The organism is Streptomyces lacaronensis (assembly GCF_047337785.1).
GTDB classification, from domain to species: Bacteria; Actinomycetota; Actinomycetes; order Streptomycetales; family Streptomycetaceae; genus Streptomyces; species Streptomyces lycopersici.
The window spans coordinates 848,543-963,885 of record NZ_JBLHDK010000003.1; the positions used below are offsets into that span (position 1 = coordinate 848,543).

Here is a 115,343-nt window from a genome sequence, read left to right on the forward strand (position 1 = left end):
CGGGGCACGCGAAGTCGCTTCAGCCGTCGTCGGTGGAACTCAGGTTTTTTTCGATCTTCGAGAGGATTCTGGCGAACGCCTCGCGTTCCTCGTCGTCCAGCCCGTCCAGGGTGTGCTCCTCCAGGCGCGCCCAAGCCTGCGCCACCTTGGGCCGCAGGGCGTGGCTCTCCGCCGAGGCCCGGACGAGCATGACGCGCCGGTCCTGTGGATCGCGCATCCGGACGACATGTCCGCCCTGCTCCAACCGTCGCAGCATCAGAGTCACGGTCGACGGGTCCAGGTCGAGCGCCTTCGCCAACTCCGACTGGCGGACCGATCCCTCCTTCCACAAGGTCATCATCAGGAACTCCTGGCCGGAACAGAGGCCGGTGGGGCGCAGCAGCCTGCCGCCGGAGAGGCGGTGCAAGCGGGAAACGCGGGCCAGGGTCTGGCTGACGGGGCCATTGTCTTCGGCCTCCGTCGCTTCGGTCCGCGTGGGCTCTGAGGTCATACGGACAACATTATCGTGGGCGCCCAACCATTGGCCGACCAATGAATGGACTATGGTTGCTCCAGGTGAGTTCGTTGGCCGACCAATGAACTCACTCGTCAGTCAGTGTGCTCGTCAAGCCCTGGGAGCCGTTGTGGCCACAGCATTCGATCCGATCGACCTTTCCGGGCTGCGCCTGCGCAACCGCGTGGTCATGCCCGGGATGGGGCGCGCCCGCGCCTTCGGACCCGGCAATACGCCCACCGACTCGATGGTGACGTACTACGCACAGCGGGCCACGGCCGGTCTGATCATCACGGAGGGGTCCCAGCCGTCGGTCGTCGGCCAGGGCTTCCCCAGCACCCCGGGGCTGCACAGCGCCGAGCAGATCGCCGCCTGGCGCCGCGTCACCGACGCGGTACACGCCGAGGGCGGCACGATCTTCGCCCAGATCTCGCATGTCGGCAGGGTCGGCGACCCCGGCCTGTTGCCCGACGGACTGGTACAGGTCGCTCCCTCGGCGATCGCCGCGCCCGGCCAGCTGTTCACCGTCGACGGGATGAAGGACTTCACCACCCCACGCGAGCTGACCTCCCAGGAAGTGCGGGAGACGATCGCGGACTTCGCCCAGGCGGCGCGCAACGCCATCGACGCGGGGTTCGACGGGGTCGAACTGCACGCCGCCTACGGCTACTTGCTCCACCAGTTCCTGGCCCCCAACTCCAATCTGCGCACCGATGAGTGGGGCGGCTCCGTGGAAGGCCGGGTCCGCTTCGCGGCGGAGGTGGCCGCGGCCGTGTCCGAGGCCATCGGAGCACGGCGCACAGGGATACGGGTGTCACCCGGAACGGGCTACAACGGAGTAGAGGAGCCCGACCCCGAGCCCACGTACGTCCATCTCGTCCGCCGGCTGAGCGAGATCGGCCTGGCCTATCTGCACGTCGTCGAGAACTCGCGCGATCTGACCGGCATCCTCCGCAAGGAGTTCTCGGGAACCTTCATCCTCAACCCCGCGACGGACGGTTTCACCAGCGCGGAGGAGCTGGCGCTCATCGAGGACGGCACGGCCGACATGATTTCCTTCGGCGCGCTGTTCCTCGCCAACCCGGACCTGCCGGCGCGCCTGCGGGCGGGCGGGCCGTACAACACACCCGACCAGGCCACCTATTACGGTGGCACCGACAAGGGATACATCGACTACCCCTACCTGACCAGCTGAGCGCCCACCCGTTGAGCGGAGCGCAAATACCACGTCAGTCAAGTTCCCTATGAACTTGGCGATGTTTCGGGCTCAAACTCTACAATGACGCAGTCGGATTAGTTGCGATACGACGTATATCGACGTGCCCGCGTGCGGCACCGGGGCACTTCTGACAGGGCGACCGCTCGAAAATGGGGCATCTGGGCCACTTGGCAGCAGGTACAGGTGAAGTCCCTGGTTCTGGTCATCAGGCGTTTCATTCACACCAAGGTCTCGTTCGTTTATCATCCAAGCATGGCCCAGAAAGTAGTCACCACGTACGTAGATGATCTCACTGGTGAGGAATCGGAAGAGATCAGCACCCACACCGTCCTGATCGACGGGGCCGGGGTTGAACTCGACCTGTCGTCCCAGAGCTACGACCAGCTCTTGGAGGCCTTGAGCCCCTACCTCAACGCCAAGGGCGCTCGTCGCGTACGTGGGAGCGTCACAAACGGCGCTGCCGCCAGGGGGAAACGCCGGTCCACAACGCTGGCGGGAAGCCAGGACACTGCCGAAATCCGGGCCTGGGCCAAGGAGAACGGCTACGAGGTCAGCGACCGCGGCCGTGTTCCGGCGACCGTCCGCGAGGCATACGCGAAAGCCAACTGAGAGGCCAACTCCTTCCGGGGGACTCAGATCCCAGACACCTGACGAGGACCCTTTCCCGCTATCCCGCGGAAGGGTCCTCGTTCTCTGTGAACGAGCCACGCGGAGGACCGCGTGCTCCGGCACGGCAACGACACCATCGTCTTCTCATGACCACCCTCATCGACGGAAAGAAGGCCGCCCGGGAAGGCGTCGCGCTACTGCGGCGCCCACGCGGTCGTGGTCGGCCACTCGGAGCTGGTGGGCCGTCCCCGGGCCCGACGATCCGAAGTCACGGGCAGTCTTCAGCTGTCCACACCGGTGACGTGCGCCGGCAGCGTGTCGCCGGTGCGCAGCACGGCCCGGATGGTGCGGCTGCGCCCGTTGCCGGGCTGGTCGCCACGCACACCGGCCGGACCATAAGCTCATGGTGCCGAGATGTTCGCCGAGCAAGCGCCGGCCCGGCACGACGTCTACACGTCGTGACCGCCGGTGGCGTCTCGGCCTGGCTGATGGAGACGCCACCGCATGACCGACCACCAGACGCTCTCGCTCATCCTGGGATTGATCAGAAGCGGAGCGGCCGTCACCCGGCCCGACCTCGCCCGCCGCACCGGGCTGGGCCGCACGATCATCACCCAGCGGGTGGATCACGCGATCAGGGCCGGTCTCGTGACCGAGGGCGAACCGGCGCCGTCCACCGGAGGCCGGCCCTCGCGCACCCTGCGCCTCGCATCGCACCGCGGTGTGATTCTCGGTGTGCTCTTCGGAGCCAGCCAACTGCACGCGGCCGTGACCGACCTCGACGGGACCGTCCTGGCCGACCGGCGTATGCCCTGGGACATCGAGGCAGGCCCCGAGGCGTCCTTGGACATCTTGCACCAGGTCTCCGCCCAGCTGCTGACGCCACAACTCACCCCTCGCCTGTGGAGTGTGTGCGTCGGTGTCCCCGGGCCGGTCGACTTCGCCCGTGGCACCGCGATCCAACCGCCGATCATGGCCGGCTGGCACGCCTTCCCCCTCCGGAACCGGCTGGAGGCTCACTACGACGTGCCGGTGTGGATCGACAACGACGCCAACCTCATGGCGCTGGGCGTCTGGGACAGGACCCGGCAGTCCGCAGGGGACAACGTCCTGCTCGTGAAAGCGAGCACCGGCATCGGCCTGGGCCTGATCTCCCGGGGCAAACTGCACCGCGGAGCGCGAGGCTCCGCAGGCGACCTCGGCCACACCATCGTCGCCGAGGAATCCCGCGTCCGCTGCCGGTGCGGCAAGTACGGCTGCCTGGAGGCCCTGGCAGGGGGATGGGCTCTGGGCCGAGACGCACGTGCCGCGGCCCTCGGCGGGCGCAGCTCCTTCCTGGCCGAGCGGCTGGACACCTCGGGCGGGCCGCTGGCCGTAACCGACGTGCTCGAGGGATGCCGGTCGGGAGACCGGGTGTGTACCGAGCTGATCACCAGAGCGGGTGAGCTGGTCGGCGCCCAACTGGCGACGCTGGTCAGCGTCTTCAACCCCTCGACGGTCTACCTCACCGGCCTGCTGGCCCAGGTCGGCGAGGTGTTCAGGGCTCCCGTCGCCGACACCGTGGCCCGGCGCTCCCTGCCCCTGGCCGTCGACGAACTCGTCATCACCGGTTCTGGTCTGGACGGGTGCGAAGGTGTCATCGGCGCGGCCGCACTGGCGGTCGATGAACTGACGCAGCCGGACATGCTGGGGCAGTGGCTGCCTGGAGGAAACCCGCGTGGGGGCCGTGCCTGCTGGACCGAAGCCGCCGAGCCCGCATCCGCCGACCGCCCACAGCGCTGAAGCGTACCGGGCACCAGAGGTTCGCGAACCTTGCCGGAGTCCCTGTCGGCACGCTGCGGCGCGTCCGCGGGCGGCTCGGCACAGGGCACTCCTCCGCCCCTCGCCGCCCCCGGAGGGGCGGCCGTGAGGCCGGCGGCCGAGGAAGGCGGCCGGCCAGGGGGCACGCTATACGGCCTGTGCCGCCGGGGCGACCTCGACCCAGCCCCCGCTTCGCGCCGAATCGACGACGGCCTGGGTAATCGTCGCCGCGCGCACCCCGTCGGCGAAGGTCGGAAGGCTTGGCACCTTCTCCTGGCGGACCGCCGCGTAGGCGTCGGCGGCGAAGTCGGCGAAGCACTCGTAGTAGCCCTGGGGGTGTCCGGCCGGCAGGACGGCCGACCGGCCGACGGGTGCCCCCGGACGGCCGGGATCCCGCATCAGGACCTGGCTGTGGTCCCGGCCGCCGATCCACAGCGACTCGGGAGTCTCCTGGCGGAACGCGTAGCTGGCGTCCGGACCGTCGAAGGAGAACGACAGCGCGTTCTTGTAACCGGCGGAAGCCTGGCTGACCACCACGGAGCCGACGGCGCCGGCGTCGGTCTCCAGCAGCACCACGGCGCCGTCCTCGGTCGCGACGGGACGCAGTTCGCCGCCGGCCGCCGGCCGGGCGGGGACCGCGCGCGCGAAGGCGGCGTTCACCCGCGTGATGCGCTGGCCGGTGACGAACTCGGCCAGGTCGCACCAGTGGACGCCGATGTCGCCGAAAGCGCGCGTGGCGCCGCCGTCCGTCGGGTCGACACGCCAGTTAGTGGCCGTCGCGTCGGCGAGCCAGTCCTGGAGGTAGCTGCCGTGGATGAGCCACGGCGGCCGGTGCTCCGGCCGTGCGAGACGGGCCCGGGCCTCCCGCACGGAGGCGTAGTAGCGGTAGACGAACGGCACGGCGGTCACCAGCCCCCGCTCGGCCGCCAGTTCGGCCAGTTCCCGTGCGGTCGGGACATCGGTCGCCAGAGGCTTCTCGCACACCACCGCGACCCCTGCGGTGAGCGCGGCACGGGCGAACCGCGCGTGCGTGGCGTTGGGCGTGCACACGTGCACCACGTCCACTCCGTGGCGCAGAACGTCTTCGACCGAGTCGAAGCCGCGCCCGGCGCCGAACGCCTCGGCGGCAGCGCGGCCCTTGGCCGGAGTCGACCCGACGATTCCGACAACGTCTGCTCCCGCCGCGACAGCGGAACGCGTATGGACCGCCCCCATGAAGCCGGTTCCTATGACGGCGACACGAAGCTGGCTCATGGCACACCTCATCCCTCTGCCCCCTCTTGGAGCTAACGTCTCAGATGAGCGAAAGAATGCCTTAGACCTGTTGATCAGACGGTATCTTTTGCTCAGAATAAGCGAAAGCATAGCGCGAGAATCAAGGAGGCCGGGCATGACTCAGAGCCCGCAACCGGCACGGCAGCCGATCACTCTCTTCACCGGCCAGTGGGCGGACCTGCCTTTTGAGGAGGTGGCCAGGCGGGCGAGCGAGTGGGGGTACGACGGCCTGGAGATCGCCGCATCCGGCGACCACCTCGACCTCGCGCGCGCCGAGGAGGACCCCGCCTACCTTCCGGCCAAACTGGACCTCCTGGACCGGTACGGATTGAAGGTCTGGGCGATCTCCCACCACCTGGGCGGCCAGGCCGTCTGCGACGACCCGATCGACTTCCGCCACCAGGGGATCCTGCGGCCGTCCGTCTGGGGCGACGGCGAGGAGGAGGGTGTCCGCCGACGCGCCGCCGAGGACATGAAGCGCGCCGCGCGAGTCGCCCGCCGCCTCGGCGCGGACACCGTGGTCGGCTTCACCGGCTCCAAGATCTGGAAGTATGTGGCGATGTTCCCGCCCGTGCCCCAGTCGGTGATCGACGACGGATACGAGGACTTCGCGCGGCGCTGGAACCCCATCCTGGACGTGTTCGACGCCGAGGGCGTGCGCTTCGCGCACGAGGTACACCCCTCCGAGATCGCCTACGACTACTGGACCAGCGTGCGCGCCCTGGAGGCGATCGGCCGCCGCCCCGAGTTCGGCTTCAACTGGGACCCCTCCCACATGATGTGGCAGAACATCGACCCCGTCGGCTTCATCACCGACTTCGCCGACCGCATCTACCACGTCGACTGCAAGGACACCCGGCTGCGCAGCCCCAACGGGCGCGCCGGTGTCCTCGGCTCCCATCTGGCCTGGGGCGACCCGCGGCGCGGCTGGGACTTCGTCTCCACCGGACACGGCGACGTCCCCTGGGAGGACGCCTTCCGCGCGCTGGCCGCCATCGGCTACGACGGCCCCATCTCCGTGGAGTGGGAGGACGCCGGGATGGACCGGCTGCATGGCGCCGCCGAGGCCGTGGCAAGGATCCGTTCCGCGCTGTGGCCCCTGCCGCAGGCGGCCTTCGACTCCGCCTTCAGCAATCAGTGACCGCCGCCGACCGGGGCCGCGGGGCATACCCGCGCCCGGCCGTACCGGCGCGCGATCGAGGCCTGCTCGCGGCCATCAGTGCTCGCTCCGGCCCGGTGATCCCGGTGGGGAATGCGCCCAGTCGGAGAGCAGGGTACGGATCGCGGCGACAAGCGCGAGGGGCTGGTCGAGCATGATGTGATGTCTCGCGCCGGGGACCTCGATGACTGAGGCGGCCCGGCCGAGCTGGTCATACATGGCGTCGCGGCGTTCCGCCGAGACGATGCCGTGCTCGGCGTGCACCAGCGCCACCCGGCAGTCCAATCGGATCAACGGGTTTTCGACCCGCTCCCGCGCGAAGATGGCGGGATCCCATTTCCATGTCCAACCACCGGGCACCTCGCGGATGGACGTGGCGGCGACATGATCGGCCACGTAGTCGAGCACCGGCTGGTTGGGCATGGGAGTGAACTGACTGACGATCGCCTCACGCGAGGGATAGAGGCGTGTCGCCGCCCCGAAGGTGCGCCGTTCCCGCGTCGCGCGTTTCTCCGCCACTGGGCCCATCATGGGAGAATCGATCAGGACAGCCCCCTCGATGCGGTGCCCGGACAGCGCGGCCAGCCGGAGCGTCACCGCGCCTCCCAGGCTGTGCCCGATCACCACCGGCGGCACGTCGAGCCCCGCGTCCGCGATGACGGCGAGCACTTCACGCATCCAGATCTCGAGGCCGTACGCGTCGCGCCTTCCGCTGTCGCCGTGCCCGGACAGGTCCAGCGCGACGACCCGTCGGCCGCTCGCCAGCAGCGGGCCGACATGATCCCACCAGCGAGAATGTGCGGCGGCCCCGTGCACGAGTACGATGCCCCGCCCGGTCGGCTCGCCCCAGGCCCGATAGACGATCGGGGTACCCGCCACCGTGATCTCATGTTCGGTGACCGGCGTGGCCAGCGCGGCGGTGTACCACGCGGGCGGCGCGGCGGAATCCAGATCAGCCGATGAGGTCATACGGGAAAGTCAACCAGAGGTTGGCGACCACTTGAGCAAGATCCTCGCCTCAACTTCGTATCGTCGCCTATGATTTCGACGATCCCTGCCCCATCCTCCACCCTCGAGCCACTGAGCCGGCGGGCACCACCACCAAGGCCAGGGATGCCAGGAGAGAGGCGGAGCACCACATGACCGATGAGTTCGGGATCGCCGGGAAGACGCTGCTCGTCACCGGCTCCGGCCGTAATCTCGGCAAGGCGATCGTCCTCGAGTTCGCCGCTCGCGGCGCGAACGTCGTCATCAACTCGAGGTCGAACGCGGACGAGGCCAACCAGGTCAAGGACGAGGCGGAAGCCCTCGGCGCGAAGGCCGTCGTCGTGCTCGGCGACGCGGCCGAGAAGTCGACGGTGCTGGAGTTGAAGTCCCGGGCGGAAAAGGCGTTCGGGCGCGTCGACATCTATGTGAGCAACGCCGCCCGGCGGCTGCACAAGGACTTCTGGGAGACGACGGACGAGGACTGGCACCACCACCTCAACCAGCAACTGACCGCGTCGTGGTACCTCGCCAAAGCGTTCGCGCCGGGGATGCGCGAGCGCGGCTGGGGCCGGATCGTGCACATGAACGGGCCGGACGGCTGGATCGGCGGCCCGACCCGGATCCCCCACTCCACCGCCAAGGGCGGATTGCGGACACTTACCCGCTCCCTGTCCCGCAGCCTCGGGCCGTTCGGGATCACGGTGAACGACATCAACCCGGGATTCGCCGAGACCGTCCGCGACCTGGAGACCCATCCGGGGATGACTCCCGGGCGGTCGGAGCGGTTCGCCCGGGAGACCGTCGCGATCAAGCGGCAGCCGCAGCCCGCGGAGATCGCCTGGGCGTGCGCGTTCCTCGCGGCCGAGCGGTCCGCGGCCATCACTGGCGCCGCCATTCACGTCGACGGCGGCCAGTTCATGATCGGCTGAGTGCCCGCGAAGGGCTCATCGGAAGCGTTTGCGGAAACCGGACAGCGCTACGTCCGGGTCCTGTGCCGCTGCCGAAACCATTGACGCGTATGTGTCCGCCAAAGCGGCCACGAGTTCCGGCTCGTAGACGCCCTCGGCCCAGCGCAGCACGCCGCTCAGCCCGTCCGGCCGGGGGGTGATGAACAGTTCCAGGTCGAAGTGGCTGCTCACACCGGCGGGGAAGGGCAGCGCCACCGCCTCCAGGCCGTTGAAGTCCGCCACGGCGGCGCCGTCCGCGTTCGGCGGCGTGGCCAGCATGTTGAACGCCACCTCGCCGGCCCGGGACACGGTCCGCGGCGTCGTGCCGGGGTGGGTCACCACATTGAAGACCGGGTACTCCTGGTGGGCCATCGCCTCCAGGGACGCGGTCCGGGTCAGCCGCAGCACGTCCCGGAACGTGGGCTCGGAGGGCAGGTCCACCCGCAGATAGGTCAGATTGGCGAACTGCCCGACGGTGTTCCAGGCCTCGGGGCGGATCCGGTTGGCGTGGATCGAGCAGACCACCAGCCCGAGTTCCTCGGTCGCCGCGTGCAGCACGCCGAACCACAGGGCCAGCAGCGCTGCGAACGACGTGGTGCGCTCGGCGGTGGCGAGCTCCCGCAGCGCGGCCACATCGTCGGCTGCGAACGCGATATCGACCACTCTGGACGGCGGCCGCCGCTCGCCGAACTTCTCCGCCCGCTGACGCAGCCCGGCCCACTTCAGCCGCGGCGCCTGCCGATCCCAGTACTCGGCGTGGCGACGGCCCGGCTCACCGGCCAGCCGTGCGTCCCGCCAGGCGTAGTAGTCGCCGGGCAACCACTCGACGGCGGGGAGCGGCTCGGTCGCCACACCGGTTTCGGCGTTGTAGAACCGGGCCAGGTCGCGGCGTATCAGGGCGTTCGACCACGCGTCGGTGACCCGGTGGTTCACGTTGATCAGCAGCAGATGCTCGGTGTCGGCCAGCCGGTACAGGTCGGCCGTGAGCGGCAGGCCGTCCGGGTCGAACATCTCTGCCATGCGCGCGGCGATCAGCCGCTCGGCCTCGGCCGGCTCGGACACGACGGTCTCGCTCAGCGGCAGGTGAACGCCGGGTGGCAGGACGTGTTCGCGCAGCCTCCGCAGACCGGCCCGCTCGTACGTGATCCGCAGCGACACGTGCCGGTCGACCACCCGGTCGAGCGCACGGCTGAGCGCGGCCCGGTCCAGTGGTCCACGGAACCGGTAGAGAATGGGCACGCTCATCAGGCCACCGGCGAGGACTTTGTCGTCCGGCACCATCAGCCGGTGCTTGTCCGACTCGGTCATCGGTCGGCTCCCCTCGTGGTGCCGGATGTCCGCTCGCCGATCGCCGCGGCCATCGCCTCGATGGTCGTGATGTCGGTGAAGAGCTCAGCCGGGGTGATGGCCACGCCGAGGCTGTCCTCGACCAGGCTCAGCAGCGCCATCCCCGCCATCGAGTCCCCTCCCAGGGCCATGAAGTCGTCGTCCACGCCGATGTCCTCCCGCTTGAGCACGAGCGACCACAGCCCCTTGACCATGGCCTCGACCGGCGTCCGGGGTGCGGTCCGCCCGTCCGATTCCGCCATCGGCTCGGCCGCGGTCAGCTCCTCGGCCAGCACATCGGCCAGCGAGCCACGCTGGATCTTGCCGGATTCGGCGACCGGGATGTCCGCGCGGCGCAGGAAGCACCGGGGAACTTTGACCGGGGCGAGCCGCTGCCCGAGGTACGCCCGGAACTCTTCGTCACCCAGCGTCGCTCCCGGCCTGAGGACGAGCACGGCACCGAGCTGTTCGTCGCGGACCGGGTCGGGGATGCCGAACGCGACCGCCTCGGCCACCGCGGGATGGTTCAACATCGCGGCCTCCACCTCGAACGGCGACACCTTCTCGCCGCCCACGTTGATCATCTCCTTGACCCGCCCGGTGATCAGGAACGAGCCGTCCGGCAGCAACCGGCCCAGGTCACCGGTGCGCAGCCAGCCGGCCCCTTCCGTGTCGCCGGCGGAGCCGCCGCGAACGAACGGGGACTCCAGGCCGGGCGGCCACACGTACCCGTGCATGACGTTGGCGCCGCGGATGACGATCTCGCCGGACGCGTCCGGCGCGGTGCTGACCTGGCCGTGCTGGTCGAGGACCGCGACCTCGGAGCCGGTGGGGACGAGCCCGGCGGCGCCCGGATCGCCCGGCAGCGGGGTCGAGGCGATCTGGTGCGCCTCGGACATCCCGTACGACTCGACCACCGGCAGGCCGTAGCCGGCCTCGAGCTCGGCCCGCAGACCCGCGGTCAGGGCTCCGGAGCCGCAGCGGACGAAGCGCAGCGGGCCGGGCCACTCGCGGTCCCGGGGGACGTGCCGCACCATCAGCCGGTGCATGGTCGGGGTGGCCGAGAGCCAGGTCGCCTCGCTGTCCAGCGCGTGCCGCAGTGCGGTGGCCGGGTCCGGGGCCGGCGCGCAGACGATGCTGCCGCCCGGGAGCAGCGAGGCGATCAGCGAACCGACCAGGCCCTGAACGTGGAAGAACGGCATGATGTTGAACCGGCGGTCGGAGTCGGTCAGGTGGTAGGCGTCCACCGTGGCCTGGGCGGCCGCGACCACACCGGCGGCGCTGAGGGACACGACCTTGCCGATGGAGGTCGTCCCCGAGGTCCGCAGCAGCACCGCCTCGTCCGGATACGGCCCGGTCGCCGCCGTTTCGGCCGGGCGGCCGCCGCCCTGCGGCTCCACCACCACGTCCTCGCCGGTGAACCGGAGCGTCACCGCCGGCGCTTTGGCCGCCGCCACCTGCTGCGGGGCGGCGGTTCCGGCTCCGTCGGCCAGTACGATCAGCGCGACGTCGAGCGTGTCCAGGTAGTCCTGGGTCTCGGCGGCCGACCAGAGCGGGTTGACCGGGCAGCACGCCGCGGCGGCGACCACGCCGAGCAGCAGCGCGGCGCTGTCGGCGTCCTCTCCGGGGACCACCGCGACCCGGTGCCCGGGGCGCACCCCCAGCCCGGTCAGCGCCGCGCGGACGGCGTGCATGCGGCCGGACAGGCCCCGGTAGCTCAGCCCGGCCGGTTCGCCCGGCACAATGATCGCGGGCGCGTCACCCCGGGTCTGCGCATGACGCTCAATGACCGCGAGCACCGGGCTGACGGCATCGAGGTTCGACATGGAACAACCTTTCCTTGGGCTTGGATCGTGGGTGAGTGCCTCGGTCATGCCGTCGCCGTCCGGTGGAACCGCAGGCCGGTGATCCGCGCGACCGGGGCGCCGTCGGCCGACACCAGGTCCAGGTCGCTCAGGTCCCCGCGAGCGCGCACCCGGCACCAGACCTCCGCCGGCACGTCGTCGAAGAGCTCGAGCCGCTCGGCCGCGGCCACGCTCCCCCCGGCGGCGGCCAGCCGGAGGCAGCCGTCGAGCACCTCGGCGGCGGAGTCGCCCATGACCTGGATCAGACCGCCGTCGGCGCGGTCCGGGAGGTCGTCGGCCGGTTGCGGTTCGGCGATCTCCGCATCCAGGTACGCCGTCCAGCCGGCACCGGACGCGCCGGACGCACGGACGTACCCGGCGATCCGCATCGGCACCGCACCGGTACGCACCGCGGTCTGCACCGCGGCCGGCCCCACCGACTCGGTGGCCGGCTCCGGGAAGACCAGGTCACGCAGCGCGGGCGGCGCACCGACGGCGCGAGCGGCGGCCACCGCCCAGTCGGCGCGCGCACCGGCGGACAGCACCGGTGTGACGTCCGTCCGGCCGAACCATTGCTGGGCGGGGTCGGCCAGTTCGACCGCCGTCCCGAGCAGCGGATGCGCCCCGGCCGCAGCCGGCGCGGACGGCCAGAAGCGACGGCGCTGGAACGGGTAGGTGGGCAGTCCGGCCCGGTGCCGACCGGAGCCGGCCGCCACCGCTGTCCAGTCCACCGACGCGCCGCCCACATAGGCCTCGGCCAGGAAGCTCAGCACGCGCGAGGCGTCGCCCTGGTCGCGCAGCAGCACGCTGGTCACCCAGCCCCGGTCGTCGACATCGGCCAGGACGCCGCTGACCGCCGGGCTGAGCACGCCGTCCGGGCCGGTCTCGAGGAAGCCGGTGACGCCCCGGTCGCGCAACAGCCGTACGCCGTCCTCCAGTCCGTCCGGTGCCTCGGCCGGGCGGCTCCAGTAGCCGGGGCTCGCGATCTCCGAGGGGTCGAGAAGCTTGCCGGTCACCGCGGAAACCACCGGAATGGACGGTGCGGAGAAGGTGATCTGCTCCACCGTCTCCCGCAGCCCGGTCTCGCCGGCCCGCGCGACCACCAGCCGGCCGGCGTCGGCCAGGGAGAACACACCGGCCAGGTACGCCGCTGCCACCTCGCCCACCGAGTCGCCCAGCAGGAAGTCGGGACGCAGTCCGTAGGACCGCAGCAGCGCCGCGAGTGCCACCTCGACCGCGAAGACCCCGGCGTGCTCCTCCCGTCGCCGCGTGTCCGCCCCGGAGCCGATCAGCGGCTCCAGGGAGGCCTGTGCCTCCTTCAGCGCGTCCGCGAAGACCGCTGACTGCTCGGCGAGCCGGAGAGCCATACCGGGCCAGGAGGAGTCGGCGCCGGGGAAGAGGAACGCGACGCGCCCGGGCCGGGTCACCGCCGTACGCGCGTACGCGACCGGCTGCCGCTCGGCAACGCCGCGCAACCCGGCGACGAGGTCTTCCCGGTCGGCCGCCCACACCACCGCGCGACAGCGGAAGCCGACCCGGTTCGCGGCCAGCGATGCGGCCACGTCCTCCGCGGGCACGTCCTGGTTCCGCGCGGCCCAGTCGGCGACGTCGGCCGCCAAGGCCCGCAGCGCGCCGTCGGTACGCGCGGACACCGCCCATGGCACCAGGTCGCCCAGGGCCGGGTGGGCCGGGGTGTCGCTGCGGGGCGGCACCGGTGCGTCGGGGGCCTGTTCCAGGATCACGTGGGCGTTGGTGCCGCTGATCCCGAACGTCGACACACCGGCGCGCCGCGGACGCCCGTCGGACTCCCACGGCCGGGCCTCGGTCAGCAGCCGTACGTCGCCGGCCGACCAGTCGACCTGCCGTGACGGCTCGTCCACGTGCAGCGTCGCCGGCAGCACCCCGTGCCGCATCGCCTCGACCATCTTGATCACCCCGGCCACGCCCGACGCCGCCTGGGTGTGGCCGATGTTCGACTTCACCGACCCCAGCCACAGCGGCCGGTCCTCGGGGCGGTCCTGGCCATAGGTGGCGAGCATCGCCTGGGCCTCGATCGTGTCGCCCAGGTGGGTCCCCGTACCGTGCCCCTCCGCCGCGTCGACATCGGAGCCCGACAGGCGGGCGTCGGCCAGGGCCCGGCGGATCACCCGCTCCTGCGCGGGGCCGTTCGGCGCCGACAGCCCGTTGCTCGCCCCGTCCTGGTTGACCGCGCTGCCGCGCAGCACCGCCAGCACCGGATGCCCGAGCCGCTGCGCCTCCGACAGCCGCTCCAGCAGCACCACGCCCACACCCTCGGACATTCCCATGCCGTCAGCGGCCTCGGAGAACGACTTGGACCGTCCCACCGCCGAGATCGCGCCTTGCATCGCGAGTTCCGCGAGCGGCCCCGGCGTGGACATCACCGTCACTCCCCCGGCCACGGCCAGCGAGCACTCCCCGCTGCGCAGCGCCTGGGCCGCCAGATGCATCGCCACCAACGACGACGAACAGGCGGTATCGATCGTCACCGCGGGACCTTCGAAGCCGAACGTGTACGCCACCCGGCCGGACGCGACGCTCGACGCGTTCCCCGTCATCAGATAGCCCTCGGCCCCCTGCTGCGCGGCGAGCGCGGCCGCGTAGTCCTGGCCGGCGAGGCCGGCGTAGACGGCGGTGTCCGTGCCCTTCATCGCGGTCGGGTCCAGGCCGGCCCGTTCCAGCGCCTCCCAGACGACCTCGAGCAGCAGCCGCTGCTGCGGATCCATTGCCAGCGCCTCGCGCGGGGACACCCCGAACAGCACCGGGTCGAAGTCCGCCACCCCGTCCAGGAAACCGCCCTCCCGCGTGTATACGCGGCCCGGCGTGCCCCGCGTCGGATCGTAGATGGCCGACAGGTCCCAGCCGCGGTCTTCGGGGAAGGCTCCGACCGCGTCCTCGCCGTCCATGACGAGTTGCCACAGATCCTCAGGCGAGGCCACCCCGCCCGGATAGCGGCAGGCCATCGACACGATCGCGATCGGTTCGCCCACCGCCGCCGGGGCTGGGGCGGACTGCTCGGCGGCGGTGGCCGCGCCGGTCACCTGGGCCACCAGATAATCGGCCAGGTCCTGCGGCGTCGGGTAGTCGAAGACCAGCGTGGCCGGCAGCGTCAGCCCGGACACGGCGGCCAGCCGGTTGCGCAGCTCCACCGCCGTCAGCGAGTCGAAGCCGAGGTTGCGGAACGCCTGGTCGGCTTCGATGCCGCTGTCGTCGCTGTGGCCGAGGACCACCGCGGCGTGCTCGCGCACCAGGTCCAGCACCACCCGCGGATGCTCGCCGGGCGGCAACTGAGCCAGACGGCGGGCCAGCGCACCGCCGCCGGCACCGGCCACAGCCGCCCGCCGGGGCGCACGCCCCAGACCCTGCAATGCCGTCGGCACCGGCGTCCCCGCCGCGATCGCCTGACGGATCGCACCGACGTCGAGGCCCGCCGCCAGCACCGGCCGGCCCAGGTCCAGCGCCCGGTCCAGCAGGGCCAGCGCCTGCTCCGTGCTCAGCACCACACCACCGCTGCGGGCCTGGCGAGCCCGATCCACCTCGGTCAGCGCGGCGGTCATGCCGCTCGTCTGCTCCCACATGCCCCAGGCGATCGAGACGGCGGGCAGCCCTTCGGCCATCCGGTGCGCGGCGAGGGCGTCCAGGTAGGTGTTGGCCGCCGCATAGTTGCCCTGCCCGGGGTTGCCCAGCAGCCCCGACAGCGACGAGAACAGCACGAACATCCGCAGATCCCGATCCCGCGTCGCCTCGTGCAGGTACCGAGCGGCGTCTGCCTTGGCGGCCAGCACCCGGCCCAGCGACTCACCGGTCAACGAGGTCACCGGGGTGTCCTCCAGCACGCCGGTCGCGTGCACCACTCCGATCAGCTCCGGGACGCCCGCCACCAGCGCGTCCACCGCGACACGGTCGGACAGGTCCGCCGCGACGATCCGCACCCGCGCCCCGAGCGCCTCCAATCCGGTCGTCAACTCGGCGGCGCCGGGCGCGTCCGGTCCGGAACGGCTGGCCAGGACCAGATCCCGGACGCCGTGCCGGACCACCAGGTGACGGGCGACCAGGCCGCCCAGCGTTCCGGTCCCACCCGTGATCAGCACCGTGCCGTCGCCCACCCCGGGCATCCGCAACACGATCTTGCCCACGTGCCGGGCCTGGCTCATGTACCGCAGCGCCGCACCGGCCTGAGCGGCCGGGAACACCGTGACCGGCAGCGGAACGGCCTGCTCCAGGACCCGCCGCCAGATCACCGCGAGCCGGTCCGGGTCGAGATCCGCCAGATCGAACGGCACCTGACGCGGATCACGGATATCGATCTTGCCCAGCTCCACGAACCGGCCGCCCTCGGCGAGCATCCCCAGCGACGCGTCCAGCAACTCGCCGGTCAGCGAGTTCAGCACCACGTCGACCTGGCCGAACTCGGCCGCGAAGTCCGCCGTACGCGAAGAAGCGATGCGTGTCACGCCCAGCTCGGCCACCGCCGCCTGCTTGGCCGGACTCGCCGTCGCGAACACCTCCGCCCCGGCCGCCAACGCCAGCCGGACCGCCGCCGTGCCCACGCCGCCGGAGGCCGCATGGATCAGCACCCGATCGCCCGAACGTACCCGGCCCAGATCGAACAACGCGTGATAGGCGGTCAGGTACGCGGTCGCCACCCCCGCCGCCTCGACATCGCTCCACCCGTCCGGGACCGGGGCGACCAACCGCGCGTCGATCACCGCCAGCGGGCCGAACGCCGCGAACATCCCCATCACTCGCGTGCCGACCGGCAGGCCCCGCACCTGGGTCCCCGTCTCGACCACCACACCGGTGCCCTCGCCGCCCGGAGGACGGGGGTCGCCGGGAAGCATGCCGAGCGATGAAACCACGTCGCGGAAGTTCACTCCGGCCACGCGGACCGCGATGCGGATCTCATGCGGTTCCAGCGGCCGTTCGGCGTCCGGAGCCGGCACCGCACGCACCTCGTCCAGGTCGCCGTCCGGACCCCATTGGAGCCGCCACGCGCCCTCGCCCATCGGCAGCTCCGGCCCGTTCGGGACCGGACGCAGCCGGGGTACCAGCACTGCCCCGTCGCGCAGGGCGATTTCGCGTTCGCCGGTGGCCAGGGACGCGGCGACGGCCGTGTCGGACCCGGGGCGGCCATCGTCGTCGAGCAGCACCAGGCCCGCGTCGGGGTGCTCGGACTGCGCCGACCGGACCAGGCCCCAGATGCCGGCCCCGGCCAGACCCGCCACGGTGTCGCCCGGCGCCGCCGCCACCGCGTCGCGGGTGCGAACCGCCAACCGCGACCCCGTCGGATACTCCGCCCCCAGCCACGCCTGTACCAAAGCCAGCGCGGCGGGCACGTCGGCCGGGTCGGCCCACGCGAGCAACGGCTCGTCCACCGTGTCGGGCAGCTCCGGTCCCACCCGGACCCAGGCCTGCTCCGGTGCCGACCCGAGACTGATCGGCGCCCATTCCAGCGACAGAAGCCCGGCGCCCGCGGCGGGGGCGGCGCCCAGACGGCTGGTGTCGGCGGGGCGGGAGATGATCGCGCCGGCCGATATCACCGGCTGCCCCTCACCGTCGGCGGCCAGCAGGGAGAACGCGTCCGGCCCCGCCGGGCTCAGCCGCACCCGCAACGCCGACGCACCGGTCGCGTGCAACCGCACGTCCCGCCACCCGAACGGCAGCAGAACCTGGTCGCTGTCCCCGCCCGCGTCGCGGATCGCGGCGACGAGGAGGGCATGCAGCGCGGCGTCCAGCAGCGCCGGGTGTATTCCGAACCCGTCGAGCCCCTCCGCCACGGCGGCCGGGAGCTCCACCTCGGCATACACGTCCTCGCCGAGCCGCCAGGCCGCTTGCAGCCCACGGAACGCGGGGCCGTATTCATACCCGCGAGCCGCTATGTCCGCGTAAGCGTCGTTGACGGGCAACGGCTCCGCGCCGGCCGGCGGCCACTGCCCGTCCAGGCCGGTGACCGTCCCGGCCGGGTCGGCCAGGGTCGCGGTCGCGTGCCGGATCCACTGCTCCCCCGTACGGGAGAACACGCCCGCCTGGCCGCCCTCCACCGACACCTGCACATCGACCGGACCGCCGCCCAGGACCAGCGGCTGCTCGAACGTGATCTCGGCGATCGCGGGCAGCCCGGCCCGGTCCCCGGCGTGCAGGACCAGCTCCGCCAGCGCCGCACCGGGTACCAGCACCGTCCCCGACACCGCGTGATCGGCCAGCCACGGGCTCGTCGCGGTCGACACCCGCCCCGACAGCACCCAGCCGGCGTCCTCGGCCAGCCGCACCGCGCTGTTGAGCAACTGGTGCCCGGTGTCACCGCGGGCAATTCCGCCCCCGGAGGCCCAGTAGCGGCGGTGCTGGAACGGATACGTCGGCAACGTGACCGGCCTGCCCCCGGCTATCAGACGCGCCCAGTCCACCGTCGCGCCGTGGGTCCACGCATCGGCCAGAGAGGCAAGCAGGCGTCGCTGCCCGCCGTCGTCACGACGCAGCGAACCGGCCGCCCACCGCCCTTCGATTCCCTGTATCAGGACCGGATGCGGGCTCACCTCGACGAACCCCGCGACGGGCATACCCGCGACCGTCTGGGCGAACTTCACCTGCTCCCGCAGATTCCGCCACCAATAGCCGGGGTCCAGGGTCGCCGTATCGATCGCCGTGCCCGTCACCGCCGAATAGAACGGCACCCGGCCTGTCCGCGGTGTCACCTCCACCGCCAGCAGGTCTTCGCGGACCGATTCCACCAGCGGGTGGTGGCTCGCGTAGTCGACATCGACCCGCCGGGCCCGGATGCCCGCCGCCTCACACCGCGAGACCAGCGACTCCAGCGGCGCCGGGGCACCGGAAACCACCACCTGCGAGGCAGCGTTGACCGCCGCGATCCGCAGACCGTCCCGCAGCAGACCTTCGACCACGTCCGGGGCCGCGGAGACCGACACCATCCCGCCCGTACCGGCCAGCGCCCGCAACGCCCGGCCGCGCGCGGTGACCAGGCCGAGGGCGTCTTCCAGCGACAGCGCGCCCGCGAAACAGGCCGCGGCGAGCTCTCCCTGCGAATGCCCCACCACCGCCGACGGAACCACGCCCGCCGCTTCCCACACCCGGGCCAGACCGACCATCATCACGAACAAGGCGGGCTGGACCACTTCGACCCGGTCCATTCCCACCCCGGAGACCAGGGCGTCCCGCAACGGCCAATCCACCAACTGCTCGCACTCGGCCACGAACTCCGCGAACACCGGCGAGCAGGCCAGCAACTCCCGGCCCATCCCCAGCCACTGCGAACCCTGACCCGGGAACACGAACGCCACACCACCGCTGTCCGCCGCCCGACCCGGCTCCACCCGCGTCAAAGCCTCAACCAGCTCCGCACGGTCAGCACCCAGGACAACCGCCCGGTGCTCCAGGCCCGCCCTCGACCCGGCCAGCGACACCGCCACGTCCGCGACCGGCGTGTCGGCCGGGACATCGGATGCCAGCCGCGCGGCCAGCGCCCGCAGAGCGGCCTCCGAACGCGCCGACAACACCCACGGCACCAGACCACCCGTCACCACCGGGTCGCCCCCGCGGGACGGCGCCGGCGCAACGGGCGCCTCCTCCACGATCACGTGCGCGTTCGTACCGCTGATCCCGAACGACGACACACCCGCCCGCCGGGGTCGCCCCGTGGATTCCCACGGGCGTGCCCCGGTCAGCAGCCGCACATCGCCGGCCGTCCAGTCCACGTGCGGCGACGGCTCATCGGCGTGCAGCGTCGCCGGGAGCGTCCGATGCCGGAGCGCCTCGACCATCTTGATCACACCGCCCACACCGGCACCCGCCACGGTATGGCCGATGTTCGACTTCAGCGAACCCAGCCACAACGGCCGGTCCTCGGGCCGGTCCTGCCCGTACGTCGCCAGCAACGCCTGGGCCTCGATCGGATCGCCCAGCGCCGTCCCGGTCCCGTGCGCCTCGACCGCGTCCACGTCGCCCGGGGTCAACCGGGCGTCGGCGAGGGCCCGGCGAATCACCCGTTCCTGCGACGGGCCGTTCGGCGCGGTCAGTCCGTTGCTCGCCCCGTCCTGGTTCACCGCGCTGCCGCGCAGCACCGCCAGCACGGGGTGCCCCAGCCGTCGGGCCTCCGACAGCCGCTCCAGCACCAGCACCCCGATGCCCTCGGACATCCCCATGCCGTCGGCCGCCGCCGAGAAGGCCTTGCTCCGGCCGTCCGACGCGAGCGCGCCCTGCTGTTCGAACTCGGCGAACGCCGCCGGCGTGGCCAGCACCGTCGCACCCCCGGCGAGGGCCAGTGAGCACTCCCCGTTGCGGAGCGCCTGCACGGCCAGGTGCGTCGCCACCAGCGAGGACGAACACGCCGTATCGACCGTGACCGCCGGGCCTTCCAGACCGAAGGTGTACGCCAACCGGCCGGACGCGACACTGGACGCGTTGCCCGTCATCCCGAAGCCTGCGCCGCCATCGGACAGCCGCAAGCTGTAGTCCTGCATGGCCATCCCGGCGAAGACCCCGGTGTCCGTGCCCTTCATCGCGGACGGGTCCAGACCGGCCCGTTCCAGCGCCTCCCAGCAGACCTCGAGCAGCAGCCGCTGCTGCGGGTCCATGGCGAGGGCCTCACGCGGCGAGATCCCGAAGAACTCCGCGTCGAAGTCGCCCGCGCCGCTCATGAAGCCGCCGACTCGCGCGTACCCCGCGGAATCCGTCTCCCAGCCGCGGTCCGCGGGGAAGGCACCCATCGCGTCCACACCGTCCGCGACCACCCGCCACAGATCCTCCGGCGACGCCACCCCGCCCGGATAGCGGCACGCCATCCCCACGATCGCCACCGGCTCACCCGCCGACCGCGTCAGCACCACCTCCGCCGCGCTCTCCTCGACACCCGACACCCGCCTCATCACGTATTCGGCCAGGGCCTGCGCGGTCGGGTAATCGAAGACCAGCGTGGCCGGGAGTGTCAGCCCGGTCGCCGTGGCCAGCCGGTTGCGCAGTTCCACCGCGGTGACCGAGTCGAAACCGATGTCCCGGAACGCCCGGTCGGCGCGTACGTCCGCGGCCTGGTCGTGGCCGAGCACCGCGGCGGCGTTGTCGCGGACCAGGTCCAGCAGGACGCGTGCCCGCTCGGCCTCGCCCAGGGCCGCCATCTGACGGGCGAATTGACTCGCGCCCGGCCCGCTCGCGGCGGCCCGACGAGGCACCCGGACCAGACCGCCCAGCACCGCGGGCAGCGGGGACCCGGCAGCTATCGCGCCGCGGACCGCACTCAGGTCAAGACCGGCCGCCACCACCGGCCCGTCCGCGTTCAGCGCCCGATCGAACAGGCTCAGCGCATGCTCGGACGGCATTGGCGTGCCGTTGGCACCAGTCGTGTCGCTCTGTTCCTCCAGGCGGCCCCAGGCGATGGAGACGGCGGGCAGCCCTTCAGCCATCCGGTGGGCGGCGAGGGCGTCCAGATACGTGGTGGCCGCCGCGTAGTTGCCCTGCCCGGCGTTGCCGAGCAACCCCGACAGCGAGGAGAACAACACGAACATCCGCAGATCCAGATGGACGGTGGCCTCGTGCAGATGCTGGGCCGCGTCTGCCTTGGCCGCCAGCACCCGGCCCAGCGACGCCTCGTCCAGCGAGGTGATCGGGGCGTCCGCGAGCACCCCGGCGGCGTGCACCACCCCGGACAGCTGCGGGATGTCCGCCACCAGCGCGTCCACCGCGGCACGGTCGGACAGATCCGCCGCGACGATCCGCACCCGCACCCCGAGCGTCTCCAGCACGGTGGTCAACTCGGCGGCGCCGGGTGCGTCCGGACCCGACCGGCTGACCAGCACCAGGCTCCGGACGCCGTGCCGGGTGGCCAGATGCCGGGCGACCAGCCCGCCCACCGTCGACGTCCCGCCGGTGATCAACACCGTGCCCTCGGGGTCGAGCACCGGCACCACGTCGTCACCGGAGTCGACCCGGCGCAACCGCGGCACCAGCACGACCCCGTCGCGAAGCGCCAGCTCCTTTTCGCCCGTCGCCAAAGCCGCGACGACGAACGCATCGGATTCCGGGCGGCCATCGTCGTCGAGCAGCACCAGACCCGCGTCGGGATGCTCGGCCATCGCCGACCGCACCAGACCCCAGACACCGGCCTGTGCCCGGCCGGCCACGGTGTCGCCCGTCGCCGCCGCCACCGCGTCACGGGTACGGACCGCCAGCCGCGACCCCGCCGGGTACCCGGCCCCCAGCCACGCTTGCACCAGGGCCAACGCGCCCGTCACATGAGCGGGCTCGGCCCAGGCATACACCGGCTCGTCCCCGGCCTCGGGCAATTCCAGCTCCGGGCCGACCGGCATCCAGGCCTCCTCCGGGCCCGGCTCCGGCGGGCTGACCGGCGCCCATTCCAGCGCCAACAGGCCTTCGCCCGCGCCCGGGGCGGCCAGCCGGCCGATGTCCGCCGGCCGGGAGAGCATCTCACCGGCCGACACCACCGGCTGACCCTCGCCGTCGGCGGCCAGCAGGGAGAACGCGTCCGGTCCGGCCGGGCTCAGCCGCACCCGCAACGCCGACGCCCCGGTCGCGTGGAGCCGCACATCCCGCCATGCGAACGGCATCCGCACCACACCGTCGCCGTCGTCGCCACTGCCGTCGGCCCCGGCGATCAGGACGTGCAGCGCGGCGTCCAGCAGCGCCGGATGGATCCCGAACTTCTCCTGTGCGTCCCCGACCGGCAATTCCACTTCGGCGTACAGGTCCTCGCCGAGCCGCCAGGCGGCTTGCAGACCACGGAACGCCGGCCCGTACTCGTACCCACGAGCCGCCATGACGTCGTAGACATCGCCGACGGACAACGGCTGCGCGCCGGCCGGCGGCCACTGACCGTCCAGCCCCGTGACGGTTCCGGCCGGATCGGCCAGGGCCGCCGACGCGTGCCGGATCCACTGCTCCCCGGCACGGGAGTACACGCCCGCCTGCTGCCCATCGACCCGGACCTGCACATCGATCGGGCGGCCGCCCAGCACCAGCGGCTGCTCGAACGTGATCTCCCCGATAGCGGGCAGCCCGGCCTGGTCCCCGGCGTGCAAGACCAGTTCCGTCAGCGCCGCCCCGGGTACCAACGCCGTCCCCGACACCGCGTGATCGGCCAGCCACGGGCTGGTCGCGGTCGACACCCGCCCCGACAGCACCCAGCCGGCGTCCTCGGCCAGCCGCACCGCGTTGTCCAGCAGCGGATGATCCGCGTTGCCGCGGCTGGTTCCGCCGCCCGAGGCCCAGTAGCGGCGGTGCTGGAACGGATACGTCGGCAACGTCACTCGGCTGCCTTCGGGAACCACCCGGGTCCAGTCCACACTCGCGCCATGAATCCACGCGTCGGACAGGGAGGCCAGCAGGCGTCGCTGCCCGCCGTCGTCCCGACGCAGCGAACCGACCGCCCAGCGCCCCTCGATCAGGTGCGCCAGCACCGGATGTGGGCTCACCTCGACGAACCCCGCGACGGACACCGCCGCGACGGTCTGGGCGAACTTCACCTGCTCCCGCAGATTCCGCCACCAATAGCCGGCGTCCAGGCTCGCCCCATCGATCGCCGTGCCCGTCACCGCGGAATAGATCGGCACCCGGGCCGTCCGCGGTGTCACCTCCACCGCCAGCATGGCTTCGCGGATCGGCTCCACCACCGGGTGGTGACTCGCGTAATTCGTCTCGACGCGCCGGGCCCGGATCCCCGCGGCCTCACACCGCGCCGTGAACGCCTCCAACGGCCCCGGCGCTCCCACCACCACCACCGAACCGGCAGAGTTGATCGCCGCGATTTCCAAACCGTCCCGCAGCAGAGGCTCGACCACGTCCACGCCCGCGGCGACGGACACCAGCCCGGCCGTACCCACCAACGACTGCAGCGCCGCACCCCGCGCGGTAACCAGACGGAGAGCGTCTTCCAGGGACAGGGCTCCCGCGAAACAGGCCGCGGCCAGCTCTCCCTGCGAATGCCCCACCACCGCCGACGGGACCACGCCCGCCGCTTCCCACACCCGGGCCAGGCCGACCATCATCACGAACAAGGCGGGCTGGATCACCTCACCGCGATCCAACCCCGCCCCGGAGACCAGGGCGTCCCGCAACGGCCAATCCACCAACTGCTCGCACTCGGCCACGAACTCCGCGAACACCGGCGAGCAGGCCAGCAACTCCCGGCCCATCCCCAGCCACTGCGAACCCTGACCCGGGAACACGAACGCCACACCACCGCTGTCCGCCGCCCGACCCGGCTCCACCCGCGTCAAAGCCTCAACCAGCTCCGCACGGTCAGCACCCAGGACAACCGCCCGATAGTCCAGGCCCGCCCTCGACCCGGCCAGCGACACCGCCACATCGGCCGCCCCGACGTCCGCGTTCCGCCCAGCCCAGCCGGCGACCTCCGACGCCAGGGCGTGCAGCCCGGCCTCCGACCGCGCCGACAACACCCACGGCACCACCACATCCGCGACCAGCGGCCGGGCGGGCACGGGAGCCTTTACCGGCGCGGGGACCGGGTCCGGGGCCTGCTCCAGGATCACGTGGGCGTTCGTGCCGCTGACGCCGAACGACGACACCCCGGCCCGCCTCGGACGCCCGTCGGACTCCCACGGACGCGCCTCGGTCAGCAGCCGCACATCGCCGGTCGACCAGTCAATGTGCGGCGACGGCTCATCGGCGTACAGGGTCGCCGGGAGCACCCCGCGTTGGAGTGCCTCGACCATCTTGATCACCCCGGCCGCCCCGGCCGCGGCCTGGGTGTGGCCGATGTTCGACTTCACCGAACCCAGCCACAACGGCCGGTCCTCCGGCCGGTCCTGACCGTAGGCGGCCAGCAGCGCCCGCGCCTCGATCGGATCGCCGAGCGTGGTCCCGGTCCCGTGCCCCTCGACCACGTCCACGTCGGAGGCCGACAGCTTCGCGCCGGCCAGCGCCGCCCGGATCACCCGTTCCTGCGAGGGACCGTTCGGCGCGGTCAGGCCGTTGCTCGCCCCGTCCTGGTTCACCGCGCTGCCCCGCAGCACGGCCAGCACCGGATGCCCGAGCCGCTGAGCCTCCGACAGACGCTCAAGCAGCACCACCCCGACGCCCTCGGCCCAGTTGGTGCCGTCGGCAGCGGCCGAGTACGCCTTGACCCGGCCGTCGGCCGCCAGGCCGCCCTGCACCGCGAACTCCGTGAACGTTCCCGTGGTGGGCATCACCGTCACACCACCGGCCAGGGCCAGCGAGCACTCGCCGTTGCGCAGCGCCGTCGCCGCCAGGTGCATCGCCACCAGCGACGACGAACACGCCGTATCCACCGTCACCGCCGGACCCTCGAGGCCCAGCACGTACGACACCCGGCCCGATGCCACGCTCGACGTGTTTCCGGTCATCCGGAAACCACTGCCGTCACCGTCGGCCAGCAGCGAGTCGTAGCCCTGGGAGGCCAGCCCGGCGAAGACTCCGGTGTCCGTACCCTTCATCGCGGCCGGGTCCAGGCCCGCGCGTTCCAGCGCTTCCCAGGACACTTCGAGCAGCAGCCGCTGCTGCGGGTCCATCGCCACCGCCTCACGCGGCGAGATCCCGAAGAAGTCGGCATCGAAGTCGGCAGCACCGGACAGGAAACCACCCACCCGCGCATACCCGGCAGACTCCGTCTCCCAGCCGCGGTCCGCCGGGAAATCACCCATCGCGTCCACGTTGTCCGCGACCAGCCGCCACAGATCCTCCGGCGAGGCCACCCCGCCCGGGAACCGGCACGCCATCGACACGATCGCGACCGGCTCGCCCACCGCCACCGGGGCCGGAGCCGCCGCCTCGGCCGGGGCCGCGCCGGTCACCTGGGCCAGCAGATACTCGGCCAGCACCCGCGGCGTCGGGTAGTCGAAGACCAGCGTGGCCGGCAACGTCAGCCCGGACGCCGCCGCCAGCCGGTTCCGCAACTCCACCGCCGTCAGCGAGTCGAAGCCCAGATCCCGGAACGCCCGATCAGCGGGAACCCCCGCGCCCTCGCCATCACCGTGGCCGAGAACCACAGCGGCGTGCTCACGCACGAGCTCCAACAGCACAAGGGACCGCTCGGCCTCACCCAGACCACCCAGCCGGCGAGCCAACGCGCTGGTCGACCCGGTACGGGCCGCGACGGCACGCCGCGGCGCACGGCCCAGGCCGAGCAACGCCGCCGGCACCACTGCCCCGGACGCGATCGCACCGCGGATCGCGCCCACGTCCAGGCCCGCCGCCACCACCGGCTCACGACCGGCCACCGCGGCGTCCAGCAGCCGCAGCGCCTGCTCGGTCGGCAACGCCGCACCGCCGCCCCGCGCCAGCCGCGCCCGGTCCACTTCGCTCAGTGTGCCGGTCATGCCACTCGCCTGCTCCCACAAGCCCCAGGCGATCGACACCGCGGGCAGCCCGAGGGCCGTCCGGTGCGCGGCGAGGGCGTCCAGATAGGCGTTGGCCGCCGCGTAGTTGCCCTGCCCGGGGTTCCCGAGCAGTCCGGACAGGGACGAGAACAGCACGAACATCCGCAGGTCCATGTCCCGCGTCGCCTCGTGCAGATGCCAGGCGGCGACCGCCTTGGCCGACACCACCCGGTCCACCGACTCGCCGGTCAGCGACGTCACCGGAGCGTCCTGAAGTACCCCAGCCGCGTGCACCACCCCGGCCAGATCCGGGATACCCGCCACCAGCGCGTCCACCACGGAACGATCAGACAGATCCGCCGCCACGACCCGCACCCGCGCCCCAGCCGCCTCCAACTCAGCAGTGAGTTCGACGGCGCCGGGGGCGTCCGGCCCGGAACGGCTCGCCAGCACCAGATCCCGTACCCCATGCCGGTCCACCAGATGCCGGGCCACCAGACCACCCAGCGTTCCGGTCCCGCCCGTGATCAGCACCGCACCATCGTCCACACCGGGCAGGCGCAGCACGATCTTGCCCACGTGGCGGGCCTGGCTCATGAACCGCAGCGCCGCACCCGCCTGAGCGGCCGGGAATACCGTGACCGGCAACGGGACAGCCGTCTCCAGAACCCGCTGCCACATCGCGGCAATCCGGTCCGGATCCAAGTCCCCCAGGTCGAACGGCACTTGTCGCGGATCACGGATATCGATCTTGCCCAGCTCCACGAACCGGCCGCCCTCGGCCAGCATCCCCAGCGACGCGTCCAGGAACTCCCCGGTCAGCGAGTTGAGCACGACGTCGACCTGGCCGAACTCACTCGCGAAGTCAGTCGTACGCGAAGAAGCGATACGGGCCACACCCAGCTCAGCCACCGCCGCCTGCTTGGCCGGACTCGCCGTCGCGAACACCTCCGCCCCCGCCGCCAACGCCAGATGCACCGCCGCCATACCCACACCACCGGCCGCAGCATGAACCAACACCCGATCCCCCCGCTGTACCCGACCCAGATCGAACAGCGCGTGATAAGCGGTCAGATACGCGACCGGCACCCCGGCCGCCTCGGTATCGCTCCACTCGTCCGGGATCGGCACAACCATCCGCGCATCGACCACCGCCAGCGGGCCGAATCCCTGGAACATCCCCATCACCCGCGTGCCGGGCGCCAGGCCCTCCACCCCCGGGCCCGTCTCGGTCACGAACCCGGCGCCCTCGCCACCCGACAGACGGTGGTCGTTGGGCAGCATGCCGAGGGCCTGTAGGACGTCGCGGAAGTTCACTCCGGCCGTGCGGAGGGCGATACGGACCTCGCCGGGCGCCAAGGGCCGCTCGGCGTCGGGCGCCGACACCGCCCGAACATCGTCCAGGTCTCCGTCCGGACCCCATTCCAGCCGCCATGCCTCCGGCCCGGTCGGCAACTCGGGAACGGCCGAGACCGGGCGCAGGCGGGGCACCAACACGGCACCCGCCCGCAAGGCCAGTTCCTTTTCGCCCGTGGCCAGGGCGGCGCTGACGATCTCGGCGGATTCGGGACGGCCGTCGTCGTCGAGCAACGCCAGGCCCGCGTCGGGGTGCTCGGCCATAGCCGACCGGACCAGACCCCAGATCCCAGATTCCGTCAAACCGGCCACGGTGTCGCCCGCCGCAGCCGCGACCGCGTCGCGGGTGCGGACCGCCAGCCGCGACCCCGCCGGATACGCGGCCTCCAGCCATGCCTGCACCAGCGCCAGCGCCTCGGGCAGACCCGCCGGCTCAGCCCAGGCAAACACCGGCTCGTCCGCCACGTCGGGCAGATCCAGCTCCGGGCCCACCCGCACCCAGGCCTGCTCCGAAGCCGACCCCAGGCTCAACGGCGCCCATTCCAGCGACAGCAGCCCCGCGCCCGCGCCGGGGCCGGAGAGTTGGCTGATGTCGGCCGGGCGGGAAACCATCGCCGCCGCCGACACCACCGGCTGACCCTCACCATCGACGGCCAGCAGAGAAAACGCATCCGACCCGGCCGGGCTCAACCGCACCCGCAACGCCGACGCACCGGTCGCATGCAACCGCACATCCCGCCACGCGAACGGCAACCGCACCTCCTGGCCGTCCTCCGCAGCCACGATCATCGCGTGCAGGGCGGCGTCCAGCAACGCCGGATGGATCCCGAACCCGTCCCCCTCTTCCCCAGCAGCGGCAGGCAACTCGACCTCGGCGTACAGGTCCTCGCCGAGCCGCCAAGCCGCCTGAAGCCCCCGGAACGCCGGCCCATACGCATAACCATGGGCGGACAAGTTCTCGTAGGCATCACCGACCGGCAACGACTGCGCGCCCACCGGAGGCCACGCCCCCTCGAATCCGGTGACGATCCCGGCCGGCGGGTCGGTCAGGGTCGCGGTCGCGTGTCGGGTCCACTGCTCCCCGGTACGGGAGAACACGGCCGCCTGACCGCCCTCGACCGACACCTGCAGATCAACCGGGCCGCCGTTCAGTACCAGAGGCTGCTCAAAGGTGATCTCCCCGATGACGGGCAATCCGGCCCGATCCCCGGCATGCAACACCAACTCCGCCAACGCCGCACCCGGCACCAACACCGCCCCCGACACCGCATGGTCCGCCAACCACGGACTCGTCGCGGCCGACACCCGCCCCGACAACACCCAGCCAGCATCCTCAGCCAACCGCACCGCACTGTCCAACAACGGATGCCCAGCACCACCCCGACCCGCCGCGCCGCCCGACGCCCAAAAACGGCGGTGCTGGAACGGATACGTCGGCAACACCACCCGACGGCCGACCGGAACCAAACGCCTCCAGTCCACCACCGCGCCATGAGTCCACGCCTCAGCCAGACCCACCAACAGACGACGAACCCCCGCATCATCACGCTCAGCCAGACTCACCGCCCACACCTGCGCCCCACCGTCATGGACCACAGACGACAACACCCGGTCCGGGCCAACCTCCAAGAACCCGGCCACACCACGCCCGTGCAGGAACCGGACGACATCGTGGAACCGGACCGTGCCAATCGCCTGCTCCACCCAATGCCCCGGATCACCCAGCACATCCACGCCAACGACCCCACCGGTCACCGCCGAGACCAACGGGATCCGCGGCTCTGAGAACCGAACCCCCGCCACCACCCGCGCAAGCTCATCGGCGACCGGGCGCATCAACGGAGAATGGAACGCATGGCTGACCTCCAGCCACTGCACCTTCCGACCCTCCAGACGGCCCACCGCCTCCTCGACCGCATCGCGCTCGCCGGAGAGCACCACCGCCGACGAACTGTTCACCGCCGCCACCGCGACCCGGCCCTCCAGACCGGACAAATCCACTTCCTGTAGACCAGCCTGGATCGCGGCCATCACCCCACCCGACGGCAACGCCTGCATCAACGCACCCCGCGCCACCAACAACCGCACCGCGTCTTCCAGCGACACCGCACCCGCCACATACGCCGCCGTCACCTCACCCACCGAATGACCCGCCACAAAATCGGGCTGCAGACCCGCCGCCCGCACCACCGCCGCCAAACCAGCCTCAAACGCAAACACCGCCACCTGCGTAAACGCAGTCTGATGCACCTCAACACCCGAGAACATCACCTCACGCAGCGAACGGCCCAGCAACGGATCCGCCACCGCACACACCTCATCCAGCACCCCCGCAAACACCGGCGAACACTCCGCCAACTCACGACCCATACCCACCCACTGCGCCCCCTGCCCCGGAAACACCCACGCCACCCGGCCCCGCATCCGCGCCTCGGACGGCTCCACCGCCGCCAGACCCCGATCCAGCTCCTCACGGTCAGCGCCCAGGACCACCGCACGGAACTCCAGCCCCGCCCTCGACGCCGCCAGCGACCCCGCAACATCCGCGATGTCGGCCCCAGCCGGGACCACCGACGCCAGCCGGTCAGCCAACGCCCGCAGCCCCGCCTCCGACCGCGCCGACAACGCCCACGGCACCACACCACCGGCCACCACCACCGGCTCCGCCGACGGAGCCGCAACCGGCTCAGCAGGGGCTTCTTCGAGGATCACATGCGCGTTCGTGCCGCTGATCCCGAACGACGACACCCCCGCCCGCCGGGGCCGATCCGTGACCTCCCACGGCCGTGCTTCGGTCAGCAGGCGCACCTCTCCGGCCGTCCAGTCCACATGCGGCGACGGCTCGTCGGCGTGCAGCGTCGCCGGGAGCGTCTCGTGCCGGAGCGCCTCGACCATCTTGATCACACCGGCCACGCCAGCCGCCGCCGAAGTGTGCCCAATGTTGGACTTCACCGAGCCCAGCCACAACGGGCGATCGTCGGGCCGGTTCTGCCCGTAGGCGGCCAGCAGCGCCTGCGCCTCGATCGGGTCCCCGAGCGTCGTCCCGGTCCCGTGCCCCTCGACCACATCCACATCAGCCGGGGTCAACCGGGCATCGGCCAGCGCCCGGCGAATCGCCCGTTCCTGCGACGGACCGTTCGGAGCCGACAGACCGTTCGACGCGCCGTCCTGGTTCACCGCGCTGCCCCGCAGCACCGCCAAGACCGGATGCCCGAGCCGCCGCGCCTCCGACAGCCGCTCCAGCACCACCACACCAACGCCCTCGGACAAGGCCGTGCCGTCCGCCGTACCCGAGAACGCCTTGACCCGCCCGTCGGCCGCAAGGCCGCCCTGCAGCGCGAACTCCGCGAACGCCGCCGGGGTGGCCATCACCGTCACGCCCCCGGCCAACGCCAGCGAGCACTCACCGTTGCGCAACGCCTGCGCGGCCAGGTGCATCGCCACCAGCGACGACGAACACGCCGTATCCACCGTCACCGCCGGGCCCTCCAGGCCGAACGTGTAGGCCACGCGGCCGGAGACGACACTCGACGCGTTGCCGGTCATCCGGAATCCGCCCGCATCACCCGCCGGCAGACGCCAGGAGTAGTCCTGCATGGCCAGGCCGGCGAAGACGCCGGTGTCGGAGCCGCGCAGACCGGAGGGGTCCAGGCCCGCGCGTTCCAGCGCCTCCCAGGACACTTCGAGCAGCAGCCGCTGCTGCGGGTCCATCGCCACCGCCTCACGCGGCGAGATCCCGAAGAACTCCGCATCGAAGTCCGCCGCACCCGACAGGAAACCACCCACCCGCGCATACCCGGCGGACTCGGGCTCCCAGCCACGGTCGGCCGGGAAGTCGGTCATCGCGTCGGCCCGGTCCTCGATGAGTTGCCAGAGGTCTTCGGGCGAGGCGACCCCACCGGGGAAGCGGCAGGCCATCGAGACGATCGCGATGGGCTCGCCGACCAACCGCGGGGCCGCCGGGGTGATCTCGACGGCCGCCGGAGACGCGCCGGTCACCTGGGCCACCAGGTGGTCCACCAGGGCCTGCGGTGTGGGGTAGTCGAAGACCAGCGTGGCGGGCAGCGTCAGCCCGGCCGCCGCGGCCAGCCGGTTACGCAGCTCCACCGCGGTGACCGAGTCGAAGCCGAGGTCGCGGAAGGCACGGTCGGCCGGCATGTTCGCGGCCTGGTCGTAGCCGAGTACCGCGGCGGCTTGCTCGCGCACGAGGTCCAGCAGGACGAGCTCGCGCTCGGTCTCGCTCAGAGCGGCCAGGCGACGGGCCATCGCCCCGCCGGCGGCCCTCGACGCGGCTACCCGTCGCGGCGTGCGGACGAGATCATTCAGCACCGCCGGAATCGACGTCCCGGCCGCGATGACGCCGCGGACCGCGCTCGTGTCCAGGCCGGCCGCGACCACCGGCGGACCAACGGTCAGCGCGCGGTCCAGCAGGCTCAGCGCCTGCTCGGTCGGCAGAGCGACGCCGCCGACGCGGGAAAGCCGGGCCTGATCGGCGGCGGTCAGCGCACCGGTCAGGGCGCTGCGCTGCTCCCAGAGACCCCAGGCGATGGACACGGCCGCCAGGCCGAGGGCCCGCCGCCGGGTGGCGAGGGCGTCCAGGTAGGTGTTGGCCGCCGCGTAGTTGCCCTGCCCGGCGTTGCCGAGCAGCCCCGACAGCGACGAGAAGAGCACGAACATCCGCAGGTCAAGGTGGACAGTGGCCTCGTGCAGGTGCCGGGCGGCGTCCGCCTTGGCGGCCAGCACCCGTTCCAGCGACTCGCTGGTCAACGAGGTGATTGGGGTGTCCTCGAGCACCCCCGCGGTGTGCACGACCCCGGCCAGATCAGGGATGTCCGCCACCAGCGCGTCCACCGCGGTACGGCCGGACAGGTCCGCGGCGACGATCCGCACGCGGGCCCCGGCCGCTTCCAGCTCGGCAGCGAGTTCACCGGCGCCGGGCGCGTCCGGACCTGACCGGCTCGCCAACACCAGATCCCGGATCCCGTACGCGTCCACCAGATGCCGGGCGACCAGACCGCCCAACGTCCCGGTCCCGCCGGTGATCAGCACCACGCCTTCGGGGCCGAACACCGGGACCGCGTCGTCGCCGGAAACGGCACGGCGCAGCCGGGGCACCAGCACCGCCCCATCACGCAGCGCCAGCTCCTTCTCACCAGTGGCCAGCGCCGTGGCGACAACCGCGTCGGATTCAGGGCGGCCGTCGTCGTCGAGCAGGATCAGACCGGCGTCGGGATGCTCGGCCATCGCCGAGCGGACCAGGCCCCAGATCCCCGCACTCGCCAGCCCGGCGACCGTGTCGCCATCGGCCGCGGCAACTGCCTCGCGGGTACGGACGGCCAGCCGGGAACCCGCCGGGTACCCGGCCTCCAGCCACGCCTGCACCAGAGCCAGCGCGACGGTCGGGTCAGCCGGCTCGGCCGAGGCGTATACCGGCCGGTCCGCAGCCTCGGGCAATTCCGGCTCCGGGCCGACCGGCACCCAGGCCTGGTCGGGACCTGGCTCCGGGCTGGGGCTGAGCGGTGCCCATTCCAGGGCGAGCAGGCCGACGCCGGCAGCGGGGGCGGGGGTGAGGCGGCTGATGTCCGCGAGGCGGGAGACGATTGCCCCCGCCGATACCACCGGCCGGCCCTCGCCGTCGGCGGCCAGTAGGGAGAACGCGTCCGACCCGGCCGGGCTCAGCCGCACCCGCAGCGCCGACGCACCGGTCGCGTGCAACCGCACGTCCCGCCACGCGAACGGCAGCAGGACGCTCTGCCCGGTGTCGCCGGTTGCGGCGGCGAGAAGGGCGTGCAGGGCGGCGTCCAGCAGCGCCGGGTGGATCCCGAACCCGTCCTCGGCGTCCCCGGCAGGCAGTTCCACCTCGGCGTACAGGTCTTCGCCGAGCCGCCAGGCCGCCTGGAGGCCACGGAACATCGGCCCGTACTCATACCCCCGTGCCGCTATGTCCTCGTAAACATCACCGACGGGAAGAGCCCGCGCCCCGGCCGGGGGCCACTGCCCGTCCAGGCCGGCGACCGTCCCGGCCGGGTCGGCCAGGGTCGCGGTCGCGTGCCGGGTCCACTGCTCCCCGGTACGGGAGAACACGGCCGCCTGACCGCCCTCGACCGACACCTGCACATCAACCGGGCCACCGTTCAGCACCAGAGGCTGCTCGAAGGTGATCTCCCCGATGGCGGGCAATCCGGCCCGATCCCCGGCGTGCAGCACCAACTCCGCCAGCGCCGCACCCGGCACGAGCACCGTGCCCGACACCGCGTGGTCCGCCAACCACGGACTCGTCGCGGCCGACACCCGCCCCGACAACACCCAGCCGGCGTCCTCAGCCAGCCGCACCGCGCTCTCCAGCAGCGGATGCCCGGCGTTGCCCCGCCCGGTCGCGCCGCCCGACGCCCAGTAGCGGCGGTGCTGGAACGGATACGTCGGCAGCGTCACCGGCGTCCCGCCGGTGATCAGGCGGGTCCAGTCAACGGCCGTGCCGTGGGTCCACGCCTCAGCGAGAGAGGTCAGCAGGCGCCGCTGACCGCCGTCGTCGCGGCGCAGCGATCCGACCGACCAACGACCCTCAATCCCCGGCACCAGCACCGGGTGCGGGGACACCTCCACAAAACCGGCCACCGGCATCGCCGCCACGGTCTGCGCGAACTTCACCCGCTCCCGCAGGTTCCGCCACCAGTATCCGGCGTCCAACTCCGTGGTATCCACCGTCGTGCCGGTCACCGCCGAGTAGAACGGCACCCGGCTTGCCCGCGGTGCCACCCGCACCGCCAGCAATTGCTCCCGTACCTGCTCCACCAGCGGGTGATGGCTCGCGTAATCCACATCGACGCGACGGGTGCGGATCCCGGCCGCCTCACACCGTGCCGCCAACGCGTCCAGCGCTTCCGGCGCCCCGGAAACCACTACCTGCTCGGGCGCGTTGACCGCCGCGATCCCCAACCCGTCGGCCAGCATGCCCTCGACGACCTCCGGGGCCGTCGAGACCGACAGCATGCCGCCCGTGCCCGCCAGCGCCACCAGCGCCCGGCCCCGCTCGACGACCAGACCGAGGGCGTCCTGCAACGATAAGGCCCCCGCGAAGCAGGCCGCGGCGAGCTCACCTTGCGAATGGCCCACCACGGCCGAAGGGGTGACTCCCGCGGCCTCCCACACCCGGGCCAGGCCGACCATCATCACGAACAACGCGGGCTGAACAACCTCCACCCGCTCCAACCCGACCCCGGACACCAGCGCGTCGCGCAGCGGGAAGTCCACCAGCTGCTCGCACTCGGCCACGAACTCGGCGAACACCGGAGAACAGGCGAGCAGCTCGCGCCCCATCCCCAGCCACTGCGATCCCTGACCCGGGAAGACAAAAGCCACCCCGTCGCCGTCCGCCGCCCGGCCGGACAGCAGCGGCCCGCCCGGCTCCAGCAGTACGCCGCGGTAGTCCAGGCCCGCCCGGCCCCGTACCAGTGAGACGGCCACATCCGCCGCCGCCACGTCCGACTGCCGTCCGGCCCATTCGGACACGTCCGACGCCAGCGCCGCCAGCCCCGCCTCCGACCGGGCCGAGAACACCCACGGCACCACATCACCCGTCACCGCCGGCTGGGCGGGCGCGGGTAGCGCGGGAACCGTGTCCGGCGCCTGTTCCAGGATCACGTGGGCGTTGGTGCCACTGATCCCGAACGACGACACACCTGCCCGCCGCGGACGCCCGTCGGACTCCCACGAGCGCGCCTCGGTCAGCAGCCGCACGTCGCCGGCCGACCACTCCACATGCGGCGACGCCTCACCCGCGTGCAATGTCGGCGGCAGCATGCCGTGCCGCAGTGCCTCGACCATCTTGATCACACCGGCGACACCGGCCGCCGCCTGAGTGTGGCCGATGTTGGACTTCACCGACCCGAGCCACAACGGCTGGTCCTCTGGCCGGTCCTGCCCGTAGGCGGCCAGCAGTGCCTGCGCCTCGATCGGGTCCCCGAGCGTCGTCCCGGTCCCGTGCCCCTCGACCGCATCCACATCAGCTGGAGTCAACCGGGCATCGGCCAGGGCCCGGCGAATGACGCGCTCCTGGGACGGACCGTTCGGAGCCGACAGACCGTTGCTGGCCCCGTCCTGGTTGACCGCACTGCCGCGCAGCACGGCCAGCACCGGGTGCCCGAGTCGCTGTGCCTCCGACAGGCGTTCCAGCACCACCACGCCGACACCCTCGCCCCAACCGGTGCCGTCCGCCTCGGCCGAGAACGCCTTGCACCGGCCGTCGGCCGCCATGCCGCCCTGCCGCGTGAACTCGGCGAACACTCCTTGCGTCGCCAGTACGGTCACGCCCCCGGCGAGGGCAAGTGAGCATTCGCCGTTGCGCAGCGCCTGCGCGGCCAGGTGCATCGCCACCAGCGACGACGAACACGCCGTGTCGATCGTGACCGCCGGGCCTTCCAGGCCCAGCGCGTAGGACACCCGGCCCGACGCCACGCTCAGCGCGTTCCCGGTCAGCTCGAACCCGTTCCCGTCACCCACGGACAGTCGCGAGCTGTAGTCCTGGCCGACCAGGCCGGCGAAGACCCCGGTGTCGGAGCCGCGCAGTCCGGAGGGATCCAGGCCCACACGTTCCAGTGCCTCCCAGGACACTTCGAGCAGCAGCCGCTGCTGCGGGTCCATCGCCACCGCCTCACGCGGCGAGATCCCGAAGAACTCCGCATCGAAGTCGGCAGCACCGGACAGGAATCCGCCCACCCGCGCGTATCCGGCCGGCTCGGGTTCCCAGCCCCGGTCGGCCGGGAAGTCACCCATCGCGTCCACACCATCGGCGACCAGCCGCCACAAGTCCTCCGGAGAGGCCACCCCACCCGGGAAACGGCACGCCATCGACACGATCGCGACCGGCTCACCAACCGCCGCCGAGGCCGGAACAACCTCCGCAGCCGCCGGAACCGCACCAGTCACCCGCGCCACCAGATACTCCGCCAGAACCCGAGGCGTCGGATAATCGAAGACCAGCGTGGCCGACAACGTCAACCCGGACGCCGCAGCCAACCGGTTCCGCAACTCCACCGCAGTCAGCGAATCAAAACCCAGATCCCGGAACGCCCGGTCAGCCGGAACACCCTCACCGCGACCGAGCACCACCGCCGCATGCTCACGCACCACATCCAGCACCACCCGCAGATGCTCCACCGACGGCAACGCAGCCAGACGACGAGCCAACGCCCCACCACCAGCCCCGGCAACAGCCGCCCGCCGCGGCGCACGACCCAGCCCAAGAAGCACCGCCGGCACCGGCGACCCCGCCGCGATCGCACTCCGGACCGCACCCACATCCAGGCCCGCCGCCACCACGGGCTCACGGCCGGCCACCGCCGCGTCCAGCAGCCGCAGTGCCTGCTCTGTGGGCAGCGCCACACCACCACCGCGGGCCAGCCGGGCCCGGTCGGTGGCGGTCAGCGCGCCGGTCAAGGCGCTGGCCTGCTCCCACAGACCCCAGGCGATCGACACCGCGGGCAGCCCAAGGGCCGTCCGGTACGCGGCAAGAGCGTCCAGGTAGGTGTTGGCCGCCGCGTAGTTGCCCTGCCCCGGGTTACCGAGCAGCCCGGACAGCGACGAGAACAGCACGAACATCCGCAGATCCCGGCCGGCGGTCGCTTCGTGCAGGTGCCAGGCCGTGTCCGCCTTCGCGGCCAGCACCCGGTCCAGCGACTCGCCGGTCAGCGACGTCACCGGAGTGTCCTGAAGTACCCCAGCCGCGTGCACCACCCCGGCCAGATCCGGGATACCCGCCACCAGCGCGTCCACCACGGAACGATCAGACAGATCCGCCGCCACGACCCGCACCCGCGCCCCAGCCGCCTCCAACTCGGCGGCGAGCTCGGCCGCGCCCGGCGCCTCCGGCCCCGACCGGCTGGCCAGCACCAGATCCCGTACCCCATACCGGTCCACCAGATGCCGGGCGACCAGACCGCCCAGCGTCCCCGTCCCACCGGTGATCAGCACCGCGCCGTCACCCACACCGGGCAGGCGCAGCACGATCTTGCCCACATGCCGGGACTGGCTCATGAATCGGTGTGCCGCACCCGCCTGCGCCGCCGGCCACGCCGTCGTCGGCAGCGCTACGGCCGTCTCCAGGACCCGTGGCCACATCGCGGCGACCCGGTCGGGATCCGCGTACGCGACTTCCGCCAGGTCGAAGGCGTCCTGGCGGGAATCGCGGATGTCGGTCTTGCCCAGTTCCACGAACCGGCCACCCTCGGCCAGCATCCCCAATGACGCGTCCAGCAGTTCACCAGTCAACGAGTTCAGCACCACGTCGACCTGGCCGAACTCAGCGGCGAAGTCCGCCGTACGCGATGAGGCGATGCGCGTCACGCCCAGCTCCGCCACCGCGGCCTGCTTGGCCGGGCTCGCCGTCGCGAACACCTCCGCCCCCGCCGCCAGCGCCAGATGCACGGCCGCCATACCCACACCGCCGGAGGCCGCATGGATCAGCACGCGCTCGCCCGAGCGCAGCTGGGCCCGTTCGAACAGGGCGTGGTAAGCGGTCAGATACGCGATCGTCGTCCCGGCCGCCTCGGTGTCGCTCCACCCGTCCGGGATCGGCGTCACCAGCCGCGCGTCGGTCACGGCCAGCGGGCCGAAGCCGGTCATCAGCCCCATCACCCGCGTGCCGACCGGCAGACCGGTCACCTCCGGGCCGGCCTCGATCACCACACCGGCGCCCTCGCCACCCGGCGGCCGGTGGTCGCCGGGCAGCATACCCAGCACCGACAGGACGTCGTGGAAGTTCACTCCGGCCGCGCGGACCGCGATGCGGACCTCACCGGGTTCCAACGGCCGTTCGGCGTCCGGCGCGGGGACGGCCCGCACCTTGTCCAGGTCACCGCCCTCAGCCCACTCCAGCCGCCACGCCTCCGGACCGCTCGGCAGTTCCAGGCCGGCGGGCACAGGGCGCAGTCGTGGCCCCAGTACGGCGCCGGCCCGCAGGGCCAGTTCCTTTTCGCCCGTGGCCAGGGCGGCGCTGACGATCTCGGCGGATTCGGGACGGCCGTCGTCGTCGAGCAACGCCAGGCCCGCGTCGGGGTGCTCGGCCATCGCCGAGCGGACCAGGCCCCAGACCCCGGACCCCGTCAAACCGGCAACGGTGTCGCCCGCCGCAGCCGCGACCGCGTCACGGGTACGGACCACCAGCCGCGACCCGGCCGGGTAACCGGCCCCCAACCACGCCTGCACCAGCGCCAAAGCCGCGGACACATCAGCCGGCTCGGCCGACGCGAGCACCGGCTCGTCCGCCGCGTCGGGCAGATCCAGCTCCGGGCCCACCCGCACCCAGGCCTGCTCCGAAGCCGACCCCGGGCTCAACGGCGCCCATTCCAGCGACAGCAGCCCCGCGCCCGTGCCGGACCCGCTGAGCCGGCCGGGATCGGCCGGACGGGAAACCATCGCCGCCGCCGACACCACCGGCTGACCCTCACCGTCGGCGGCCAGCAGGGAGAACGCGTCCGAGCCGGCCGGGCTCAGCCGCACCCGCAACGCCGACGCACCGGTCGCGTGCAACCGCACATCGCGCCACGCGAACGGCAACCGCACCTCGTGACTGTCCTCCGCGGCCACGATCATCGCGTGCAGGGCGGAGTCCAGCAGTGCCGGATGGATCCCGAAGCCGTCCTGAACATCGCCCGCGGCGGCGGGCAGTTCCACTTCGGCGTACAGGTCCTCGCCGAGCCGCCAGGCCGCCTGAAGGCCCCGGAACGCGGGCCCGTACTCATACCCGCGACCCGCCATGGCCTCGTAGACATCGCCGACCGGGAGAGCCTGTGCCCCGGCCGGGGGCCACTGGCCGTCCAGGCCTTCCACCGTTCCGGCGGGATCGGCCAGGGTCGCGGTCGCGTGCCGGGTCCACTGCTCCCCGGTACGGGAGAACACGGCAACCTGACCGCCCTCGACCGACACCTGCACATCGACCGGGCCGCTGCCTTCGAGCACCAACGGCTGCTCGAAGGTGATTTCCCCGATGGCGGGCAATCCGGCCCGATCCCCGGCGTACAGCACCAGCTCCGCCAGCGCCGCGCCGGGTACCAGCACCGTCCCCGAGACCGCGTGGTCGGCCAGCCACGGACTGGTACCGGCCGATACCCGTCCCGCCAGCACCCAGCCGGCGTCCTCGGCCAGCTCAACCGCCAACTGCAACAGCGGGTGACCCGCGCCGCCCCGGCCCGTCCCGCCACCGGACGCCCAGTAACGACGGTGCTGGAACGGATACGTCGGCAGCGCCACCTGACGGCCGGCCGGGATCAGCCGGGTCCAGTCCACGGCGGCCCCGTGGGTCCACGCCTCGGCCAGAGACGTCAGCAGGCGCCGCTGGCCGCCGTCGTCGCGGCGCAGCGACCCGACCACCCAGCCATCTTCGATCCCCGGCACCAGCACCGGATGCGGGGACACCTCCACAAAACCGGCCACCGGCATCGACGCCACGGTCTGCGCGAACCGCACCTGCTCCCGCAGGTTCCGCCACCAATACGCGGCATCCAAGCCCGCGGTATCCACCACCGTGCCGGTCACCGCCGAATAGAACGGCACCCGCCCCGGCCGCGGCGACACCCGCACGGCCAGCAACCGCTCCCGCACCTGCTCCACCAGCGGGTGATGGCTCGCGTAATCCACATCAACCCGACGGGTCCGGATCCCCGCCGCCTCACACCGCGCCGCCAACGCGTCCAGCGCTTCCGGCACCCCGGAAACCACCACCTGCTCGGCCGCGTTGACCGCCGCGATCCCCAACCCGTCGGCCAGCATGCCCTCGACGACCTCCGGGGCCGCCGAGACCGACAGCATGCCGCCCGTGCCCGCCAGCGCCACCAGCGCCCGGCCGCGGGCGATCACCAGGCCGAGGGCGTCCTCCAGCGAGAGGGCCCCGGCGAAGCACGCGGCGGCGAGCTCACCCTGGGAATGGCCCACCACTGCTGACGGGACGACCCCCGCCGCTTCCCATACGCGGGCGAGGCCGACCATCATCACGAACAACGCGGGCTGAACCACCTCCACCCGCTCCAGGCCGACCCCGGACACCAGCGCGTCGCGCAGCGGGAAGTCCACCAGCTGCTCGCACTCGGCCACGAACTCGGCGAACACCGGAGAACAGGCCAGCAGCTCGCGGCCCATCCCCAGCCACTGCGAACCCTGACCCGGGAACACGAAAGCCACGTCACCGCTGTCGGGCTCGACTCCGGCCAGGTCCTTGCCCGGCTCGACCCGGGTCAGAGCCTCGTCCAGCTCCGCACGGTCAGCGCCCAGGACCACCGTCCGGTACTCCAGACCCGCTCGCGACCGGACCAGCGACACCGCCACATCCGCGATGTCGGCCCCGGCCGGGACGTCCGACGCCAGCCGGCCCGCCAGCGCCCGGAGCGCCGGGGCCGACTTGGCCGACAGCACCCACGGCACCGCCTCGCCCGCCACCACCGGCCGGGCCGGCCCGGGAACCGGTTCCTGGGCCGGCTCGGCGGGGGCTTCTTCCAGGATCACATGGGCATTGGTGCCGCTGATACCGAACGACGACACGCCTGCCCGCCGCGGACGCCCGTCGGACTCCCACGGACGTGTTTCGGTGAGCAGCCGCACCAGACCCGCCGACCAGTCCACATGCGGCGACGGCTCATCGGCGTGCAGCGTCGCCGGGAGCGTCCCGTGCCGCATCGCCTCGACCATCTTGATCACACCGGCCATGCCCGATGCCGCCGCGGTGTGCCCGATGTTGGACTTCACCGCTCCCAGCCACAGGGGCCGGTCCTCCGGCCGGTTCTGCCCGTAGGTGGCCAGCAGCGCCTGGGCCTCGATCGGGTCGCCGAGCGCGGTCCCGGTCCCGTGTCCCTCGACCGCGTCCACGTCCGCCGTCGACAACCCCGCGCTGGCCAGCGCCGCCCGGATCACGCCCTCCTGCGACGGTCCGTTCGGTGCCGACAGGCCGTTGGACGCGCCGTCCTGGTTCACCGCGCTGCCGCGCAGCACCGCCAGCACCGGATGCCCGAGCCGCTGCGCCTCCGACAGCCGCTCCAGCAGCACCACGCCGACGCCTTCGCCCCAGCCCGTACCGTCGGCGGCGGCCGAGAACGGCTTGCACCGGCCGTCGAAGGCCAGCCCGCCCTGCGCCGCGAATTCCCCGAACACTCCCGGCGTCGCCAGTACCGTTACCCCGCCGACCAGCGCGAGGGAGCATTCGCCGTTGCGCAGTGCCTGCGCGGCCAGGTGCATCGCCACCAGCGACGACGAACACGCCGTATCGACCGACACCGCCGGGCCCTCCAGGCCCAGCACGTACGACACCCGGCCCGACGCCACACTCGGTGCGTTGCCCGTCAGTCCGAATCCGCCGGCGCCTTCGTCGGGCAGCCGGGAGGCGTAGTTCTGGAAGGACAGGCCGGCGAACATCCCAGTGTCGGAGCCGCGCAACTCCGAGGGGTCCAGGCCCGCGCGTTCCAGCGCCTCCCAGGACACTTCGAGCAGCAGCCGCTGCTGCGGGTCCATCGCCACCGCCTCACGCGGCGAGATCCCGAAGAACTCCGCATCGAAGTCCGCCGCACCGGACAGGAAACCGCCCACCCGCGCATACCCGGCAGGCTCGGTCTCCCAGCCGCGGTCCGTCGGGAAGTCGGTCATCGCGTCCACGCCGTCCGCGGCCACCCGCCACAGGTCTTCCGGCGAGGCGACTCCGCCGGGATAGCGGCACGCCATCGACACGACCGCGACCGGCTCCCCGGCCGCGCTGCTCAGCTGCTCGTTCTCCCACTTGAGGCGCTGGTTCTGCTTGAGGGCAGCCCGGAGTGCTTCGAGGAGTTTCTCATTGCCGGCGCTGTCAGTCATTCGTTCTCCTCCAGTGCCATGCGAATCAGGTCGTCGGAGCTCAGCTCGTCGATCTGGGACGCCGATGGCGCACCACCGTGGCCGTTTCCGCTGCCATTGCCATTGGTTTTGCCGTTGCCGTTGGTATTGCCGTCGCCGTTGGTCGGCGTGTCGGCCAGTTCGAGAAGGACGTCCAGCAGTCCGACGTCGCGTAGACGGGACATGGGGATCGCGCGGATGACTTCTTCGATGCGCGCTTCCTCGGGGTCCTTCGGCGCGCCGATCGCCATATGCAGCAGGTGCTCGGCGAGCACCCGGGACGTCGGGTAGTCGAAGACCAGCGTGGCCGGGAGTGTCAGCCCGGTCACGCCGGCCAGCCGGTTGCGCAACTCGACCGCGGTCACCGAGTCGAAGCCGAAGTCCCGGAACGCCTGATCGGCGCGGACACTCGCAGCCTGGTCATAGCCGAGAACCACCGCGGCGTGTTCGCGCACCAGATTGAGCAGGAAACGCGACCGCTCGGTCTCGCCCAGGCCTGCGAGGCGACGGGCGAAGGTGTCGGCTCCCCGCGTCCCCGCAGCGGCCCGTCGGGGCGCCCGTACGAGGTCACCGAGCACCGAGGGCAGCGCAAATCCCGCGGTGGCGGTAGCCCGGGCCGCATCCACGTCCAGGCCGGCCGCCACCACCGGCGAGGCGCCGGCCAGCGCGGAGTCGAACAGCCGCAGCGCCTGCTCGGTACTCAGCGCCACACCGCCGCCGCGGGCCAGCCGGGCCTGGTCGGCCTGAGTCAGCGTTCCGGTCAGCGCGCTGCGCTGTTCCCACAGCCCCCAGGCGATGGAGACGCCGGGCAGTCCCTGGGACTGCCGAAGGGCGGCCAGGGCGTCCAGGTAGGTGTTGGCCGCGGCGTAGCCGGCCTGTCCCGGACCGCCGAGTAGCCCGGCGAGCGACGAGAAGAGCACGAACATCCGCAGGTCAAGGTGGACAGTGGCCTCGTGCAGGTGCCGGGCGGCGTCCGCCTTGGCCGCCAGCACCCGTTCCAGCGGCGGCCCGGTCAGTGAGGTCACGGACATGTCCTCGGTGATGCCGGCGGCGTGCACCACCCCGGTCAGGCCGGGGATGTCCGCCACCAGCGCGTCCACCGCGGTACGACCGGACAGGTCCGCGGCGACGATCCGCACGCGGGCCCCGGCCGCTTCCAGCTCGGCAGCGAGTTCACCGGCGCCGGGCGCGTCCGGACCTGACCGGCTCGCCAACACCAGATCCCGGATCCCGTACGCGTCCACCAGATGCCGGGCGACCAGACCGCCCAACGTCCCGGTCCCGCCGGTGATCAGCACCACGCCTTCGGGGCCGACCACCGGGACCGCGTCGTCGCCGGAAACGGCCCGGCGCAGCCGGGGCACCAGCACCGACCCATCACGCAGCGCCAGCTCCCTCTCACCGGTCGCCAGGGCGGCGGAAACCATCGCCTCGGACTCGGGACGGCCGTCGTCGTCCAGCAGCACCAGGCCCGCGTCGGGGTGCTCGGCCATCGCCGAACGGACCAAGCCCCAAACGCCCGCCACGGCCAGCCCCGCGACCGCGTCACCCGCAACCGCGGCAACCGCGTCACGCGTACGGATCGCCAGCCGCGACCCCGCCGGATGCTCATCGGCCAGCCACGCCTGCACCAAGGCCAACGCCGTCGGCACATCGGCGAGTTCGGCCGAGGCGAAGAGTGGCCCGTCCGTTCCCGTGGGCGGGTCCAGGTCCGGGCCGACCGGGACCCAGACTTGTTCTTGTTCCGGCGCCGATCCGAGGCTGAACGGGGCCCATTCCAACGTCAGCAGGCCTGGACCCGTACCGGTCGTGAGCCGAGTGGTGTCAGTCGGGCGGGCCATCATCGACGCGGCCGACACAACCGGTTGGCCCTCGCCGTCGGCGGCGAGCAGGGAGACCGCGCCCGGGCCGGCCGGGCTCAACCGCACCCGCAGCGCCGACGCCCCGGTCGCGTGCAGCCGTACGTCCCGCCAGGCGAACGGCAACCCGATTCCGTCACCGTCCTCCGTGGCGGCGATCAGGATGTGCAGGGCGGCGTCCAGCAGGGCCGGATGGATCGCGAACCCGTCCTGAGTGTCACCGGCGGGCAGTTCCACTTCGGCGTACAGATCCTCGCCGAGCCGCCAGGCGGCCCGCAGGCCACGGAACGTCGGGCCGTACTCGTAGCCGCGCGCCGCCATGACCTCGTAAGCGTCGCTGACGGGCAGCGGCTGCGCGCCGGCCGGGGGCCACTGCCCTTCGAGGCCTTCCACCGTCCCGGCTGGATCGGCCAGGGTCGCGGTGGCGTGCCGGATCCACTGGTCACCCGTCCGGGAGAACACGCTCGCCTGTTCCCCGTCGACCCGTACCTGGACATCGGCCGCATCGTCCAGCACCAACGGCTGCTCGAACGTGATCTCCCCGATCGCCGGCAATCCCGCCCGGTCACCGGCATGCAGGACCAGCTCCGCCAGCGCCGCACCGGGTACCAGCACCGTCCCCGACACCGCGTGATCGGCCAACCACGGGCTCGTCCCCGTCGACACCCGCCCCGACAACACCCAACCCGCGTCCTCGGCCAGCCGCACCGCACTGCCCAGCAACGGATGCCCCGCACCACCCCCACCCGTCGCGCCACCGGACGCCCAATAACGGCGGTGCTGGAAGGGATACGTCGGCAAGGTGACCGGCTTGCCCCCGGTGATGAGGCGGGTCCAGTCCACCGCCGCGCCGTGAGTCCACGCCTCGGCCAGAGACATCAGCAGACGCCGCTGCCCACCATCGTCACGACGCAGCGAACCAACCGCCCAACGACCCTCAATACCCGGCACCAGCACCGGATGCGGGGACACCTCCACAAACCCCGCCACCGGCATCGACGCCACGGTCTGCGCGAACCGCACCTGCTCCCGCAGATTCCGCCACCAATACACGGCATCCAGACCCGCGGTATCCACCACCGTGCCGGTCACCGCCGAATAGAACGGCACCCGACCCGGACGCGGCGACACCCGCACCCCCAACAACCGCTCCCGCACCGACTCCACCAACGGGTTATGACTCGCATAATCCACATCAACCCGACGAGCCCGGATCCCCGCCACCTCACACCGCACCGCCAACGCGTCCAACGGCTCCGGCGCACCCGAGACCACCACCTGCCCAGGCGCATTGACCGCCGCGATCCCCAACCCATCGGCCAACATGCCCTCGACCACCTCGGGAGCCGCCGCAACCGACAACATCCCCCCCGTGCCCGCCAACGCCACCAGCGCCCGACCCCGAGCGATCACCAGGCCGAGAGCGTCCTCCAACGACAGAGCCCCCGCAAAACACGCCGCAGCCACCTCACCCTGCGAATGGCCCACCACCGCCGACGGGACCACCCCCGCCGCCTCCCACACCTTGGCCAAGCCGACCATCATCACGAACAACGCCGGCTGAACAACCTCCACCCGCTCCAACCCCGCCCCCGAGACCAGCGCCTCCCGCAGCGGAAAGTCCACCAGCCGCTCGCACTCAGCCACGAACTCCGCGAACACCGACGAGCCCGCCAGCAACTCGCGGCCCATCCCCAGCCACTGCGAACCCTGACCCGGGAACACAAAAGCCACATCGCCACCCGACACCGACGGCACACCCGGCTCGACCCGCACCAAAGCCGCGTCCAACTCCGCACGGTCAACACCCACAACCACCGCCCGGTACTCCAGCCCAGCCCGGCCACCAGCCAAAGACACCGCCACATCCGCGATGTCAGCCCCGGCCGGGACATCCGAGGACAGCCGCCCCGCCAACGCCGCCAACCCCGCACCCGACCGGGCCGACAAGACCCACGGCACCACTCCGCCCGTCACCACCGGCCGGCCGGACGTGGGTCGCGCGGGAACCGGCTCCGGGGCCGCTTCGAGGATCACGTGAGCGTTGGTGCCGCTGATACCGAACGACGAGACGCCTGCCCGCCTCGGACGCCCGTCGGACTCCCAGGCTCGTGGTTCGGTCAGCAGGCGCACATCCCCGGCCGTCCAGTCCACGTGCGGCGACGGCTCGTCGGCGTACAGCGTCGGTGGCAGCATTCCATGCCGGAGTGCCTCGACCATCTTGATCACACCGGCCACTCCAGCCGCGGCCTGAGCGTGCCCGATGTTCGACTTGACCGACCCGAGCCACAACGGCTGGTCCTCGGGCCGATTCTGCCCGTAGGTCGCCAGCAGGGCCTGCGCCTCGATCGGATCCCCGAGCGTCGTCCCGGTCCCGTGCCCCTCGACCGCGTCCACATCACCCGGGGCCAGCCGGGCATCGGCCAGCGCCCGGCGGATGACACGTTCCTGGGACGGACCGTTCGGCGCCGACAGGCCGTTGGACGCGCCGTCCTGGTTCACCGCGCTGCCTCGCAGCACCGCCAGCACCGGATGCCCGAGCCGTCGCGCTTCGGACAGCCGCTCCAGTACCACCATGCCAACGCCCTCGGACAACGCCGTGCCGTCCGCCGTACCCGAGAAAGCCTTGACCCGCCCGTCGGCCGCCAGACCGCCCTGCAACGCGAACTCCGAGATCGTCGTCGGGGTGGCCATGACGGTGACCCCGCCGGCCAGCGCCAACGAACATTCGCCGTTGCGCAGCGCCTGCGCGGCCAGGTGCATCGCCACCAGCGACGACGAACACGCCGTGTCCACCGTCACCGCCGGACCTTCCAGGCCGAAGGCGAACGCCACCCGGCCGGACACGACGCTCGACGCGTTACCGGTGAGCCGGAAACTGCCCCCGTCGGCCTCGGAGAGCCGCCACGCGTAGTCCTGCAAGGACAGCCCGGCGAAGACGCCGGTGTCGGAGCCGCGCATGCGCGAAGGGTCGAAGCCCGCACGTTCCAGGGCTTCCCAGGACACCTCGAGCAGCAGCCGCTGCTGTGGGTCCATCGCCACCGCCTCACGCGGCGAGATCCCGAAGAACTCCGCATCGAAGTCCGCCGCACCGGACAGGAAACCGCCCACCCGCGCATACCCGGCGGGCTCCGTTTCCCAGCCGCGGTCGGCCGGGAAGTCGCCCATCGCGTCCGTGCCGCCGACCACGAGCTGCCACAGTTCCTCCGGCGAGGCGACCCCGCCCGGGAACCGGCAGGCCATCGACACCACCGCGACCGGCTCCCCCGCCGAACGCGCCGGCACCACTTCTCCGGCGGTCCCTTCCACGCCGAGTGCCTGCCGCAGCAGGTACTCGGCCAGAGCCTGCGGCGTCGGATAGTCGAAGACCAGCGTGGCCGGCAGCGTCAGCCCGGCCGCCGCGGCCAGCCGGTTCCGCAGTTCCACCGCGGTCAGCGAGTCGAAACCGAGATTACGGAACGCCTGACCGGGCTCGATGCCGCCCGCGTCGCCGTGGCCGAGGACCACCGCGGCGTGCTCGCGCACCAGGTCCAGCAGGACGCGGGACCGCTCGCCCTCGCCCAGCCCGGCCAGGCGACGGGCCAGCTCGCCGCCGCCGGTGCCGGCCGCGGCCGTCCGCCGCGGCGCGCGGCCGAAGCCCAGGAGCACCGCCGGCATCGTCTGTCCGGCGGCGATCGCGCCGCGGACCGCGGCCACGTCCAAGCCGGTGGCGACCACGGGCGGGCCGCCCCCCAGCGCCTGGTCGAACAAGCTCAGCGCCTGCTCGATCGGCAGCAGCGTGCCTCCGACGCGGGCCAGCCTGGCCAGGTCGGCGTCGGTGACGCCGGCGCCGATCGTGCTGCGTTGCTCCCAGAAGCCCCAGGCGATCGAGACGGTGGGCAGGCCCTGAGCCTGCCGGTGCGCGGCCAGGGCGTCCAGGTAGGTGTTGGCCGCCGTGTAGTTGCCCTGCCCGGCACCGCCGAGCAGGCCCGACAGCGACGAGAAGAGCACGAACATCCGCAGGTTCCGGTCGGCCGTCGCCTCGTGCAGGTGCCGGGCCGAGACCGCCTTGGACGCCAGTACCCGGTCCAGCGACGGCTCGGTCAGCGCGGTCACCGGGGCGTCCTCGACCACTCCTGCCGCATGGACCACGGCGGTCAGGTCGGGGAGGTCCGCGACGAGCGCGTCAACCACGGCGCGGTCGGCCAGGTCGGCCGCGACGATCCGTACGCGGGCCCCGGCCCCCTCGAGGTCGGCGACCAGTTCGTCGGCGCCGGGCGCCTCCCGCCCCGACCGGCTGACGAGCACCAAGTCCCGGACCTCGTGCCGGACGGCCAGGTGCCGGGCGACCAGACCGCCCAGCGTCCCGGTCCCGCCGGTCACCAGCACGGTGCCGTCCGGGCCGAGTACGGGGGCCGGCTCATCGCTGGAGGCCGCCCGGCGCAGCCGGGGCACCAGCAGCTTCCCGTCGCGCAGCGCCAGCTCCCTCTCCCCGGTCGCCAGGGCGGCGGAAACCATCGCCTCGGACTCGGGACGGCCGTCGTCGTCCAGCAGCACCAGGCCCGCGTCGGGGTGCTCGGCCATCGCCGAACGGACCAGACCCCAAACGCCCGCCACGGCCAGGCCCGCGACCGCGTCACCCTCAACCGCGGCAACCGCGTCACGCGTACGGATCGCCAGCCGCGACCCCGCCGGATGCTCATCGGCCAGCCACGCCTGCACCAAGGCCAACGCCGCCGGCACATCGACGGGCTCCGCCAAGGCACACAGCGGCCCGTCCGTTCCCGCGGGCAGGTCCGGGCCCACGCGTACCCACTCCCGCACCGCCGATCCGGTCGGCATGCGCATCGGCGCCCATGCGAGGGCGAGCAGGCCCGCGCCCGCGCTCAGAGCTGGTGCCAGGCGGCTCGCCTCGGCCGGCCGTGAGATCATCGCGCCGACCGATACCACCGGCTGGCCTTCGCCGTCGGCGGCGAGCAGGCTGACCGCGCCCGGCCCGGCCGGGCTCAACCGCACCCGCAGCGCCGACGCCCCGGTCGCGTGCAGCCGCACATCGCGCCACGCGAACGGCAAGCCGATCTCGTCGCCTTCCCCGGCCGCCGTGAGCAGAACGTGCAGGGCGGCGTCCAGCAGCGCGGGGTGGATCCCGAACCCGTCCTGGCCTTCGCCGGCGGCGGGCAGTTCCACCTCGGCGTACAAGTCCTCGCCGAGCCGCCACGCCGCTCGCAGACCGCGGAACGCCGGGCCGTACTCGTAGCCGCGCGCCGCCATGACCTCGTAAGCGTCAATGACGGGAAGGGCCTGCGCGCCGATCGGGGGCCACGGCCCTTCGAGGCCTTCCACCATTCCGGCGGGGTCGGCCAGGGTCGCGGTGGCGTGCCGGATCCACTGCTCCCCGGTGCGGGAGAACACGCTCGCCCGGCTGTCTTCGACTCGCACCTGGACATCCACCACGCCGTCCAGCACCAACGGCTGCTCGAACGTGATCTCTCCGATCGCCGGCAGGTCGGCCCGATCCCCGGCGTGCAACACCAGCTCGGCCAACGCCGCGCCGGGTGCCAGCACCGTGCCCGCCACCACGTGATCGGCCAACCACGGGCTTGTCCCGGCCGACAGCCGTCCCGACCACACCCAGCCGGTGTCCTCGGCCAGCCGCACCGCGGACTCCAGCAGCGGGTGGCCTGCCCCGCTCCGGCCGGTCCCGCCACCGGACGCCCAATAACGGCGGTGCTGGAAGGGATACGTCGGCAAGGTGATCGGACTGCCCTGGGGAACCAGGCGGGTCCAGTCCACCGCCGCGCCATGAGTCCACGCCTCAGCCAGAGACATCAGCAGACGCCGCTGCCCACCATCGTCACGACGCAGCGAACCAACCGCCCAACGCCCCTCAATACCCGGCACCAGCACCGGATGCGGGGACACCTCCACAAACCCCGCCACCGGCATCGACGCCACGGTCTGCGCGAACCGCACCTGCTCCCGCAGATTCCGCCACCAATACACGGCATCCAGACCCGCGGTATCCACCACCGTGCCGGTCACCGCCGAATAGAACGGCACCCGACCCGGACGCGGCGACACCCGCACCCCCAACAACCGCTCCCGCACCGACTCCACCAACGGGTTATGACTCGCATAATCCACATCAACCCGACGGGTCCGGATCCCCGCCACCTCACACCGCACCGCCAACGCGTCCAACGGCTCCGGCGCACCCGAGACCACCACCTGCCCAGGCGCATTGACCGCCGCGATCCCCAACCCATCGGCCAACATGCCCTCGACCACATCGGGAGCCGCCGCAACCGACAACATCCCCCCCGTGCCCGCCAACGCCACCAGCGCCCGACCCCGAGCGATCACCAGGCCGAGAGCGTCCTCCAACGACAGAGCCCCCGCAAAACACGCCGCAGCCACCTCACCCTGCGAATGGCCCACCACCGCCGACGGGACCACCCCCGCCGCCTCCCATACGCGAGCGAGACCGACCATCATCACGAACAACGCCGGCTGGACCACTTCCACCCGCTCCAGCCCCGTTCCCGAGACCAGCGCCTCCCGCAGCGGAAAGTCCACCAGCCGCTCGCACTCGGCCACGAACTCCGCGAACACCGACGAGCCCGCCAGCAACTCGCGGCCCATCCCCAGCCACTGCGAACCCTGACCCGGGAACACAAAAGCCACATCGCCACCCGACACCGACGGCACACCCGGCTCGACCCGCACCAAAGCCGCGTCCAACTCCGCACGGTCAACACCCACAACCACCGCCCGGTACTCCAGCCCAGCCCGGCCACCAGCCAAAGACACCGCCACATCCGCGATGTCGGCCCCGGCCGGGACATCCGAGGACAGCCGCCCCGCCAACGCCGCCAACCCCGCACCCGACCGGGCCGACAGCACCCACGGCACCACACCGCCCGTCACCACCGGTGCCACGTCCGAGACTTGCTCCGGGAGTGGATCCGGGGCCTGCTCGAGGATCACGTGCGCGTTGGTCCCGCTGAGCCCGAACGCGGACACCCCCGCCCGCCGCGGACGCCCGTCGGGCTCCCACGGACGCGCCTCGGTCAGCAGCCGTACGTCGCCGGCTGTCCAGTCCACATGGTGCGACGGCTCACCGGCGTGCAGCGTCGCCGGGAGCATCCCGTGCCGCATCGCCTCGACCATCTTGATCACACCGGCGACACCGGCCGCCGCCTGAGTGTGGCCGATGTTGGACTTCACCGACCCCAGCCACAACGGCCGGTCCTCTGGCCGGTCCTGCCCATAGGTCGCCAGCAACGCCTGCGCCTCGATCGGATCCCCGAGGGTGGTCCCGGTCCCGTGCGCTTCCGCCGCGTCCACTTCCGCGGCGGACAACCCCGCGCCGGCCAGCGCGGCCCGGATCACCCTCTGCTGCGAGGGACCGTTGGGGGCCGACAGGCCGTTGGACGCCCCGTCCTGGTTCACCGCACTGCCCCGCAACACCGCCAGCACCGGATGCCCGAGCCGCCGCGCCTCCGACAAACGCTCCAGCACCACCACCCCGACGCCCTCGCCCCAGCCGGTGCCGTCCGCCTGGTCCGAGAACGGCTTGCACCGGCCATCGGAAGCCAGCCCGCCCTGCAAGGCGAACTCCGCGAACGCCGCCGGGGTGGCCATCACCGCCACGCCGCCCGCCAGGGCAAGTGAGCATTCGCCGTTGCGCAGCGCCTGCGCGGCCAGGTGCATCGCCACCAGCGACGACGAACACGCCGTGTCGATCGTGACCGCCGGGCCTTCCAGGCCCAGCGCGTAGGACACCCGGCCCGACGCCACGCTCGTCGAGTAGCCCGTCAGCCGGAAACCGCTGCCGTCGCCATCGGGCAGTTGCGAGCCGTAGCCCTGGTAGTACAGGCCGGCGAAGACGCCGGTGTCGGAGCCGCGCAGCCCGGAGGGATCCAGGCCCGCGCGTTCCAGTGCCTCCCAGGACACTTCGAGCAGCAGCCGCTGCTGCGGGTCCATCGCCACCGCCTCACGCGGCGACACCCCGAAGAACTCGGCGTCGAAATCAGCCGCACCGGACAGGAAACCGCCCACCCGCGCATACCCGGCCGACTCCGTATCCCAGCCGCGATCGGCCGGGAAGTCACCCATCGCGTCCACACCATCGGCGACCAGCCGCCACAAGTCCTCCGGCGAGGCCACCCCACCCGGGAAACGGCACGCCATCGACACGATCGCGACCGGCTCACCAACCGCCGCCGAGGCCGGAACAACCTCCGCAGCCGCCGGAACCGCACCAGTCACCCGCGCCACCAGATACTCCGCCAGAACCCGAGGCGTCGGATAATCGAAGACCAGCGTGGCCGACAACGTCAACCCGGACGCCGCAGCCAACCGGTTCCGCAACTCCACCGCGGTCAGCGAATCAAAACCCAGATCCCGGAACGCCCGGTCAGCCGGAACACCCTCACCGCGACCGAGCACCACCGCCGCATGCTCACGCACCACATCCAGCACCACCCGCAGATGCTCCACCGACGGCAACGCAGCCAGACGGCGAGCCAACACCCCACCACCAGCCCCGGCAACAGCCGCCCGCCGCGGCGCACGACCCAGGCCAAGAAGCACCGCCGGCACCGGCGACCCCGCCGCGATCGCACTCCGGACCGCACCCACATCCAGGCCCGCCGCCACCACCGGCTGGCCGGTGCCCAGCGCCCGGTCCAGCAGACCCAGCGCCTGCTCGGTACCCAGCACCACACCACCGCCGCGCGCCAGCCGAGCCCGGCCGGTGCCCGTGACCCCGGCGGTCATGACACTCGCCGGCTCCCACAGACCCCAGGCAATCGAGACCGCAGGCAGCCCGAGGGCCTTCCTGTGCTCGGCGAGTGCGTCCAGGTAAGTGTTGGCGGCCGCGTAGTTGCCCTGCCCCGGGTTGCCGAGCAGCCCCGCCAGGGACGAGAACAGCACGAACATCCGCAGGTCCACATGCTCGGTCGCCTGATGCAGATGCCAGGCGGCGTCCGCCTTGGCCGCCAGCACCCGGTCCAGTGACTCGCCGGTCAGCGACGTCACCGACATGTCCTCGAGCACCCCGGCCGCGTGCACCACCCCGGCCAGCTCCGGGATGTCCGCCACCAGGGCGTCCACCGCGGCACGCCGCGACAGGTCAGCCGCGACAATCCGCACCCGCGCCCCGGCCGCCTCCAGCTCGGCAGCGAGCTCGGCCGCGCCCGGCGCATCCGGCCCCGACCGGCTGGCCAGCACCAGATCCCGTACCCCATGCCGGTCCACCAGATGCCGGGCGACCAGACCGCCCAGCGTCCCCGTCCCACCGGTGATCAGCACCGCGCCGTCACCCACACCGGGCAGGCGCAGCACGATCTTGCCCACATGCCGGGACTGGCTCATGAACCGCAGCGCCGCGCCCGCCCGCGTCACCGGCCACACCGTGACCGGCAGCGGCACTATCCGCTCCAGGACCTGCTGCCACTTCTCCGCGAGCCACTCGGGAGCGAAGTCCCCCAAGTCGAACGGGACCTGCCGCCGGTCGCGGATGTCGGTCTTGCCCAGTTCCACGAACCGGCCGCCCTCGGCCAGCATCCCCAGGGAGGCGTCCAGCAGTTCACCAGTCAACGAGTTCAGCACCACGTCGACCTGGCCGAACTCAGCGGCGAAGTCCGCCGTACGCGATGAGGCAATGTGCGTCACGCCCAGCGCCGCCACCGCGGCCTGCTTGGCCGGGCTCGCCGTCGCAAACACCTCCGCCCCCGCCGCCAGCGCCAGATGCACGGCCGCCATACCCACACCGCCGGAGGCCGCGTGGATCAGCACCCGGTCCCCCGGCCGCACCCGGCCCAGATCGAACAGTGCGTGATGAGCGGTCAGATACGCGGTCGGCGCCGCCGCCGCCTCGACGTCGCTCCACCCGTCCGGGATCGGCACCAGCGGCCGCGCGTCAACCACCGCCAGCGGGCCGAACGCCTGGAACATCCCCATCACCCGGGTGCCGACCGGAAGGCCGGTCACCTCCGGGCCGGTCTCGATCACGACGCCGGCGCCGTCGGTGCCGGGCGGCCGGGTGTCGTTCGGCAGCGTGCCCAGCGCCGACAGCAGGTCGCGGAAGTTCACCCCCGCCGCACGGACCGCGATCCGGACCTCATGCGCTCCCAGCGGCCGCTCCGCGTCCGGCGCAGGAACGGCCCGTACCCCGTCCAGGTCACCGCCCGCGGCCCACTCCAGCCGCCACGCCTCCGTGCCGAACGGCAGTTCCAGACCGCCGGGAACAGGGCGCAGCCGGGGTACCAGCACCGCGCCGGCCCGCAAGGCCAGCTCTTTCTCACCGGTGGCCAGGGCCGGGGCGACGACCGCGTCGGACTCGGAGCGGCCGTCGTCGTCGAGCAGCACCAGACCCACGTCCGGGTGCTCGGACTGTGCCGAGCGGACCAGCCCCCAGATCCCCGACGACTCCAGCCCGGCGACCGTGTCGCCCTCAGCCGCCGCAACCGCCTCACGGGTGCGGACCACCAGCCGCGATCCCGCCGGGTAGCCAGCCTCCAGCCACGCCTGCACGAGGGCCAGCGCCCCTGGCAGGTCCGCCGGCTCGGCCATGGCGAATACCGGCTCGTCCGTCGCGTCGGGCAGGTCGGGCTCCGGGCCGACCTGAGCCCAGGCCTGCTCCGGCGCCGACCCGAGGCTGAGCTGTGCCCATTCCAGCGCCAGCAGGCCGGTGCCCGCGCCGGGACTGGCGAGCCGGCCGGTGTCCGCGGGGCGGGACATCATCGCGCCGGCCGAGACCACCGGCTTGCCGTCACCGTCGGCGGCGAGCAGGGAAAACGCATCCGGACCGGCCGGGCTCAGCCGCACCCGCAGCGCCGACGCCCCGGTCGCGTGCAGCCGCACGTCCCGCCACGCGAACGGCAGCAGGACTTCCTGGCCGCCTTCCTCGATCGCGGCGACAAGGAGGGCGTGCAGGGCGGCGTCCAGCAGCGCCGGATGGATCCCGAACCCGTCCTGGCCTTCGCCGGCAGCGGGAAGCTCCACCTCGGCGTACAGGTCCTCGCCGAGCCGCCACGCCGCCCGCAGACCACGGAACGTCGGACCGTACTCATATCCACGACCGGCCATGACTTCGTAGGCGTCGCTGACGGCAAGGGCCTGCGAACCGGCGGGGGGCCACTGCCCTTCGAGGCCTTCCACCATGCCGGCGGGGTCGGCCAGGGTCGCGATCGCGTGCCGGGTCCACTGCTCCCCCGTCCGGGAAAACACGGCCGCCTGACCGCTCTCCACCGACACCTGCAGATCCACCGGACTGCCGTCCAGGACCAGCGGCTGCTCAAAGGTGATCTCCCCGATCGCCGGCAACCCGGCCCGGTCACCGGCGTGCAACACCAGCTCCGCCAGCGCCGCCCCGGGCACCAGCACCGCCCCCGACACGGCGTGATCGGCCAGCCACGGGCTCGTCGCGGTCGACACCCGCCCCGACAACACCCAGCCGGCGTCCTCGGCCAGCCGCACCGCGCTGTCCAACAGCGGGTGCCCCGCGTCGCCCCGGCCCGTGCCGCCACCGGACGCCCAGTAGCGGCGGTGCTGGAACGGATACGTCGGCAATGCCACCGGCTTCCCACCGGCTATCAGACGGGTCCAGTCCACCGCCGCGCCACGGGCCCACGCCTCACCCAACGAGGCCAGCAAACGCCGCTGCCCACCGTCATCACGACGCAGCGAACCGACCGCCCAACGCCCCTCGATCCCGGGAACCAGCACCGGATGCGGGCTCACTTCCACGAACCCGGCCACCGGCATCGCCGCCACGGTCTGCGCGAACCGCACCTGCTCCCGCAGATTCCGCCACCAGTACGCGACATCCAGGCCCTCGGTGGCCACCATGGTGCCGGTCACCGCCGAGTAGAACGGCACCCGGCCCGGCCGCGGTGTCACCCGCACCGCGAGCAACCGCTCGCGCACCTGCTCCATGAGTGGGTGATGGCTCGCGTAGTCGACATCCACCCGTCGGGCCCGGATCCCGGCCGTCTCACACCGCGCCGCCAGCGCGTCCAGCGGTTCCGGCGCACCGGAAACCACTACCTGCTCGGCCGCGTTGACCGCCGCGATCCCCAGTCCGTCGGCCAGCAGGCCCTCGACCACCTCGGGAGCCGCCGAAACCGACAACATCCCGCCGGTGCCCGCCAACGCCACCAACGCCCGGCCCCGCGCGGTCACCAGGCTCAGGGCGTCCTCCAATGACAACGCCCCCGCGAAACAGGCCGCGGCGATCTCGCCCTGCGAGTGGCCCACCACGGCCGACGGGACCACTCCCGCCGCCTCCCATGCCCGGGCCAGGCCGACCATCATCACGAACAAAGCGGGCTGGACCACCTCCACCCGGTCCAGCCCCGCCCCGGACACCAGCGCGTCCCGCAACGGGAAGTCCACCAGCCGCTCGCACTCGGCCACGAACTCCGCGAACACCGACGAGCCCGCCAGCAACTCGCGGCCCATACCGATCCACTGCGACCCCTGCCCCGGGAAGACGAAGGCCACATCAGCGCCCGATACCGCCGGCCCGGCCGGCTCGACCCGCATCAGAGCCTCGTCCAGCTCCGCACGGTCAGCGCCCAGAGCCACCGCCCGGTACTCCAGCCCCGCGCGGCTCCGCGCCAGCGCCCCCGCCACATCCGCGACCGGCGTTCCGGCCGGGACATCCGAGGCCAGCCGGCCGGCCAGCGCCTCCAGCGCCGGGGCCGACCGGGCCGACAACACCCACGGCACCACAGCACCGGTCACCACCGGCCCCGCGTCGGAGGGCGCCACCGGAACCGGGTCCGGGGCCTGCTCCAGGATCAGGTGCGCGTTGGTGCCGCTGATACCGAACGACGACACACCTGCCCGACGCGGGCGTCCCTCCGACTCCCAAGGACGCGCGTCGGTCAGCAGCCTTACATCGCCGGCCGTCCAGTCCACGTGCGGCGACGGTTCATCGGCGTGCAGCGTCGGCGGCAGCGTCTCGTGCCGCATCGCCTCGACCATCTTGATCACCCCGGCCACGCCGGCCGCGGCCTGGGTGTGGCCGATGTTGGACTTCACCGACCCCAGCCACAACGGCCGGTCCTCGGGCCGGTCCTGCCCGTACGTCGCCAGCAAGGCCTGGGCCTCGATCGGATCACCCAGCGCCGTCCCGGTCCCGTGCGCCTCGGTCACGTCCACGTCGGAAGGAGAGAGCCGCGCGTCGGCCAGCGCCCGTCGGATCACCCGCTCCTGGGACGGGCCGTTCGGCGCCGACAGGCCGTTGGACGCCCCGTCCTGGTTCACGGCACTGCCGCGCAGCACCGCCAGCACCGGATGCCCGAGCCGCCGCGCCTCCGACAGCCGCTCCAGCAGCACCACGCCGATGCCCTCGCCCCAGCCCGTACCGTCGGCGGCGGCCGAGAACGGCTTGCACCGGCCATCGGACGCCATGCCGCCCTGCCGCGTGAACTCGGCGAAAATCCCTTGCGTCGCCAGCACCGTCACACCACCGGCCAGCGCCAGCGAGCACTCCCCGTTCCGCAGCGCCTGAGCCGCCAGGTGCATCGCCACCAGCGACGACGAACACGCCGTATCGACCGTCACCGCCGGACCCTCAAGACCGAACGTGTACGCCACCCGGCCGGACGCCACGCTCGACGCGTTCCCCGTCATCCCGAACCCGCCCGCGCTCCCATCCGGCAGCCGCGAGCCGTAGTCCTGCATGGCCAGTCCGGCGAAGACCCCGGTATCCGTGCCCTTCATCGCTGCCGGATCCAGGCCGGCCCGTTCCAGGGCCTCCCAGGACACTTCGAGCAGCAGCCGCTGCTGCGGATCCATCGCCACCGCCTCACGCGGCGAGATCCCGAAGAACTCGGCGTCGAAGTCGGCCATGCCGGACAGGAAGCCACCTATCCGCGCGTACTCCGCCGAATCCGTCTCCCAGCCACGGTCCGCGGGAAACGCGCCCATCGCGTCCACGCCGTCCGCGACCAGTCGCCACAGATCCTCCGGCGACGCCACCCCGCCGGGGTAGCGGCACGCCATCGACACGATCGCGATCGGCTCACCGGCCGACCGTGCCGGCACCACCTCCGCCGAGGAGTCCGCCACCCCTGATACCCGCCGCAGCAGGTACTCGGCCAGAGCCTGCGCTGTCGGGTAGTCGAAGACCAGCGTGGCCGGCAACACCAGCCCGGCCGCCGCGGCCAGCCGGTTACGCAACTCCACCGCCGTGAGCGAGCCGAAGCCGAGATCCCGGAACGCGCGGTCGGCCGGAATGCCGCCGGCGTCGCGATGGCCGAGCACCAGGGCGGCCTGCTCGCGGACCAGATCCAGCAGGAAGCGGCGCTGCTCGGGAGCGGACCGGCTGCCGAGCCGACGGCCCAGTGCGCCGTTGTCCGCCGCGCGGCGCGGAACGCGAACCAGGCCGCGCAGCAGCACCAACTCGGACAGGCCCGCGTGCACGTCGGCGCGAACAGCGGCAAGGTCCAGGCCCGCCGCCGACAGCGGGTCCCCCGCGGTCAGCGCGGCATCGAACAGCCGCAGGGCGGTCTCGGTGGGCAGAGGCGCACCGCCGCGGGCGAGGCGGACCCGGTCGGTCTCGCTGAGCCCGGTGGTGATGGCGCTGCGCTGCTCCCACAGGTACCACGCGATGGAAACCGCCGGGCGGCCGACGGCCTGGCGGTGCGCGGCGAGCGCGTCCAGGTAGGCGTTGGCGGCGGCGTAGTTGGCCTGTCCGGGGCTGCCGAGCAGGCCCGCGAGGGAGGAGAAGAGTACGAACGTGGTCAGGTCGCGATCCAACGTCGCCTCGTGCAGGTGCTGCGCGGAGACGGCCTTGGCCGCGATGACCCGGGCCAGGGACTCGGGCGTCAGCGTCGCGAACAGGGTGTCCGCGATGAGTCCGGCCGTGTGCACGATGCCGGTCAGGTCGGGGATGTCGGCGACGAGCGCGTCGACGGCGGGGCGGTCGGCCAGGTCGGCGGCGACGACCCGAACGCGTGCCCCGGCGGCCTCCAGGTCGGCGGCCAGCGCATCGGCGCCGGGTGCGTCCGGGCCCGAACGGCTGGCCAGAACAAGGCTGCGCACCCCGTGCCGGGCGACGAGGTGCCGGGCGACCAGGCCGCCGAGCGTGCCGGTGCCGCCGGTGATCAGCATGGTGCCTTCGGTACCGACGCCGCCGGACTGCGCAGCCTGCTCCTCGGGGGGCGTCGGGCGCAGGCGCGGCACTCGGATCTCACCGCGTCGTACCGCGAGTTCCGGTTCGCCGGAGGCGATGGCGGCGTGCCGGACGGCGCTGGAAGCATCGTGGCCGTCTTCGTCGAGCAGGACGAGCCCGGCATCGGGGTACTCCGCCCGAGCCGAACGCACCAGGCCCCAGACCGGTGCCTGGGCCAGGCCGGGCACCGCGTCGTCCGTCCCGGCCGCCACGGCCTCGCGGGTCGTCACCACCAGCCGCGAGCCGGCCGGCCGGTCCGCCGCCACCCAGTCCTGCACGACGCCGAGCGCCCAGGCCACCGGGTCCTCGCCCTCGCACAGCGCGACCACCGTGCTCGGTTCCCCGTCCGGCGCGGCGACGGTCTCGCCCGGCCGGATCGTGCTCCACGCCGGAGACTCGCCCCCCGACACCGGTACGGGCTCCCAGCGCAGGCCGAGCAGCCTGCCGTGGCCGCGGACGAACTCATCGGCCGTTGTCCGGCGGGTGCTCATCGCCCGGATCCGCAGGACCGGCTCGCCGTGACTGTCCACGGCCAGCAGCCCGGATCCGATCGAGCGGACCCGGATCTGCCGGGCACCGACGGCGAACAGCCGTACGCCCTCCCAGCGCTGGGGCACCTCGTCCGGGCCCAGGTTCAGCGCGGCCTGGAGCAATCCGGGGTGAATGCCGAACCCGTCCTGCTCCTCGTCGGTTTCCACCTCCACGAGGACGTCCCGACCGTCGGGTCCGGACTGCGGATCTTCGGCGAGATCGTCGGTCAGGATCGCGGTGGCGTGCTGGATCCACAACTCCTCACCGACCGGCCGTGAGCTGACCGTGGCGCGATCGCCGCGTACGCTGATCTGCAGATCGACCGGTTCGCGCTCCGGCAGCACCAGGGGGCGCTCGAACGTGATCTGCTCGATCGCCGGCCGGCCGGCGCGCTCGCCGGCGAACAGCACCAGTTCGGCCAGCGCGGCCGCCGGCAACACCGTGACGCCCAGCAGCTCGTGGTCGGCCAGCCACGACGCGCTCGCGCCCGACAGCCGACCGGTGAACAACCACTCGTCCGAGTCGGCCAGGGTGACCACCGCGGCCAGCAGCGGATGCGCCGCCGCCGCCAGGCCGGCGGCCCCCAGACCGGTCACCGCGCCGGACCCGGCCGGCCAGTAGCGGCGGTGCTGGAACGGGTACGTCGGCAACGCCACCTGACGGCCGACCGGGACCAGGCGGGTCCAGTCCACGGCAGCGCCATGAGTCCACGCGTCGGCCAGACCCTTCAGCAGACGACGAGCCCCCGCGTCATCGCGCTCGGCCAGACTCGCCGCCCACACCCCACTCTCGTCGCCGTCGTAGACCGCGGCCGACAACACCGTGTCCGGACCGAGCTCAACGAACCCGGCGATGCCCCGCTCGTGCAGGAATCGGACCGCGTCGTGGAACCGGACCGTGCCGATCGCCTGCTCCACCCAGTGCCCCGGTTCGCCGAGCACATCCGCGCCGACGACGGCACCGGTGACCGCCGAGACCAACGGGATCCGCGGCTCGGTGAACCGGATTCCCGTCACCACCGGTGCGAGCTCGTCGGCGATCGGACGCATCAGCGGGGAATGGAACGCGTGGCTGACCTCCAGCCAACGCACCTTCCGGCCGGGCAGGCGGCCCACCGCCTCCTCAACCGCCTCCCGGTCACCGGAGAGCACCACCGCCGACGAACTGTTCACCGCCGCCACCGCGACCCGGTCCTCCAGACCCGACAGATCCACTTCCTGTACGCCCGCTTGCACCGCCGCCATCGCCCCACCCGACGGCAACGCCTGCATCAACGCACCCCGCGCCACCAACAACCGCACCGCGTCTTCCAGCGACACCGCACCCGCCACATACGCCGCCGTCACCTCACCGACCGAATGACCGGCCACAAAATCAGGCTTCAACCCCGCGGCCTGCGCCACCGCGGCAAGCGCCACTTCAAAGGCGAACACCGCCACCTGCGTGAAGCCGGTCTGGTGCACCTCGGCGCCGGAGAACATCACTTCCCGCAGCGAACGGCCCAGCAACGGGTCCGCCACCGCACACACGTCGTCCAGCACGCCCGCGAACACTGGTGAACACTCCGCCAGCTCACGGCCCATACCGGTCCACTGCGACCCCTGGCCCGGGAACACCCACGCCACCGGACCCCGCGTCACTGCCCCGGCCGACTCCACCGCCGCCAGATCCTGCTCAAGCTCCTCACGGTCAGCGCCCAAGGCCACCGCCCGGAACTCCAGCCCCGCGCGGCCCCGCGCCAGCGACCCCGCCACATCGGCGACGTCGGCCCCGGCCGGGACATCCGACGCCAGCCGACCTGCCAGCGCCCGCAATCCCGCATCCGACCGCGCCGACAGCACCCACGGCACCACACCACCGGTCACCACCGGCTTCGCCGACGGAGCCGGGACCGGCTCAGCGGGAGCTTCTTCGAGGATGACGTGCGCGTTGGTGCCGCTGATCCCGAACGACGACACTCCCGCCCGTCGGGGACGGTCCGCCGACTCCCACCGCTGCGCCTCGGTGAGCAGCCGTACATCGCCGGTCGCCCAGTCCACGTGTGGGGACGCCTCGCCCGCGTGCAGCGTCGCGGGCAGCGTCCCGTGCCGCATCGCCTCGACCATCTTGATCACGCCGGCGACACCGGCCGCGGCCTGGGTGTGTCCGAAGTTGGACTTCACCGAGCCCAGCCACAACGGCCGGTCCTCGGGCCGGTCCTGCCCATAGGTCGCCAGCAGGGCCTGGGCCTCGATCGGGTCGCCGAGCGTGGTCCCGGTCCCGTGCCCCTCGACGACGTCCACATCGGAGGTCGACAGCTTCGCGCCGGCCAACGCCGCCCGGATCACCCGCTCTTGGGACGGCCCGTTGGGGGCCGACAGACCGTTCGACGCACCGTCCTGGTTCACCGCACTGCCCCGCAGCACCGCCACGACCGGATGCCCGAGCCGCTGCGCCTCCGAGAGCCGCTCCAGCACCAGCACCCCGACGCCCTCGCCCCAGCCGGTGCCGTCGGCTCCGGCCGAGAACGCCTTGCACCGGCCATCGGACGCCAGCCCGCCCTGCCGCGCGAACTCCGTGAACGCCGCCGGGGTGGACATCACCGTCACGCCCCCGGCCAGCGCCAGCGAGCATTCCCCGTTACGCAGCGCCTGAGCCGCCAGGTGCATCGCCACCAGAGACGACGAACACGCCGTGTCGATCGTGACCGCCGGGCCCTCCAGGCCGAACGTGTACGCCACCCGGCCGGACGCCACACTCGACGCGTTGCCGGTCAGGCCGTACCCGCCCGCGTGGCTGTCGGACAGCCGCGATGCGTAGTCCTGGTAGTACATGCCGACGAAAACCCCGGTGTCGGAACCGCGCAGGCTCGAGGGGTCCAGGCCCACGCGTTCCAGCGCTTCCCAGGACACCTCGAGCAGCTGCCGCTGCTGCGGGTCCATCGCCAGCGCCTCACGCGGCGAGATCCCGAAGAACTCCGCATCGAAATCCGCCGCACCGGACAGGAAGCCACCTTCGCGCGCGTACTCGGACGGCTCGGTCTCCCAATCACGGTCGGCCGGAAACGGTGACACGGCGTCGGTGCCGTCGGCCACCAGCCGCCACAGGTCCTCCGGCGACGCGACGCCGCCCGGATAGCGGCAGGCCATGGCCACAAGCGCGATCGGCTCGTGGGCCCGGTCCTCGACCGAACGCAGCCGTTGCCGGGTGCGATGCAGGTCGGCGGCGACCAGCCGCAGATATTCCGCGAGTTCCTGTTCGGTCGCCATCTATTCCACCTCGCTGGAGCCGACCTCGTCGCCGAATTCCTCGGCGACGAGCTGGATCACCTGGTCGATGCTCGCGGACATGATGTGGTCCGCCATGCTTGTCTCGTCTGGCTTGTCGTGATCGTCAAGCCGCCACAGCAGCGCCTCCAGCCGGTTGCGCACCTCGGTGCGCAGCGCCGCGTCGTCCGCCGCCAGCCCGGCGAGCGCCGCCTCGACCTCGTCAAGACCGTCGAGTACGGGCACCGGGGCCGGAGCGGCCGCCGCCTCGGCCGGGGCCGCGCCGGTCACCTGGGCCAGCAGATACTCGGCCAGCACCCGCGGCGTCGGGTAGTCGAAGACCAGCGTGGCCGACAGCGTCAGCCCGGACGCCGCCGCCAGCCGGTTCCGCAACTCCACCGCCGTCAGCGAGTCGAAGCCCAGATCCCGGAACGCCCGATCAGCGGGAACACCCGCGCCCTCGCCATCACCGTGGCCGAGAACCACAGCGGCGTGCTCACGTACGAGCTCCAACAGGACAAGGGACCGCTCGGTCTCACCCAGACCACCCAGCCGGCGGGCCAACACGCTGGTAGAGCCCGCGGCGGCCGCGATGGCGCGACGTGGCGGACGGCCCAGGCCGAGCAGCACCGTCGGTACCGTCGTCCCGGCCGCGATCACGCCCCGGACCGCACTCACATCCAAGCCCGCGGCCACCACCGGCCGACCGATACTCAACGCCCGGTCCAGCAGGCCCAGCGCCTGCTCGGTACCCAGCAGCACACCGCCGCCCCGCGCCAGTCGCGCCCGGTCCTTCTCGGTCAGCGTGCCGGTCATGCCACTCGACTGGTCCCACAGACCCCATGCAATCGAGACCGCGGGCAGCCCGAGGGCCTTCCTGTGCTCGGCGAGAGCGTCCAGATAGGCGTTGGCCGCCGCGTAGTTGCCCTGCCCCGCGCCGCCCAGCAGTCCGGACAGCGACGAGAACAGCACGAACATCCGCAGATCCCGGCCGGCGGTCGCCTCGTGCAGGTGCCAGGCGGCGTCCGCCTTGGCCGACACCACCCGCCCCACCGACTCACCAGTCAACGACGTCACCGGAGCGTCCTGCAACACCCCAGCCGCGTGCACCACCCCGGCCAGATCCGGAATACCCGCCACCAGCGCGTCCACCACCGAACGCTGCGACAGGTCCGCCGCCACGATCCGCACCCGCGCCCCGAGCGCCTCCAACCCGGCGGCGAGTTCATCGGCGCCGGGGGCGTCCGGACCGGAACGACTCGCCAGGACCAAGTCCCGTACCCCGTGCCGCATCACCAGATGCCGGGCGACCAGACCACCCAACGTCCCGGTCCCACCAGTGATCAGCACCGCACCGTCACCCACACCGGGCAGCCGCAGCACGATCTTGCCCACATGCCGGGCCTGACTCATGAACCGCAGCGCCGCACCGGCCTGAGCCGCCGGGAACACCGTGACCGGCAACGGGACAGCCGTCTCCAGAACCCGCTGCCACATCACGGCAACCCGGTCCGGATCCAAATCCCCCAAGTCGAACGGCACCTGCCGCGGATCACGAATATCAATCTTGCCCAGCTCCACGAACCGGCCACCCTCGGCCAGCATCCCCAGCGAGGCATCCAACAACTCCCCGGTCAACGAGTTCAGCACGACGTCGACCTGGCCGAACTCACTCGCGAAATCCGCCGTACGCGAAGAAGCGATACGGGTCACACCCAACTCGGCCACCGCCGCCTGCTTGGCCGGACTCGCCGTCGCGAACACCTCCGCCCCCGCCGCCAACGCCAGATGCACCGCCGCCATACCCACACCACCGGCCGCAGCATGAACCAACACCCGATCCCCCCGCTGTACCCGACCCAGATCGAACAGCGCGTGATAAGCGGTCAGGTACGCGATCGGCGCCGCCGCGGCCTCGACATCGCTCCATCCGTCCGGGACCGGCACCATCAGCCGCGCATCAACCACCGCCAGCGGGCCGAACCACGGGAACAACCCCATCACCCGCATGCCGGGCACCAGACCGGTCACCTCGGGGCCGACCTCGACCACCACCCCGGCACCCTCGCCACCCGGTTGCCGGGAATCGGCGGGGAGCATATCCAGGCCCTTCAGCACGTCACGGAAGTTCACCCCGGTCGCGCGGACCCCGACCCGCACCTCGTACGCCCCCAACGGCCGCTCGGCGTCCGGCGCCGCAACCGCCCGCACCCCGTCCAGATCACCGCCCGCAGCCCACTCCAACCGCCACGCACCCGGACCCTGCGGGAGTTCCAACCCACCCGAGATCGCACGCAGGCGGGGCACCAGCACCGTCCCCGCCCGCAACGCGATCTCTTTCTCCCCGGTGGCCAGGGCGGCGCTAAGGGATTCAGCGGATTCGGGGCCGCCGTCATCGTCGAGCAGCACCAGACCCGCATCCGGATGCTCGGACCGCGCCGAACGCACCAGCCCCCACACACCCGACGACTCCAGCCCAGCGACCGTGTCACCCTCGACCGCAGCGACCGCGTCGCGGGTACGGACCGCCAGCCGCGACCCGGCCGGGTAACCAGCCCCCAACCACGCCTGCACCAGCGCCAGCGCCTCGGGCAGACCCGCCGGCTCAGCCCAGGCAAACACCGGCTCGTCCGCCACGTCGGGCAGATCCAGCTCCGGGCCCACCCGCACCCAGGCCTGCTCCGAAGCCGATCCGAGGCTCAACGGCGCCCATTCCAGCGACAGCAGCCCCGCGCCCGCGCCAGAGCGGGCGAGCTGGCCGGTGTCGGCCGGGCGGGAAACCATCGCCGCCGCCGACACCACCGGCCGACCCTCACCATCGACGGCCAGCAGAGAAAACGCATCCGACCCGGCCGGGCTCAACCGCACCCGCAACGCCGACGCACCGGTCGCATGCAACCGCACATCCCGCCACGCGAACGGCAACCGCACCCCGTGACCGTCTTCCGCGGCCACGATCACCACGTGCAGAGCGGCGTCCAGCAGAGCCGGGTGGATCGCGAACCCGTCCTCAGTATCACCGGCGGGCAGCTCGACCTCGGCGTACAGGTCCTCGCCGAGCCGCCAAGCCGCCTGCAGACCCCGGAATACCGGCCCGTACTCATATCCGCGACCCGCCATGATGTCGTAGACATCGCTGGCAGGAAGGGCCTGGGCGCCGGCCGGGGGCCACTGCCCGTCCAGACCTTCCACCGTTCCGGCGGGATCGGCCAGGGTCGCGGTCGCGTGTCGGGTCCACTGCTCCCCGGTACGGGAGAACACGGCCGCCTGACCGCCCTCGACCGACACCTGCACATCAACCGGGCCGCCGTTCAGCACCAAAGGCTGCTCGAAAGTGATCTCCCCGATGACGGGCAATCCGGCCCGATCCCCGGCATGCAACACCAACTCCGCCAACGCCGCACCCGGCACCAACACCGCCCCCGACACCGCATGGTCCGCCAACCACGGACTCGTCGCGGCCGACACCCGCCCCGACAACACCCAGCCAGCATCCTCAGCCAACCGCACCGCACTGTCCAACAACGGATGCCCAGCACCACCCCGACCCGCCGCGCCGCCCGACGCCCAAAAACGGCGGTGCTGGAACGGATACGTCGGCAACACCACCCGACGGCCGACCGGCACCAAACGCCTCCAGTCCACCACCGCGCCATGAGTCCACGCCTCAGCCAACCCCGCCAACAGACGACGAACCCCCGCATCATCACGCTCAGCCAGACTCACCGCCCACACCTGCGCCCCACCGTCATGGACCACAGACGACAAAACCCTATCCGGGCCAACCTCCACAAACCCGGCCACACCACGCTCATGCAGAAACCCGACCACGTCGTGGAACCGAACCGTGCCAACCGCCTGCTCCACCCAATGACCCGGATCCCCGAGCACATCCGCACCGGCGACGGCACCGGTCACCGCCGACACCAACGGCACCCGCGGCTCGGAGAACCGGATCCCCGCCACCACCCGCGCCAGCTCGTCGGCGATCGGGCGCATCAACGGGGAATGGAACGCGTGGCTGACCTCCAGCCAACGCACCTTCCGGCCGGGCAGGCGGCCCACCGCCTCCTCAACCGCCTCCCGGTCACCGGAGAGCACCACCGCCGACGAACTGTTCACCGCCGCCACCGCGACCCGGTCCTCCAGACCGGACAAATCCACTTCCTGTACGCCTGCCTGCACCGCCGCCATCACCCCGCCCGACGGCAACGCCTGCATCAACGCACCCCGCCCCACCAACAACCGCACCGCATCCTCAAGCGACACCGCACCCGCCACATACGCCGCCGTCACCTCGCCGACCGAATGACCCGCCACAAAATCGGGCTGCAAACCCACCGCCCGCGCCACCGCCGCCAAACCAGCCTCAAACGCGAACACCGCCACCTGCGTAAACGCAGTCTGATGCACCTCGGCACCGGAGAACATCACCTCCCGCAGCGAACGGCCCAGCAACGGGTCCGCCACCGCACACACCTCATCCAGCACCCCCGCGAACACCGGCGAACACTCCGCCAACTCACGACCCATACCCGCCCACTGCGCCCCCTGCCCCGGAAACACCCACGCCACCGGACCACCGATCGCCGGTCCAGCCACCTCTACGACCGCCAGACCCCGATCCAGCTCTTCGCGATCCGTCCCGAGGACCACCGTCCGGAACTCCAGCCCCGCCCTCGACGCCGCCAGTGCCCCTGCCACATCGGCGATGTCGGCCCCCGCCGGGACATCCGACGCCAGCCGGGCCGCCAGCGCCCGCAACCCCGCATCCGACCGCGCCGACAAGGTCCATGGCACCACACCACCGGTCACCACCGGCTCCGCCGACGGAGCCGGAACCGGCGGCTCAGCGGGAGCTTCTTCGAGGATCACGTGCGCGTTCGTGCCGCTGATCCCGAACGCGGATACTCCTGCGCGCCGGGGGTGGTCCGCCGCCTCCCATTCCTGCGCCCCGGTCAGCAGCCGCAAATCGCCGGCCGACCAGTCCACGTTCGGGGACGCCTCCCCCGCGTGCAGCGTCGCCGGGAGCATTCCGTGCCGCAGTGCCTCGACCATCTTGATCACACCGGCGACACCGGCCGCCGCCTGAGTGTGGCCGATGTTGGACTTCACCGACCCCAGCCACAACGGCCGCTCCTGCGGCCGCTCCTGCCCGTAGGTCGCCAGCAACGCCTGCGCCTCGATCGGGTCCCCGAGCGTGGTGCCGGTCCCGTGCCCCTCGACCACATCCACATCAGCCGGGGTCAACCGGGCATCAGCCAGCGCCCGGCGAATGACGCGCTCCTGCGACGGACCGTTCGGAGCCGACAGGCCGTTGGACGCCCCGTCCTGGTTCACCGCACTGCCCCGCAACACCGCCAGCACCGGATGCCCGAGCCGCCGAGCCTCCGACAAACGCTCCAGCACCACCACGCCGACACCCTCGCCCCAGCCGGTGCCGTCCGCCTCGGCCGAAAACGCCTTACACCGGCCATCGGCCGCCAGCCCGCCCTGCAAAGCGAACTCCGCGAACATCACCGGCGTCGCCATCACCGTCACGCCCCCGGCCAACGCCAGCGAACACTCCCCGTTCCGCAACGCCTGCGCGGCCAGGTGCATCGCCACCAGCGACGACGAACACGCCGTATCCACCGTCACCGCCGGACCTTCCAGGCCCAGCGCATACGACACCCGGCCCGACGCCACGCTCGGCGTGTTCCCCGTCAGCCAGTAACCCTCAGCCGCTCGTTGGGTAGCGAGCGCGGAACCGTAGTCCTGGGCGGATAGTCCGGCGAAGACGCCGGTGTCGGAGCCGCGCAACTCCGAGGGGTCCAGGCCCGCGCGTTCCAGCGCCTCCCAGGACACTTCGAGCAGCAGCCGCTGCTGCGGGTCCATCGCCACCGCCTCACGCGGCGAGATCCCGAAGAACTCGGCATCGAAGTCGGCAGCACCGGACAGGAAACCACCCACTCGCGCATACCCGGCAGACTCCGTATCCCAGCCGCGGTCGGCCGGGAAGTCACCGACCGCGTCAACCCCGTCGGAGACCAGCCGCCACAGATCCTCCGGCGAGGCCACCCCACCGGGGTAGCGGCACGCCATCGAAACCACTGCGATCGGTTCTCCCGTCGGCACTCTCTCTGTGACGACTGTCGTCGGCGTGGCCGCGGCCGTGCCGGTCACCTGAGCCAGCAGATACTCGGCCAGCACCCGCGGCGTCGGGTAGTCGAAGACCAGCGTGGCCGGCAACGCGAACCCGGCCGCCACAGCCAGCCGGTTCCGCAACTCCACCGCCGTCAGCGAGTCGAAGCCCAGATCCCGGAACGCCCGCCCCGACTCCACACCGCCCACATCACCGTGGCCGAGAACGGCGGCGGCGTGTTCGCGTACCAGATCCAACAGGACATGCGACCGCTCGGCCTCGCCCAGACCGGCCAGCCGACGGGCGAGGGTGCCCCCGCGCTGTGTGGCCGCGGCCGCCGGGCGGGGCACACGGACCAGATCGCCCAGCACCGACGGCAGTGCGTAGCCAACAGTGACGGCATCGCGGACCGCGCCCACGTCAAGACCGGCCGCCACCACCGGCTCGCCACCGGCCACCGCCGCGTCCAGCAGCCGCAGCGCCTGCCCGGTAGGCAGCGCCACACCGCCGCCCCGCGCCAGCCGGGCCCGGTCCACTTCGCTCAGTGTGCCGGTCATGCCACTCGCCTGCTCCCACAAGCCCCAGGCGATCGACACCGCAGGCAGTCCGAGGGCCGTCCGGTGCGCGGCGAGGGCGTCCAGATAGGCGTTGGCCGCCGCGTAGTTGCCCTGTCCCGCGCCGCCCAGCAGTCCGGACAGGGACGAGAACAGCACGAACATCCGCAGGTCCAGATCCCGCGTCGCCTCGTGCAGGTGCCAGGCGGCGTCCGCCTTGGCGGCCACCACCCGTCCCAGCGACGCGCCGGTCAGCGACGTCACCGGAGCGTCCTGAAGTACCCCAGCCGCGTGCACCACCCCGGCCAGATCCGGGATATCCGCCACCAGCGCGTCCACCGCGGAACGCTGCGACAGGTCCGCCGCCACGATCCGCACCCGCGCCCCGAGCGCCTCCAACCCGGCGGCGAGTTCGTCAGCGCCGGGGGCGTCCGGCCCCGACCGGCTGGCCAGCACCAGATCCCGTACGCCGTACGCGTCCACCAGATGCCGGGCGACCAGACCGCCCAACGTCCCGGTCCCACCAGTGATCAGCACCGCACCGTCACCCACACCGGGCAGCCGCAGCACGATCTTGCCCACATGCCGGGCCTGACTCATGAACCGCAGCGCCGCACCGGCCTGAGCCGCCGGGAACACCGTGACCGGCAACGGGACGGCCGTCTCCAGAACCCGCTGCCACATCGCGGCAACCGGGTCCGGATCCAAATCCCCCAAGTCGAACGGCACCTGCCGCGGATCACGAATATCAATCTTGCCCAGCTCCACGAACCGGCCGCCCTCGGCCAGCATCCCCAGCGAGGCATCCAACAACTCGCCGGTCAACGAGTTCAGCACGACGTCGACCTGGCCGAACTCACTCGCGAAATCCGTCGTACGCGAAGAAGCGATACGGGTCACACCCAACTCGGCCACCGCCGCCTGCTTCGGCGGACTCGCCGTCGCGAACACCTCCGCCCCCGCCGCCAACGCCAGCCGGACCGCCGCCATGCCGACCCCGCCCGACGCCGCGTGGATCAGCACCCGATCCCCTGAGCGCACCCGGCCCAGATCGAACAGCGCGTGATAGGCGGTCAGGTACGCGATCGGCGCTGCCGCCGCCTCGATATCGCTCCATCCGTCCGGAACCGGCACCATCAGCCGCGCGTCAGCCACCGCGAGCGATCCGAACCACGGGAACAACCCCATCACCCGCATGCCGGGCACCAGACCGGTCACCTCGGGGCCGACCTCGACCACCACCCCGGCACCCTCGCCACCCGGTTGCCGGGAATCGGCGGGGAGCATATCCAGGCCCTTCAGCACGTCACGGAAGTTCACCCCGGTCGCGCGGACCCCGACCCGCACCTCGTACGCCCCCAACGGCCGCTCGGCGTCCGGCGCCGCAACCGCCCGCACCCCGTCCAGATCACCGCCCGCAGCCCACTCCAACCGCCACGCACCCGGACCCTGCGGGAGTTCCAACCTGCCCGGAACCGGGCGCAGGCGGGGCACCAGCACGGCACCCGCCCGCAGGGCCAGTTCCTTTTCCCCTGTAGCCAGGGCGGCGGCGACGGTCTCAGCGGATTCGGGGCGGCCATCGTCGTCCAGCAGCACCAGACCCGCGTCCGGATGTTCAGCCATAGCCGACCGGACCAGACCCCAGATCCCAGACTCCGTCAAACCGGCCACGGTCTCGCCCGTCCCTGCCGCGACCGCGTCGCGGGTACGGACCGCCAGCCGCGACCCCGCCGGATACGCGGCCTCCAGCCACGCCTGCACCAGCGCCAACGCCCCAGGCAGATCCGCCGGCTCAGCCCAGGCAAACACCGGCTCGTCCGCCGCCTCGGGCAGATCCAGCTCCGGGCCCACCCGCACCCAGGCCTGCTCCGGTGCTGATCCGAGAGTCAGCGGCGCCCATTCCAGCGACAGCAGCCCCGCACCCGTGCCGGAGCGGGTGAGCTGGCCGGTGTCGGCCGGACGGGAAACCATCGCGGCGGCCGACACCACCGGCTGGCCCTCACCATCGACGGCCAGCAGAGAAAACGCATCCGACCCGGCCGGGCTCAACCGCACCCGCAACGCAGACGCACCCGTCGCGTGCAACCGCACATCCCGCCACGCGAACGGCAGCCCGATGTGGTCACCGTCTTCGGCAGCGGCGATCAGGACATGCAGCGCGGCGTCCAGGAGAGCCGGGTGGATCGCGAACCCGTCCTGAGTATCACCGACGGGCAGCTCGACCTCGGCGTACAGATCCTCGCCGAGCCGCCAAGCCGCCTGCAGACCACGGAACATCGGCCCGTACTCGTATCCGCGAGCCGCCATGACCTCGTACGCGTCATCAAGGGGCAGCGGCTGCACGCCTTCCGGGGGCCACAGCCCGTCCAGGGGCGCGACCGTCCCGCTCGGGTCGGCCAGAGTCGCGCTGGCGTGCCGGGTCCACTGCTCCCCGGCACGGGAGAACACGGCCGCCTGACCACCCTCGACCGACACCTGCACATCGACCGGGCCGCCGTTCAGCACCAAAGGCTGCTCGAAAGTGATCTCCCCGATGACGGGCAATCCGGCCCGATCCCCGGCATGCAACACCAACTCCGCCAACGCCGCACCCGGCACCAACACCGCCCCCGACACCGCATGATCCGCCAACCACGGACTCGTCGCCGCCGACACCCGACCCGACAACACCCAACCAGCGTCCTCGGCCAGCCGCACCGCACTGTCCAGCAGCGGATGCCCGGCACTGCCCCGCCCGGCCACACCACCCGACGCCCAATACCGGCGGTGCTGGAACGGATACGTCGGCAAGGTGACCAGGCTGCCCTGGGGAACCAGACGCGTCCAGTCCACCGCCGCGCCATGAGTCCACGCCTCAGCCAGACCCACCAACAGACGACGCGCCCCCGCATCATCACGCTCAGCCAGACTCGCCGCCCACACCTGCGCCCCACCGTCATGGACCACAGACGACAACACCCGGTCCGGGCCAACCTCCAAGAACCCGGCCACACCACGCCCGTGCAGGAACCGGACGACATCGTGGAACCGGACCGTGCCAATCGCCTGCTCCACCCAATGCCCCGGATCACCCAGCACATCCACGCCAACGACCCCACCGGTCACCGCCGAGACCAACGGGATCCGCGGCTCTGAGAACCGAACCCCCGCCACCACCCGCGCAAGCTCATCGGCGACCGGGCGCATCAACGGAGAATGGAACGCATGGCTGACCTCCAGCCACTGCACCTTCCGACCCTCCAGACGGCCCACCGCCTCCTCGACCGCATCGCGCTCGCCGGAGAGCACCACCGCCGACGAACTGTTCACCGCCGCCACCGCGACCCGGTCCTCCAGACCGGACAAATCCACTTCCTGTAGACCAGCCTGGATCGCGGCCATCGCCCCACCCGACGGCAACGCCTGCATCAACGCACCCCGCCCCACCAACAACCGCACCGCATCCTCAAGCGACACCGCACCCGCCACATACGCCGCCGTCACCTCACCCACCGAATGACCGGCGACAAAATCCGGCTCCAGACCCGCCGCCCGCGCCACCGCCGCCAAACCAGCCTCAAACGCGAACACCGCCACCTGCGTAAACGCAGTCTGACGCACCTCAACACCCGAGAACATCACCTCACGCAGCGAACGACCCAGCAACGGATCCGCCACCGCACACACCTCATCCAGCACCCCCGCAAACACCGGCGAACACTCCGCCAACTCACGACCCATACCCACCCACTGCGACCCCTGCCCCGGAAACACCCACGCCACCGGACCACCGATCGCCGGTCCAGCCACCTCTACGACCGCCAGACCCCGATCCAGCTCCTCACGGTCAGCGCCCAAGACCACCGCACGGAACTCCAGCCCCGCCCGGCTCCGCGCCAGCGACCCCGCCACATCCGCGATCCCCGCCCCCGCCGGGACAACCGACGCCAGCCGGCCGGCCAGCGCCCGCAGCGCCGCATCCGACCGCGCCGACAGCACCCACGGCACCACGCCACCGGTCACCACCGGCTCCGCCGACGGGGCCGGAACCGGCTCAGCGGGAGCCTGCTCCAGAATCACGTGAGCGTTGGTGCCGCTGATCCCGAACGACGACACCCCCGCCCGGCGCGGCCGCCCGGCGGACTCCCACGGATGGGCCTCGGTCAGCAGCCGTACATCCCCCGCCGACCAGTCCACATGCGGCGATGCCTCACTCGCGTGCAGTGTCGGCGGCAGCATCTCGTGCTGCATCGCCTCGACCATCTTGATCACACCGGCCACGCCGGCCGCCGCCGAAGTGTGGCCGATGTTCGACTTCACCGACCCGAGCCACAACGGCCGCTCCCGCGACCGCTCCTGACCGTAGGTCGCCAGCAACGCCTGCGCCTCGATCGGGTCCCCGAGTGCCGTCCCGGTCCCGTGCCCCTCGACCACATCCACATCAACCGGGGTCAACCGGGCATCAGCCAGCGCCCGGCGAATGACGTGCTCTTGCGACGGACCATTGGGAGCCGACAGCCCATTGCTGGCACCGTCCTGGTTCACCGCACTGCCCCGCAGCACCGCCAGCACCGGATGCCCGAGCCGCCGCGCCTCCGACAGACGCTCCAGCACCAGCACCCCGACGCCCTCACCCCAGCCGGTGCCGTCCGCTCCGGCCGAGAACGCCTTACACCGGCCGTCCGATGCCAGCCCGCCCTGCAAGGCGAATTCCGCGAACACTTCCGGCGTCGCCATCACCGTCACGCCCCCGGCCAGCGCCAGCGAGCATTCCCCGTTCCGCAACGCCTGCGCGGCCAGGTGCATCGCCACCAGCGACGACGAACACGCCGTATCGACCGTCACCGCCGGACCCTCCAGGCCGAACGCGTACGCCACGCGCCCCGACGCCACGGACGACATCTTGCCCGTCAGCCGGTAGCCCTCACCGCCCGGCGCGGAACCGTAGTCCTGGCCGATCAGGCCCGCGAAGACGCTGGTGTCCGTGCCCCTCATCGCCGCCGGGTCCAGGCCCGCGCGCTCCAGTGCCTCCCAGGTCACCTCGAGCAGGAGTCGTTGCTGCGGGTCCATCGCCGTCGCCTCACGCGGCGAGATCCCGAAGAACTCGGCGTCGAAGTCGGCCGCCCCGCTCAGGAAACCGCCCACCCGCGCGTATCGGGCCGATTCCGTATCCCAGCCGCGGTCGGCCGGGAAGTCACCGACCGCGTCAACCCCGTCGGAGACCAGCCGCCACAGGTCCTCCGGCGAGGCCACCCCACCGGGGTAGCGGCACGCCATCGACACGATCGCGACCGGCTCATCGACCGACCGCGACACCGGAACGACCTCGGCGACGGCCGGGGCCGCACCGGTCACCTGGGCCAGCAGATACTCGGCCAGCACCCGCGGCGTCGGGTAGTCGAAGACCAGCGTGGCCGGCAACGCGAACCCGGCCGCAACGGCCAACCGGTTACGCAGCTCCACCCCTGTCAGCGAGTCGAAGCCCAGATCCCGGAACGCCCGCCCCGACTCCACACCGCCCACATCACCGTGGCCGAGAACGGCAGCGGCGTGTTCGCGCACCAGATCCAGCACGACAAGCAAGCGCTCAGCTTCACCCAGGCCCAGCAGGCGGCGGGCGAAGGTGCTCGTACCTTGTCCACCCGCGGCCGGCCGGCGGGGCGCACGGACCAGGTCACGCAGCACCGACGGCGGCGGTGTCCCGGCCGCGGTCGCGTCGCGGGCCGCGCCCACATCCAGTCCCGCCGCGACCACCGGCCGGCCCGCGCTCAGCGCCCGGTCCAGCAAGCCCAGTGCCTGCTCGGTCGGCAGAGCCACACCGCCGACGCGGGAAAGCCGGGCCCGGTCGGTGGCGGTCAGCGAGCCGGTCAAGGCGCTGGCCTGCTCCCACAGACCCCAGGCGATCGAGACGGCGGGCAGCCCCTGGGCCGTCCGGTGGGCGGCGAGAGCGTCCAGGTAGGTGTTGGCCGCCGCGTAGTTGCCCTGTCCCGCGCCGCCCAGCAGTCCGGACAGGGACGAGAACAGCACGAACATCCGCAGGTCCAGATCCCGCGTCGCCTCGTGCAGGTGCCAGGCGGCGTCCGCCTTAGCGGCCAGCACCCGGCCCAGCGACGCGGGACCCAGCGAGGTCACCGCCATGTCCTCGACGACTCCCGCCGCGTGCACCACCCCGGCCAGATCAGGGGTATCGGCCATCAGCGCGTCCACCGCGGCACGGTCGGACAGGTCCGCGGCCGCGATCCGCACTCGTGCGCCGGTCGCCTCCAGTTCGGCGGCGAGTTCGGTGGCGCCGGGCGCGGCCGGGCCGGAACGGCTCACCAATACCAGGTCCCGCACGCCGTGCCGGTCCACCAGGTGCCGGGCGACCAAGCCGCCGAGTGTCCCGGTCCCACCAGTGATCAGCACCGTGCCGTCGAGGGCGGGCCCGGCGTCCGGCCGGCTGACCGGTATTGGTCGCAGCCGCGGCACCAGCGCCGCCCCGCCGCGCAGGGCGATTTCCCTTTCGCCGGTGGCCGTGGCCGCGTCGGCGATCGCCTCGGACTCGGGACGGCCGTCGAGGTCGAGCAGCACCAGGCCCGCGTCCGGGTGCTCGGCCATCGCCGACCGGACCAGGCCCCAGATCCCCGCCGACTCCAGCCCGGCCACGGTGTCCCCGTCCGCCGCCGACACCGCGTCACGGGTGCGGACCGCCAGGCGTGAGCCGACCGGGTAGCCGATCGCCAGCCAGCCCTGCACCAGGGCCAGAGCCGCGGGTACGTCCGCCGGTTCAGCCCAGGCGATCAGCGGCTCATCCGCCACCTCGGGCAGGTCCAGTTCGGACCCCACCCGCACCGGCATCCGCTCCGGCTCGGGTCCGGGATCGACCGGTGTCCATTCCAGAGCCAGCAAGCCGGGGCCCGCGGCCTGGCTGGGGGCGGCCAGCCGGCTGATATCGGCGGACCGGGAAATCATCGCGGCGGCCGATACCACCGGCTGGCCTTCGCCGTCGACGGCCAGCAGAGAGACAGCGTCCGGCCCGGCCGGGCTCAGCCGCACCCGCAGCGCCGACGCCCCGGTCGCATGCAACCGCACATCCCGCCACGCGAACGGCAACAGCACCCCGTCGCCGTTCCCGGCGGCGAGGAGGGCGTGCAGGACCGCGTCCAGTAGCGCCGGGTGGATCGCGAACCCGTCCTGCCCCTCCCCCAGGGCGGCGGGGAGTTCCACCTCGGCGTACAGGTCCTCGCCGAGCCGCCAGGCGGCCCGCAGGCCACGGAACGCGGGTCCATAGTCAAACCCCCGTGCCGAGATGACCTCGTAGGTGTCCACGTCCGGCAGCGGCTCCGCCCCGGCCGGAGGCCACTGCCCGTCCAGGCCGGCCACCGTCCCGACCGGGTCGGCCAGGGTGGCAGTGGCGTGCCGGGTCCACTGCTCTCCCGTACGGGAGAAGACGCTCGCCCTGTCCCCGTCGACCCGCACCTGGAAATCGACCGGGCCATGGCCGTCGAGCACTATCGGCTGCTCGAACGTGATCTCCCCGATCGCCGGCAGACCAGCCCGGTCTCCAGCGTGCAGCACCAGCTCCGCCAGCGCCGCTCCGGGCACCAGCACCGTCCCCGACACCGCGTGATCGGCCAGCCACGGGCTCGTCCCCGCCGACACCCGCCCCGACAACACCCAGCCGGCGTCCTCAGCCAGCCGCACCGCGCTGTCCAACAGCGGATGACCCGCGGTGCCCCGGCCCGTGCCGCCACCCGACGCCCAATAGCGGCGGTGCTGGAACGGATACGTCGGCAGCACCACCTGACGGCCGACGGGGATCAGGCGGGTCCAATCCACCGCCGCGCCATGAGTCCACGCCTCAGCGAGACCGACCAGCAAACGACGAACTCCAGCGTTCTCACGTTCAGCCAGGCCGGCCGCCCACACCTCGCTGCCGCCGCCGTCGTGGACCACGGCCGACAACACCCTGTCCGGGCCGACCTCAAGGAACCCGGCCGTGCCACGCCCATGCAAGTAGCGGATGGCGTCGTGGAACCGAACCGTACCCACCGCCTGCTCCACCCAATGCCCCGGATCACCCAGCACATCCGCGCCGACCACACCGCCGGTGACCGCCGACACCAGCGGCACCCGCGGCTCCACGAACCGGATCCCCGCCACCACCCGCGCCAGCTCGTCGGCGATCGGGCGCATCAACGGGGAATGGAACGCGTGGCTGACCTCCAGCCAACGCACCTTCCCGCCGGGCAGGCGGCCCACCGCCTCCTCGACGGCGTCCCGGTCACCGGAGAGCACCACCGCCGACGAACTGTTCACCGCCGCCACCGCGACCCGGTCCTCCAGACCGGACACATCCACTTCCTGTACGCCTGCCTGCACCGCCGCCATCACCCCACCCGACGGCAACGCCTGCATCAACGCACCCCGCGCCACCAACAACCGCACCGCGTCTTCCAGCGACACCGCACCCGCCACATACGCCGCCGTCACCTCACCCACCGAATGACCGGCGACAAAATCCGGCTCCAGACCCGCCGCCCGCGCCACGGCGGCCAAAGCGGCCTCGAACGCGAAGACCGCCACCTGCGTGAATCCGGTCTGGTGCACCTCGGCGTCGGAGAACATCACATCCCGCAGCGAACGGCCCAGCAACGGGTCCGCCACCGCACACACGTCGTCCAGCACGCCCGCGAACACCGGTGAACACTCCGCCAACTCGCGGCCCATACCCACCCACTGCGACCCCTGGCCCGGGAACACCCACGCCACCGGACCCCGCGTCACTGCCCCGGCCGACTCCACCGCCGCCAGACCCTGCTCGAGCTCCTCACGGTCAGCGCCCATGACCACCGCACGGAACTCCAGCCCCGCCCTCGACGCCGCCAGCGCCCCCGCCACATCCGCGATCCCCGCCCCCGCCGGGACAACCGAAGCCAGCCGGCCGGCCAGCGCCCGCAGCGCCGCGTCCGACCGCGCCGACAGCACCCACGGCACCACGCCACCGGTCACCACCGGCTCCGACGACGGGGCCGCGACCGGCTCAACGGGGGCTTCTTCGAGGATCACGTGGGCGTTGGTGCCGCTGATCCCGAACGACGACACCCCGGCCCGGCGCGGCCGTTCATGGGGCGTCCAGGACCGCGATTCGTTCAGCAGCAGCACATCCCCGGCCGACCAGTCCACATGCGACGTCGCCTCATCGGCGTGCAGAGTCGGGGGCAGCATCTCGTGCCGCATCGCCTCGACCATCTTGATCACACCGGCCACCCCGGCGGCGGCCTGAGTGTGGCCGATGTTCGACTTCACCGACCCGAGCCACAACGGCCGCTCCCACGACCGCTCCTGACCGTAGGTCGCCAGCAACGCCTGCGCCTCGATCGGGTCCCCGAGTGCCGTCCCGGTCCCGTGCCCCTCGACCACATCGACATCCGAAGCGGAAAGCCGGGCATCAGCCAGCGCCCGGCGAATGACGCGCTCCTGGGACGGACCGTTGGGAGCCGACAGCCCATTGCTGGCCCCATCCTGGTTCACCGCACTGCCCCGCAGCACCGCCAGCACCGGATGCCCGAGCCGCCGCGCCTCCGACAACCGCTCCAGCACCAGCACCCCGACGCCCTCGCCCCAGCCGGTGCCGTCGGCTCCGGCCGAGAACGCCTTACACCGGCCGTCCGATGCCAGCCCGCCCTGCACCGCGAACTCCGCGAACGTTCCCGGGGTGGCCATCACCGTCACGCCCCCGGCCAGCGCCAGCGAGCATTCCCCGTTCCGCAACGCCTGCGCGGCCAGGTGCATCGCCACCAGCGACGACGAACACGCCGTATCGATCGTGACCGCCGGACCCTCCAGGCCGAACGCGTACGCCACCCGGCCGGACGCCACACTCGTCGTGTTTCCGGTCAGCCGGAAGCCGCTGCCGTCACTGTGGGACAGCTGCGATTCGTAGCCCTGGAAGGCCAGACCGGCGAAGACCCCGGTGTCGGAGCCGCGCAGCCCGGTCGGGTCGAAGCCGGCCCGTTCCAGCGCCTCCCAGGACACCTCCAGTAGCAGCCGCTGCTGCGGGTCCATGGCCACCGCCTCACGCGGCGAGATCCCGAAGAACTCCGCGTCGAAGTCGGCCGCGCCGGACAGGAAACCGCCCACCCGCGCGTAACCAGCGGACTCAGAATCCCAGCCGCGGTCCGCCGGGAAGTGACCGACCGCGTCAACGCCCTCGGACACCAGCCGCCACAAGTCCTCCGGCGAGGACACCCCACCGGGATAGCGACACGCCATCGACACGATCGCGACCGGCTCATCGACCGACCGCGACACCGGAACGACCTCGGCGACGGCCGGGGCCGCACCGGTCATCCGCCCCAGCAGGTAATCGGCCAGCGCTTGCGGTGTGGGGTAGTCGAAGACCAGCGTGGTCGGCAGCGCCAGCCCCGCCGCCGCGGCCAGCCGGTTCCGCAACTCCACGGCTGTCAGCGAGTCGAAGCCGATATCCCGGAACGCCCGCCCGGACTCCACGCCGCTCGCATCACCGTGGCCCAGCACCACCGCCGCGTGCTCACGCACCAGATCCAGCAGGACGAGCAACCGCTCGGCTTCGGCCAGGCCCAGCAGGCGACGGCCCAGCACGCTGGTCGACCCCGCGGCGGCCGCGATGGCGCGACGTGGCGGACGGCCCAGGCCGAGCAGCACCGTCGGTACCGGCGTCCCGGCCGCGATGGCGCCCCGGACCGCACCCACATCCAAGCCCGCCGCCACCACCGGCCGGCCGATGCTCAGCGCCCGGTCCAGCAGGCCCAAGGCCTCTTCCGTACCCAGCACCACACCACCGCCACGCGCCAGCCGGGCCCGGTCAACCTCGGCCAGCGCACCGGTCATGGCACTGCGCTGCTCCCACAGACCCCAGGCGATGGACACCGTCGGCAGCCCAAGGGCCGTCCGGTGCGCGGCGAGGGCGTCCAGATAGGAATTGGCCGCGGCGTAGTTGCCCTGTCCGGGATTGCCGAGCAGCCCCGCCAGCGACGAGAACAGCACGAACATCCGCAGGTCCCGTCCGGCGGTGGCCTCGTGCACATGCCAGGCCGCCTCGGCCTTGGCGGCCAGCACCCGGGCCAGCGACTCGCTGGTCACCGAGGTCACCGGCATGTCCTCGAGCACCCCAGCCGCGTGCACCACCCCGGACAGATCCGCGATGCCCGCCACCAGTGCGTCGACCGCGGCGCGGTTGGACAAGTCCGCCGCGACGACCCGCACCCGCGCCCCGGCCAGCTCCAGCTCAGCAGCCAGTTCGGCCGCACCGGGCGCAGCCGGCCCCGACCGGCTGGCCAGCACCAGATCCCGTACCCCGTGCCGGTCCAGCAGATGCCGGGCGACCAACCCACCCAGCGTTCCGGTCCCGCCGGTGATCAGCACCGCGCCGTCACCCACCCCGGGCAGACGCAACACGATCTTGCCCACGTGCCGGGCCTGGCTCATGTACCGCAGCGCCGCACCGGCCTGAGCCGCCGGGAACACCGTGACCGGCAGCGGCTCGACCTGCTCCAGGACCCGCCGCCACATCTCCGCGAGCCGGTCCGGGTCCAGATCCGCCACGTCGAAGGGGACCTGCCGCGGATCACGGATGTCAGTCTTGCCCAGCTCGACGAACCTTCCGCTGTCGGCCAGCATCCCCAGCGACGCGTCCAACAACTCGCCGGTCAACGAGTTCAGCACGACATCGACCTGGCCGAACTCGCCCGCGAAATCCGCCGTACGCGAGGAAGCGATGCGTGTCACGCCCAGCTCGGCCACCGCGGCCTGCTTGGCCGGGCTCGCCGTCGCGAACACCTCGGCACCGGCCGCCATCGCCAGCCGGACCGCCGCCATGCCGACACCGCCGGACGCCGCGTGGATCAGCACCCGGTCCCCCGCCCGCACCCGGCCCAGGTCGAACAGCGCGTGATAGGCCGTCAGGTAGACGATCGGTATGGCTGCCGCCTCGACGTCGCTCCACCCGTCCGGCACCGGCACCGTCAGCCGCGCGTCGGCCACCGCCAGCGGGCCGAATCCCTGGAACATCCCCATCACGCGCATGCCGGGCACCAGGCCGTGCACGTCGGGACCGACCTCGACCACTACCCCAGCGCCCTCGCTGCCCGGCGGCCGGGGGTCGTTGGGCAGCATGCCCAGCGCCGACAACAGGTCGCGGAAGTTCACTCCGGCCGCGCGGACCGCGATACGGACCTCATGGGGGCCCAGCGGCCGCTCGGCGTCCGGGGCCGGAACCACCCGCATCTCGTCCAGGTCACCGTCGGCAGCCCATTGCAGCCGCCACGCCTCCGAACCGGTCGGCAGCTCGGGTGCGGCCGATGCCGGGCGCAGACGGGGAACCAGGGCCGCCCCCGCCCGCAACGCGAGCTCTTTCTCCCCAGTGGCCAGCGCAGCGGCGGTGATCTCTGCCGATTCGGGGCGTCCGTCGTCGTCGAGCAGCACCAGACCCGCGTCCGGGTGCTCGGACCGCGCCGACCGCACCAGCCCCCACACCCCCGACGACTCCAGCCCGGCGACCATGTCACCGTCAGCCGCGGCTACCGCGTCACGGGTACGGACCACCAGCCGCGACCCCGCCGGATACCCAGCCCCCAGCCACGCCTGCACCAGGCCCAGCCCGCCGGGCAAGTCCGCCGGGTCGGCCAAGGCGAACAACGGCTCGTCCGTCGCCTCGGGCAGGTCGAGCTCCGGGCCGACCTGGATCCAAGCCCGCTCCGGTGCCGGGCCGAGGCTGAGCGGCGCCCATTCGAGTGACAGCAAGCCCACACCCGCGCCGGGGCCGGCGAGCCGGCTGGTGTCGGCGGGCCGGGAGATCATCGCGGCGGCCGATACCACCGGCCGGCCCTCACCATCGGCAGCCAGCAGAGCGAACGCATCCGGGCCGACCGGGCTCAACCTCACCCGCAGCGCGGACGCCCCCGTCGCGTGCAACCGCACATCCCGCCACGCGAACGGCAGCAGCACCCCGTGGCCGCCGTTCGCTGCCACGACCATCACGTGCAAGGCGGAGTCCAGCAACGCCGGGTGGATCGCGAACCCGTCCTGAGCATCCCCGGCGGGGAGCTCCACCTCGGCGTAAAGGTCCTCGCCGAGCCGCCAGGCCGCCCGCAGGCCACGGAACACCGGCCCGTACTCGTATCCGCGACCCGCCATGGCCTCGTAGGCGTCGCCGACCGGCAGCGGCTGCGCGCCGACCGGGGGCCACTGCCCGTCGAGGCCTTCCACCGTCCCCGCCGGATCGGCCAGAGTCGCGGTCGCGTGCCGGGTCCACTGCTCCCCGGTACGGGAGAACACGGCCGCCCGATCGCCCTCCACCGACACCTGAAGGTCTATCGGGCCGCCATTCAGGACCAGGGGCTGCTCGAACGTGATCTCCCCGATCGCGGGCAACCCGACACGGTCCCCGGCGTTCAGCACCAGTTCGGCCAGCGCCGCCCCGGGCACGAGCACCGTTCCCGAGACCGCGTGATCAGCCAGCCACGGACTCGTCCCCGTCGACACCCGCCCCGACAGAACCCAGCCGGCGTCCTCGGCCAACCGCACCGCCGACCGCAACAGCGGGTGGCCCGCGTCGCCCCGGCCCGTAACGCCACCCGACGCCCAATACCGGCGATGCTGGAACGGATACGTCGGCAACGCCACCGGACGGCCGACCGGAATCAGGCGGGCCCAGTCCACCCCCGCACCATGAGTCCACGCCTCACCCAACGAAGCCAACAGGCGCCGCTGCCCACCATCATCGCGACGCAGCGACCCAACCGCCCAACGACCCTCAATACCCGGCACCAGCACCGGATGCGGGGACACCTCCACAAAACCGGCCACCGGCACCGCCGCCACGGTCTGCGCGAACCGCACCTGCTCCCGCAGATTCCGCCACCAATACGCGGCATCCAGCTCCACGGTGTCCATCACCGTGCCGGTCACCGCCGAATAGAACGGCACCCGACCCGCCCGCGGCGATACCCGCACCGCCAACAAGTCGTCCCGCACCGACTCCACCAACGGGTGATGGCTCGCGTAATCCACATCGACACGACGGGCCCGGATCCCGGCCGCCTCACACCGTGCTGCCAACGCGTCCAACGGCTCCGGCGCGCCGGAGACCACTACTTGCTCGGCCGCGTTGACCGCCGCGATCCCCAGTCCGTCCGCCAGCAGGCCCTCGACCACCTCGGGGGCCGCCGCAACCGACAACATCCCGCCCGTACCCGCCAGCGCCGCCAACGCCCGACCCCGCGCGGTCACCAGACCGAGGGCGTCCTCCAACGACAGAGCCCCCGCGAAACACGCCGCGGCGGCCTCACCCTGCGAATGGCCCACCACCGCCGACGGGACCACCCCCGCCGCCTCCCACACCTTGGCCAGGCCGACCATCATCACGAACAACACCGGCTGGACCACCTCCACCCGGTCCAGCCCCGCCCCCGACACCAGCGCGTCCCGCAGCGGAAAGTCCACCAGCCGCTCGCACTCGGCCACGAACTCGGCGAACACCGGAGAACAGGCCAGCAGCTCACGGCCCATCCCGGGCCACTGCGAACCCTGGCCCGGGAACACGAAAGCCACACCGCCACCGGCCACCGACGGTCCACCCGGCTCGACCCGCGTCAGCGCCTCGTCCAGTTCCGCACGGTCGACACCCAGGACCACGGCCCGGTGTTCCAGCCCGGCGCGGCTCCCCGCCAGCGACACCGCCACATCCCCGATGCCGACCTCGGCCGGGACATCCGACACCAGCCGACCCGCGAGCGCCGCCAACCCCGCACCCGAGCGCGCCGACAACACCCACGGCACCACGGCGCCGGTCACCACCGGCTCGGCCGACGGGACCACGGTCGAAGCAGCGGGGGCTTCTTCGAGAATCACATGGGCGTTGGTGCCGCTGATCCCGAACGACGACACCCCTGCCCGCTTCGGACGGTCCGCCGCCTCCCACGGCCGCGCCTCGGCCAGCAGCCGCACCTCGCCCGCCGACCAGTCCACATGCGGCGACGGCTCATCGGCATGCAGCATCGCCGGGAGCGTCCCGTGCCGCATCGCCTCGACCATCTTGATCACGCCCGCCACCCCGGCCGCCCCCTGGGTGTGGCCGATGTTCGACTTCACCGACCCCAGCCACAACGGCCGATCTTCCGGCCGGTCCTGCCCGTATGTCGCCAGCAGCGCCTGGGCCTCGATCGGGTCCCCGAGCGTGGTCCCCGTCCCGTGCCCCTCCACCACATCCACATCGCCCGGAGTCAACCGGGCATCGGCCAGGGCCCGGCGAATGACGCGTTCCTGCGACGGGCCGTTGGGGGCCGACAGGCCGTTGGACGCCCCGTCCTGGTTCACCGCGCTGCCCCGCAACACCGCCAGCACCGGATGCCCGAGCCGCCGCGCCTCCGACAGCCGCTCCAGCAGCACCACGCCGACGCCCTCGCCCCAGCCCGTACCGTCGGCGGCGGCCGAGAACGGCTTGCACCGGCCATCGGACGCCAAGCCGCCCTGCGTCGCGAACTCCGCGAACACCCCTTCCGTCGCCAGCACCGTCACACCACCGGCCAGCGCCAGCGAGCACTCCCCGTTCCGCAGCGCCTGAGCCGCCAGGTGCATCGCCACCAGCGACGACGAACACGCCGTATCGACCGTCACCGCCGGACCCTCGAGACCGAACGTGTACGCCACCCGGCCGGAAACGACGCTCGACGCGTTCCCCGTAAGCCGGAAGCCGCCCGCGTCGCTGTCGGACAGCCGCGAGCTGTAGTCCTGGCCGGACAGTCCGGCGAAGACCCCGGTGTCGGAACCGCGCAGCCCGGTCGGGTCAAGGCCCGCCCGTTCCAGGGCCTCCCAGGACACTTCGAGCAGCAGCCGCTGCTGCGGGTCCATCGCCACCGCCTCACGCGGCGAAATGCCGAAGAACTCCGCGTCGAAGTCGGCCGCACCGGACAGGAAACCGCCCACCCGCGCATACCCGGCCGACTCCGTCTCCCAGCCGCGATCGGCCGGGAAATCACCGACCGCGTCCACGCCCTCGGACACCAGCCGCCACAAGTCCTCCGGCGAGGACACCCCACCGGGATAGCGACACGCCATCGACACGATCGCGACCGGCTCACCCACCGACCGCGCCAGCTCCACCTTTTTCCGCGCGGCCGCGCCGGTCGCCTGGGCGACCAGGTGCTCGGCCAGCACCTGCGGCGTCGGGTAGTCGAAGACCGCGGTCGGCGACAGCGCCACTCCGGTCGCCCCGGTGAGACGGTTGCCGAATTCGACACCGGTGAACGAGGTGAAGCCCTGATCGTGGAAGGGCAGCGCAGGCGTGATCGAACCGGGATCGTCGTGGCCGAGCACCGCGGCGGCGTGCCGGCGGACCAGATCGAGCACGAGCTGGGAGTGTTCGGCCTCGGGCGCCCCGGCCAGGCGGACGGCCAGCTGACCCATCGGGCCGGCGCCGGCCGTGACCGCGCGCCGCCGGGGTCGGCCGAGGGCGTGCAGGACGGGAGACAGCGGCAGCCCGGCGGCGAGCCCGGCCCGCACCACGGCGATGTCCAGCCCGGCCGCCACCATCGGCTCCGGGCTCACCACCGCGGCATCCAGCAAGCTCAGCGCATGCCCGGTCTCCAGTGGCACGCCGCCGCCACGGGTCAGCCGGTCCGCGTACACCACGGGCAGGTCTTCGGTCAGCGCGCTGGTCTGCTCCCACATGCTCCAGGCGATCGACACCGCCGGCAGCCCTTCCGCCCGCCGACGCGCGGCCAGCGCGTCCAGATAGACGTTGGCCCCGGCATACGCCCCGAAGCCGGCCGTGCTCAGCAGCCCGGACAGTGAGGAGAACAGCACGAACAGCCGCAGGTCCAGGCCGCGGGTCGCCTCGTGCAACCGCCACGCCGAAACGGCCTTCGCCCGCAGCGTGCGTCCGAGCCCTTCCGGTGTCAGCGCCTGCACCGTCTCCGGGGCCAGCACCCCGGCCGCGTGCACCACCCCGACCAGGTCCGGGATGCCCGCGACCAGCGCGTCGGCCGCGTCGGGATCGGCCAGATCCGAGGCCACGACCCGCACCCGGGCCCCGGCGGCTTCCAAGTCGGCCACCAGCCCGTCAACACCGGGCGCGCCCGCACCGGACCGGCTGGCCAGGACCAGGTCCCGAACGCCGTGCCGCTCCACCAGATGCCGGGCCACCAGACCGCCCAGCGTGCCGGTGCCGCCGGTGACCAGAACCGTGCCGCCCAGAGTGGGCCATTCGGGCAGCGCTGTGGCGGGCAGCGGGCGCAGCCGGGGCACGCGTACCTCGCCGCGGCGAACGGCCACCTCCATGTCACCGCCGACCACCGAGGCGGCCAGCGGGGCCAGGTCGTCGGTATCGGTGTCAGCCAGCGCCAGGACGTGGCCGGGGTGCTCACCACGGGCCGCCCGTACCAGACCCCACACCGGTGCCTGGACCAGGCCGGAAACCATGTCACCCGGACCGGCCGCCACCGCCTGCCGAGTCACCACCACCAGGCGAGATCCGACCGGCCGATCCACACCCGTCCACTGCTGCACAACACCGAGCGCCCAGCTCAGCGGATCCTCGCCCTCGCACACCGCGGCCACGGTCACCGGCTCGTCACCCGACGCCGGAACGTTCTCGCCGGGCCGGATCACCGTCCACTCCGCCGCCCCGAGGCCGTGCGCCGACACCGGCTCCCAGCGCAGGCCGAGCAGTTCACCACGCCCCGGCCCATCACCCGGTGCCGAACGCGCGGTCATCCGCGCGATCTCCAGAACCGGCTGCCCGCCACCGTCCACGGCCAGCAAACCCGACCCGTCCGAGCGGACCCGGAGCTCCCGCGCCCCGGCCGCATGCAGCCGTACGCCCTCCCACCGCGACGGCACCTCATCCGGGCCCAGGTTCAGCGCGGCCTCCAGCAGCGCCGGGTGGATCGCATAGCCGGCGGCATCGGGCACCTCCACGGCCACCTCGTCGCCGGTATGGTCCGGCACCGGCCGGACCTGCTCCGAGACCACCGCGCTGGCGTACCGCACCCACTCGCCCACCGCGGACGGACGCGCGAACACCTCCAACCGCTGTCCCGCGATACTCACCTGCACCTGCACCGGACCCTCCGGCGCCAGCACCTGTTCGAACTCAAGCTCCTCGAGCACCGGCCAACCGGCCTGCCCCGCCGCGTACACCGCCAGCTCGGCCACCGCCATCGACCCGTCGATCAGCGGATCGGCCGCCAGCCGCCCCGCGAACACCGTCCCGGCACCACTGGCCAGCGGCACGCCTTCACCCAGCACCGGATGGCCCGACCCCGACGCCGCCCGGCCCGCCGCCCAATACCGGCGGTGCTGGAACGGATACGTCGGCAACACCACCGGACGGCCGGCCGGGACCAGGCGGGTCCAATCCACCGCCGCGCCATGAGCCCATGCCTCGGCCAGACCGGCCAACAGACGACGAGCCCCGGCGTTTCCCCGTTCGGCCAGACTGGCCGCCCACACCCCGCTCTCGCCGCCGTGGACCACAGCCGACAACACCCGGTCCGGGCCAACCTCCAAGAACCCAGCCGCGCCACGCCCGTGCAGATAACGGACGGCGTCGTGGAAACGGACGGTACCCACCGCCTGCTCCACCCAGTACTCCGGATCACGGAGCACGTCCGCGTCCGCCACCGCCCCGGTGACCGCGGACACCAGTGGGACCCGCGGCTCCGCGAACTGGATTCCGGCCACCACCTGCGCCACATCAGCAGCGATCGGACGCATCAACGGGGAATGGAACGCATGGCTGACCTCGAGCCGGCGCACCTTACGGCCTTCCAGCCGCCCGACGGCAACCTCGACCGCATCCTCGTCCCCGGACAGCACCACTGCCGTCGAGCCGTTCACCGCCGCCACCGCGACCCGGTCTTCCAGGCCGGACAGGTCCACCTCATGCTCGCCGGCCTGCACCGCCGCCATCACCCCGCCAGGCGGCAGTGCCTGCATCAACGCGCCCCGCGCGACCAGCAGCCGCACCGCGTCTTCGAGAGTGACCGCGCCGGCCACATAGGCGGCCGTCACCTCACCTACCGAGTGACCGGCCACGAAGTCCGGCTCCAGGCCCGCCGCCCGCACCACCGCCGCCAACCCGGCCTCGAACGCGAAGATCGCCACCTGGGTAAAGCCGGTCTGATGCACCTCGGTGCCGGAGAACATCACCTCCCGCAACGAGCGACCCAACAACGGATCCGCCACCGCACACACTTCGTCCAGCACGCCCGCGAACACCGGGGAAGAATCCGCCAGCTCCTGGCCCATGCCGGTCCACTGCGCCCCTTGCCCCGGGAACACCCACGCCACCGGACCCCGGGCCGCCGCCCCGACCGGCTCCACCCGCGTCAGGCCCTCGTCCAGTTCCGCACGGTCGGCACCGAGCACCACCGCCCGGAACTCCAGCCCAGCCCTCGAAGCCGCCAGCGTCCCCGCCACATCCGCGGTGTCGGCCCCGGCCGGGACACCCGACGCCAGCTGGCCCGCCAGCGCCCGCAACCCCGCCTCCGACCGCGCCGACAACACCCACGGCACCACGCCACCGGTCACCACCGGGGGCGCCGACGAAGCCGCAACCGGCTCAGCGGAAGCTTCTTCGAGGATCACATGCGCATTGGTCCCGCTGATCCCGAACGACGACACACCGGCCCGCCGCGGACGGCCCTCCGACTCCCATCGCTGCGCCTCCGTCAGGAGGCGTACCTCGCCGGCCGTCCAGTCCACATGCGGCGACGGCTCACCGGCGTGCAGGGTCGCCGGAAGCGTCGCGTGGCGCATCGCCTCGACCATCTTGATGACACCGGCCACGCCGGCCGCGGCCTGGGTGTGCCCGATGTTCGACTTCAGCGATCCCAACCACAGCGGCCGGTCCTCCGGCCGCCCCTGCCCGTACGTCGCCAGCAGCGCCCGCGCCTCGATCGGATCCCCGAGCGTGGTCCCCGTCCCGTGCCCCTCAATCACATCCACGTCCGAAGCGGAAAGCCGGGCATCGGCCAGCGTCCGCCGGATCACCCGCTCCTGCGAAGGACCGTTCGGGGCGGTCAGGCCATTGCTCGCCCCGTCCTGGTTCACCGCACTGCCCCGCAGGACCGCCAGCACCGGATGCCCGAGCCGCCGCGCCTCCGACAACCGCTCCAGCACCAGCACCCCGACGCCCTCGGCCCAGTTGGTGCCGTCGGCCTCGGCCGAGAACGCCTTGATCCGCCCGTCGGCCGCCAGCCCGCCCTGCACCGCGAACTCCGTGAACATCCCCGGGGTGGCCATCACCGTCACACCACCGGCCAGCGCCATCGAGCACTCGCCGTTGCGCAGCGCCTGCGCCGCCAGGTGCAGCGCCACCAGCGACGACGAACACGCCGTGTCCACGGTGACCGCCGGGCCCTCGAGACCGAATGTGTACGCCACCCGGCCGGACGCCACGCTCGACGTGTTTCCCGTCAGCCGGAAGCCGCCCGCATCGCCCTCCGGCAGCCGCGAGGCGTAGTCCTGCGAGTACAGCCCCGTGAAGACCCCGGCGTCCGTACCCTTCATCGCGACCGGGTCCAGGCCGGCCCGCTCCAGGGCCTCCCAGGACACTTCGAGCAGCAGCCGCTGCTGGGGGTCCATCGCCACCGCCTCACGCGGCGACACCCCGAAGAACTCCGCGTCGAAGTCGGCCGCACCGGACAGGAAACCGCCCACCCGCGCATACCCGGCCGACTCCGTATCCCAGCCGCGATCGGCCGGGAAACCACCGACCGCGTCCACGCCCTCGGACAACAGCCGCCACAAGTCCTCCGGCGAGGACACCCCACCGGGGTAGCGACACGCCATCGACACGATCGCGATCGGCTCACCCACCGACCGCGGCCGAACCACCTCACCGGCAGTCTTTTTCGTACCCGACCCCAGCCGCACCAGATGCTCGGCCAGCGCCTGCGGCGTCGGGAAATCGAAGACCGCGGTCGGCGACAGCGCGACTCCGGCCGCTCGGGCCAGGCGGGTACCCAGATCGACACCGCTGAACGAGGTGAAACCCAGGTCGTGGAAGGCGAGCGTCGGGGCGACCGCCCCCGGATCGTCGTGGCCGAGCACGGCGGCGGCGTGCTCGCGCACCAAGTCGAGCATGACCAGCGTACGTTCGGTCGGTGCCAGCCCGGCCATCCGCCGGTCGAGGGCGGAGCCAGTGGCGTCCGGTTCCGGCGCGGCCGCTGAGCCGAGCCAGTAGCGGGAGCGCTGGAACGCGTACGTCGGCAGGGGCACATGGGCAGCCGGGGTCGCGCCGAACACGGCGTTCCAGTCAATCCGTACGCCGCGGACATGCATTTCGGCCAGAGCGGCGATCACGGACCGCGTCTCCGGCTGCCGGGCCTGAAGCACGCTGACGAACACGGCGTCACGGCCGGGCAGACAGGACCGGCCCATCGCGGACAGCGCCGTGTCCGGGCCGAGCTCGACGAACGTGGTGACGCCGGCCTCGTCGAGGGCCCGGATGCCGTCGAGGAACCGTACGGTCTGCCGGACGTGCCGGACCCAGTAGTCGGCCGAGCTCATCTCGTCACCGGTGACGACGCGCCCGGTGACGTTGGACACGACCGGAATGCGCGGCCGGGCGTAGGTGAGACGCTCCGCGACCTCACGGAACTCGTCGAGAATCCGGTCGGTGTGCGAAGAGTGGAAGGCCCGGTTCACCTCCAGCCACTGGCATCTGCCACCGTCGGCGCGCCAGCGCTCGGCCAGGTCGGTGAGCTCGTCGCGGTTTCCGGCAAGGGTGGTGCTGACCGGGCCGTTGAGAGCGGCGATCGAGACGTCGGCCGCCGCCGACTCGAGGAACGTGCGTACTTCATGTTCGTCGCCGCGCAGCGACAGCATGGCGCCGTCCGGGAGGTGCTGCATGAGCCTGCCGCGCTCGGCAACCAGCGTGCAAGCGTCGTCCAGGCTCAGAATGCCGGCCACGTGCGCGGCCGCGAGCTCACCGATGGAGTGCCCGCCCAGCAGGTCCGGGGCGATGCCCCAGCTCTCGTAGAGGCGGAAGAGCGCGACCTCGACGGCGAACAGGGCGGGCTGACTGTAGGCGGTCTCATGGATCAGGTCGGGGTCGCGCAGGATCTCGGCCAGGGAGTGGTCGAGGTGCGGATCCATGACCCTCTCGACCTCGGCGAAGGCACGGGCGTACGCCTCGTGCGCGGCGGCGAGTTCGAGGCCCATCCGGACGTGCTGGCTACCCTGCCCGGAGAAGAGGAATGCGGTGCCGGCGGCGCCGGCCGTGCCACGGACGACGCCGCGGCGAGCGCGGTTGTCCGCGAGGGCGGCCAACCCGGTGGCTAATCCCTCGCGGTCGGGGGCGATCACGACGGCGCGGTGCGCGAACGCGGTGCGCGTGGTGGCCAGCGCGTGTGCCAGCTCCGGCAGGTCCGCCGCGGCCAGCTCCGGCCGATCGAGGTGAGTGGCGAGGCGCGCGGCCTGGGCGGACAGGGCCGCGTCGGTTGCTCCGGAGAGGACCAGCGGAAGGACACCGAGCTCGGGACGGTCCGGCGCGGCCGGCGCCGGCGCGGTCCACTCGCTCAGGACGACATGGCAGTTCGTGCCACCGATGCCGAACGAACTGACCCCCGCGATCAGTTCATCCTGCGGACGGGGCCAAGGCGAGGTTTCCCGCTGGACCCCGAGACCGAGCTCGTCGAAGGCGATCGCCGGGTTCGGCCGCTCGAAGTTGAGGCTGGGCACCAGTTCCCGGTGGGCGATGCAGAGCACTGTCTTGATCAGTCCGGCGATGCCGGCCGCGCCCTCGAGGTGGCCGATGTTCGTCTTCACCGAGCCTATCCGCAGCGCGGCGTCCGCCGGCCGGTGCCGGCCCAGTGCGGCACCGAGCGCGACCGCCTCGACCGGATCGCCGGCCCGGGTGCCGGTGCCGTGCGCCTCCACGTACTGGACGTCGCCGACCGTCACCCCGGCCCGCTGGTAAGCGCTGGTCAGCAGCGCCTCTTGGGCCGCCGCGCTCGGGTCGGTCAGCCGCTCGCCGTCACCGTCGTTGTTGATGGCGCTGCCCCGGATGACGCAGAGCACCCGGTCCCCGTCGGCGATCGCCGCGCTCAGCCGTTTGAGGACGACCAGGCCGGCACCCTCGCCCCGGACGAATCCGCCTGCCCGCTCGTCGAAGGCGTAACAGCGGCCGTCGGGTGACATCGCGCCCAACCGGGCGGTGAGTCGCCCGCTGTCCGGGTCGGCGATCAGGCTGACGCCGCCGACCAGCGCCGTGTCGCACTCGCCGCGCCGTAGGCTCTCGACGGCCAAGTGGACGGCGACCAGCGACGAGGACTGTCCGGCGTCGATGGTCAGGCTGGGGCCGTGCACTCCGAGGAAGTGCGAGACGCGGTTGGCGATGATGCTGCGGTAGACGCCGGTGGCGCTGTACGCGCTCGGGCCGTCCGGGTCGCCCAAGGTCAGCCGGGCGTAGTCGTCGCCCATCACACCGAGGTAGACGCCGGTCGTAGTGCCGTGCAGAGAGGCCGGGACGATGCCCGCCTCTTCGAGCGCCTCCCAGGCCAACTCCAGGACGAGGCGCTGCTGAGGATCCATGGCGTGGGCCTCGGCCGGCGGGATCCCGAAGAAACCGGCGTCGAACTCGTCGATCCGGGCGAGGAAGCCGCCCTGCGCCGGCGCCGTCGGATCGGCGGGAAGACGATCGCCGGAGGCTGTTCCGACCGCCTCGACGCCGTGCCGCAGAAGGTCCCAGAACGCCGTCGGGCCGTCCGCGCCGGGCAGCCGGCAGGCGACGCCCACCACCGCTACAACGTTGTCATGACGACCATGGTGCTCGGAAGACATAGCGCGACCTTGTCCTGTGTGTCAGAGCGTTGGCGGACTGCCAAGACGATCGCCGTACCTACGGTCGGCAGCGAACAGTTCACCCAGGACGTCGCTACGAGCCGGGCATCTGAGCATGCCGCAGTGGAATCGGCGCTCGAAATCAGGATCCGAGAACGTGTTTGCCGATCTGCTGCGGGCGTTGGCGCGGACGAATCCATCCGGGGTCGAGCAGCCTTGGCCGCGCTCCGTCGAGTGCCCGGTTCACCGAAGTGGACAGCGCGACTCGGCAACCATCCAAATCCTCACTTAACTGGACCATGAACGCACCGTATCGACCGGTTGATCGACAATCAATGTGGTCCATCTAACACTGGTGATCTACGGGTTCAGGACGACCCGCAATCGCGCGATTTTAGGACATACCGGCCGAGGCTCAGACGGCGTCGCCGCCCGCCTCCTGAGCGGGGGAATGCACCCGGTCGTGCAACGCCTTGGCCACCTCGTCGATAGTGGAAAAACGACTGAAGAAGTCCGGCTCGATCTCGAACTCGAAGGTCTCCTCGATGCTCAGACCGAGCGCGACCATTGTCAGCGAGTCCACTCCGGAATGCATGAGGTTCTCGGTAGTGTCCATCTCCTCGGGCGAGCGCTCCAGCTTCGCCGCGAGGTAATCCGTCAGCCAGTCGCGGATTTCGGTGAGGGTAGCGGTACGCGCTTCCATTCCGTCCCCTTCGGTGTTACGCAGACGCTTGTCGATCGGTACGTCGTGGATGCGCGGCACTCCCGGGCTCCGTAACGCGGTTTCGCGTCGAGCCACGCGGAATACACCGCCAGCCGGGCGCCATGATCGTATCACATGCTTAAATGACGGGCTGTATACGGATGTTGGTGTCTCCACCACGGCGAGTGGCCGACGTGGGACGAGCCCACCGGGCAGAGCGGAGCGACAGAGGGTGGAAGCGATGACCGGCCGGACAGTGACCACAGCCTCCACCCCCTTGGAGGCCGAAACCGGTTACACCGAGCACCTGGTGTCCGAGGTCAGCAAGATCTCATCGCGGGAGCTGACCGAGCGGGTGATCGAGCGAGCGCGGCACGCCGTGCTCGACTGGCTCGGGGTCAGCATCGCCGGGGCGCAGGAGCCGTCAGCCCGCGCGATCCAACAGCTCCTGACGGCCGAGGGCGGCAGCCCCACGGCCCAAGTGATCGGCACCCCATACCGGCTGACGGCGCGTCAGGCGGCGCTGGCGGGCGGCATCGCCGCTCACGCGCTGGACTACGACGACATGAGCATCGGCGGCCACCCGTCGGCCGTGATCCTTCCCGCGGTGTTCGCCCTGGCCGAGGAACTGGACAAGGACGGACCGACGACCATCCAGGGGATGCTCTTCGGCCATGAGGCCAGAAAGATGGTCGCCGCCGCGTGCGGCAGCGCCTCGTACGACCGCGGCTACCACGGCAGCAGCACCTTCGGCGCATTCGGCGCGGCGATGGGCGCGGGCCGCCTTCTCGAGCTGGATCCGCTGCGGCTGCGGCACGCGCTGGGGATCGCCGGAACCCAGGCGTCGGGCTTGCGGGCGAGCTTCGGGACGATGTCGAAGCACCTGAACGTCGGGAACGCGGCAGCGGTCGGAATCCTGTCGGCCCGGCTGGCGGAAGCGGGTTACACCGGGGACACCACCATTCTCGAGGCGCCGCAGGGATTCGCCGCCACGCACAACAACGGGCCCGCCGACTTCAAACCGACGGGCCCGGGAACCTCGCTGCGCCAACGGCTGGCCGTCGAGTGGCTCGTGTTCAAGCCGCACGCACTGTGCGGTGCCACGCATTCCGCGATCGACGGCTTCCAGCTCCTGAGGGAGCGGCACGCGTTCTCCGCCGACGATGTCGACGAAGCCGAGGTGTTCGTCTCCGCCCAGCACCTGGAGGTGTGCGACATCGTGGAACCCCGGACCGGCGTCGAAGGGATGTTCAGTATCCGCTACGCCGCGGCGCTGGCCCTCGCGGGAAGCGCGACGGGACCCTCCGCGTTGACCGACGAGAGGATCCAGGACCCCACCATGGTCGCGCTCCGCCGTCGCGTCCGGGTCACGCCGGTCACGCGTGTCCGCAACATAACCATGCCGACCGAGGTCCGGGTACGGCTCAGAGACGGCGAGGAGCTGAAGGCGCGCGTCAACGCGCTGGCCGTCAAGTCCGACAACGAGCTGCCCCGCCAGTGGGAGACTCTGAAAGCCAAGTTCGCCGGCCTCGTCAGCCCCATCCTGGGCGCCGACCGCGCCGACGAAATCATCGGGCTGGTGCAGCGCATCGAGACGCTCGAATCAATCCGCGAACTCACCGACCGAACCTCGACCAAGCGTTGACGTACCGTCAGTTCCAGGCGACGGGCAGCGAGTGAACACCGTAGACCACCATTTGCTCGCGCAGTGGGATCTCGCTCGCCGGGGTGGTGAGCCGGAGCCCAGGCAGGCGGGTGATCAGCTCCGCGAGGCCGGTGCGCAGCTCGACCCGGGCGAGTTGCTGGCCCAGGCACAGGTGGGCGCCGTGGCCGAAGGCGAGGTGGGACGTTCGGGGGCGGGTGAGGTCGAGACGGTCGGGCTCGGGCCAGCGCTGCTCGTCGCGGTTGGCGACCGGTACGGCCATGACGACGGTGTCGCCGGCCGGGATGGTGACGTCGCCGACGGTCAGATCCTCGGTGGCGAACCGTGTCGGGCCATTGTGGAAGACCGACAGATAGCGCAGTAGTTCTTCGACGCCGTTGTCCAGCACGGTCGGGTCGTCGCGTACGCGGCTGAGTTGGTCGGGGTTTTCCAGCAGGGCGAAGGTGCTCAGGGCGAGCATGTTGGCGGTGGTCTCGTGGCCGGCGCTGAGCAGGGTGGTGGCGATGTCGACCAACTGCCGGTCGGTCAGCGGCGGGTCGTAGTCGTCGTGGATCAGCCCGGAGATGATGTCGTCGCCCGGGTGCCTGCGTTTGGCGCCCACCAGCTTGGCCATGAACTGGCGCAGCTCGCCGCTGGCCTGCCGGCGTTCTTCGCTGGGGCGTGACAGGTCCAGGGCGATCGCGGTGCGGTGGTGGAACTCGGTGCGGTCGGCGTAGTCGACGCCGAGCAGTTCACAGATCACCAGCGACGGGAGCGGCAGCGCGTAGGCCTTGACCAGGTCGGCCTGGGTGCCGTCGGCCCGCATCACGTCGATGAGCCGCACCGCTAAGTCACGCACGTGGTCTTCCAGGTGTTTCATGCGTTTGACGGTGAACTGGCCGGACAGCAGCCGCCGCAGCCTCGGGTGCTGGGGCGCGTCCATGAAGATGAACATGCCGTCCTTGCGCTCCTGCGGGGCGACAGGACACTGCCCGCCCGGCTGGGCCTGGCGGTTGGCCACTTCCTCGGGTGACATGCTCAATGTGCTCGGGTAGCGGAGGCGGTCGGAGCTGAAGCGGGCGTCGCCGAGTACGGCGCGCACTTCTTCGTAACCGGAGACGAGCCAGGCGTGGGCACCGTTGAGCAGGTCGATCCGGGTCACCGGGCCACGGTCGTGCAAGGCCTTCATGGCGGCGGGCGGATCGAAGGGGCAGCCGTTGCGCTCGAATATCTCCGGCGGGATCGGCCGCTGCGGGGTGGTGTTCCGCGGGGTGGCTTTCACAGGGGGTGAGCCTCCTTGCTACCTGGCCGATGATGATCACATCTGTCGCAACTGCACTGTATACGCTGCTTGCATGACGCAAGTCCGGCGTCGGGAGTGTCCTGCCACGCGGCTGCGGACGCCCGGTCGTTCTCCGACATCGCCGCCTTTCTCACCGCAGCTCTAAGATCGTCCTCGACGGGGGTGGCCGACACTCGAAAGGCAGAACAGTGACGGTAAGTCTGCGGGGAATCCGCTTCGCCTATTCCGACGAGGGCTCAGGACCGGTCGTCCTCAACGCCCATGGGCTGTGCGGCAGCCGGGCCTCCGAACGGCGGGCGAACCTGACCGACTATTCCGTGGTGACCTCGGCCGGCCGACGCCTCATCTCCTATGACGCCCGTGGCCACGGCGAGTCCGAAGGGACCGGCGACCCGGCCGACTACTCGTGGAAGTCGCAGGGCGAGGACATGATCGAGCTCGTCCGGCACTTCTCCCCGGCGGCGCCCGTCTCGGCGATCGGCTGCTCGATGGGCACCGGAGCGCTGCTGCACGCCGTGACGACCGATCCGGAGCGCTTCGACCGGCTCGTCCTCACCGCGTCTCCGACGGCTTGGGAGGCACGAGCCGCGCAGGGCGACGTGTACCGGCAGTTGGCGGACTACGCGCAGCAGAAGGGGGTGGAGGCCCTGGCCAAGGTCCTGGCGAAGGCCCCGGTGCCGGCCATTTTCGCGGAGGTCGAGGGCTTTCCGCCCACCCCGGACGTCACGGCCGAATTGCTTCCGGCCGTCCTGCTCGGGGCGGGCATCAGCGACCTGCCGCCGCTGGACGCCATCGCGCGGATCACCCAGCCGACGCTGATCCTCGCCTGGGCCGGCGACCCGGGCCACCCGGTGTCCCTGTCGGAGACGCTCGCCGCCGCGATCCCCGGCTCGACCCTGCACGTGTCCGAGACCCGCGCCGACCTCCGCACATGGGGCGAGCGGGCGGCCGATTTCCTCAAGTGAACCCCGCCGGCGGCCTCGTCCCGGTGCCGCTGCTCGGGATCGTGCTCTCGGTCGCGCTCACCCACGAGGCCCACGAGCGCGCATCGGACAGACACGGGACGAGGCTTCGCCCTCGACCACGCCCTGGTTGAACGGTATCGGCGGGCAGAACGAGATCGTCGCCGTTGACCGGTGCGCATGCGGCCCTTAGCGTGTGCGCATGTCCACTTCGAGCGGCATGTTCCACCAGCACCGCGAGATGGCCGAGTCCTACGGCGCCGACGCCGAGCGCTATGACCGCGCCCGCACGAGCTTCCCCCCGGCCCTGATCGAGGCCATCACCAGCTCCGCTCCGGCCACCGCGGTCGACGTCGGCTGCGGTACCGGCGTCGTCGCCCGCCTTTTGCAGGAGACCGGCTGCCAGGTCCTCGGCGTCGAACCCGACGAGCGCTCGGCCTCATACGCCCGCTCGCGCGGGCTCGACGTCGAGGTGTCCACCTTTGAGGCCTGGGACCCCGCCGGCCGCTTGTTCGACGCCGTCGTGGCGGGCCGGACCTGGCACTGGATCGACCCGCTGGCCGGTGCGGTCAAGGCAGCGACCGCCCTGCGCCCCGGTGGCCGACTCACCATTTTCTGGAACGCCAGCGAAACCCCAAGGGAACTCGCCCAGGCGTTCCTCGAGATCAACCGGCGCATGTTCCCCGAAAACACGACGCTCCTCAAGAATTCCACCTCGACATTCGAGTCCTGTGCCAGGAGCGTGGCCAAAGCCGGTGACAACATCCGGGCAGCGGGTGGCTTCGCCGAACCGGACTTCCTGCGCTTCGACTGGGAGCGCACCTACACCCGCGACGAATGGCTCGACGTCCTTCCCACGCTGAGCGCCTACACCCGGCTCCCATCCGGCAGACGCGACGAACTTCTGGCCGCCATGGGCGACGCGGTCGACGCCCACGGCGGCAGTTTCCCCATGCGGTACGCGACCCTGGCCGTCACTGCCACCCGCACCTGAGGATGATCCCCGCCAATGGTCGACGGCGGACGCTCGCACGGTCTCGATCCGGACGTCGATCGGCAGTGGGGTCTTGAGGCCGCCGCGGTGGCCGCCGCAGTCGATCTCGATCTGCGCGGGAACGCCGACACCGGCCCGGCGGGAGGCCTCCGCGACGAAGGCGTCCTGCTCGACGCTGTCCAGCAGGACGCGGAGGGTGACGCCGCGACGCAACACGCCGTGTCCTTGTGCACGTCGACCACCGCGAACGTGCACGTCGACCACCGCGAACGGGGTGTCGGGGTCGGCCAGGGTCCCGGCCGTGGTGGCGAGCGTGGTGGTCATGGAGTGACGTCCGTCTCCGGGTGGGTGAAATTCCCTGGCGTGGCGGCCGGAAGGGCCGGAGACTCGTCTCATGGCTGACATGGGGGCGTTCCGGGAAGCCGTCACCGCGTGGGCGGCCGGTGGCCCCGACAACCCCGCGCGCGAGCTGGCCGCGCGGCTGCCCGTCCGGGCGGTCGTCCTGCTCGAAGGGCCGAGCGACGCCGCGGCGGTCAGCGCGCTGGCCGCCCGCCACGGCCGGGACCTGGCGGCCGAAGGAGTCTGCGTCCTGCCGATGGGCGGTGCCATGAGCGTCGGACGCTTCGCCCATCTCCTCGGGCCGCCCGGTCTGGGCCTCCGCCTCACCGGACTGTGCGACGAGGCGGAGCGTCGCTTCTACACCCGCGGTCTGGAGCGGGCCGGCGCGGCTCGGCAGGAGTTCTTCGTCTGTGCGGCGGATCTGGAGGACGAGCTCATCCGCGCCCTGGGCGTGACCCAGGTGGCGGAGCTCGTCCGGGCGGAGGGCGACCTGCGCGCCCTGCGGACCTTCCTGCGCCAGCCCGCACAGCAGAGCCGCACCTCACAGCAGCAGTTGCGGCGCTTCCTCGGCACGAAGAAGGGGCGGAAGATCCACTACGGCCGCGTCCTCGTCGAGGCCCTCGACGACGACCGCGTACCCGCGCCACTCGACGCCCTGCTCACCAGCCTCTGACCCCAGGATGCCGTGGCCGACCGGACGTCACGACGCGACGTCCACCAGGACCTTGCCGACCGCGCCGCTCTCCACCGCTCGATGTGCGTCGGCGGTGCGGTCGAGCGGAAAGCGGACCAGCGGCAGGCCGTGCTCCTCGCCGACCGGCAGCGCGCCACCGCGCACCGCGGCGGCGACGTCCTCAACGGCCGCGGCGAGCGGCTCCGAACCGACCGTGTAGAGCACCACGAACTGGAAGCGTGTGTTCAGCACCATGTTCCGCATCACGTCCAGCTCGACCGGCCGGCCACCGTCGTTGCCGTAGGTCGAGATCGTGCCGCGGGTCCGCAACACGGCCATGTCCAGTGCGAGGTTGGCGCCCAGCGCCACCTCGGCGACGATGTCGACGCCGTCCGGGGCGATCTCGCGGATCTCGGCGGCCGGGTCGCCCTCGCGATAGTTGATCACGTGGTGGGCCCCGGCGGCGGTGGCCAGCCTGGCCTTCTCCGGGCCGCTGATCGTGCTGATCACGGTGGCGCCGGCCCACCGGGCGAGCTGGATCACCGCGTGTCCGACCGCCCCGGCCCCGCCCGCGGCGAGCACCACCTTCCCGTCGAGCGCCCCGGGCCGCAGACGGCGCGGCCCGTCCTCGGCGACGGTGAGCGCGCGGTGCGCGGTGAGCGCGGGGACGCCGAGTGCGGCGCCGACGTCGAAACCGGCCTCGTCGGGCAGGGGCACGGCCCGCTCGGCGGGCACGACGCTGAACTCGGCGGCGGTACCGGTGGGCCGCCCGGCGGCGGCCAGGAACAGCCAGACCCGCTGGCCGACCCGGCTCCGGTCGACCCCCTCACCCACGGCGTCGATCGTGCCGGCGCCATCGAGGTGCGGGGTGACCTCGGGGAAGTGCTTGGGGCCGGAGGCGCCGGAACGGGCCTTCCAGTCGGTCGGGTTGATCCCGGACACGGCGATCCGTACGCGAACCTCGCCGGGGCGGGGCGCGGGCAGGTCGCGGTCGACGAGCCGAAGAACGTCGGGGTCGCCGTTGTCGCGGTAGATGATGGCCTTCATGATCCGTCCTCAGAGCCTGGTGGAGCGGGATTCACCGGCGCGGCCCGGCGTTCCGTCAGGGCGTCCGGCACATGGTCGCGAACCTGGTCGCGTTGTGGTTCCGGTCAGCCGATGGGGGCCTCGTTGGAGCGGGATTCGATGGCATCGAGGGTGGCGAGGGTCGCGGCGTCGAAGGTGATCTCGCCGACCGCCATGTTGGCCTCGAGGTGGGCGGCGTCGGCGGTGCCGGGGATGAGCAGCACGTTCGGGGCGTGGTGCAGCAGCCAGGCGAGGCCGACCTGGGAGGGCGTGACGCCCAGGGACTCGGCCGCGGCCTGAACGGCCGGTTCCTCGGTGGCCTTCGGCAGGCCGGGGAAGGCCCCGCCCAGCGGGAAGAACGGCACCCAGGCGATGCCTTCGGCCGTGCACAGTTCGAGCATGTCCTCGTCGTCGCGGGAGGCGAGACTGTACGCGTTCTGCACACAGGCGATGCCGGCCGGCAGGGCGCGGCGCAGGCCGTCGAGGGTGACGCTGCTCAGGCCGATCGCGCCGATCTTGCCCTCGTCGCGCAGGGCGGTCATCGTCGCGAGCTGGTCGTCGAGGCCGACGACTTGGTCGCCCTCGGGGCGCAGCCCGGGCCCGGTGTCCAGGCGGCGGAGGTTGACCACCGCGAGCCGGTCGACGCCGAGGCCGCGCAGGTTGTCCTCGACACTGGCGCGCAGTTGCTCGGGCCGTTGTGCCAGACGCAGCGGCAACTGCCCGCCGGGGTCGGGGTCGGCGCCGACCTTCGTGACGACCAGGACGTCGTCCTCGGGGCGCAGCGCCTCGCGGATCACCTGGTTGGCGAAACCGAAACCGTAGAACTCTGCGGTGTCCACATGGTCGACGCCCAGCTCGACCGCGCGGCGCAGCAGCGCGACGGCCTCGCCGCGGCGGTCGCGCAGGCGCTCGAGCTGCAACGCGCCGTAGCCGATCCGGGCAACGGTGCGGCCGGCGAACGAAGCGGTCGGGGTGGTCATGACGCTGTCTCCTCGGTCGTTGATCGCAAGGCGGTGTAGAGCAGTTCGGCCTGGTAGAGCGCCATCACCCGGTGAGCGATCGGGGCGGCGCGCTCCCGGGCCCCGACCGGCTCGTGATGCTCGACCTTGACCAGCCACGCCGTGACGCAGTCGTGCAGCATCGCCCGCATCCGGTCCGTCATGTCGACGACGATGTCGCGGACGGCCGGGTCGGTGGTCGCCTCCCCCCAGGTCTGCACGCCGACCCGGGCCTCGGCGGGGTCGATCGCGGCGGTCAGGCGGGCGAGCAGTTCGTCGGGTCCGGGCGGAGCGTCGCTCGCGGCGTACTCGCCGAGAACCTCGGCGCGCTTGGCGAGCACCTCGCGGGCGGCGGCCTGGACCAGGTCGGCCTTGTTGCGGTAGTGCGCATAGATCGAGCCGGCCGAGAGGCCGGACTCGGCCGTGATGTCGGCGATCGAGGTCCGCTCCAGACCATTGCGGCCGAAGCAGCGCACGGCGGCCTCGGCGATCTGGGCACGCCGGAGTTCCTTGCGCGCGTCGGTGAGCCGCGGCACCACACACCCCCACAAAAGGAATATTGGTTCTGCTTGCGCCGAGTACGCTAACAGAATCTCCGTTCTTTTTGTGATCCAACACGTGCTCTGAGTTCTCCACCGCCGGGCCCCGGAGTGCGACACATCCACGAGGAGACGGGTACGGTCGGGGTTCGCGCACTCCCAGGTCTTGGCGCGCTGGGCCGAGCTCCGTGAGCCCACGGCGTCGCGGGCCACCGCACCCAGGCCGTCACCTGCCTGGCAGGTAACACGACGATCAGGGGTCGATGCGGCCCTTGCTGCGCATGGCGGCGCGGACGCGTTCCTCGGCGAGCCCGCGCCCGGCGATATGCGGGGTGGTGGCGCGGCGCTGGGCCTCTTCGAGAACCGTGACGGCGTTGGTGCGCAGCCGCTTGGAGATCGTCTCGAAGATGGTGGAGCTCTCGGGCCGGAATCCGGAGTAGCGGGCGTCCATGGCGAACGCGGCGGCGACGACGCCACCGGCGTTGGCCACGAAGTCGGGCAGGAGGGAGATGCCACGTTCCGCGAGGATGGACTGCGCCTGGGGTGAGGTGGGGAGGTTGGCGCCTTCCACGACCAGCTTGGCCTTGATCTGGTGGGCGGTTGTCTCGTCGATGACGTCCTGCAAGGCCGCCGGGACGAGGATGTCGCAGTCGACGGTGAGTTCCTGGCCGGCTGGTACGGCGATGCCCTGGTGGTGGCGGGTGACGAAGTCGTCGCCGTGCTCTTCCCGCGCGGTCCGCAGGGCGGGCACGTCCAGTCCGGCGGGATCGTGAAGGGCTCCCTCGGCGGTGGAGACGGCGACGACGGTGGCGCCGAGTTCGGCGAACCGCACGGCGGCGGCGTGGCCGACGGCACCGAATCCCTGAATGGCGACCCGGGCGCCGCCGAGGGGCAGCCGGAGGTGCTGAGCGGCCGCGTCGGCGGCCTCGGCCACTCCGTAGCCGGTGACGCCGAGCTCGTCGTAGGCCACTCCCCCGAGGTGGCCCGGGGTGCCGACGGCCGCGCCGCGGTCGCCGAGCTCGTCCTGGATGATGGCCGCGTCGTTCTCGGTCAGGCCCATGTCGAGGCCCATGACGTATTCGCGGGGCACCTCGTTGGACAGGGCGCGGGCGAAGGCCCGCAGGATCGCTTCCTTGCCGGGGGAGGCCGGGTCGGCGACGATTCCCGCTTTCGCACCGCCGTAGAAGAGGTCGACACTGGCCCACTTCCACGTCATGACGCGGGCCAGGCGGGCGACTTCACGGACGGATACGGTCGGGCTCATCCGGGTGCCGCCCTTGCCGATGCCACGGGCGGTGTTGTCGATGACCAGGACGCCCTTCATGCCGGTGCGTCGGTGGGAGACGACGACGATCTTCTCGGGTCCCCAGTCGTCGATGAGCGACAGTGCGTCAGTCACGGTGCGGATTCCTTGTCTGCTGAGGAGAAGGGCTGATGGCGCGAAGCACGGGCGAGCAGTTCGGCGAGGTGGGTGCCCGCGCGGTCGGTCCGCTGAGCGATCTGGGTGCGGCAGCTGAAGCCGTCCGCGAGGACGACGGTGTCCGGTGCGGCGGCTCGGACGGCGGGCAGCAGAACCTGTTCGCCGGCCGCCACGGACACGTCGTAGTGGTTACGTTCGAAGCCGAAGTTTCCGGCCAAGCCGCAGCAGCCTGAGTTCAGCACGCGGTTGTCGACGCCCATGGCGTCCAGGAGGGCGCTGTCGGCGGTGAAGCCGCTGGTGGCGTGCTGGTGGCAGTGGGTCTGGCTGATGGAGCGGGCGTCGATGTGCGGCGGCCGCCAGCCCGCGGTGTGATGGACGAGGAGTTCGGCGAGGGTGAGGGTGGACCGGGCGAGCGCGCGTGCGTCGGTGTCACCGTCCAGGAGCTCGGGCAGATCGGTTTTCAGCGCCGCGGTACAGCTCGGCTCCAGGCCCACGACCGGCATTCCCGCACGGACGGCCGGTGCGAGCGCGGTGGCGGTGCGGCGCGCGACACGGCGGGCGATGCCCAGCTGTCCGGTGGTGATCCAGGTCAGGCCGCAGCACTGGGTGCCGGGCGGGACCTGGACCCGATATCCGGCGTGTTCCAGAACCGCCACGCCCGCCTTGAGGACGTCGGGGGTGAAGTGGTTGTTGAAGGAGTCCACCCACAGCACGACCGGGCCACGGTGTCCGTCGCCCTCGGGCGTGCGCGCGCGGAACCAGGCCAGGAAGGTCCGGTCGGCGAAGCGGGGCACCTCGCGCTCGGCGGCGATGCCTCCCAACCGCTTGATCGCCGGTGCGAGGCGGGATGCCGTGAGGGCGTTGACCAGCCGGGGCATCCGGGCGGCGACCCGGGACAGCAGGGGCAGCCAGCCCATGGAGTAATGGGAGGCGGGCCTGATCCGTCGCCGGTAGTGGTGGTGCAGGAACTCCGACTTGTACGTGGCCACGTCCACGCCGACCGGGCAGTCGGCGCTGCACCCCTTGCACGACAGACACAGATCGAGCGCGTCCCGCACTTCGGTGGACCGCCAGCCGTCGGTGATGACCTCGCCCTGCGTCATTTCGTACAGCAGACGGGCACGGCCGCGGGTGGAGTCCTTCTCGTCGAGGGTGACGCGGTAGCTGGGGCACATGACATCGCCGTGTGGGGCGGCGGTACGGCATTTGCCGACGCCGACGCACCGGCGGGTGGCCTTGGCGAAGTCGCCGTCGTCGGCGTGGAGGGGAAAGACGGTGGTCAGTGACGGCGGGGCGCGGTGCGGGCCGACCCGCAGATTGCCGTCGAGGGGCAGCGGATCGACGATCATTCCGGGGTTCAGACCGTTGTCGGGGTCCCAGACGTCTTTGAACTGCTGAAACAGGGCCATGACGTCGGGGCCGTACATCAGCGGCAGCAGCTCGGAGCGCGCCTGGCCGTCGCCGTGCTCTCCGGAGAGGGAGCCGCCGTGTGCGGCGATGAGTGCGGCGGCCTCGGTGACGAAGGTACGGAAGACGGCGGTCCCGTGGTCGGTGGTGAAGTCGAAGTTGATCCGTACGTGCAGGCAGCCCTCCCCGAAGTGCCCGTAGACGGCTCCCCGCAGGTGGTGCCGCGCGAGCAGTTCGGTGAACTGCCGGAGATACGAGCCCAGTTGCTCGGGAGGGACGGCGGCGTCCTCCCAGCCGGGCCACGCCTCCGATCCGTCGGGCAGCCGGGTGGCCAGACCGGCTCCGTCCTCCCGGATCCGCCACAGCTGTCGGGCGCGCAGGGGATCGGTGACGATCTCGCCCCCGGTGAAGCCCGCGCTCTCCCTCGCTGCCGCGACAAGTTCCTCGGCACGACAGGGCAGTTCCTCCTCCTCGCCGCCGAGTTCCGCGAAGAGCCACGCCCGCGCCCCGGGCAAGGTGTCGATCGTGCGGCGGGTCCCGGGGCGGGTGACGATGTCGGTCAGGGCCTGGTCGAGCCCTTCCAGCGCCAGGAGGCGATGTCCCAGGAGGCCGGGTACGGCGTCGGCTGCCGCGCATGCGTCGCGGTAGCCGAGCACCACCAGGGCTCGTGCGGGAGGAGGCGGTACCAGGCGGACGGTGGCGGAGAGGATGACGGCGAGTGTGCCCTCGCTGCCGACCAGGGCCCGGGCGAGGTTGAAGCGCCGCTCCGGCAGCAGGTGTTCGAGGGCGTAGCCGGAGACCTGACGGGGGAACCGGCCCAGCCGTGTGCGCAGGGTTGCCAGATTCCGCTCGGCGAGGCGGTGCAGGGAGGCGATGAGGTGGGCGCGGTCGTCGCCGACGGCGATGGCCGCGTCGATCTCTCCCTGCGTCATCTCACCGAGCCGCAGCACGGTGCCGCGATAGGTGGCCACTTCGAGCTCCAGGACATTCTCCGCGGTTCGCCCCCAGGCGACGGAGTGTGAGCCGCACGCGTTGTTGCCGATCATTCCGCCGAGGGTGCAGCGGCTGTGGGTGGAGGGGTCCGGGCCGAAGAGCAGGCCGTGTTCGGCGGCGGCCCGTTGCAGCTCGTCCAGGACGATGCCGGGCTGCACCGTGGCCGTCCGTGTGTCGGGGTCCAGGGCGAGGAGGCGGTTGAAGTAGCGGGAGAAGTCCATGACCACGCCGGAGCCGATGGCCTGTCCCGAGGTGCTGGTGCCCGCGCCGCGCGAGGTGATCGGCACGCCCAGGCGGCGGCAGACGGCGATGGTGTTGAGCACGTGCCGCCGCTCGCGGGGGAAGACCACGGCCAGGGGGACCTGGCGGTAGTTGGAGGCGTCGGCCGCGTACTGGGCCCGGCGTCCGGCGTCGCCGTGCACCTCGCCGCAGTCGCCTTGAGTGAGCGCCTCGGTCACGGCCGCGGCGTCGGGACGTTGCGGGCCGCGCGTCGCGGTGTCGGGACGTTCCATGCCCCGCGCTGTCGCGGCGTCGGGACGTTGCGGGCCCTGCGCGGTCGCCGTCACTGCGGTAGCTCCTTTGTCCATCGGCCATGTTCGTCCTCGTCACAGCCACGATCCGGGGCCCCGGCCCACCTCACAAGACCCAGCAGCACGAAAGTATTGACCTTTGAGCCACAGCGATGCTTACGCTGTGGCCCGTTCCGGAGTCCGACGGGAGGTACGCGTTGCTCAAGCCGCAGCATCTGCTCACCCTGAGGGCCGTTGTACGCACCGGCTCGTTCGTCATCGCGGCCCGCGAGCTCGGGTACACCGCCTCGGCGATCTCCCAGCAGGTCTCGGCCCTGGAGAAGGAGACGGGACTGGTGCTGTTCGAGCGGGAGGCGCACGGTGTCCGGGCGACCGCGGCGGCTCACCGCCTGGTCGACCTCAGTGTCCCGGTGCTGGCGGCCATGGACGACCTCGGCCATCAGGTGCACCAGCTCGCCACCGGTGCCACGGCTCGGCTGCGGCTGGGAAGTTTCCCCACCGCCAGTGTCCGGCTCGTGCCACCGGCGCTGTCGGCCCTGACGTCGGCCCACCCGCGGGCGCAGGTGCAGCTCGAGGAGGGCGAGCCGGAGGAGCTCGTCGCCGCGCTGAACGCCGGGGATCTGGATGTGGCGCTGGTGTACGAGTACGGGCTGAGCCCCCGGCAGTGGTCGGACGGCCTGGCCTGCCACCAGCTCGTACGCGAGGATCTCGTGCTGCTCAGGGCCCGTGGCAGCGGTCTGAGCCCGCGCCTGGCCGGGCTCTCGCAGGCCCGCTGGATCACCAGCAGGGAAGGCACGGCCGGTGCGCTCTCGCTCGCCCGGCTGTGCGCGGCGGCCGGTTACGAGGCCGCGGTCACCTTTCGCAGCAATAACTACGACGTCGTACGGGAGCTGGTGTCCGCGGGTCTTGGAGTGGCCATCGTGCCGGGGCTCGGTCACTCACCCGGCGACTCGGTGGAGGCGACTCGGCTGGCGCAGCGCTTGGCGTTCCGCCGCGTGATGGCCCTGCATCGCCACGAGAACAGCAACCCGCTGCTGGGCACGATGATCCGCTCGCTGCGCGGCGCGGTACCGGCAGACGAACCGTATGTGCACGCCACGCGGGACGAACAGCCGGACTAGGGCCCTTCTGACGGATCTCCGCGGCGTCGCTGTCGTCAAAGGGGGCGCCCCGCACCGGTTTCCCGGTGGCCACCCACTATCTGCGCACCCAACTGGCGGAGGTGGTCGGGGTGTGCGGCTCGGGATCCTCGGTGTCGGCCAGGTCGTCCAGGGTGTCGAGGTCCACGGACCCTCCGGGCATCACCTGGCGGGTGCGGCGGTAGCCGTAGGCGCCGTAGACGACCAGCCCGGCAACGAGCCATGCCGCCAGCCGAACCCAGGTCTCCCATTGCAGGAACGACATCAGCCAGCCGGAGAAGACCATGCCGAGGACGGGCACCACCGGCATCCCGGGGCATCGGAACGCGCGCTTGAGGTGCGGCTTCCGGTAGCGCAGGATCAGCACGGACGCGCAGACCACCATGAAGGCCAGCAGGACTCCTATGTTGGTCAGTTCCGCCACCGCGTTGATGGGAAGCGCGCCCGCGAGTACGGCGGAGACGATGCCGATGATCCAGGTGGCGCGGTGCGGCACCTTGCGCTTGGGGTGGATGGCGCCGAACCACGCCGGCATGAGTCCGTCCCGGCTGAGCGCGTACCACAGGCGCGAGGCGCCCATCATGAAGGAGAACGTCACGGTGACGATGCCGATGACCGCTCCGACGGCGATGACGTTGGCCAGTCCGTTCAGGCCCACGCTGGCGAAGGCGCTGGAGATGCCGCTGTTCGGGTTGAGCTCGCTGTAGTGCTGGATGCCGGTGAGCACGACGCACACCAGCACGTACAGGGCCATGGAGATGCCCAGCGACAGCATCATGGCCCTGGGCAGCTTGTTGCGGGCCTCCACCGACTCCTCGGCGGCGGTGCTCAGCGCGTCATAGCCGAAGACGGCGAAGAAGACGGTGGCGGCGCCGGTGAAGGCCCCGCCGAGTCCGAAGGGCGCGAACGGCGTGAGATTCCCGCTGTCGACCTTGGTGAAGCCCACCGCGATCACCACGAGAACGATGGCGATCTTGACGATGGTCAGCACGGTCTCGACGCGGGCGGAGGTGCGGGTGCCACGGGTCAGCAGCCAGGCAACGGCCAGGCAGATCACCACGGCCAGCAGGTCGATCCGGTGGCCGGCGCCGGTGCCGGGCGCGCCCAGTGCCCAGGTGGGCAGGTGGATCCCGACGGCGTCCAGGAGGAAGCCGAGGTAGCCGGACATGCCGATCGCGACGACCGCGACGATGGCGGTGTACTCCAGGAGGAGGTCCCACCCCACGATCCACCCCACGACCTCCCCGAGGACCGCGGCGCAGTAGGTGTAGGAGGAGCCCGCTTTCGGCACCATGCCGGCGAACTCCGCGTACGCGAAGGCCGCGCACAGCGACGCGGCTCCGGCGACCAGGAACGAGATCAGTACGGCGGGACCGGCGACGTCCCTGGCGACGGCCGCCGCCAGGCTGAAGATACCGGCCCCGATGATCGCGCCGACGCCGATCATCGTCAGCTGGGTGAGCCCGAGGGTGCGCACCATGCGCTCGCCCGCGGGCTGTTCGGAGGGGAGTGTGCGCCGGAAGATCCCCTGGGGGCCTCTTCCCAGGAGGGCGGGAAGCCCGGGCTTGGGGGTGTGGTTGGGGGACATGGCTGGCTCCATGGCAGACAAGCGGCGGCACGACGGGCCACCGGCGTGGTGCGGGTCACCACTGGCCTGAAACCATCGCCCAGGGTCTGCCGCGCCCGAAAGACTCAGCAGCGCGACAACTTGCGCCCCTGAGACCAAGAAAAACTGGGCCATTTCATGGTCTCGTCAGCGGGTGAGGAGCGTGTTCCCGCTTTGCTGCCGACCCCCGGGTGGCCGCCGACCCGCCGAGGTGCGCAACACATCCACCAGCGCGGCCACCGTCGGCCGGTGCTCGGCGAAGGAGCGGTACACCACCACGATGTGGCGTTCCATCGTCTCGCGCAGGTCCAGGACGTCGAGGCAGGACGGGCGCAGCCGGAGCATCAGATCCGTCACCACGCTGACCCCGACTCCGGCCTCGACCAGGGCCAGGGTGGCGGCCGTGTCCGTCACTTCGTGCAGCACCTGCGGTTCGAATCCGGCACGGCGGCAGGCGGTGAGCACGGCGCGGCCGTAGTAGCTGCCGACGGACGGCAGGATCCATCCCAGGTCCCTGGTGTCGGCGAGCGAGACCTTCTGCCGACCCGACCCGCCGGGCTGACCGGATCTGCCGGACTGACCGGACCCGCCGGACTGATCCGATCGACCGGACCTGCCGGACCTCCCGGACATGGCCCCGGTGGGCACCGCGAGCGAGAAGCGCTCCCTGGACAGCTCCCGCACCCGCAGCGACGGATCCCGTGGGATGGGCACGTCCGGGTAGTCCAGTCCCAGCGCCAGGTCCACGCTTCCGCCGGCCACCGCGTCGTACACCTCGTCCACGTCCATGTCCCGGCTGCGCACGGTCACTCCGGGATGGGTCTCGCGCACCTGCCGCAGGGCGGGCGGCAGGATCTCGGCGGCGGCCGTGGCGAAGAGCCCTACCCGCAGCGTCCCGGAGACCTCGTTCCGGGTGCGCTCCAGCGCTTCGACGGCCTCGGCCTCCGTGGTGAGGATGCGCTCGGCGTGCAGGGCCAGTGTCATCCCGGCGTCGGTGAGCTCCACCCGGCGTCCCACCCGCCGCAGCAGTTGCATGCCGGTGGCCTTCTCCAGCGCGGTGATCTGCTGCGACACCCCGCCGGGCGTGTATCCCAGGGCCTCCGCGACGGCGGTGATGGTCCCGCGTCTGGTCAGTTCCACCAGCGAACGCAGCTGCGCACTCGTCCAGTCCATATAGGGATCCTAAAAGATCGGAAGCATGGACCGTTGATAGACGTCAACGTTGGTGTGCTGCACGATGACGCGGAGATAGCTGATCGGCATCGCTCTGTCCTGACAGCCCTGCCGCCCCCGGGCGTGGACCCGTCCCCGTCCGGCGAGGTGGCCTCTGGAAGGGAGTGGCCTGTTGTCCTCCTCCGCCTTCCGCACCGTTCCCGCCTCCGCCGATGTTGTGATCATCGGTGGCGGCGTGATGGGTGCGAGCACCGCGTTTCACCTCGCCGAGGCCGGGGTGACGAACATCGTCGTCGTCGAGCGCGACGACCTCGGCCGCGGCAGTTCGGGCAAGCCGATCGGCGGCGTACGCGCCCAGTTCTCCGATCCGCTCAATATCGAGCTGGGCAGCCGCAGCCTGCGTGCCTACCAGGAGTTCCGCCACCGGCCCGGCGCCGACATCCGGCTCGACACCGTCGGCTACCTCTTCCTGCTCGACAGCGCACAGCAGGCGAACGACTTCGAGGCCGGGGTCCTGCTCCAGAACAGCCTGGGCGTGCCGAGCCGCATGATCGCCCCCGAAGAGGCCCAGCGCCTGTGTCCCTATCTCAGCACCGACGGCCTCGTGGCCGCCGCGTACTCCCCCGCCGACGGACACGCCCGCCCCGGGCTGGTCGTCCAGGGGTACGCACGGGCGGCGGCCCGGGCCGGCGTCACCATCGCCACCCACACCGCGGTATCCGGCCTCGACACGGCCGGGGACCGGGTCGTCGGTGTGCACACCAGCCACGGCCGCATCGCGTGCTCCACCGTGATCTGCACGGCGGGGGCCTGGTCCGGGCGGATCGGGGAGATGGCCGGCGTCAACCTCCCGGTCCGGCCGGTGAAGCGGCAGCTGGCGTTCACCGCGCCGATCACCCCGCCCGCCCCGCGCATCCCGTTCACCATCGACTTCTCCTCGACCGCCTACTTCCACAACAGCGACGACGGTCTGCTGCTCGGGCTGGCCGACCCCGACCAGGAGGACGGCTTCGACACCACCTGGACCCCGGAGTGGCTGGAGCTGTTCCGCACCGTCGCCCGCCACCGCGCCCCGGCCCTGGCCGGCATGGAGACCGTGGGCGGATGGGCCGGTCTGTACGAGGTCACACCGGACCACAACGCGCTGATCGGCCGCTCCGCGGAGCTGCCCAACTTCCTCTACGCGGCCGGGTTTTCCGGCCATGGCTTCCTTCAGGCACCCGCGGTCGGCGAGGTCCTGCGCGATCTGTACCTGGAGCGTGTGCCGTTCACCGACATCTCCCCGCTCAGCGCCGACCGGTTCCACCACGGCGCCGAGTCCCGCCCCGAAGCACACGTGGTGTGAACCATGCACCCCGATCGAAAGGCCGAACCATGTCAACGCTCAGCCAGTGGCAGCTGAGGGCCGCGTTCGCGGCCCGGCTGTCGGAGATGTACGGGCAGGAGGTGCCCGCCTACGCCACGCTCGTGGACGTCTCGCGCGAGGTCAACGAGGACGTCCTGCGTGCGCGGGGAGCCGACGCGACACGTCTCGGGTCCATCAGCCGGGTGACGGCCGAGCGCCACGGGGCCATCCGTGTCGGCACGCCACGGGAGTTGGGGCAAGTGGCCCGGATCTTCGGCGCCCTCGGTATGCACCCGGTGGGCTTCTACGACCTGCGGGAGGCCGCGGCCAGCGCCGTCCCCGTGGTATCCACCGCCTTCCGGCCCGTGGACGGCGAGGAACTGGCGCGCAATCCCTTCCGGGTCTTCACCTCCATGCTCACCCCGGCCGACCCCCGTTTCTTCGACACCGAGCTGCGCTCGCGCCTGGAAGCCTTCCTCGCGGACCGCGAGCTCTTTCCCCCCGAGCTGCTGGCGCTGGCCGACCGTGCCGCCGCCGAGGGGGAGCTGCCCCAGGAGGAGGCCGAGCGCTTCCTGCACCTCGCCGTGCGGGCATTCGAGCTGTCCGCCGAGCCGGTCGACAAGAGCTGGTACGAGACCCTGGAGCGGATCTCCGCCGTGGCCGCGGACATCGGCGGTGTGCGCAGCACCCACATCAACCACCTCACCCCGCGCGTCCTCGACATCGACGAGCTCTACCGGCGCATGACCGACCGCGGCATCGAGATGATCGACACCATCCAGGGCCCGCCGGCCTGGAAGGGCCCCGATGTGCTGCTGCGGCAGACCTCCTTCCGGGCCCTGGCCGAACCCCGCGCGATGCGGACCCCCGACGGCAGTGTCATCAGCGGCGCCCTCAGAGTCCGCTTCGGTGAGGTCGAGGCCCGCGGCATCGCCCTCACCCGCGAGGGCCGGGCCCGCTACGACGAACTCCTCGGCCACGTGGACGAGCAGGCCTCCCAGAACCCCTCGGCATCCCGCGGTGAGATCGCCCGCGCCGTATGGGAGCGGCATCTGCCCGGCAGCGAACGGGAACTCGCCGCCGAGGGGCTGGCCTACTTCACCTACCACGTCCACCCCGACCGGCCCCGCGACGGCAGCGGGCCGCCCACCGGCGTCGGCGAGCTGCTGCGGCAGGGCTGGGTGCGCGCCGAGCCCATCGTCTACGAGGACTTCCTGCCCCGCTCCGCCGCCGGGATCTTCCAGTCCAACCTCAGCGGCCAGGGCACCCGCCACCGCGACCAGCAGGGCACGGCGTACGACGCCGACTGGCTCTCCGGCGCCATCGGCCGTGACGTCCTGGACCCCTTCGCCCTCTACGCGCGGCAGCAGGACGCCTCCCTCGCACACGTCGCCCATGAGCTGGGCCTCACCGGCACCCTCAGCTGACCCCTCACTCCCCGGAGGACCGCCATGACCAGCACCGCACTGCCCACCACGGACCACCTGCGCGCCCGCGCCCGTACCGCCCTCGACAACATCGGCGTCGACGTGGCCGAGGGCGGCGACTTCTCCGCCCGCACACCGCTCACCGGCGAGAACCTCTTCGGACTCACCGCCGCCACCGGCGCCGACGCCGAAGACACCATCGCGGCGTCCCGTACGGCCTTCCTCACCTGGCGCACCACGCCCGCGCCGCGCCGTGGTGAACTCGTGCGCCGCCTCGGTGAGTTGCTGCGCGAGCACAAGAGTGACCTGGCCGACCTCGTCACCATCGAGGCGGGCAAGATCCGCTCCGAGGCGCTCGGCGAGATCCAAGAGATGATCGACATCTGTGACTTCGCGGTCGGCCTGTCCCGGCAGCTGTACGGCCGTACGATCGCCTCCGAGCGTCCCGGCCACCGGCTGGCCGAGACCTGGCACCCGCTCGGCGTGGTCGGCGTCATCTCGGCCTTCAACTTCCCCGCCGCGGTGTGGTCGTGGAACACCGCCGTCGCCCTCGTCTGCGGCGACACCGTGATCTGGAAGCCCTCCGAGCTCACCCCGCTGATCTCCCTGGCCTGCGACCACCTGCTCGGCCGGGCCGCCGAGGAGGTCGGCGCGCCCCGCGACGTACACCGTCTCCTGCTCGGTGACCGCGCGGTCGGTGAGAAGCTCGTCGACGATCCGCGCGTCGCCCTCGTCAGCGCCACCGGCTCCACCCGTATGGGCCGCGAGGTCGGCCCCCGCGTCGCCGCCCGCTTCGGCCGCAGCCTGCTGGAACTCGGCGGCAACAACGCGGCGATCGTCGCCCCGTCCGCCGATCTCGACCTCGCCGTCCAGGGCATCGTCTTCGCCGCGGTCGGCACCGCGGGCCAGCGCTGTACGACGCTGCGCCGCCTCATCGTCCACCGCGACATCGCGGACACCCTCGTCGAGCGGCTGACGGCGGCCTACGGCAAGCTCCCCATCGGCGATCCGTTCGAGGACACCACGCTGGTCGGTCCGCTCGTCTCCGCCGCGGCCCTGGACACCATGAACGGCGCCCTCGCCCGGGTCCGGGCCCAGGGCGGCAAGATCCTTGCGGGCGGGAACCGGCGCCTGGCCGAGGCCGCCCCCGCGGCCGCCTATGTGGAGCCGGTCCTCGTCCGCGTCGACGCACAGACGGACGTCGTACGGGAGGAGACCTTCGCCCCGATCCTGTACGTCCTCACGTACGACACCCTCGAGGAGGCGATCGCGCTGCACAACGACGTCCCCCAGGGCCTGTCGTCCAGCATCTTCACCCGCGACCAGCGGGAAGCCGAGATCTTCCTGTCCGCCGCGGGTTCCGACTGCGGCATCGCCAACGTCAACATCGGCACCTCGGGAGCCGAGATCGGCGGTGCCTTCGGCGGCGAGAAGGACACCGGCGGCGGCCGGGAGTCCGGCTCCGACGCCTGGAAGGCGTATATGCGCTCGGCCACCAACACCATCAACTACTCCAGCGAGCTCTCCCTCGCCCAGGGCGTCAGCTTCCTCTGATCAGGCGCCTCTCCCCCGCATGCGCGGACGGTGGTCCGTCCTTCCCCCGTGAAGGACGGACCAC

At 72.0% G+C, this 115,343-nt stretch carries 30 protein-coding genes and 1 pseudogene; 14 read left to right on the plus strand and 17 right to left on the minus strand.

Features of this window, described 5'->3' with window-relative positions; genetic code table 11:
* Positions 1-19: 19 nt before the first annotated feature.
* Positions 20-490: a MarR family winged helix-turn-helix transcriptional regulator gene (locus tag ACMTAK_RS04955; protein WP_413804998.1), complete on the minus strand. Its 471-nt coding sequence runs from the start codon at positions 488-490 to the stop codon at positions 20-22.
* Between the two features lie 133 nt (positions 491-623).
* Between ACMTAK_RS04955 and ACMTAK_RS04960 the strand changes: the two genes are divergently transcribed.
* The 3 genes from ACMTAK_RS04960 (at position 624) to ACMTAK_RS04970 (ending at position 4,103) form a co-directional block, all read left to right on the plus strand.
* Positions 624-1,688, plus strand: coding sequence for an alkene reductase (locus tag ACMTAK_RS04960; RefSeq protein ID WP_413804999.1), 1,065 nt, complete (start codon positions 624-626; stop codon positions 1,686-1,688).
* Between the two features lie 276 nt (positions 1,689-1,964).
* Positions 1,965-2,321, plus strand: coding sequence for a histone-like nucleoid-structuring protein Lsr2 (locus ACMTAK_RS04965; RefSeq protein ID WP_262697747.1), 357 nt, complete (start codon positions 1,965-1,967; stop codon positions 2,319-2,321).
* A gap of 504 nt (positions 2,322-2,825) precedes the next feature.
* Entirely contained in the window at positions 2,826-4,103 is a 1,278-nt protein-coding gene (locus tag ACMTAK_RS04970) for an ROK family transcriptional regulator (RefSeq protein WP_413805000.1), read from the plus strand.
* A 165-nt stretch (positions 4,104-4,268) separates the two neighbouring features.
* Here ACMTAK_RS04970 and ACMTAK_RS04975 read toward each other — a convergent pair whose 3' ends face one another.
* Positions 4,269-5,375 (minus strand): Gfo/Idh/MocA family protein, encoded by a 1,107-nt coding sequence (locus ACMTAK_RS04975; protein WP_413805001.1) that lies wholly within the window; start codon positions 5,373-5,375, stop codon positions 4,269-4,271.
* Positions 5,376-5,511: 136 nt separating this feature from the next.
* Here ACMTAK_RS04975 and ACMTAK_RS04980 point away from each other — a divergent pair, with 136 nt between their 5' ends.
* Positions 5,512-6,537, plus strand: a complete 1,026-nt coding sequence (locus ACMTAK_RS04980) for a sugar phosphate isomerase/epimerase family protein (RefSeq protein WP_413805002.1) — start codon at positions 5,512-5,514, stop codon at positions 6,535-6,537.
* A 75-nt stretch (positions 6,538-6,612) separates the two neighbouring features.
* Here the strand turns inward: ACMTAK_RS04980 and ACMTAK_RS04985 are convergent, their stop codons facing one another.
* Positions 6,613-7,434, minus strand: a complete 822-nt coding sequence (locus tag ACMTAK_RS04985; protein ID WP_413805003.1) for an alpha/beta fold hydrolase — start codon at positions 7,432-7,434, stop codon at positions 6,613-6,615.
* A gap of 260 nt (positions 7,435-7,694) precedes the next feature.
* Between ACMTAK_RS04985 and ACMTAK_RS04990 the strand changes: the two genes are divergently transcribed.
* Positions 7,695-8,471: an SDR family NAD(P)-dependent oxidoreductase gene (locus ACMTAK_RS04990; RefSeq protein ID WP_413805004.1), complete on the plus strand. Its 777-nt coding sequence runs from the start codon at positions 7,695-7,697 to the stop codon at positions 8,469-8,471.
* 15 nt (positions 8,472-8,486) lie between these two features.
* Here ACMTAK_RS04990 and ACMTAK_RS04995 read toward each other — a convergent pair whose 3' ends face one another.
* From ACMTAK_RS04995 to ACMTAK_RS05020, 6 genes and pseudogenes are all read right to left on the minus strand, one after another.
* A complete protein-coding gene (locus ACMTAK_RS04995; protein ID WP_413805005.1) occupies positions 8,487-9,797 on the minus strand; it encodes a condensation domain-containing protein in 1,311 nt (436 codons plus the stop codon).
* A complete protein-coding gene (locus tag ACMTAK_RS05000) occupies positions 9,794-11,641 on the minus strand; it encodes a non-ribosomal peptide synthetase (RefSeq protein WP_413805006.1) in 1,848 nt (615 codons plus the stop codon). The genes ACMTAK_RS04995 and ACMTAK_RS05000 overlap by 4 nt, the downstream gene beginning before the upstream one ends.
* 1,106 nt (positions 11,642-12,747) lie before the next feature.
* Positions 12,748-42,180 (minus strand): annotated as a pseudogene (locus tag ACMTAK_RS05005) (SDR family NAD(P)-dependent oxidoreductase); the annotation flags it as partial.
* Positions 42,177-63,005, minus strand: coding sequence for an SDR family NAD(P)-dependent oxidoreductase (locus tag ACMTAK_RS05010; protein ID WP_413805008.1), 20,829 nt, complete (start codon positions 63,003-63,005; stop codon positions 42,177-42,179). The gene ACMTAK_RS05010 and the pseudogene ACMTAK_RS05005, both read right to left, overlap by 4 nt.
* On the minus strand, positions 63,006-93,467 hold the full coding sequence (locus ACMTAK_RS05015; protein ID WP_413805009.1) for an SDR family NAD(P)-dependent oxidoreductase: 30,462 nt from the start codon (positions 93,465-93,467) through the stop codon (positions 63,006-63,008).
* A gap of 415 nt (positions 93,468-93,882) precedes the next feature.
* Positions 93,883-94,230: a phosphopantetheine-binding protein gene (locus ACMTAK_RS05020; RefSeq protein WP_413805010.1), complete on the minus strand. Its 348-nt coding sequence runs from the start codon at positions 94,228-94,230 to the stop codon at positions 93,883-93,885.
* Positions 94,231-94,411: 181 nt separating this feature from the next.
* On the opposite strand from ACMTAK_RS05020, the gene ACMTAK_RS05025 reads away from it, so the two are divergent.
* A complete protein-coding gene (locus ACMTAK_RS05025; protein ID WP_413805011.1) occupies positions 94,412-95,815 on the plus strand; it encodes an MmgE/PrpD family protein in 1,404 nt (467 codons plus the stop codon).
* Between the two features lie 7 nt (positions 95,816-95,822).
* Here ACMTAK_RS05025 and ACMTAK_RS05030 read toward each other — a convergent pair whose 3' ends face one another.
* Entirely contained in the window at positions 95,823-97,094 is a 1,272-nt protein-coding gene (locus ACMTAK_RS05030; RefSeq protein ID WP_413805012.1) for a cytochrome P450, read from the minus strand.
* Between the two features lie 209 nt (positions 97,095-97,303).
* On the opposite strand from ACMTAK_RS05030, the gene ACMTAK_RS05035 reads away from it, so the two are divergent.
* The 4 genes from ACMTAK_RS05035 to ACMTAK_RS05050 all read left to right on the plus strand — a co-directional run bounded on the left by ACMTAK_RS05035 (position 97,304) and on the right by ACMTAK_RS05050 (position 100,083).
* Positions 97,304-98,080 (plus strand): alpha/beta fold hydrolase, encoded by a 777-nt coding sequence (locus ACMTAK_RS05035; protein WP_413805013.1) that lies wholly within the window; start codon positions 97,304-97,306, stop codon positions 98,078-98,080.
* Positions 98,081-98,279: 199 nt separating this feature from the next.
* Entirely contained in the window at positions 98,280-99,071 is a 792-nt protein-coding gene (locus ACMTAK_RS05040; RefSeq protein WP_413805014.1) for a class I SAM-dependent methyltransferase, read from the plus strand.
* Positions 99,072-99,086: 15 nt separating this feature from the next.
* Positions 99,087-99,473 (plus strand): hypothetical protein, encoded by a 387-nt coding sequence (locus ACMTAK_RS05045; protein WP_413805015.1) that lies wholly within the window; start codon positions 99,087-99,089, stop codon positions 99,471-99,473.
* A complete protein-coding gene (locus ACMTAK_RS05050; RefSeq protein WP_413805016.1) occupies positions 99,466-100,083 on the plus strand; it encodes a TOPRIM nucleotidyl transferase/hydrolase domain-containing protein in 618 nt (205 codons plus the stop codon). Before ACMTAK_RS05045 ends, ACMTAK_RS05050 begins: the two co-directional genes overlap by 8 nt.
* 27 nt (positions 100,084-100,110) lie before the next feature.
* Here the strand turns inward: ACMTAK_RS05050 and ACMTAK_RS05055 are convergent, their stop codons facing one another.
* The 5 genes from ACMTAK_RS05055 to ACMTAK_RS05075 form a co-directional block, all read right to left on the minus strand.
* The gene (locus ACMTAK_RS05055; RefSeq protein ID WP_413805017.1) at positions 100,111-101,130 is read right to left on the minus strand and encodes an NADPH:quinone reductase; all 1,020 of its coding nucleotides are present in this window, start codon (positions 101,128-101,130) and stop codon (positions 100,111-100,113) included.
* A gap of 104 nt (positions 101,131-101,234) precedes the next feature.
* Positions 101,235-102,128: an aldo/keto reductase gene (locus ACMTAK_RS05060; protein ID WP_413805018.1), complete on the minus strand. Its 894-nt coding sequence runs from the start codon at positions 102,126-102,128 to the stop codon at positions 101,235-101,237.
* Entirely contained in the window at positions 102,125-102,682 is a 558-nt protein-coding gene (locus ACMTAK_RS05065; protein ID WP_413805019.1) for a TetR/AcrR family transcriptional regulator, read from the minus strand. Before ACMTAK_RS05065 ends, ACMTAK_RS05060 begins: the two co-directional genes overlap by 4 nt.
* 256 nt (positions 102,683-102,938) lie before the next feature.
* Positions 102,939-104,084 carry a Glu/Leu/Phe/Val family dehydrogenase gene (locus ACMTAK_RS05070; protein WP_413805020.1) on the minus strand — a complete coding sequence of 382 codons (1,146 nt, stop codon included), beginning with the start codon at positions 104,082-104,084 and terminating at the stop codon, positions 102,939-102,941.
* On the minus strand, positions 104,081-107,017 hold the full coding sequence (locus ACMTAK_RS05075; RefSeq protein WP_413812804.1) for an FAD-binding and (Fe-S)-binding domain-containing protein: 2,937 nt from the start codon (positions 107,015-107,017) through the stop codon (positions 104,081-104,083). The genes ACMTAK_RS05070 and ACMTAK_RS05075 overlap by 4 nt, the downstream gene beginning before the upstream one ends.
* A 215-nt stretch (positions 107,018-107,232) precedes the next feature.
* On the opposite strand from ACMTAK_RS05075, the gene ACMTAK_RS05080 reads away from it, so the two are divergent.
* Positions 107,233-108,156, plus strand: coding sequence for a LysR family transcriptional regulator (locus ACMTAK_RS05080; protein WP_413805021.1), 924 nt, complete (start codon positions 107,233-107,235; stop codon positions 108,154-108,156).
* Positions 108,157-108,232: 76 nt separating this feature from the next.
* Here the strand turns inward: ACMTAK_RS05080 and ACMTAK_RS05085 are convergent, their stop codons facing one another.
* Positions 108,233-109,654: an amino acid permease gene (locus ACMTAK_RS05085; protein WP_413812805.1), complete on the minus strand. Its 1,422-nt coding sequence runs from the start codon at positions 109,652-109,654 to the stop codon at positions 108,233-108,235.
* 273 nt (positions 109,655-109,927) lie between these two features.
* A complete protein-coding gene (locus ACMTAK_RS05090; RefSeq protein WP_413805022.1) occupies positions 109,928-110,953 on the minus strand; it encodes a LysR family transcriptional regulator in 1,026 nt (341 codons plus the stop codon).
* Between the two features lie 172 nt (positions 110,954-111,125).
* Here ACMTAK_RS05090 and ACMTAK_RS05095 point away from each other — a divergent pair, with 172 nt between their 5' ends.
* Genes ACMTAK_RS05095 through amaB form a run of 3 tightly spaced genes read left to right on the plus strand, consistent with a single transcriptional unit; the run spans position 111,126 to position 115,279 of the window.
* The gene (locus ACMTAK_RS05095) at positions 111,126-112,298 is read left to right on the plus strand and encodes an NAD(P)/FAD-dependent oxidoreductase (RefSeq protein ID WP_413805023.1); all 1,173 of its coding nucleotides are present in this window, start codon (positions 111,126-111,128) and stop codon (positions 112,296-112,298) included.
* 29 nt (positions 112,299-112,327) lie between these two features.
* Positions 112,328-113,725 (plus strand): 2-oxoadipate dioxygenase/decarboxylase, encoded by a 1,398-nt coding sequence (gene hglS, locus ACMTAK_RS05100; RefSeq protein WP_413805024.1) that lies wholly within the window; start codon positions 112,328-112,330, stop codon positions 113,723-113,725.
* Positions 113,726-113,749: 24 nt separating this feature from the next.
* On the plus strand, positions 113,750-115,279 hold the full coding sequence (gene amaB, locus ACMTAK_RS05105; protein WP_413805025.1) for an L-piperidine-6-carboxylate dehydrogenase: 1,530 nt from the start codon (positions 113,750-113,752) through the stop codon (positions 115,277-115,279).
* Positions 115,280-115,343 lie beyond the last annotated feature (64 nt).

What these genes read in the sequence shown, in the direction of transcription:
- ACMTAK_RS05085 (WP_413812805.1), bottom strand. Translation starts at nt 109,654, where the DNA reads ATGGTGCGCACCCTCGGGCTCACCCAGCTGACGATGATCGGCGTCGGC.
- ACMTAK_RS04970 (WP_413805000.1), top strand. Translation starts at nt 2,826, where the DNA reads ATGACCGACCACCAGACGCTCTCGCTCATCCTGGGATTGATCAGAAGC.
- ACMTAK_RS05010 (WP_413805008.1), bottom strand. Translation starts at nt 63,005, where the DNA reads ATGGCGACCGAACAGGAACTCGCGGAATATCTGCGGCTGGTCGCCGCC.
- ACMTAK_RS05000 (WP_413805006.1), bottom strand. Translation starts at nt 11,641, where the DNA reads ATGTCGAACCTCGATGCCGTCAGCCCGGTGCTCGCGGTCATTGAGCGT.
- ACMTAK_RS05075 (WP_413812804.1), bottom strand. Translation starts at nt 107,017, where the DNA reads ATGGAACGTCCCGACACCGCGACGCGCGGCCCGCAACGTCCCGACGCC.
- ACMTAK_RS05045 (WP_413805015.1), top strand. Translation starts at nt 99,087, where the DNA reads ATGGTCGACGGCGGACGCTCGCACGGTCTCGATCCGGACGTCGATCGG.
- hglS (WP_413805024.1), top strand. Translation starts at nt 112,328, where the DNA reads ATGTCAACGCTCAGCCAGTGGCAGCTGAGGGCCGCGTTCGCGGCCCGG.
- ACMTAK_RS05040 (WP_413805014.1), top strand. Translation starts at nt 98,280, where the DNA reads ATGTCCACTTCGAGCGGCATGTTCCACCAGCACCGCGAGATGGCCGAG.
- ACMTAK_RS04990 (WP_413805004.1), top strand. Translation starts at nt 7,695, where the DNA reads ATGACCGATGAGTTCGGGATCGCCGGGAAGACGCTGCTCGTCACCGGC.
- ACMTAK_RS04995 (WP_413805005.1), bottom strand. Translation starts at nt 9,797, where the DNA reads ATGACCGAGTCGGACAAGCACCGGCTGATGGTGCCGGACGACAAAGTC.
- ACMTAK_RS05015 (WP_413805009.1), bottom strand. Translation starts at nt 93,467, where the DNA reads ATGTCTTCCGAGCACCATGGTCGTCATGACAACGTTGTAGCGGTGGTG.
- ACMTAK_RS04965 (WP_262697747.1), top strand. Translation starts at nt 1,965, where the DNA reads ATGGCCCAGAAAGTAGTCACCACGTACGTAGATGATCTCACTGGTGAG.
- ACMTAK_RS04955 (WP_413804998.1), bottom strand. Translation starts at nt 490, where the DNA reads ATGACCTCAGAGCCCACGCGGACCGAAGCGACGGAGGCCGAAGACAAT.
- ACMTAK_RS05050 (WP_413805016.1), top strand. Translation starts at nt 99,466, where the DNA reads ATGGCTGACATGGGGGCGTTCCGGGAAGCCGTCACCGCGTGGGCGGCC.
- ACMTAK_RS05025 (WP_413805011.1), top strand. Translation starts at nt 94,412, where the DNA reads ATGACCGGCCGGACAGTGACCACAGCCTCCACCCCCTTGGAGGCCGAA.
- ACMTAK_RS04980 (WP_413805002.1), top strand. Translation starts at nt 5,512, where the DNA reads ATGACTCAGAGCCCGCAACCGGCACGGCAGCCGATCACTCTCTTCACC.
- ACMTAK_RS05090 (WP_413805022.1), bottom strand. Translation starts at nt 110,953, where the DNA reads ATGGACTGGACGAGTGCGCAGCTGCGTTCGCTGGTGGAACTGACCAGA.
- ACMTAK_RS05055 (WP_413805017.1), bottom strand. Translation starts at nt 101,130, where the DNA reads ATGAAGGCCATCATCTACCGCGACAACGGCGACCCCGACGTTCTTCGG.
- ACMTAK_RS04975 (WP_413805001.1), bottom strand. Translation starts at nt 5,375, where the DNA reads ATGAGCCAGCTTCGTGTCGCCGTCATAGGAACCGGCTTCATGGGGGCG.
- ACMTAK_RS05060 (WP_413805018.1), bottom strand. Translation starts at nt 102,128, where the DNA reads ATGACCACCCCGACCGCTTCGTTCGCCGGCCGCACCGTTGCCCGGATC.
- amaB (WP_413805025.1), top strand. Translation starts at nt 113,750, where the DNA reads ATGACCAGCACCGCACTGCCCACCACGGACCACCTGCGCGCCCGCGCC.